General features: G+C 36.2%; 86 protein-coding genes, 5 tRNA genes and 1 riboswitch (1 of these 92 running past the window's edge). Of the genes, 23 read left to right on the forward strand and 68 right to left on the reverse strand.

Annotated elements, in window-relative coordinates:
• Nucleotides 1–360: 360 nt before the first annotated feature.
• From M0051_RS10950 to prfA, 4 genes are all read right to left on the reverse strand, one after another.
• Nucleotides 361–1,395 (reverse strand): TrkA family potassium uptake protein, encoded by a 1,035-nt coding sequence (locus M0051_RS10950; RefSeq protein ID WP_306741577.1) that lies wholly within the window; start codon nt 1,393–1,395, stop codon nt 361–363.
• A gap of 63 nt (nt 1,396–1,458) precedes the next feature.
• Nucleotides 1,459–2,748 carry a DUF2851 family protein gene (locus M0051_RS10955; RefSeq protein ID WP_306741578.1) on the reverse strand — a complete coding sequence of 430 codons (1,290 nt, stop codon included), beginning with the start codon at nt 2,746–2,748 and terminating at the stop codon, nt 1,459–1,461.
• 111 nt (nt 2,749–2,859) lie between these two features.
• Entirely contained in the window at nt 2,860–3,687 is an 828-nt protein-coding gene (gene pyrF / locus M0051_RS10960; protein WP_306741579.1) for an orotidine-5'-phosphate decarboxylase, read from the reverse strand.
• A 71-nt stretch (nt 3,688–3,758) separates the two neighbouring features.
• Nucleotides 3,759–4,829 (reverse strand): peptide chain release factor 1, encoded by a 1,071-nt coding sequence (gene prfA / locus M0051_RS10965; RefSeq protein ID WP_207784720.1) that lies wholly within the window; start codon nt 4,827–4,829, stop codon nt 3,759–3,761.
• Nucleotides 4,830–5,254: 425 nt separating this feature from the next.
• On the opposite strand from prfA, the gene M0051_RS10970 reads away from it, so the two are divergent.
• Complete coding sequence (locus M0051_RS10970) at nt 5,255–5,581, forward strand: hypothetical protein (protein WP_306741580.1); 327 nt, start codon at nt 5,255–5,257, stop codon at nt 5,579–5,581.
• Between the two features lie 53 nt (nt 5,582–5,634).
• On the opposite strand, the gene M0051_RS10975 is transcribed toward M0051_RS10970, so the two are convergent.
• From M0051_RS10975 to M0051_RS11025, 11 genes are all read right to left on the reverse strand, one after another.
• A complete protein-coding gene (locus tag M0051_RS10975) occupies nt 5,635–6,804 on the reverse strand; it encodes an AIR synthase related protein (RefSeq protein WP_306741581.1) in 1,170 nt (389 codons plus the stop codon).
• A gap of 28 nt (nt 6,805–6,832) precedes the next feature.
• A complete protein-coding gene (locus M0051_RS10980) occupies nt 6,833–9,100 on the reverse strand; it encodes an OmpA family protein (RefSeq protein ID WP_306741582.1) in 2,268 nt (755 codons plus the stop codon).
• A gap of 213 nt (nt 9,101–9,313) precedes the next feature.
• The gene (locus M0051_RS10985) at nt 9,314–11,503 is read right to left on the reverse strand and encodes a glutamine synthetase III (RefSeq protein ID WP_306741583.1); all 2,190 of its coding nucleotides are present in this window, start codon (nt 11,501–11,503) and stop codon (nt 9,314–9,316) included.
• 254 nt (nt 11,504–11,757) lie between these two features.
• A complete protein-coding gene (locus M0051_RS10990) occupies nt 11,758–12,891 on the reverse strand; it encodes a hypothetical protein (protein WP_306741584.1) in 1,134 nt (377 codons plus the stop codon).
• Nucleotides 12,866–14,053 (reverse strand): metallophosphoesterase, encoded by a 1,188-nt coding sequence (locus M0051_RS10995; RefSeq protein WP_306741585.1) that lies wholly within the window; start codon nt 14,051–14,053, stop codon nt 12,866–12,868. Before M0051_RS10995 ends, M0051_RS10990 begins: the two co-directional genes overlap by 26 nt.
• Nucleotides 14,054–14,296: 243 nt before the next feature.
• The gene (locus M0051_RS11000) at nt 14,297–15,913 is read right to left on the reverse strand and encodes a RagB/SusD family nutrient uptake outer membrane protein (protein WP_306741586.1); all 1,617 of its coding nucleotides are present in this window, start codon (nt 15,911–15,913) and stop codon (nt 14,297–14,299) included.
• Between the two features lie 12 nt (nt 15,914–15,925).
• On the reverse strand, nt 15,926–19,009 hold the full coding sequence (locus M0051_RS11005; protein ID WP_306741587.1) for a TonB-dependent receptor: 3,084 nt from the start codon (nt 19,007–19,009) through the stop codon (nt 15,926–15,928).
• Nucleotides 19,010–19,048: 39 nt separating this feature from the next.
• On the reverse strand, nt 19,049–20,185 hold the full coding sequence (locus M0051_RS11010) for a dipeptide epimerase (RefSeq protein WP_306741588.1): 1,137 nt from the start codon (nt 20,183–20,185) through the stop codon (nt 19,049–19,051).
• Between the two features lie 13 nt (nt 20,186–20,198).
• The gene (locus M0051_RS11015) at nt 20,199–21,350 is read right to left on the reverse strand and encodes a C40 family peptidase (RefSeq protein ID WP_306741589.1); all 1,152 of its coding nucleotides are present in this window, start codon (nt 21,348–21,350) and stop codon (nt 20,199–20,201) included.
• A 173-nt stretch (nt 21,351–21,523) separates the two neighbouring features.
• Nucleotides 21,524–22,984 (reverse strand): glycoside hydrolase family 10 protein, encoded by a 1,461-nt coding sequence (locus M0051_RS11020; protein ID WP_306741590.1) that lies wholly within the window; start codon nt 22,982–22,984, stop codon nt 21,524–21,526.
• 1 nt (nt 22,985) lies between these two features.
• The gene (locus tag M0051_RS11025; RefSeq protein WP_306741591.1) at nt 22,986–24,419 is read right to left on the reverse strand and encodes a transglutaminase family protein; all 1,434 of its coding nucleotides are present in this window, start codon (nt 24,417–24,419) and stop codon (nt 22,986–22,988) included.
• A 113-nt stretch (nt 24,420–24,532) separates the two neighbouring features.
• Here M0051_RS11025 and M0051_RS11030 point away from each other — a divergent pair, with 113 nt between their 5' ends.
• Nucleotides 24,533–25,807, forward strand: a complete 1,275-nt coding sequence (locus M0051_RS11030) for a DUF1343 domain-containing protein (RefSeq protein ID WP_306741592.1) — start codon at nt 24,533–24,535, stop codon at nt 25,805–25,807.
• Between the two features lie 259 nt (nt 25,808–26,066).
• On the opposite strand, the gene M0051_RS11035 is transcribed toward M0051_RS11030, so the two are convergent.
• The 10 genes from M0051_RS11035 to nagB form a co-directional block, all read right to left on the reverse strand.
• Complete coding sequence (locus M0051_RS11035; RefSeq protein WP_306741593.1) at nt 26,067–27,176, reverse strand: acyltransferase family protein; 1,110 nt, start codon at nt 27,174–27,176, stop codon at nt 26,067–26,069.
• A 4-nt stretch (nt 27,177–27,180) separates the two neighbouring features.
• A complete protein-coding gene (locus M0051_RS11040) occupies nt 27,181–27,738 on the reverse strand; it encodes a GDSL-type esterase/lipase family protein (RefSeq protein ID WP_306741594.1) in 558 nt (185 codons plus the stop codon).
• 37 nt (nt 27,739–27,775) lie between these two features.
• On the reverse strand, nt 27,776–29,074 hold the full coding sequence (locus M0051_RS11045; RefSeq protein ID WP_306741595.1) for an AmpG family muropeptide MFS transporter: 1,299 nt from the start codon (nt 29,072–29,074) through the stop codon (nt 27,776–27,778).
• Between the two features lie 344 nt (nt 29,075–29,418).
• Complete coding sequence (locus tag M0051_RS11050) at nt 29,419–30,741, reverse strand: SpoIID/LytB domain-containing protein (protein ID WP_306741596.1); 1,323 nt, start codon at nt 30,739–30,741, stop codon at nt 29,419–29,421.
• Between the two features lie 22 nt (nt 30,742–30,763).
• Nucleotides 30,764–31,675 (reverse strand): GNAT family N-acetyltransferase, encoded by a 912-nt coding sequence (locus M0051_RS11055; protein WP_306741597.1) that lies wholly within the window; start codon nt 31,673–31,675, stop codon nt 30,764–30,766.
• 102 nt (nt 31,676–31,777) lie between these two features.
• Nucleotides 31,778–32,764, reverse strand: a complete 987-nt coding sequence (locus M0051_RS11060) for a DUF4922 domain-containing protein (protein WP_306741598.1) — start codon at nt 32,762–32,764, stop codon at nt 31,778–31,780.
• 20 nt (nt 32,765–32,784) lie between these two features.
• The gene (locus M0051_RS11065) at nt 32,785–33,666 is read right to left on the reverse strand and encodes an N-acetylmuramoyl-L-alanine amidase-like domain-containing protein (protein ID WP_306741599.1); all 882 of its coding nucleotides are present in this window, start codon (nt 33,664–33,666) and stop codon (nt 32,785–32,787) included.
• Nucleotides 33,667–33,765: 99 nt separating this feature from the next.
• On the reverse strand, nt 33,766–35,220 hold the full coding sequence (locus M0051_RS11070) for a glycosyltransferase family 2 protein (RefSeq protein ID WP_306741600.1): 1,455 nt from the start codon (nt 35,218–35,220) through the stop codon (nt 33,766–33,768).
• Nucleotides 35,221–35,249: 29 nt separating this feature from the next.
• Nucleotides 35,250–38,363 (reverse strand): fibronectin type III domain-containing protein, encoded by a 3,114-nt coding sequence (locus M0051_RS11075; RefSeq protein ID WP_306741601.1) that lies wholly within the window; start codon nt 38,361–38,363, stop codon nt 35,250–35,252.
• Nucleotides 38,364–38,445: 82 nt separating this feature from the next.
• The gene (gene nagB / locus M0051_RS11080) at nt 38,446–40,428 is read right to left on the reverse strand and encodes a glucosamine-6-phosphate deaminase (protein ID WP_306741602.1); all 1,983 of its coding nucleotides are present in this window, start codon (nt 40,426–40,428) and stop codon (nt 38,446–38,448) included.
• A 271-nt stretch (nt 40,429–40,699) separates the two neighbouring features.
• On the opposite strand from nagB, the gene M0051_RS11085 reads away from it, so the two are divergent.
• Entirely contained in the window at nt 40,700–41,530 is an 831-nt protein-coding gene (locus tag M0051_RS11085) for an ATPase (protein ID WP_306741603.1), read from the forward strand.
• A gap of 10 nt (nt 41,531–41,540) precedes the next feature.
• On the forward strand, nt 41,541–42,377 hold the full coding sequence (murQ, locus tag M0051_RS11090) for an N-acetylmuramic acid 6-phosphate etherase (protein ID WP_306741604.1): 837 nt from the start codon (nt 41,541–41,543) through the stop codon (nt 42,375–42,377).
• An 86-nt stretch (nt 42,378–42,463) separates the two neighbouring features.
• On the opposite strand, the gene M0051_RS11095 is transcribed toward murQ, so the two are convergent.
• The 5 genes from M0051_RS11095 to M0051_RS11115 form a co-directional block, all read right to left on the reverse strand.
• Complete coding sequence (locus M0051_RS11095) at nt 42,464–43,180, reverse strand: FadR/GntR family transcriptional regulator (RefSeq protein WP_306741605.1); 717 nt, start codon at nt 43,178–43,180, stop codon at nt 42,464–42,466.
• A 323-nt stretch (nt 43,181–43,503) separates the two neighbouring features.
• Nucleotides 43,504–44,874: a dipeptidase gene (locus tag M0051_RS11100; RefSeq protein WP_306741606.1), complete on the reverse strand. Its 1,371-nt coding sequence runs from the start codon at nt 44,872–44,874 to the stop codon at nt 43,504–43,506.
• Nucleotides 44,875–45,264: 390 nt separating this feature from the next.
• Nucleotides 45,265–45,846 (reverse strand): DUF3109 family protein, encoded by a 582-nt coding sequence (locus M0051_RS11105; protein WP_306741607.1) that lies wholly within the window; start codon nt 45,844–45,846, stop codon nt 45,265–45,267.
• Between the two features lie 95 nt (nt 45,847–45,941).
• Entirely contained in the window at nt 45,942–47,471 is a 1,530-nt protein-coding gene (gene gpmI, locus M0051_RS11110) for a 2,3-bisphosphoglycerate-independent phosphoglycerate mutase (protein ID WP_306741608.1), read from the reverse strand.
• Nucleotides 47,472–47,716: 245 nt separating this feature from the next.
• Nucleotides 47,717–47,789 (reverse strand) — tRNA-Phe (locus tag M0051_RS11115).
• A 244-nt stretch (nt 47,790–48,033) separates the two neighbouring features.
• Between M0051_RS11115 and M0051_RS11120 the strand changes: the two genes are divergently transcribed.
• Nucleotides 48,034–49,332: a S41 family peptidase gene (locus M0051_RS11120; protein WP_306741609.1), complete on the forward strand. Its 1,299-nt coding sequence runs from the start codon at nt 48,034–48,036 to the stop codon at nt 49,330–49,332.
• 180 nt (nt 49,333–49,512) lie between these two features.
• Here M0051_RS11120 and M0051_RS19790 read toward each other — a convergent pair whose 3' ends face one another.
• The 3 genes from M0051_RS19790 to M0051_RS11130 all read right to left on the reverse strand — a co-directional run bounded on the left by M0051_RS19790 (nt 49,513) and on the right by M0051_RS11130 (nt 49,930).
• Nucleotides 49,513–49,707, reverse strand: a complete 195-nt coding sequence (locus M0051_RS19790) for a GIY-YIG nuclease family protein (protein WP_373568314.1) — start codon at nt 49,705–49,707, stop codon at nt 49,513–49,515.
• A 45-nt stretch (nt 49,708–49,752) separates the two neighbouring features.
• A tRNA-Phe gene (locus tag M0051_RS11125) sits at nt 49,753–49,825 on the reverse strand.
• A gap of 32 nt (nt 49,826–49,857) precedes the next feature.
• Nucleotides 49,858–49,930 (reverse strand) — tRNA-Phe (locus M0051_RS11130).
• A 127-nt stretch (nt 49,931–50,057) separates the two neighbouring features.
• On the opposite strand from M0051_RS11130, the gene M0051_RS11135 reads away from it, so the two are divergent.
• Together M0051_RS11135 and M0051_RS11140 are read left to right on the forward strand one after the other, a co-directional pair.
• Nucleotides 50,058–51,278, forward strand: coding sequence for a pitrilysin family protein (locus M0051_RS11135; RefSeq protein WP_306741610.1), 1,221 nt, complete (start codon nt 50,058–50,060; stop codon nt 51,276–51,278).
• Nucleotides 51,279–51,281: 3 nt separating this feature from the next.
• A complete protein-coding gene (locus M0051_RS11140; RefSeq protein ID WP_306741611.1) occupies nt 51,282–51,923 on the forward strand; it encodes an O-methyltransferase in 642 nt (213 codons plus the stop codon).
• 4 nt (nt 51,924–51,927) lie between these two features.
• Here M0051_RS11140 and M0051_RS11145 read toward each other — a convergent pair whose 3' ends face one another.
• On the reverse strand, nt 51,928–52,701 hold the full coding sequence (locus M0051_RS11145) for a histidine phosphatase family protein (protein ID WP_306741612.1): 774 nt from the start codon (nt 52,699–52,701) through the stop codon (nt 51,928–51,930).
• A 130-nt stretch (nt 52,702–52,831) separates the two neighbouring features.
• On the opposite strand from M0051_RS11145, the gene selD reads away from it, so the two are divergent.
• A complete protein-coding gene (gene selD / locus M0051_RS11150) occupies nt 52,832–53,872 on the forward strand; it encodes a selenide, water dikinase SelD (RefSeq protein WP_306741613.1) in 1,041 nt (346 codons plus the stop codon).
• A 2-nt stretch (nt 53,873–53,874) separates the two neighbouring features.
• Nucleotides 53,875–54,216 (forward strand): sulfurtransferase-like selenium metabolism protein YedF, encoded by a 342-nt coding sequence (gene yedF, locus M0051_RS11155; RefSeq protein WP_054721010.1) that lies wholly within the window; start codon nt 53,875–53,877, stop codon nt 54,214–54,216.
• Between the two features lie 104 nt (nt 54,217–54,320).
• Here yedF and M0051_RS11160 read toward each other — a convergent pair whose 3' ends face one another.
• Nucleotides 54,321–55,358, reverse strand: coding sequence for an endonuclease/exonuclease/phosphatase family protein (locus M0051_RS11160; RefSeq protein ID WP_306741614.1), 1,038 nt, complete (start codon nt 55,356–55,358; stop codon nt 54,321–54,323).
• Between the two features lie 166 nt (nt 55,359–55,524).
• On the opposite strand from M0051_RS11160, the gene M0051_RS11165 reads away from it, so the two are divergent.
• Both M0051_RS11165 and M0051_RS11170 read left to right on the forward strand, forming a co-directional pair.
• Nucleotides 55,525–55,884, forward strand: a complete 360-nt coding sequence (locus M0051_RS11165) for a hypothetical protein (RefSeq protein ID WP_306741615.1) — start codon at nt 55,525–55,527, stop codon at nt 55,882–55,884.
• 91 nt (nt 55,885–55,975) lie between these two features.
• Nucleotides 55,976–58,213 (forward strand): TonB-dependent receptor domain-containing protein, encoded by a 2,238-nt coding sequence (locus M0051_RS11170; RefSeq protein ID WP_306741616.1) that lies wholly within the window; start codon nt 55,976–55,978, stop codon nt 58,211–58,213.
• Nucleotide 58,214: 1 nt separating this feature from the next.
• Here M0051_RS11170 and M0051_RS11175 read toward each other — a convergent pair whose 3' ends face one another.
• The 17 genes from M0051_RS11175 to mutS all read right to left on the reverse strand — a co-directional run bounded on the left by M0051_RS11175 (nt 58,215) and on the right by mutS (nt 80,650).
• Nucleotides 58,215–59,639 (reverse strand): bifunctional UDP-sugar hydrolase/5'-nucleotidase, encoded by a 1,425-nt coding sequence (locus tag M0051_RS11175; protein ID WP_306741617.1) that lies wholly within the window; start codon nt 59,637–59,639, stop codon nt 58,215–58,217.
• A gap of 64 nt (nt 59,640–59,703) precedes the next feature.
• Nucleotides 59,704–61,536, reverse strand: coding sequence for a cobalt-precorrin-5B (C(1))-methyltransferase CbiD (gene cbiD, locus M0051_RS11180; protein ID WP_306741618.1), 1,833 nt, complete (start codon nt 61,534–61,536; stop codon nt 59,704–59,706).
• A 168-nt stretch (nt 61,537–61,704) separates the two neighbouring features.
• Nucleotides 61,705–63,477 carry a precorrin-4 C(11)-methyltransferase gene (cobM, locus tag M0051_RS11185; protein WP_306741619.1) on the reverse strand — a complete coding sequence of 591 codons (1,773 nt, stop codon included), beginning with the start codon at nt 63,475–63,477 and terminating at the stop codon, nt 61,705–61,707.
• Between the two features lie 250 nt (nt 63,478–63,727).
• Nucleotides 63,728–64,930 carry a precorrin-6y C5,15-methyltransferase (decarboxylating) subunit CbiE gene (cbiE, locus tag M0051_RS11190; protein WP_306741620.1) on the reverse strand — a complete coding sequence of 401 codons (1,203 nt, stop codon included), beginning with the start codon at nt 64,928–64,930 and terminating at the stop codon, nt 63,728–63,730.
• Nucleotides 64,931–65,276: 346 nt separating this feature from the next.
• Complete coding sequence (gene cobJ, locus M0051_RS11195; protein WP_306741621.1) at nt 65,277–66,680, reverse strand: precorrin-3B C(17)-methyltransferase; 1,404 nt, start codon at nt 66,678–66,680, stop codon at nt 65,277–65,279.
• Nucleotides 66,673–67,362 (reverse strand): precorrin-2 C(20)-methyltransferase, encoded by a 690-nt coding sequence (cobI, locus tag M0051_RS11200; RefSeq protein WP_306741622.1) that lies wholly within the window; start codon nt 67,360–67,362, stop codon nt 66,673–66,675. The genes cobJ and cobI overlap by 8 nt, the downstream gene beginning before the upstream one ends.
• Nucleotides 67,359–68,678 (reverse strand): cobyrinate a,c-diamide synthase, encoded by a 1,320-nt coding sequence (locus tag M0051_RS11205; RefSeq protein ID WP_306741623.1) that lies wholly within the window; start codon nt 68,676–68,678, stop codon nt 67,359–67,361. The genes cobI and M0051_RS11205 overlap by 4 nt, the downstream gene beginning before the upstream one ends.
• Nucleotides 68,671–69,477 carry a nitrilase-related carbon-nitrogen hydrolase gene (locus tag M0051_RS11210; RefSeq protein ID WP_306741624.1) on the reverse strand — a complete coding sequence of 269 codons (807 nt, stop codon included), beginning with the start codon at nt 69,475–69,477 and terminating at the stop codon, nt 68,671–68,673. Before M0051_RS11210 ends, M0051_RS11205 begins: the two co-directional genes overlap by 8 nt.
• Nucleotides 69,477–70,493 (reverse strand): ABC transporter ATP-binding protein, encoded by a 1,017-nt coding sequence (locus M0051_RS11215; protein ID WP_306741625.1) that lies wholly within the window; start codon nt 70,491–70,493, stop codon nt 69,477–69,479. The genes M0051_RS11210 and M0051_RS11215 overlap by 1 nt, the downstream gene beginning before the upstream one ends.
• A gap of 2 nt (nt 70,494–70,495) precedes the next feature.
• Nucleotides 70,496–71,542, reverse strand: coding sequence for an iron ABC transporter permease (locus tag M0051_RS11220; protein ID WP_306741626.1), 1,047 nt, complete (start codon nt 71,540–71,542; stop codon nt 70,496–70,498).
• Nucleotides 71,539–72,660 carry an ABC transporter substrate-binding protein gene (locus M0051_RS11225; protein WP_306741627.1) on the reverse strand — a complete coding sequence of 374 codons (1,122 nt, stop codon included), beginning with the start codon at nt 72,658–72,660 and terminating at the stop codon, nt 71,539–71,541. Before M0051_RS11225 ends, M0051_RS11220 begins: the two co-directional genes overlap by 4 nt.
• Nucleotides 72,661–72,670: 10 nt before the next feature.
• Nucleotides 72,671–73,546 (reverse strand): sirohydrochlorin cobaltochelatase, encoded by an 876-nt coding sequence (locus M0051_RS11230; protein WP_306741628.1) that lies wholly within the window; start codon nt 73,544–73,546, stop codon nt 72,671–72,673.
• A gap of 4 nt (nt 73,547–73,550) precedes the next feature.
• Nucleotides 73,551–75,029, reverse strand: a complete 1,479-nt coding sequence (locus M0051_RS11235; RefSeq protein WP_306741629.1) for a PepSY domain-containing protein — start codon at nt 75,027–75,029, stop codon at nt 73,551–73,553.
• Between the two features lie 2 nt (nt 75,030–75,031).
• The gene (locus tag M0051_RS11240; protein WP_306741630.1) at nt 75,032–77,215 is read right to left on the reverse strand and encodes a TonB-dependent receptor; all 2,184 of its coding nucleotides are present in this window, start codon (nt 77,213–77,215) and stop codon (nt 75,032–75,034) included.
• Nucleotides 77,216–77,329: 114 nt separating this feature from the next.
• Nucleotides 77,330–77,548, reverse strand: a riboswitch (cobalamin riboswitch).
• A gap of 90 nt (nt 77,549–77,638) precedes the next feature.
• Nucleotides 77,639–77,725: transfer RNA gene (locus tag M0051_RS11245), tRNA-Leu, on the reverse strand.
• Between the two features lie 16 nt (nt 77,726–77,741).
• Nucleotides 77,742–77,814 (reverse strand) — tRNA-Gly (locus M0051_RS11250).
• 220 nt (nt 77,815–78,034) lie between these two features.
• Nucleotides 78,035–80,650: a DNA mismatch repair protein MutS gene (mutS, locus tag M0051_RS11255; RefSeq protein ID WP_306741631.1), complete on the reverse strand. Its 2,616-nt coding sequence runs from the start codon at nt 80,648–80,650 to the stop codon at nt 78,035–78,037.
• Between the two features lie 184 nt (nt 80,651–80,834).
• On the opposite strand from mutS, the gene M0051_RS11260 reads away from it, so the two are divergent.
• Together M0051_RS11260 and M0051_RS11265 are read left to right on the forward strand one after the other, a co-directional pair.
• Nucleotides 80,835–82,169 carry a saccharopine dehydrogenase family protein gene (locus tag M0051_RS11260; RefSeq protein ID WP_306741632.1) on the forward strand — a complete coding sequence of 445 codons (1,335 nt, stop codon included), beginning with the start codon at nt 80,835–80,837 and terminating at the stop codon, nt 82,167–82,169.
• A 113-nt stretch (nt 82,170–82,282) separates the two neighbouring features.
• On the forward strand, nt 82,283–83,026 hold the full coding sequence (locus M0051_RS11265; protein WP_306741633.1) for a hypothetical protein: 744 nt from the start codon (nt 82,283–82,285) through the stop codon (nt 83,024–83,026).
• Nucleotides 83,027–83,128: 102 nt separating this feature from the next.
• On the opposite strand, the gene M0051_RS11270 is transcribed toward M0051_RS11265, so the two are convergent.
• The 9 genes from M0051_RS11270 to glmM all read right to left on the reverse strand — a co-directional run bounded on the left by M0051_RS11270 (nt 83,129) and on the right by glmM (nt 93,924).
• Complete coding sequence (locus M0051_RS11270; protein WP_306741634.1) at nt 83,129–83,848, reverse strand: tRNA1(Val) (adenine(37)-N6)-methyltransferase; 720 nt, start codon at nt 83,846–83,848, stop codon at nt 83,129–83,131.
• 51 nt (nt 83,849–83,899) lie between these two features.
• On the reverse strand, nt 83,900–84,667 hold the full coding sequence (locus tag M0051_RS11275; RefSeq protein WP_306741635.1) for a TIGR02757 family protein: 768 nt from the start codon (nt 84,665–84,667) through the stop codon (nt 83,900–83,902).
• A 5-nt stretch (nt 84,668–84,672) separates the two neighbouring features.
• Nucleotides 84,673–85,326 (reverse strand): ABC transporter ATP-binding protein, encoded by a 654-nt coding sequence (locus M0051_RS11280; RefSeq protein ID WP_373568316.1) that lies wholly within the window; start codon nt 85,324–85,326, stop codon nt 84,673–84,675.
• A 122-nt stretch (nt 85,327–85,448) separates the two neighbouring features.
• Nucleotides 85,449–86,384 (reverse strand): calcium/sodium antiporter, encoded by a 936-nt coding sequence (locus M0051_RS11285; protein WP_306741637.1) that lies wholly within the window; start codon nt 86,382–86,384, stop codon nt 85,449–85,451.
• Between the two features lie 48 nt (nt 86,385–86,432).
• The gene (gene tatA / locus M0051_RS11290) at nt 86,433–86,660 is read right to left on the reverse strand and encodes a twin-arginine translocase TatA/TatE family subunit (protein WP_306741638.1); all 228 of its coding nucleotides are present in this window, start codon (nt 86,658–86,660) and stop codon (nt 86,433–86,435) included.
• Between the two features lie 662 nt (nt 86,661–87,322).
• Nucleotides 87,323–90,304 carry a protein translocase subunit SecDF gene (gene secDF, locus M0051_RS11295; protein WP_306741639.1) on the reverse strand — a complete coding sequence of 994 codons (2,982 nt, stop codon included), beginning with the start codon at nt 90,302–90,304 and terminating at the stop codon, nt 87,323–87,325.
• A gap of 151 nt (nt 90,305–90,455) precedes the next feature.
• Entirely contained in the window at nt 90,456–90,881 is a 426-nt protein-coding gene (locus M0051_RS11300) for a retropepsin-like aspartic protease (protein WP_306741640.1), read from the reverse strand.
• Nucleotides 90,882–91,088: 207 nt separating this feature from the next.
• Complete coding sequence (gene mdh, locus M0051_RS11305) at nt 91,089–92,027, reverse strand: malate dehydrogenase (RefSeq protein ID WP_306741641.1); 939 nt, start codon at nt 92,025–92,027, stop codon at nt 91,089–91,091.
• Between the two features lie 508 nt (nt 92,028–92,535).
• Complete coding sequence (gene glmM, locus M0051_RS11310; protein WP_306741642.1) at nt 92,536–93,924, reverse strand: phosphoglucosamine mutase; 1,389 nt, start codon at nt 93,922–93,924, stop codon at nt 92,536–92,538.
• Between the two features lie 203 nt (nt 93,925–94,127).
• Here glmM and M0051_RS11315 point away from each other — a divergent pair, with 203 nt between their 5' ends.
• Entirely contained in the window at nt 94,128–95,144 is a 1,017-nt protein-coding gene (locus M0051_RS11315; protein WP_306741643.1) for a pseudouridine synthase, read from the forward strand.
• A 66-nt stretch (nt 95,145–95,210) separates the two neighbouring features.
• Here the strand turns inward: M0051_RS11315 and M0051_RS11320 are convergent, their stop codons facing one another.
• Nucleotides 95,211–96,410, reverse strand: a complete 1,200-nt coding sequence (locus tag M0051_RS11320) for a pyridoxal phosphate-dependent aminotransferase (protein ID WP_306741644.1) — start codon at nt 96,408–96,410, stop codon at nt 95,211–95,213.
• 410 nt (nt 96,411–96,820) lie between these two features.
• Here M0051_RS11320 and M0051_RS11325 point away from each other — a divergent pair, with 410 nt between their 5' ends.
• The 6 genes from M0051_RS11325 (at nt 96,821) to ung (ending at nt 105,322) form a co-directional block, all read left to right on the forward strand.
• Nucleotides 96,821–99,445 (forward strand): valine--tRNA ligase, encoded by a 2,625-nt coding sequence (locus M0051_RS11325; RefSeq protein ID WP_306741645.1) that lies wholly within the window; start codon nt 96,821–96,823, stop codon nt 99,443–99,445.
• Nucleotides 99,446–99,586: 141 nt separating this feature from the next.
• Nucleotides 99,587–99,943, forward strand: coding sequence for a RidA family protein (locus tag M0051_RS11330; protein ID WP_306741646.1), 357 nt, complete (start codon nt 99,587–99,589; stop codon nt 99,941–99,943).
• Between the two features lie 224 nt (nt 99,944–100,167).
• Complete coding sequence (locus M0051_RS11335) at nt 100,168–101,529, forward strand: NAD(P)/FAD-dependent oxidoreductase (RefSeq protein WP_306741647.1); 1,362 nt, start codon at nt 100,168–100,170, stop codon at nt 101,527–101,529.
• Nucleotides 101,530–101,764: 235 nt separating this feature from the next.
• Nucleotides 101,765–102,514, forward strand: a complete 750-nt coding sequence (locus M0051_RS11340) for a hypothetical protein (protein WP_306741648.1) — start codon at nt 101,765–101,767, stop codon at nt 102,512–102,514.
• Between the two features lie 506 nt (nt 102,515–103,020).
• Nucleotides 103,021–104,526, forward strand: coding sequence for a glutamine synthetase family protein (locus M0051_RS11345; protein WP_306741649.1), 1,506 nt, complete (start codon nt 103,021–103,023; stop codon nt 104,524–104,526).
• Nucleotides 104,527–104,653: 127 nt separating this feature from the next.
• Nucleotides 104,654–105,322 (forward strand): uracil-DNA glycosylase, encoded by a 669-nt coding sequence (ung, locus tag M0051_RS11350; RefSeq protein ID WP_306741650.1) that lies wholly within the window; start codon nt 104,654–104,656, stop codon nt 105,320–105,322.
• Here ung and M0051_RS11355 read toward each other — a convergent pair whose 3' ends face one another.
• Nucleotides 105,323–105,724 carry a DUF4783 domain-containing protein gene (locus M0051_RS11355; protein ID WP_306741651.1) on the reverse strand — a complete coding sequence of 134 codons (402 nt, stop codon included), beginning with the start codon at nt 105,722–105,724 and terminating at the stop codon, nt 105,323–105,325.
• Between the two features lie 205 nt (nt 105,725–105,929).
• Between M0051_RS11355 and rlmH the strand changes: the two genes are divergently transcribed.
• The 3 genes from rlmH to M0051_RS11370 all read left to right on the forward strand — a co-directional run bounded on the left by rlmH (nt 105,930) and on the right by M0051_RS11370 (nt 110,927).
• Nucleotides 105,930–106,403, forward strand: coding sequence for a 23S rRNA (pseudouridine(1915)-N(3))-methyltransferase RlmH (rlmH, locus tag M0051_RS11360; protein ID WP_306741652.1), 474 nt, complete (start codon nt 105,930–105,932; stop codon nt 106,401–106,403).
• Nucleotides 106,404–106,485: 82 nt separating this feature from the next.
• Complete coding sequence (locus M0051_RS11365) at nt 106,486–110,154, forward strand: HAMP domain-containing sensor histidine kinase (protein ID WP_306741653.1); 3,669 nt, start codon at nt 106,486–106,488, stop codon at nt 110,152–110,154.
• On the forward strand, nt 110,151–110,927 hold the full coding sequence (locus M0051_RS11370) for an MBL fold metallo-hydrolase (RefSeq protein WP_306741654.1): 777 nt from the start codon (nt 110,151–110,153) through the stop codon (nt 110,925–110,927). The genes M0051_RS11365 and M0051_RS11370 overlap by 4 nt, the downstream gene beginning before the upstream one ends.
• Here M0051_RS11370 and M0051_RS11375 read toward each other — a convergent pair whose 3' ends face one another.
• The 5 genes from M0051_RS11375 to era form a co-directional block, all read right to left on the reverse strand.
• Nucleotides 110,928–111,521 (reverse strand): response regulator transcription factor, encoded by a 594-nt coding sequence (locus tag M0051_RS11375; protein ID WP_306741655.1) that lies wholly within the window; start codon nt 111,519–111,521, stop codon nt 110,928–110,930. It abuts the gene before it with no gap.
• A gap of 9 nt (nt 111,522–111,530) precedes the next feature.
• A complete protein-coding gene (locus tag M0051_RS11380; protein WP_306741656.1) occupies nt 111,531–112,259 on the reverse strand; it encodes a hemerythrin domain-containing protein in 729 nt (242 codons plus the stop codon).
• Nucleotides 112,260–112,488: 229 nt separating this feature from the next.
• Nucleotides 112,489–113,766: a tetratricopeptide repeat protein gene (locus tag M0051_RS11385; RefSeq protein WP_306741657.1), complete on the reverse strand. Its 1,278-nt coding sequence runs from the start codon at nt 113,764–113,766 to the stop codon at nt 112,489–112,491.
• Between the two features lie 130 nt (nt 113,767–113,896).
• Nucleotides 113,897–115,204 (reverse strand): ribosome biogenesis GTPase Der, encoded by a 1,308-nt coding sequence (gene der, locus M0051_RS11390; RefSeq protein WP_306741658.1) that lies wholly within the window; start codon nt 115,202–115,204, stop codon nt 113,897–113,899.
• A 21-nt stretch (nt 115,205–115,225) separates the two neighbouring features.
• Nucleotides 115,226–115,343: the final stretch of a GTPase Era gene (gene era / locus M0051_RS11395; protein ID WP_306741659.1), read on the reverse strand. 764 nt of this gene lie beyond the right edge of the window; only the last 118 of its 882 coding nucleotides appear in the window; its start codon lies beyond the right edge, outside the window; it ends in the stop codon at nt 115,226–115,228.

Below are 115,343 nucleotides of genomic sequence, written 5' to 3' on the forward strand. Positions count from 1 at the left end.
AATCGCCATCCCAATCAAAAGCGGCTGCAAAGATAAATAAATTACTTTCACAATTCCTAATGCTTTCAAAAAAAAACTTTTAAAAATTTCAAAATTGGATGTTTAGTAGGTGTAAATAATCAATTAAAAAAAAAGATTCCTACGACCACCCTACCGCTGCCTATAAAATACTACTAAACAACCATTTTATAAATCCACTCTCCGTTGAAAGTGGATGCAAATATAATAGACGAAAGTCCAAACTTCCAAACATTTTCAAAAGAAAATACAACGAAAAATTACAAAGTCCTGATTTACAATTACAAAAAAAAATCGCAATGAGATTGCGATTTTAAAATAGATTTATTCTAAGTGTAATTTCTAAATTCCATTCAATAAAAGTTCCTTCAAACTACTTACCTGTTCTTTATTCCCAAGAACAAACAAATGATAGCTTTTCTCTAGCATCAATTCGGGAGAAGGATTGTAAATGTATACACCCTCTCCATCTTTTAAACCAATGATATTAGCACCTGATCTATTTCGTACATTTAATTCTTTTATTGATTTTCCAGCAAAACATCCAGACAACCCCTGACAACTTACCTCTTCCAGTTTTACGCCTTTTGTAGATTGTAATAGAATATTATCCAAAAATTCAACCACATCGGGTTGAGCAACCAACTTTGCCATTTGCTGACCTCCCAAACGATCAGGCATTATTACATTATCAGCTCCAGCTCTTTTCAGTTTACTATCGGATTGACTATTGGACGAGCGAGAAATAATCTTTAAACCAGGATTCATTTCACGAGCAGTTAAAACTACATAAACATTTTCCGCATCGTTGGGAATTGCGGTAATCAATGCTTTAGCTTCAGATATATTAGCCATATCAAGCACTTCTTCCATGGTAGCATCACCCTGAATAAAAAGAAGATCAGAAAAAGCTCGGACTCTCTCAATCGCAGACTCATTTGAATCTACAACAACAACATCCTCACCATGCTCAATCAACTCCAAGCTTGCTTGCTTACCATTTCGGCCAAAACCACAAACAATTACATGACCATTTAATTTTTCAATTTTCCTCACAATCCTATAATCTTTTAAATTTCTACGAAATACGCCATCTAAAATAAACCTGGTTATTGCAGACGCCAAATAACCAAAAATCCCAAAGCTTATAAATATCAAAAATACGGTAAATATTTTTCCTACATCTGATAATGGATGAACCTCCTGAAAACCAACAGTAGAAATGGTTATTACCGTCATATACAAAGCATCAACAATACTGTAAGCTTCATTGATATACATATAACCAGCCGTACCAACCAAAACTGTTAGCACTAAAAAAAACATGGCAATACTTAAAGTTCGGATATTTTCTTCCCAAATTTTTTGTCTATTCATAGGAGCAAATCAATAATAATCTAAGATAATCAATATCCTTAAATACAATATAGCTGTAGAAACTTATTTGGCATACGCCTGATAATTTCTCAATCGAATAATTCGATTGCCAAATTCGCATTGAAGACATCTGTATTCATCACAATAATTCACCTTTAACTGCAATAAAGCTTGAGAATACCAAGCCGATTTCACTTCCACTCCGCATTCTTTCCATTTATCAATTATAGAATTCTTTTCTTCAGGAGCCTCTTCCAAAAGTTTTAAAGCTTTTTCTTTCATCACCTCATCTTCGTTAATTTCACCATAACAAAACAAGATGGGAACAACCGAATTTATAACAATCGAATTGACTGTCATCTTTCCAAGCTGTTTACTTTTGAATTTTGACTCAACACCAAATTGATAATGAGTCCTCCAATAATCAGAAATCTGAATTTCGAACAATTGCTGAATATCTTTAAAAGATGTACAGTCCAAAATTTTTGAAAACAGAGAAGAAGACTTATGAATAAGAGCTGCCAACTGAGCAATTCGAATCGTTGGAAAATTACCTGGCCTTAACCTCAACCATTTCCATCGATGTAAAGGCAAAGGTTTTAATTCATATTTATTTGCGAGAAACAAGTATTCTTGCTGTAGGTTTTTATAATAAGCGTCATCAATAGAATCATTCAGCATTCCAGCCTGACCAAACAATAAGGCTTCCAGTTGCAAAAGCGAGTTCTTTTGACGAGCCAAAATCTTTAAAGGTAAAGCCTGCGCCAATTGCTGAAAGGGATCAGCATTGATCTTCATCCCAAAATATCTGGCAATAATCTGATAAAATGTTTCTTCCCATGAATTCTTATTTAGTTTCAACATTTTCTTTACATCAGTAGATTTTCTCTTCAAGCGTTCCAATATCATTCGATCCAACCAATTTCGCACAAAGAATTTTTCAACCAAACTGATTTCATCATAACAAGCAATCCACTGAGTGGAATGCATAAGCTGATTGTAATTTTGGAGCAAACCCGAATCGAATTTCAAAATTAAGCAAGGTAATTTTCTGGTTTCACCTATAAATACATCGGCATCATCTTCATAAACTACATGCAAAATCACATTATTATAGGCTGAATCTTGTTGATGTTTGTGCTGATACCAGAATGATGATTTGATATGAACCTCTATATTTCCAGCCCACATCACACCATTAATCTTAACCCGCGCATCAAAAAAATCCGGACCAGCATCTTTATTTTGCTTCCCAACATTTATAACTTCTATTTTATCTCCCCCAGTAGAGAATAGATTTTGATCATCAAAAAGCTTGTACTTCCAGATAAATTGCAGAAATTCCTCATTCATACCATAATATTTTTACAGTAGATATTCGAAATTTAACAATTCGCTCAGTAAAAGACAATAAAAAAGCGACGTTTAACAAAACGTCGCTTCAATATTTTAAAGGCGTACTTACTACAATACCGATTTTTCCTTTAATAATTCTTCCATTTCCAATTGTAACTCTTTGGCTTTTTCACCAGCTACTGTTGCAAAATTCTTAGAAGTATCCGCAAAAATAATTCCTCTTGAAGAGTTCACAAGCAATCCACATGATTGGTTCATACCATATTTTGCAACCTCCTGAAGACTTCCTCCTTGAGCACCAACACCTGGAACCAATAAGAAATGATCAGGAGCAATCTTTCGAATACCTCCTAACATTTCAGCTTTTGTGGCTCCAACTACATACATCATGTTTTCTTTGGTTCCCCAATCTTGAGATTTTTCCAGAACTTTCTCGAACAACTTCTGTTCTCCTTCTTGGAAAAACTGAAGATCGAAAGCTCCTTTGTTCGAAGTTAAAGCCAAAAGAATAACCCATTTGTTTTCATACTCCAAAAATGGAGTTACAGAATCCTCACCCATGTATGGTGCAACTGTAATTGAATCGAATTGCATATTTTCTAAAAATGCACTTGCATACATTTTAGATGTATTTCCAATATCCCCTCTTTTTGCATCAGCAATCAAGAAAATCTCTGGATAATTTTCCTTGATATAGTTTACAGTTTTTTCAAGACTATTCCATCCTTGAGCTCCTCGGCACTCATAAAAAGCAATGTTTGGCTTGTAAGCAACGGTAAATTCCGCAGTTGCGTCAACAATTTCCTTGTTAAATTCAAATACCGGATCCTGAGAATCTAATAGGTGAGATGGAATTTTTTTGATATCGCTATCTAAACCTACGCAAAGGAAACTTTTCTTCTTTTTGATTTGCTCAAATAATGCCTGATAATTCATATTGAATAAAATTGGTTGTTTAGTAATATTTTAACACAAAAAAGGCAGTGGAAAAACCACTGCCAATATCTTTATAAACCACTTTCTTTAAGTCGTTCTGCGTTTTCTTCAATTTGAAGTTTGTCGATAATTTCCTGAACATCGCCGTCCATAACTGCCGACAAGTTGTATAACGTTAAGTTGATACGATGATCAGTAACACGCCCTTGCGGGTAATTGTACGTTCTAATTTTAGCTGAACGGTCACCAGTTGAAACCATAGTTTTACGTTTCGATGAAATTTCATCCAAGTATTTTTGATGCTCCATTGCATAAATACGTGAACGAAGTTCTACCATCGCCTTTGCCAAGTTCTTCAACTGCGATTTCTGATCCTGACAAGTTACTACAATATTTGTAGGGATGTGAGTCAATCGAATTGCCGAATAGGTTGTATTTACCGACTGTCCACCTGGACCAGAAGAACAGTAAGTATCTTTACGGATATCGCTTTCTTTGATATCAACATCAAATTCTTCAGCCTCTGGCAATACTGCTACTGATGCAGCACTGGTATGAACACGCCCCTGCGTTTCGGTTTGAGGCACACGCTGCACACGGTGAACTCCAGACTCATACTTAAGTACTCCATAAACACCTTCACCATTTACATTCATTACAATTTCCTTGTAACCACCTGATGTACCTTCACTAAAGCTTGAAATAGAAACTTTCCATCCTCTAGCTTCACAATACTTGGTATACATTCTTGCCAAATCACCAGCAAAAATACTTGCCTCATCACCACCAGTTCCAGCTCTAATTTCAAGAATTGCATTTTTAGAATCCTCAGGATCTGCAGGAACCAATAACAATTTAATGTTTTGTTCCATATCCGGAAGCTTAACTTCTAGATCTTCCAATTCCATTTTTGCCATTTCTCTCAACTCTTCGTCAGACTCATTTGCAATGATATCTTTCGACTCAGCAATTGTATCAACAGCATTTTTATATTCTTTAGCAGCTTCAGTAACTGCTTCCAATTCCTTATATTCTTTGCTCAGTTTTACAAAGCGCTTCATGTCTCCCATCACTTCAGGGTCGGTAATCAATTGACCAACCTCTTTAAATCTGATGAAGACACCTTCTAATTTATCTAGGATCAAATTATTGCTCATGCTACAATATTCTAAATTTTGCACAAAATTAGAAAAATAAAACGACTTTAAGACTGAAGTATGAAATTATAGTTCATCAGTTGTTTAATTTAGATGAAAGTAGAGAGAAAAACTGCAAACAAAAAGCTTACCAAAATCGCTCCTTTTTAAACAAACTACGTTAAATTATCATGATTTTAAATTGAAAAAAAATCACTCTTCCTATTTACTTTTTAATCGCCAAAAACTATTTTTATTTTATAGAGAAGAAGCGCGAATTCAATAAAACTGTTTACAAAACCAAATACCCTTTAACCAAAATGGTTTTATTGGATTTTATATTTGCAAATAGAGCAAATTGCAACTTCTAATTTTACCTGTAATAACAAAATTTTGAATTTGATTAGTTATCATCGCCTAATCCAATGCTTATGGTTAAAGTTAGAATACCCCGGAACGAAGATCAATTATTGGGATTGTTAGGAAAAATCAACAAAAGACACGAATGTAATAAGAAAAAAAGTCTTTTGAACGGAGCTGTCGACATGGATCGCCTAGTTGAAAAATCTAAAAAAATCAGAAATTTTAAAGATCTCGAGTCAGAACCAAGTGCTAAAAAACAATCCGTTGATCGCTCAAAGAGCAATGATTTAAAATTTATCTCAAGTGAAATTCGCAGCATTAGAAATTTGCTGCTTGCTGTTTATCCTGACGAGCCCAAAGTAATTAAAGAATGGGGCTTCGAAATAAATGAATAAAAAAATGCCACTCAAAATCTGAGTGGCATTTTTTTATATTATATGATTTACAATTAGTAAACGAATTCTCCAAACTCGCTCTTAATCGTTAATTTCTTTCCTTCGTAGGTTTCACATTTACCAACAATTTGAGCATCTACATTAAACTCTTTTGAGATAGCGATGATATCTTCAGCAATTTCCTGTGGAACATACAATTCATATCGATGTCCCATATTAAATACTTTGTACATTTCGTCCCAGGCAGTTCCACTTTGCTCATGAATTAGCTTGAATAATGGTGGTACATCGAACATGTTGTCTTTTACCACATGTAAATTGTCTACAAAATTCATCACCTTGGTTTGGGCTCCACCTGAACAGTGAATCATTCCATGAATTTTAGAACGATATTTATCTAAGATTTTTTTGATAATTGGAGCGTAGGTTCTGGTTGCTGACAACACCAATTTTCCTGCATCAATATCTACACCTTCAACTGAATCGGTTAATTTGCAATTCCCCGAATAAACCAAATCTTCAGGAACAGCATTATCGAAACTTTCAGGATATTTTTCGGCCAAATATTTTGAGAAAACATCGTGGCGAGCAGAAGTTAATCCATTTGAACCCATACCGCCATTGTACTCCGATTCGTAAGTTGCCTTACCCGATGATGAAAGACCAACAATTACATCGCCAGCCTGAATTTTCTCATTGGTGATTACATCTTCACGTTTCATACGGCAAGTAACGGTAGAATCAACAATAATGGTTCTTACCAAATCTCCAACATCTGCAGTTTCACCACCAGTTGAGTGAATATTTACACCAAGCTTAGCATACTCGGCAAGCAACTCTTCAGTTCCATTGATAATTGCAGAAATTACTTCTCCTGGAATCAAATTCTTGTTTCTTCCAATTGTAGACGACAAAAGAATATTATCAACCGCACCTACACAAAGCAAATCATCAATATTCATAATTAAAGCATCCTGAGCAATACCTTTCCAAACGGAAATATCACCAGTCTCCTTCCAATACATGTATGCCAATGATGATTTTGTTCCAGCTCCATCGGCATGCATAATATTGCAATATTCATCATTGCCAGTTAAATAATCGGGAACCACCTTACAAAAGGCATTCGGGAATAGACCCTTATCAAGGTCTTTAATTGCACTGTGTACATCTTCCTTCGAAGCAGAAACTCCTCTAAGATTGTATCTTTCGTCTTTTCTCATGGTTGTTTAGATAAAGTATAAAAGGAAATTACTCCTTCAATTTTTTAGCTTCGGCAAAGGTAATCTTTTTCCCTTTATAGTATGCGATTACGAATGCTTTAATTCCTTTCTTATTGATCTTTTGTGATTCAAGTTTGGCTTCTTTATAGCTATCGTAAATTCCTGTGGTATATCGAACGGCCGATTGATTAACCGGAGCTTTGAAAACCACTTTAAAATTTTGAATTACTCCCGGAACCGTATTTTTACCAAAAGCACCAATCTGAATGGTATAAAAGACTCCTTGTACTTTATTCAAATCTTTAATTAAAGTATTTCCGATCTGATTAGGATCGCTTCCCGGCTTTACTTTGGAATTAGGTCCAGGCACATAATCGGTTGACAGAACTTTAAACTCAGTTCGCCTATTCAACTGGTTGGCAATTTCTTTTTGCTTAGAAGTAAACTGCCAAATATTTTTCTCGGTAAGAACAGTTTCTTCCGATAAGAAATCATATTCATCGGCAATTTCTTTACTCACAACTCTAGGTTGCGATTCTCCATATCCGTGTGCAACCAAACGATCCCAATAAATTCCATTTTCAATTAAATAATCAACAACCGACTGTGCTCGTTTCTGAGAAAGGTCTTTATTGGTTGATTCACTCCCAACAAAATCGGTATGCGAACCCAATTCAATGGTAATTTTTGGATTATCATTTAGCGTTTCAACCAAACCATCAAGAGCTTCTTTCGATTCTTCGCGAAGGCTCCACTTTCCAAAATCGTAAAAAATATTCGGCAACTCAATTGGTTTTTCTATTGCCTTCAATCCTATTATCGATTTAAAGTTTCGGCTAACTTGAATTCCCATTGTGCTTACCTGCTCTTTTCCATTCAAGTAACCTTCTTTTGAAACCATAGCGATGTATTCCAAGTCAGGTTTCAATTCAAATCGAAAGTTTCCTTTGTCATCTGATTTCACATCCAACTGTTCTCCATCAGATGATACCAAATTGATACTAGCTCTTTCTACAGGGGTTTTAGATTCCGAATCCACAACTTGTCCTAAAAATGTAAATTGTAAAGGCACATAATCAAATCGATAGATATCATCATTTCCCTTTTTTCGCGAAGATGAGAACATTCCTTTTTCTTTATTCGGCTGAAAATGAATTGCAAAATCATCGGCTGTTGAATTGATTGGATATTTCATATTTTCAATTTCCCACAAGCCAGACTCACCTCTTTGTGCCATATAAATATCCAATCCTCCTATTCCTCCATCACGATCTGATGCAAAATAAAGCTTACCATTATCACGGATATGCGGAAACAGTTCATCTTTTTCAGAATTGATTGGCTTGCCTAAGTTTTGTGGCTCCGTCCAGCCGCTTCCGCTTTTTTTGCTCATCCAAATGTCATTTCCTCCATAGCCACCTGGCATATCCGAAACGAAATATAAAATCGTACCATCGGCAGAAATTGACGGATGCGCAACAGACAAAGAATCAGGAACCAATTCCTGAAGAGCTACTCTGCCCCATTCTCCATTCTGCCTTTGTACAGCAAAAATTTTTGTTCCTTGATTGTCCTTATTTATTTTTCGCGAAGAAGTAAAGTAAAAAATATCTCCACTTGAATTAAAACAAGCGGCACCTTCGTTCCATTCAGAATTAATAGTATCCCCAACTGTAGATGGCTTACTCCATTGATAAGTATCAGTGATTACTTTTCGAGTTTTGGCCTTTCTTCCTTTTTTCTTTCGTGATTTTCGAACCACTTCATTTGAATAGTGCGACTCTAATAAGTTTGTAAAGTACTTACCCGTAACACCATCTTTTTTGACCTTATCATTTAATTTTCGATTTGATGTAAAAAATATCACATTGGTATCTTGTCCCATATATATTGGAGCAAAATCGCTAGATGATGAATTAAAATCTTTCAGGATCTCTACCTTGTATCTTCCAGGAAATTCTTCCCAATAGGAAACTCTTTTCAGAATTTTGGCTGCATCATCAGCCTGTTCAGCCTCTGGTTTTAAATCCAAATATTCCCAGAAATTTTCTTCCGCTTCCTCAAGTTTATAGTTTTTAAGCTCAGCATAACCCAATTTTTTCACAGCTTCCACAAAAGTATCCCTATTCATAATAGCCCTTCGATACCAAGATGCTGCTTTTCGCGGTCTATTGATCTCATCAAAACAATTTGCATTCATAAATGCAATTTCAGCTTTTCGCTCCCTGTCTTTCTCTTTTTTATATGCCTTTTCATACATTTCCTGTGCATGAAAATACCTACCAGATTTCAGCATTTTATTTCCACGATTAACGTAAGATTGAGATGAACAAGATATTAACAAGCCTATTATACAGAGTAATCCTGCGAAAGAAAGAGTTTTCATTACGTGATATGTTCGATTATAAAGTATAAAAATAAATATTTTATTCCATTGGCAGCCTATCAAAACAGAAAAGGATGCCCATTATATATGAACATCCTTTTTCTAAAAATATTATAGATTGAACTAGTTATTGAATAACAATTCGCGATATTTTGGCAATGGCCACATTTCATTATCAACAACAAGTTCTAACTTATCAATATGGTAACGAATATCTTCTAAATATGGACGCACTTTCTGATCGTATGCAAATGCCATTTTGTGTCCATCTTCAATAACATTACATTCTTTACGAGCTTCAACCATTCCTTTCACCTTCGCTTTAATTGAAGAGATATGACCCGAAATTTCTCTGATCAACTCTTTTCTGGCTCCAGCTAATTCTTCAAACTCATCAGCTGAGAAGATATCTCTTAAACCTTGAACATTCTGAATCAATTTGGTTTGGTAAGCCACTGCAGTAGGTACAATATGGTTGATTGCTAAATCACCTAACACACGTGCTTCAATCTGTATCTTCATGGTGAATTTTTCCATTTCAACCTCAACACGAGCTTCCAATTCCTTCTCTGTCATTACACCACTTTCAATCAAAGATCTCTTAGCAGGTGCATCAAGATATTTAGAAAGAGATTCCGGCACACTAGTAATATTAGTTAAACCACGTTTTTTAGCCTCGATTACCCATGCTCCTGAGTAACCATCACCATTAAAACGGATTGGCTTAGATTCAATGATCAATTTTTTAAGAACCTGGAAGATCGCTTCATCTTTTTTGATTCCTTCATTGATCAATCGATCTACAGCAGCTTTAAAATCTTTCAACTGAACTGCCATTGCGGCATTTAAAGCAGTCATAGCTGCAGCGTTGTTTGCAGAAGAACCAACAGCACGGAACTCAAAACGATTACCTGTAAAAGCAAATGGAGATGTACGGTTACGATCGGTATTGTCCAAAATAATTTCAGGAATACGACCAATACCTAATTTCAATGCTGTTTTTTCATCTGGAGTCATTTTCTTCTCTCCAACTTCCTCAACAATTTTCTTCAACATCTTAGATACCTCATCACCCAAGAATACAGAAACAATTGATGGTGGTGCTTCGTTAGCTCCCAATCTATGACTATTAGATGCAGTAAGAATTGATGCACGAAGAAGATCCTGATTCTTATATACAGCCATTAATGTATTCACAACAAAAGTAAGAAACTGCATGTTTCCTTTAGGATTTTTACCTGGAGCCATTAGAACAACGCCAGTATCAGTGCTTAACGACCAGTTGTTGTGCTTACCAGATCCATTAACCCCAGCATATGGTTTTTCGTGGAACAATACACGGAACTTGTGATTACGAGCAACTCTTTTCATTACATCCATCACCAATTGGTTGTGGTCATTAGCCAAGTTAGCCTCTTCGAAAATTGGAGCCAACTCAAACTGAGAAGGAGCTACCTCATTGTGACGAGTTTTTACAGGAACTCCTAATTTGTGACACTCTACCTCCAAGTCCATCATGAATTTTGACACACGTTCTGGAATAGAACCAAAATAGTGATCATCCAACTGCTGATCTTTAGATGAAGAATGCCCCATTAATGTACGACCAGTTAAAGTAAGGTCTGGACGTGCTTGATACAATGCCTCATCAATAAGGAAGTATTCCTGCTCCCAACCTAAATTCGCATGAACTTTGGTTACATTTTTATCGAAATATTGACAAACATCAACTGCAGCCTCATCAACAGCAGCCAAAGCTTTTAATAATGGTGTTTTATAGTCAAGAGCTTCACCTGTATAAGAAATAAATATAGTAGGAATACAAAGAGTAGTCCCTATAATAAAAGCTGGTGAAGAAACGTCCCAAGCTGTATAACCTCGAGCTTCAAAAGTTTGACGGATCCCTCCCGAAGGGAATGATGAAGCATCCGGTTCTTGCTGAGCCAATAATTTCCCTGAAAAATTTTCAATCATGTTTCCACCATCACCATAGTCTATAAAGCCATCGTGTTTTTCTGCGGTACCATCAGTCAATGGTTGAAACCAGTGAGTATAGTGAGTAGCTCCTTTTTCAATTGCCCAAGATTTCATTCCCAAAGCAATCCCATCCGACATTTTTCTGTCGATTGAACCCCCTTTTTGGTTTGCTGTCATAACAGCCTTAAAAGCATCTTTCGACAGATACTTTCGCATGGATTCTACATTAAAAACTAAGTCTCCATAATAATCAGTTACCTTATTAGAAGGCAACGACACCGATTTTGGCTGTCTCGACAGCAATTCATTCAACGCTTGAAATCTAATGGTGGCCATAAAATTAAAAATTTTAGTTAATAGTTAATGTTGTCTGTAATTTTTAAGGGGTAATTAGAAAAAAATAGTTGTTTTTTACTAAACACCCCCTCAACTACACAATACAAAAATGATGAAAAAAAATAAATATCGCAAGACTACCTGGAAATTGAAAGGGGTATATCACAAAAAAAACCGATAAAAATCACAGTAGAACCCCTGATTTTTATCGATTGCGCAAATATTTTTAACTTTTTATAGAAAAAGTCTAATTTTTATCGAGTCTTAGGAATTTTTGGAGAATTTTTCTCTATTACCTCTCGAACATCTCTTTTGGAATTAATTAACCTATAAAATTCTTCTATGTATCCTATTAATTTATTTCGATTTTCATCTTTTAGATAAGTACAACTGCTAATAACTTCTAAGAAAGAAGGTTTTAATTCCTTAAAGTTCTCAAAAGCTTGTGCCAGTTCTTCTGAATTCCACCTCATACCTTTATATAAGCGTTTGTATTTTGCGTCTGGTTCGATTTTAGGTGAAAGAGTATAATACGAATGATTAATTATCCCAGACCAATCAAAATCAAATGGTACTACAACTGGAATACTATGCTCGCTAACAGATAAAACATCTATATTATGCAATCGGCCAACATCCCAATCGGCATTGCCTATCATTAATTGAAATAAAGAAAGCATTACCATATTTTCTCTCAATATCTCATATTGCTTCATGTTCTTGAAGTTCAAAATATTCTTTCCATTTCTTAATGCAACATCCTCCTTGTCTTCAAGAAAAAAGCCAAACTTTGTTATTGTATCTGAGGAGTTTACATCTATAAATGCAACTTGAGATAATCGAACACGATAACTGTGATTCGAAATCAAATTATACATCTTATATATAAGATATTCCTCAATGGTATGCTGCTCATAGTCGTCAACAAAAGACTGGCAATGACTCACATATTTTAATTTTGATTGCCCCTCAAACTCCGTTCCCTTAGCTTCTTTAACGGGTATTTTAAACCGTAAAGGGGGAAAATTACAATTTTGTTTTCTACGACGAAAATTACCTCTGGTTTTTACTTTTACCTCAAATACATCTGCCTTTCCATTCTCTGATAGCACCTTTAATTCACTTTTATGATATTTCCTCTTTTCTGCAATATCATTTATTAATAATGCTAAATCAGTTTTTAATTCAATCTTTAAAAGATCTTCATTCTTAAACAATGGTAAATTTAACAGACTATCTCTATCCTTTGCTGTTATTGGATTTGCACTAAGAATATTTCCTGAACAAACCAATAACATTAATAGTAAAACAAGATTTCGCCCTTTTCTTATTACGCCCCCATTATCCATTTTATAGTAATATTTATTCAATACTTTCTTTTTTCCCATCAATAAATATGCGATAGTATTTATCATCTTCAAATAGTAATACCTGTGATTTTATTTCATCATAACCCATTGGGACATTCATTGCAACCAATCTTCCATCTTTTAAAAATCTAATCGTTTCTACTTCGGTATGACCAAAGAATATTCTTTTTACCTTATAATAATTTAATACCCTATCCAATTCTTCATCTGTAATTATAGAATAATTACGTGTTTTCATTAAATACCCCCTATACCACAGCGGGTTGCCAGGAAAATAAACTTCTTTCATCAATTCAGCCTGCGTTTTTCCATGATCCGGCTTTAAACTCATTCTTATTTCTTCATTAATTTGAGTTAAAGACATCTCTTTTTCAATCATTTCAGGCGAAATTCCACCATGAACAAAAAGTAGATCATTAATTTTCACAGCAGAATTAAGAGACCTTAACCATTTCCCCAATTCTGTATCCTCCTTAAAAAAACGCGGATAATTTATCATTAAACGTTTGCTCATTTTTTTATACTTCGGAGCTATATATCGGGCATCATTCATCAATACCATAATTTCGTGATTCCCCAATAAGTAATGCAATCTACCCTTATTTGATTTTGCTTGTTGTTGCAATTTCTTAATTAAATAAAGACTTTCGGTAACCTTATCACCTCTATCAAAAATATCACCAATGAACACCACATGTCCATCACCCCACAACCAATTCAATTCTTCATCAATAACTTTTGCTCCCTGTAATAGTTTAATCAAAGTATCATATTCTCCATGAACATCTCCAACTACCAATATTTTTTCCACATTTTCAAATTCATCCCTCTGTACAGGATAATTCCCTCTTCTGAGCCAATATCTATTTTTATCACCTTTAAGACCTTTTACCTGTACTGAATCAGACTTTACTTTTAACCTCTTCTCTCTAATACTAATACTATTCTCTTCATGCGAGTGATCAACATACCACATTCTTACCTCTTTTGAGTCGATCCACGAAAAATGAGGTCCGTCTGAATAGTCTGGCAAGTTTATGTCATCAATATTTCCTCTAAAAACTTTATCGTATTTAGAAAATGCACCAGAACTTAATTTCTTTTTTTGCGCACTAAGTGGAAACAAAACACAAATGCCCAATAAAACCAATAAGAATTTTACATATTGACATGAATTCATAAGACCTAACTTTTTATATCAAACCGAATACCATTTCTCTCAGCTTGCTTTAAATCAAAAACTAAACCAGAATATTTATTGAAAATCGCACACTAATAATGTTCGAAAGTAAAACACAAGCTGCCCGTTATCGAACAAACAATGAATTTGCATGAAGTTAGTAAAAAATATTCAGAGCTAGTTATACAAAAAAACAGGAGCCCTTTCGAACTCCTGTTTCACTACTACTACAATGTACCTGGCTTAGTATCCAGGGTTTTGCTCTATTAATCCTCCACTATTATCAACCTCACTTTGAGGAAGAGGGAAGTATAAATGTTTTGGTAAAGTTAAATTTGTTGCTTTATAAACAGGATTTCCCGAATCGGAAACTGTATATGTTCCATCTCCATTACGAGTTAATGAAGCTTTCACTTTATAACCATCAATTTTCAACTCTTGTTCTATACGTCCAGTTCTAACCAAATCGTGGAATCTGTGACCTTCACCACATAACTCAACACGTCTTTCACGATAAATTGCATTTAATAAATCAGCTCCTGATGCAGTAATATCCGGTAAAATAGTCTCATTGCCTTGTCTTGCTCTTTCTCTCACCTTATTCAAGTAAGTTCTGGCATCACCTTCAGCATTCGTATGGTAACATGCTTCAGCATATAACAAATAAACATCCGACAAACGAATAATTCTTTCATTGATAGGTGAATTTCTAAAGTTACCAAGAGCTTTATAAGCTTCTTTAGACAAATAATGCTTATAGTTACTAAAACCTGTAAGATCTTCCGATACAACACCGGGTGTTTCTCCATCCAATATCCACTGATCAGCAAATTGTAATGAGTTAATCAAGGAAGCATCACGTCTTGGATCTCCATCTTCAAAAGCAAGATATAAATCATAAGTTGCTTGATAACGACCATAAGGATCTGCTCCACCTAACCATGGCATATTTAAGAACGTGGTAAAATTCCCATTATTTGTAAAGGCACCATCATCTTTTGGAGAATCGTAAAATTGCACTTCAAAGATTGACTCTTCATTATTCTCTTCTGCTTCAGTAAACAAATCGTGGTAATTACCGGTAAACAAATCATATTCGCCCAAAGAAAACAACTTTTCAGCATATGATTTAGCTTCTGCCCATTTCTCTTCATTGTAAAAATCCTGAGTAGAATATCCAGAGCTTGCCTGAGAAACACATACTTTTACCAACATTGCAAGTGCAGCACCTTTAGTCGCCCTCCCCAAATCATTTGATTCAAAATATGTAGACTTCAATGGTAATACTTCGGCTGCATCTTTTAAGTCTATTTCTATTTGATTATAGATTTCTTTAGCTGAAGATCTTGTTTTATTTAATTCATCTCCTAATAACGGAGTAGTAACAAGGGGTACACCTCCAAAATTTTTAACCAAATCGTAATAGTAATAAGCTCTCATAAATTTTGCTTCTGCTACCACTCTTTTTTGCAACTCCTTATCCTCAACACCAGCAATATCTTTACCTTCAACATTAGCTAAAAGTTTATTTGCTATCAATATTCCACGATAATTATATCTGTAATTATATGTGAACAAAAAGGCTGTTGCATCATAGGTATATTCTCTCATCTTCAGATCTTCTCTATCAACAGCATCATCTGTTGTTGAATTACCAAAGGTCGTACGTCCCCAATTGTAATGGTATTCCCATAAAGGAGCATAGCACGCATTAGCAGCTTTAATTAATTCTGCATCGTTAGAATAAAAGCTTCCCTCTGTTTGTTCCCCGATTTTTACGGTATCAAGAAACTCTTCATCACAGGCTGTCATTGAAAAGATGACTAATCCTGCTATTAATATATTTCTTAAATTTTTCATTTTCATCAATAATTAGAAAGTTAGATTTGCACCAATTGAGAAAATCCTTGCTTGTGGATAAGTACCATAATCAATTCCTTGACTAAGAGTTCCACCTCCAATTTCAGGATCTAAACCAGAATAATCGGTAATGGTAAATACATTCTGTCCTGAGAAATATACTCTTACATTTTCCAACCATGGAGTTACATCTCTAAATGTATAACCTACTTGGATATTTTTTAGTCTCAAATAAGATCCATCCTCAATGTAAAAATCTGAAGCTCTTAGGTTTCTTTCAACAGTTGAAGCATTTAATCCAAACATTGTGTTTGAACCATTCTGAGGAGTCCAATGGTTTTTATAATCTTCTGCCAATGCAAATCTTTTTATATCAGCATAGTTATAATATTTAAATCCATTAAAGATCTCATTACCTGTAACTCCTTGGAAGAACATGCTCAAATCCCAATTTTTATAGTTTACATCGATATTTACACCATAAAATAAATCTGGATTTGGATCACCAATTTGAACACGGTCATCGCCATTAATTACACCATCAGGAGCTTCAAGAACACCATCATTATCTTTATCTGTCCATTGATCTTTAAATCTAAAATCACCAGCACCAATTGGCTCTGAAGACTGAGCACTTGAAGCAACTTCCGCATCTGATTGGAATACGCCATCTACTTCATATCCAAAGAATGCACCAATTGGATATCCCTCTGCAGTTCTTGTTGTATTACCAACCAAACTTACACTACCAGACCAAATAGGAGCTCCTCCTCCTAAACTTGTAACTTCATTCTCAACATGTGAAGCATTTACATTAACCGTAAACTTAAGATCACTACCTATTTTTCCATGATAACCAAGATTTAACTCGAAACCTTTGTTTTCAACAGTACCCGCATTTACATAAGGACTTCCATCGTAACCTGCATATTCCGGAATTGGCACTCTAACCAACATATCCTTGGTTTCTTTCTTAAAGTAATCTGCTGAGAAAGTAATCTTATCATTCAAAAAGGCAAGATCAAGACCGAAGTTGGTTGATTCTACCGTTTCCCACTGAACCTTAGAATTTGCCATTTTTACAGGAGCTGCTCCTGCATATTCTTTTCCTGTTAAATAATCCTTTCCTCCAAATACATAACTATACTCAACTCTTGAATCACCAGTTTGAACAGTTGAAGCAAATGAATAAGGATCAATTTTAGCATTACCTACGCGTCCCCATCCTGCACGAACTTTTATTCTATTCACTAAATCTTCAGGAATAAAATCCATAAATTTCTCACTTCTTAATTTCCAACCCAAAGACATAGATGGGAAATTCCCGAAGCGCTTATCTGGACCAAATACAGAAGATCCATCTCGTCTAAACGAAGCTGTTAAATAGTATTTATCAGCATAATCGTAATTTACACGAGCAAGATACGAGTACATTGTTGTTTCTTGTCCAGAGTTCCATGCCCCTGTACTTTCAATGTCTGTAGAAGCATTTATATATTGTAACTCTTCGTTGTCATTAGGAATATTATTCCTGGATACACTAATATAATCTGATTCATTTTTTTCTGCTGTAAAACCTCCCAGTACATTAAAGCTGTGGTCATCTACATCAAATGTATAAGTAATGGTATTTTCAGTTAGGTAACCATTAAAATCAGATGTTCCTCTTGAAATCTTATTTACTGCATTAATTTCCTGCCCGTAGTCAAATGCAGGCAAATAAGTTTTACTCTTCGATCTTGAAACATTTAAACTTACTGCTGATTTAATGAATAAATTTTTTATCGGCTCGAATTGCAAATATGAATTAGCAAGGATTAACAATGCTTTTCTTTCTCTAACATCTCTATTTAATTGAGCAACAGGATTTCCTAAATCAGAATAAGGTGTTGATGCATATTCTCCTGATTCCTGAAAGACTGGAGTTAAAGGATCATTTCTTTGAGCTAAAGTAAGAATCCCATTTATTGCATTACCAGTAACCTGGTGATTGGTCGTGTGTGAAAGCGAAACATTAACTCCAGCCTTCCATTTAGGACTTAAAGTATAGTTGTTATTCAAGCGTGCATTAATTCTTTCGTATTTAGAATTTAAAACAATCCCTTCATTCTGAAAATATCCAGCACTAAACAAATTATTGTTTTCAGCATCACCTTTAGAAATGGTTGCATTCGCTTTATAGATTTTTCCCACACGAGTAACTTCATCAAACCAATCTGTGGTTCTATTTACATCATCAGATGGTGATTTTAATTCTAGAGGATGATAAGCTGTTGAACCTGTAAAATTAGCAGCATTTGTTTGTGCTGTATTATAAGTTTCCAACCAATCTTTAGAATTCATTAAGTCTGGTTCTGTCCAAGCCTTTTGAATACCAGACATCAATTCTACTTGTACTTTAACATCTTCAGTGTTACCAGTTTTTGTTGTAATCAATACAACACCATTCGCACCTCTCGAACCATAAATTGCTGTTGCAGATGCATCTTTTAATACTTCAAGACTCTTAAAGTCACTTGGATTCAAGTGTGAAATATCATCCAGTAAAATTCCATCTACAACATATAATGGAGATGAGTTATTCACGGTACCAGTACCTCTTACTCTAACCGATAAGCCTGCTCCTGGAGCTCCTGATGTTTGAGTTACCATTACACCCGCTGCTCTACCCTGTAAAAGGGCTGCTGCATTTGACACTGGTTGATCTTCCAATGCTTTTGCATTTACACTCGCAACAGAACCTGTAATGTCACTCTTTTTCTGAACACCATAACCAACAACTACAACTTCGTCCATTGCAAAATTATCAGTTTCTAGTGCTACATTAATTTCTGCTTGAGTCCCAACAGCTACCTCAAACGTTTTCATTCCGATATACGAAAATACTAAAACAGCATTGTCATTAACTGTCAATTCATACTTTCCATCAAAATCAGTTGTTGTTCCATTGGTTGTACCTTTTTCTACAACCGAAACACCTGGGATTGTATACCCATCTTCTGCACCGGTAACTATACCTTTAACCAACACATCCTGTGCAAAGGATACCTGCCAGCCAAGAAGCATAATTAACGCTAAGCATGCAATTTTTCTCATAGTGTTAAATTTAGATTAGCAAAATTATCTTAATTACATTTAAATTATTCCTATTCCAGAACGATTAGGAAGTATCACCTTTCCATTCTGTACAATTACTCCTTCATATGGATCATTAGAAATCAAAAGATTCCCATCCAAATCAGCCCAGTCTACCATAGGTGAAAGTTGAGCTGCAGCACTAACTCCACATGAAGTCTCTGTCATACAACCAATCATCACCTTCATATCCAAAGCTCTAGCAACATTCAGCATCTTATGCGCTTCACGTAAGCCAGTACACTTCATTAACTTGATATTAATTCCCGAATAGGCTCCTTTTAATTTTGGAACATCAACCAAGCGTTGAACGCCTTCATCGGCAATTGTTGGAAGCGGACTGTGCTGTGTTAACCAAGCCATAGTATCCAAATCATACTTATCCATTGGCTGTTCAACAAAAACAACTCCTTGCTCTTTCAACCAATGAATCTTATCCAAAGCTTCGTGCTTGTCCTTCCATCCTTGATTTACATCTACACACAAAGGAATGTCAGTAACTTTTCTGATGGTATTGATCATTTCCTCATCTGTTCCGCGACCAATTTTTACCTTAAGCATTTTATACGGAGCTGCTTCCTTAACCTTCTCTGTTACCATTTCCGGTTTATCAATCCCGATAGTAAAAGTTGTTACTGGTGTATCTTCCTGATTGTATCCCCATATTTGAAACCAAGGCTTGTCTACAATCTTTCCAATCAAATCATGTAAAGCAATGTCAACCGATGCTTTTGCTGCACAATTTCCTTTTGCAACACCATCTACGTAAGCTAAAATCTCGTTCAAACGAAATGGATCGGTAAATTGATCTAGTTTCAGACTACTTAAAAACTTTGTTGCCGTTTCATGAGATTCACCCAAATAGGGAGGCATTGAAGCTTCTCCACATCCTACAAATCCCTCCCACTCAATCTTTACCAACATTACTGGTGTTGTAGTTCTGGAAAATGATGCTATGGTAAAAACATGCTTTAATTGTAAGTCGAATGGCTCGAAACTCAACTTTAAACCAGAACCTGTATAACTGGATTCCCCTCCTTCTTTTCCACTATTACATGCACTAAACAAAGGAAGCAAACATGCTCCTCCTGCAAGTAATCCACCACTTCCTATAAATTTTCTTCTATCTAATTTCATTGCTTTTTCAATCTTAATACCAAGGATGTTCTGAAACTCTTACAATTCCTTCTTTCCCTAATCTATTTAGAACTCTACGGCCACCTAGCCATGTAACTGTCCTGTAATTGCTATAATTCTCTGCTTTGGGATCAAAACTGTTTATTTTCACTCTACCCGAGGAGTGAATAAACTCTCCATCCTTTATATACATTCCCACATGAGTGACTTTTTGTGCTTTATTTTCAGTTGCCTGTCTGCCAAAAAACACCAAATCTCCTTCTTCTAAATATTCAAACCCTTTTTCAGGAGATATGGTGTCTCCATGAAGAAACTGCAATGAAGCATCTCGAGCCAGTATTATTCCATTCATGAAATACACAGACTTAACAAAACCACTACAATCAACACCCTTAGAGGAAGTTCCTCCCCACAAGTAGGGTCTCCCCATAAATTCTTTGGCTAATTGAGTAAGTATTGACGGCTCTTTGATTTCTTTTGATTTCCATAAGTCAAAATCGATACAATCTGTCTTATTTAATCTGATCTCTCTTTTATCCGGTAGGTTTAACAGCAAATGCTTTGAATTTTCTTTCTGAACTTCCAATATTGATCCTGCCACAATATCTGTTATTGTTTCCTTGCCTTGTTCATCTTTAGCTACTTGAAAATGTGGCTGAAAAATCACTCTTCTAGCATTTCTCCAATCCGTCATTTCTTCCTTGGTTCGTAGGTTCAATGCAGCTTCATCTACCCAAGCTATATATTTATCAGGTGTCTGAATTTGGTACCAAGAATTCTTTTTACTTAAAATCTTAACAGGAGTTCCCATTATAGCTTGCGAAACAAGCTCTGCCGAATGCTTTGGTTGAGACCTAAGATTTACAACACTTAAATTTATCAATCCCCAAATCTTATTTCCCATTTTATCCTCTGGAAGCATAACCAAGCTATCGACCAAATGAACATTTAATTCTTCCAAAGATGAAAACAACGCTAACTTAGCTTTCGGCAAAGATGTTTCTCCACTAACCACCAGACTACCATTGCTACTCATAGAAAAACTTGTAGTATAAATTGCTTCTCTACCATCTGGCGCAAAACGTTTACCAATTTCCTGTGATAACTTACTCGCTTTTTGAATAGTATCATCCTTACTACCACAAGCAAACAATATCATAATCATCAGTATATAATAAGTATATTTCATGTCTTAATTTCAATCAATTGGTATTACATATTACATGATTCCAAATTTAAAAATGATCAGTTAATTTATTGGATAACACACACATGTTTAAAAACACATATTTGTAATACAAGTGAACATCTTTTACGAAAATCGATGAATATCACCTGCTAATTATTTACGATTACGTTGCTTTTTTCACTTTCACAATGTCCTTTATTTACAGCACAAACACAGTATTCACCAATAGCCTGGCCTCCTTGCAATCTCATCTCAGTTAAACTTGTAATACAAAATACTTTTTCTGATTTTCCTAATTTCTGATAGACCACATAGTATTGTGCATTTTCAGATTTTGTCCACTTCAACATTTTTCCTTCTAATCTTAACGTAGGACTTTGTGGAATTTCTCCATGATATAAAGTATTTTGCAGATGTAATGCAGGAGAATTATATACCTCATTTGTTAATGCTTCATTTATCCCCAATTTGTTTTCTACAAAGTTTTTTGCGGAGAAAAACATGCTTCCATCAACATTTTTAAGTTTTCGGTTCAATTTTATCTGGCGAACAATTTCATCAGCACTGTGCCATGATTTAATACTTGATTCAGGATTTAACCTATATGCTCCTTGACCTATATAGCATGGCTTTCCATATGAATTTTTATTCCACCATTTGGCAATCACTCTATAGTTCGCAACTTTTTTACCAATGTGCCAATAGATTTGTGGAGCTACATAATCAATCCAATCATTCTTTAACCACAACAACACATCAGCATACAAATCGTCGTAGTTGGTTTGACCAGCTTGAGTTCTTGATCCAGATTTGTCAACACTTTTGTTTCGCCAAACTCCAAATGGAGAAATACCAAAAGGCATCCAATGCTTTATTGATTTAATAGTATCGTTTATTTGTTTGATTACGAGATTTACATTCTCTCTTCTCCAATCATCAATTTGATCTGGATAAAATTTCCCACCATGCTTTGTAAAACTTTCTGAATCCGGAAAAGCCTCATCTTTTATTTTGTATGGGTAGAAATAATCGTCGAAATGAATGGCATCCACATCATACCTACGAACCACGTCACCTACAATTTTCGATACGTAATCTCTGGTTTCTGGCAATCCAGGGTTAAAATATTTGTGCTTTCCATAAGTCAGAAACAATTCTGGTCGAGTATTGGTAATGTGGTTTGGATCTGTTTTGGCATCCTTGTAAAGAAATACGGCTCTGTATGGATTCATCCAAGCATGTATTTCCATGGCTCTTTTGTGACATTCCTCAATGGCAAATTGTAATGGATCATAAGTTGGTTCCGGAGCCTTGCCTTGTTCACCTGTTAGCCACTGCGACCATGGTTCGTATGGTGAATTGTAAAAAGCATCAGTCGCTGGTCGAACCTGGAATATTACCGTATTCATCCCATTTTTCTTGTGTTGATCCAAATGAGCAATCAATTCCTTTTTCTGTTCTTCTACACTTAATCCAGGTTTCGATGGCCAATCAATATTATCTACTGTGGCAATCCATACCGCTCTCATTTCTCTTGTGGGAGATTTCTTCTTGGCAAATACTCCCAAACTTATAGAAACAAGTAATGCTATTGTTATAACTTTCTTCATACTATTCATAGCTAACTTTCATTTTGTAAGACCAGTCGCTGAAATACAGGTTACCTCCATTCCATTCCAATTCTCCTCTCTGAAAATCGATAGGTTCACTTCTAGGCCAGTTTTTCTTTGGGTAAAAGTCTCTTGAGAAATCATCATTTACAATCAATCGATAGGCATCGATTCCTGTTTTGTAGAAATGGCGCACAAAATAGTCTTCACTTTTTTGCATCTCGAATGATTGATCAAGCGGGACCCAACCAATTCCTTCGTAGTACACCTCGCACCAATCATGAAGATTCACCAATCCAGGATGCAGCATATAGCCCGATTGCCACTTGACAGGAATTCCACGATAGCGAGCCATACTCATAAACAGTAAGGTTTGCATCCCGCAGTCTCCATGCATGTTATCCAAAACATAGGTTGGAATTTGAGGCATAACACTATATTCCAATGCACTCGCCCAAGGAATATTGATATCGATCCAGTTGTACAGCAAATCTACCTGCTTTAATGGATCTGCTTCATCTCCACAAATCTCATCTGCCAGTTTCTTTATCTTATCTGTAAATACGATTTGAGGAGCTCTTTCCTTTGTATTCTCAATATAGATTTGAGAAGATTTATCGTACTCTTTCAATTTCATTTTTTCAGGAAAGAATACCTGTGCAAAAGATGTAGTTTTAAACTTTACATTGAATATGGTTTCTTTACCAGCTTCTGTAATTTTTTCACAGTAAATGCTTCTTTGTGCCAGAGAATCTGGCGCTATAATATAATTCTCTGAATTAATCGAAATGAATTCTACATTTTGCTGTCTTGCATGATTTTCTTTAGGATATGGCATCCAACAACGAACGATTTCACCCGCAGGCACAGCATCAGCTTTTAACTTTATGGTGTAATCAAATACGTTATTAACGGGATGAATCAATTCTCCTACTCCGCTTGTTTTTCTTACCAATTCAGTGGTATGATCCAGACAATAAGCAATCAAAGGATCAACACTCTTCCCTTTTAGCTTTTCTTTTCTGGCTTTGGCAAACTCGTTTACTCTAAAAAGATTTGAAACACCATTCTTAAAATACTTCTTCTGACCATTAATTAGCCTAAACTCTAAAGATTTATCTGCTTCCCATTTGGGCATATAAAGAGTCGTTGAATCCCCAAAATATTCACTCAAGCGATCAATCACATCTGCCTCGGTTAAAGAGAACTCTCTTTCTATCCTACGCATCATATCCAACTGATACAAAAATTCTCTTCTTTGTGTTTCGGTGAGAAATTTGTCTTCTAACTTATCATTGATCATGTTAGATACAACACTAAAGTCACCTCTTTCAATTAAAAGACTTAACTTGCCATTTTGCTGATCCTTTGATTCACAAGAGAAACAAAGGAACATGATGACAATAATTAAATAGTGGGTTATGGTTTTTGTCATTCTAGCATTCCATTAATATGTCATACATGTTACAAAAATAGAAATTTTATTAGTTTTGCAATGAAAAAATGTAAAAAACAACATTCTAAATTGTTAAAACCGTTATCGATACTATGAAACTGAACAACAAAAAGATGCGCACAACAACTACACTAACAAGTAGAATTGTATTATTCATGCTCACCTTAGGGCTTTTCCAGTTACAATCTAATGCCCAAACTGTAGAAACTGGAATAGATGTACTACAAAAATCAAATTTTAAAATTTTATCTGGAAAAAGGATCGGTATTATCACAAATCCCACTGGAGTGAATAAAAATATTGTTTCAACCATCGATTTGCTACATGAAGCTACAAATGTTGAAGTGAAAGCTTTGTACAGTCCTGAACATGGAATTAGAGGAGATCATGCTGCAGGTGCCAAAGTTGGAACATATACCGATGAAAAGACCGGTCTAACCGTATATTCTCTTTATGGCAAAAATAAAAAGCCAAATGCTGAAATGCTAAAAGGATTGGATGCCTTGGTTTACGATATCCAGGACATTGGAGTAAGATCGTACACTTATATCAGTACAATGGGATTGGCAATGGAAGCTTGTCAGGAAAATGATATTGAATTAATTGTTTTAGATCGTCCTAACCCAATTGGCGGTTTAAAAGTTGAAGGCGGCCTGGTTGAACCTGACTATATTTCTTTTGTAAGTCAGTTTCCTGTTCCATATGTATATGGATTAACCTGTGGCGAGCTTGCCAATTATTTAAACGAAGAAGGCTTATTGAAGGATGGCAAAAAATGTAAGCTAACTGTTGTAAAAATGGATGGCTGGAAACGAGATATGATTTTTGCTGAAACAGGTCTGCCATGGGTCCCAACATCACCTCACATCCCAAATTCCAATACTGCAATTTACTATGCAATTTCAGGAATTTTAGGAGAACTTTATACAGTATCAATTGGAGTTGGATACACACAACCTTTTGAACTATTCGCTGCAGAATGGATCAATGCCGACAAATTAGCATCTAATTTAAATGAACTATCTCTACCTGGAGTAATATTCCGTCCGGTACATTACAAACCATACTATTCAGTTAGCAAGGGAGAAATGATTCATGGCGTACAGTTACATTTTACCGATGTGACAAAAGCACCACTTTCTTTAATTCAATTCTACGTTCTGCAAGAACTACACAAATTAAATCCAGACAAAAATGTGTTTGAAATGTGCGATGAAGCTCGCCTAAACATGTTTGATAAAGTTTGCGGAGACAAGAAAATCAGAGATGAGTTCTCGAAGAAGTTCTTGGTTAAAGACATTGAAGATCTTTGGAATATTCCTGCAGAAGATTTTAAAGAAAAATCGAAAAAATATTGGTTATACTAATACATGTATATGGTCGCTTTTTAGCGACCATTTTTTTACGCTTCCGCAAAAACTTGCGCACCGTTGTGCAAAAAATTGCGTAGCCTTCCGCAACTTTTTGCGGAAGGTACATTTTAATAAGAGGAAAATTTACTTTGGCTTTTGCATACAGTTTGCAGATACGATTTCTTACTTTGGCTCATTTCAACATTAAGCTTTAAACGAACTTCTCACTAACTATAAGCAAAAAAGAAAGCTTCGGAATTCCGAAGCTTTCTTTTTATATCTTAATAAAAATGCGTTTTCGATACAGGTACAACACAATCAACCAGTATACTATGATGTGAGAAAGGGCAAAAAACAAAGATCCATTTAATGGTCCAGCCCAGGAAGCAAATGCATTTTGATACAACCATGCATATCCCGTTATCAATTTTCCGGAAGAATCGGAAAAATGAACCAAATAAATAATCACTTTTACCCAAACTACAGATAATACAAAAATGAAAAGAGGATTCATTCCGAAAACCAAAAATGGGTGAGCCCATTTTTTATAATCCAGCATATCGATAAAGAAAATCATTACGGCCATTACCAATTGAGCCAATCCTGCGGTATACAGCACATAAGAACTTGACCAAATTGGTTTGTTAATCGGAAATCCAATATTCCAAATCAAACCTGCTATAACACCCAATACACCAAAGATTAGCAATCTAGGAACAATCATTTTTCTTTCTGAAGAAGAAATCAAACTACCAGTAAGATATCCTAATACAACGGTCACAATCGCAGGTAGTGTGCTAAACAATCCTTCCGGGTCAAAAGGAAGGCCAAAACCTTTATACAGATGACTTTCTCCTAAAATTGCAGTATCGAAAGCCATTGTTGGATTTCCTTCCAAACTATATGGTTGATCACCACCAAGGAAATAAACCAATCCCCAATAGGCAAAAAGTATGGCACCAGAAACAATTAGCAATCTGGTTTTATTCAAAGCAAGACATAACAGACTACCCAATCCGTAGGCAAGTGCAATGCGTTGTAGAACTCCCATTATTCTTAGATTCTCCAATTTTAAATGATAAAAAGGGAATGCATTTAGTAACAATCCGATTCCAAAAATGATTACTGTTCTTTTCAGAATCTTTTTCCCAGCATCGGCATTTAGTTCATGATTAAATTTTTCGAAAGCAAAGAACATTGCCACACCTACTGTGAACAGAAAAAAAGGAAATACCAAATCTGTTGGTGTGCAACCATGCCACTTAGAGTGCAAGAGTGGCGCATACACGTGACTCCAACTACCCGGAGTGTTTACCGTAATCATTGCAGCAATGGTTAATCCCCGAAAGGCATCCAAAGCCATTAATCTTTGCGATTTTCCCATAATATTAAATTAAATCTTCAGATTGCAAGCAGTTTTTCCAAACCCGGTATCCTGCATCATTTAAATGAAGCCCGTCATAGGTATATTCTTTCATCAGTTCATTGGAGTAGGTAGAGAAAGATGGATACAAATTCACAAAAGTGATATTTTCCTCCTTGCACAGACTTTTCAACAAGCTGTTAATATCTCTTATTTTTACAGAATCAAACACGTTACTAGGAAACATTTCAAAATTAACCGGCAATAAAGACTGTATAACCAAATTGCTTCTGGTTTCATTCTTTACTTTTAGAATCAGCTTCGAAAAGTTCTCAACAATTGCATTTGATTCGATACCATCCCCCAAATCGTTAACGCCCATCATTAAAAATATCTGATCGTTTTTTTGATCCAACACTGCGGGCAATCGCATCAGAATATCATTCGATTTTTCTCCCGGAACACCATGATTGTAGACTTCATGATTGGGAAAGAAATCATCCCATCTTCCTGCGTATGTTAGACTATCTCCTAGAAATGCGATTTTCATGATTACTATTGTATGCCATGGGTTAAACTCCATGGCAATTCATATTTGCACAAACTATTTTTGCAAGTAATTACTTCTTTTTGATTCCGTATTGAGGATCAACCTTAATCAGTTTCACCATTATAAAACTTGGGATGGTACAAAGGATTACCCAAATAAAGAAATGCTGATATCCGATCATTTCCTGAATCCATCCAGAAACCATACCTGGCACCATCATTCCCAAGGCCATTAAGCCGGTACAAAATGCAAAGTGAGCTGTTTTGTGTTTTCCTTCCGACACATAAATTTGGTACAACATGTAAGCCGTGAATCCAAAACCATAACCAAATTGCTCAACTGCTACCGATGCACAAACCAAAACAAATGATTCAGGCAATGCATATGATAGGTACACATATACTAAATTTGGAAGATTAATGGCAATTACCATTGGCCACAACCAATATTTCAAGCCTTTTCTCGAAGCTGCGTATCCACCAAGAATTCCTCCTATGGTTAAGAACAAAACTCCAATGGTTCCATAAACAATCCCCACATCACTGGTTGATAAACCTAAACCTCCAACTTCTCTTCCATCTAATAGGAAAGGCGAAGCCATTTTAACCAACTGAGATTCTCCTAATCGATAGGTTAATAGCACTCCCAAAATCAGTAAGATATCTTTTTTGAAAAAGAATGTCTTGAATGTCTCAGCAAAATCAGAGAATACATTTGCAAAACTGCTTACTTCTCTTTCCTCATCTTCTTTCGGATGCGGCAAGGCAAACTTGTGGTAGAATGTAAACAACAGGAATAAACCAGCCAAAATCACAAAAATCATCGACCAGGCCATTGGAATATTTTCTCCTTTTCCAAACAAATTTGTTGTTTCAAAAATACCAGCTAAATAAACCAAAGCTCCCTGACCAACAATCATTGCTAATCGGTAAAAAGTACTCCTGATTCCTATAAAATAAGCCTGTTGATTATCATCAATTCCATACATGTAAAAACCATCAGCAGCAATATCGTGAGTTGCTGAACTAAATGCCAACAACCAGAAAAATGCCAGTGTAGATTGAAAAAACAATGATGTTGGAACGGTAAAGGCTACTCCAGCCAATCCTGCTCCAATAAACAATTGCATGGTCACAATCCACCAACGCTTGCTTTTCAGAATATCAACCAATGGACTCCAAAATGGTTTAATTACCCATGGCAAATACAACCATGATGTGTACAAAGCAATATCGGTATTCGAAATTCCCAATCGTTTGTACATGATTACAGCAACGGTCATCACTACCACATATGGAATTCCCTCAGCAAAATACAAGGATGGAATCCATGCCCAAGGCGAGCGAGTTTTTGATTTTGTTTTAGACATTATTTATATTTTTTCAATCTGACTAATAACTTTCAATTTTATATTCTCCCCGTTTTAGGGGAGATCCCGACAGGGAGAGAGGTGCTTTTAATATCTTATCCTACTTTCACCCTTTAGTCTGTCGACAGTTCCCCTAAAAGGGAAACATTCATCTAGAAATCTAGATTCAAATTTTGATCCTATCTCTTAGAAAGTACACCAATATGTTTCTTTTACCTCACCCTAAATCCCTCGCCCATAGGAGAAGGACTTTCGATGTTTAATTTTGGTGCTCTCACTCGAAGTGATGGTACCAATATTTTTTATTGAGAGTCTCACTTAGAGTGAGAATCTCAAATAAGCAATTAATATCTCTTCTCTAATTCAGCTCCTCTAAAATAGTGAAGCAAAATTTCATCGTGTTTATATCCTTTTGCACCCATTACCGCAGCACCAATCTGACAAAGTCCAACGCCATGCCCCCAACCTGCACCAATCAGTACAAATTTCGAAGGCACTTCATTAACTACATCTAATTTGTCTACCACAAATTCAGAACTGTAAAGGTGAGATTCTGAAAGCACTTTGCGGATTTCCAATTCTTTTCCGATAGTTAAGGTACGCTTGCTACCAACAATTTTTAGAGTGATTAATCTACCCGATTCCCCACGTTCGCCTGGAATCAAATCCAAAATCTGACCAAATTCTTTTCCTGTTTTTCTTTCAATCAGTTCAGCAATTTCCTCTTGGGTATATTCAACTTTCCAGCGATAGAAATCCATTGTTTCCTGATCGTAATCGTTCAGTACCTGAGATAAAATTTCCTTATCGGTAGTATTACAGAATGCATCTGGTGAAGTACGAATAAATTTATCTGCAGCTTCCTCCTTGGTCAAATCCATATCATATCCTTCCGGAGCTTGAGGATTATCGATTACAGCTTGCAAATATTTATGGTTTTCAGGCTCCCAAACATTCTCAAAGGTTTCTGCTACACCTCCGCAACATTTTGAGAATCTCGCATCACAGATTTTTCCTTCACTGGTCAATACAAGACCGCGTGTTTCATTAATGGCATCCACCACCAATGGAGTCGACTGCTTTGTCATTCCCTGGTAACGCTGACAATGATCGTCAGCACAAACATCAAAATTCACATGATCTTCTCTGTCATACCAACGAATAAAAGAATCTTCTGCTTCTACAATACTCTGATATTGGGTATTTGATTTCTGTAATTCTTCACCTTTAATTACCTGAGCCATCAACCATGAACGAGAAATAACCGCATGAGCTTTTAGCAACTCTATGCTACTTGTAGCACTCATTTCAGAAGAAATCACACTTACCAAATAATCCTCAAGTGATAAAACATTGATTGCAGTTAGCTTTTCATCCTCACAAATAAAATGTAAACTTCCTTTGAATCTCTGATCTTCCTTACGCTCCCAATGAAATTTAATTCCGATGGTAACTCCGAACAAATCAAAGTTACTTGCATCATACCCTTTAGGATTGAAAATCAATTCTTCCTCAATGATTCCATCGAATGAGATTTTGCCATCAATATATTTTGCTTCTTGCTTTCCTGTATATTCTTTCCCATTTTGCTTTAGTACGTAGGTTCCGTTCAACTGAAACGAAATCTCCTTTTCGTACATGATTCCAACTCGTAATTGTGGTTCCATTTTATTAGATTTTAGGTCTCTTTTAGTTCAATTTTTTCTCGTATCTCCAAAATATTCTCTCTACAACAGCACCTGTATGATGCGAGTAGAAATCAATTGGTCCAACCCAAGGAATTATAGCTGTTTTGTACCCTAAGTTTTTCAAGTCCTCCAAACAATGGTACAATAAAACTCTTCCCATTCCTTTTCCTCTTAAATCGGGATGAGTACCCATTGGGCCAAACCATGGCAAGCCTTTGTTGTTTGCAGAATGCGCCGAAAAAGCACGAATCTTACCATCTAGTTTTGCGATATGAATACTGATTGGTTCAGTTTTGTAAGCCATTTCCAATTCATATTGCCACAACTTCCACTCTTCTTCAACAAATTCCATTAGCTCTTGCTTGTCTTCGGGTGTAGCCCGACAAACTTCAATTTTATCCGCCTTTAAAGCTTCTATCTTTTTGGGATCATTCCAATCTCTATTATCCAGATCTACCAAAAGGTTTGAAGTATCCATGAATCTATCGAATCCCATTCGAATGGCGAAACATAGAGCTGGCGTATATTTAGGATCGATGCCCGGCATAAAATAATTCATTGGCACATCGCCCAAACGCATTACATCCACTTTTCTTTGTTTCAGTTCTGTTTCCAATAACTCATACATCGATCTCGCAATTCGATTTCTTCTGTATGCATTATCTACAGCCATCATTTTTACATAGCCATAGTTCACTCCTCGAATATCCATTCGACAGGTTCCCATCAGGAATCCAACAATTTTATCCTGATCGCATGCAATCCAAACTAATTCTTGCTCATAAAATGGATCCTCGTAGATTTTCTCCTTCAGCAAATCCTCACGAATCACATCCAAATGATAACTTTTCTGACACAATGGTAATACTTGTTCAAAATCGGAATCCTGATATTGGCGAATGGTGTAGTTCATAGTCTAATTTTAGAATTTGATGCTCTCACTTCAAGTGAGGGTATCAATATTTTTTCACTGAGAGCCTCACTTAAAGTGAGACCCTCAGATTATTAACTCTGATTAAGATTTTACTTTTTTACAAAGTGCAGAGAATACTTCTTCATCCACACACACTTGTTTGAATATATCTTCTATATCCTCAGCTTTAATTTTCTCAAAGTCTTCTCTTCTTGGGGTAATAAATACACCTCCAAAATCAACAGATGCAGGACTAATCAATATCTGATCATCCCCTTCTGCAAAATATTGAGTTGGACGATGTAATTTTCTTGGGAACAAATGCATAATGTATTTACCACCAACATAAGCACAAATCACATTCAACATTGGTTCTTTTTCTTCCGGTTGCATTGCTGCAAATGCATTGTAAAATTTACTTACAACAGCTATCAATTCTTCGGCATTAGCAGTTTCAACACTAATCATTCTTCTTAAGTAATGATTGAATGCTCGAACTTCAATATCATCTGATTTCACAAGCAAATCAGCACTGTCTTTTAATGCAAAATACTCTTTTTCTACTGGCATAAACCCTTTGTTTCCTCCCTGGAAATGCATGTGATCTGGTGCCGAAGCGCCACATTTAGGCCCGTTGTAGAATAGTGTATACCCTTGCATATCCTTCACCAAAGACAACATTCCTTCCAAATTATCCATGAAGGATTGATCCACATGATCAACTTTTGGAATGGTAAAATGCTGAGGAATAATTGGAAATGGATTCACCAAAACAACATACTCTTTGCCTTGTGCAATTCCTCCCTGCTCTGCTGGTAATTTATCCAAACACAAGAAACAAGCACGATTTTCAATACTCTTCTTATCTACCTTAGCAGCAGATGAACGAATTCTTTCCGGATTAAATTGAACTTTCATTTTAAATCCATCAAAACCAAATTCTTTCTCCTCTACTTTCTCCAATCCTTTAAAATTCCCATTGGCAAGCGGCCAATCTCTAACTTGTTGATTTAAAAAATCACTTAGTATTTCAACTGAAGATTTCTCTTTCAGTAGATCTTCAATCTTATCTATGCTGTGTAAATCCATTTCTCTGAACAAACTATTATTTATTGTACTCTGGCAACCATTATTCCTGATTGTAATTTGCTTTCCTTTAATATATCGGCTAATGGAATATCTGAGATCACAACTTCTTTTGCCAAGCTGGATGCATGCATTAAGTGCAGTCTCTCATTTACATGAATCGCAATGCCTACATGCGAAATATCCAAGCCTTTTATTTTTGTAGTTATGGCAATTAAATCTCCGTTATAAATCTTATTCTCCACATTCTGAACATTATCTTCTGGGATATAGAACAAATCTCGCCCATTGATTGCATTTTCAGTATCTTGAATCGATACAATCAATGAAGAGTCTGCTTTTAGTGCTGGATACGAATCAACATGCTTACTCATAAAATTGATTTCTTTCATGTATTTTACTCCACCAATTTCTGAAGTAACATTCTTCACAATTCCTTTCTGTTCATTCTCATAAATCCAATCAGAAAAGTAGTGTAATCGGGAGGTATAATCCTTAATTTCTCCTTTGCGATAACGAAGTTCTTTTAGCTTATTCAGAAAATCATTTTCAGAAAAATGATCTTGCTTTGAAATTGATGAAAGCACAACTACATTTTCAAGATAAGTGGTACAATCCAGTTCTCTTAAATTCACCACCAACTTTTCATCACCATCTGCTTCCAGAGTTCCCCCAACATAAGGAGTTAGCAAAAACAATTTTCCTACTTCCAGAATTCGATCGGCACTTTCAAGATTAGAAAAAGAATTTTCTTGCGCTATCTTTCTTATTGAATTAAAAATAGCCTGATCAATTGTATCTGTCAATTGAACCATCTTGTTTGATTCCTTTTGCTGATCATCTTTTCCCTTACATGACACGAGGGCAAACAAAAGAATTAAAATTTGCAAACTGAATAATCTCATAACGCTAATTTTATACCGATTTTTTTCTGAAATATGAATGCTATAAAAGGAAACAGGAGAACTCACTCCTGATTCCTCACTAACCTTAACTATTCTAATTTACTTCGCTAACAACTTTCTTGCTTTTAGCTCAATCGTGCGAACTCTATCTTTGTAGGTGTTGTGTGCGTTCATTTTCTCAATATCCAATGATGCATCTGAATTATCCTCCCAACGACGACACAAATAAATTGGATTGTAAATTCTACCAATTTGATAGTTACGAGAGATTGCCAAACCAAGTGCATAATCTTCACCATAGTTCACATTTGGAATAGGATTATTACGAAGAACCGGAGTGTAGAAAGCACGTGGCGCACCCAAACCGTTAATACGAAGAGCATTATTTCTACCATTCTCAGGTGTCCATTCTCTGTGATCAATAATTCCCGGAGGAATTTCTTCCAATTTGAAGTTCACCATTTGGTAGGTTCCAACAACCATTGCACAATTTTCTCTGTAGAATGCATCCACCACTTGCTGTACTGTTGTTTCATCAGCATACAAATCATCACTATCTAACTGAATGGCAAACTTACCACAAGCTTCATGATTTACCGCTTCATTCCAACATCCTCCAATTCCCAGGTCTTTTCTCTCTGGGATAATATGTATCAATCTCTCATCTTGTTCTGCATATTTCGCAATGATTTCTGTTGTTCCATCTGTTGAGTAGTTATCAACGATAATCAAGTTGAAATCTACATTTGCCTTTTGAGAAAGAACTGATTTGATTGCATCCTCAATTGTTTTTACACGATCGCGAACCGGAATTACAACAGAAGCCTCTACTTTAAAGTCTCCTTCATTAAAAGCTACATCCTTAAATTTAGGCTCTAAATAAGCACCAATTCTCTTCAAATGCTCAGTACACGCTTCTTCCATCTCTATTTGTACTGCACGGTTTTTAGGATCAACATAGTCGAAAATCTTTTCACCTGATTTTCTGGTATCCATCTCTTCCTCTGTGTACAATACTTCAGGAATTCTCATGAATTCAGAACGAGCCGCTACAGCCAAACGCAATGCATACAAACCTGCATGTTCATATTTTGCATCCACATCTTCTACTGCATACTTAAACATTTTGGCATCATAAAAAAGAACTGAACCAAAGTTGAAATCATCTCTCAAGCTACCTTCCTGGTAGTCGATAACCGGTAGATTTTCTACTTTACCTCCTTTAATTGCACGATGGTTTGAATAAACCAAACCGCTATTGGTATCAGTTGCTACTTGATAGAAACGCTCAACTGCCAATTGCCCCAAAGTCAATGCACTCGTTTTAGTGTAAAGCAAAACATATTCTGAATCTGATTTCTCAGCCATTAACTGAATGGTTTTTCCATTCGTCAATGCTTCACAATTCAAAACTTCTGCACCTTTAATTTCTTCAGCGTTTTTTCCTACAATAAAGATGTTAGATACCAATTCTGATTTTCTTAACTCACTAACAGTAATTGTTGTTTCTTCTTTTGTTCCAAAAGGCAGAAAACATGTAATTTTTGCACTCATTCTTTTATAATTAAGCTTTTATTATTTTCTTATTTATTAAAAAATCGAAAGATCTTACTCATCAAATTATTACGATCTTCCTTTGTTTTAAGTGTTTCAAAAGGAAATCCTAAAATGATTGACTGATAATCTCCATCATAAACAACACCAGCACTTTTGGTATTGTTAGTGTATCGTAGAAATACCTTTGCATTCTTACCTACAGGCTCGAGGGCATCCGGAGCTTCTACTTTGTATATCTTTTCATTAAATCCTGTTTCGAATTGATAATTTCCTATGAAATTTGCTTTTACTTCATTGGGATGAGATATGGCACCAGATTTACTTGCATAATTGGTTCTGAATAAGAAATGCAGTTCATTTTCAGTAAATTCTTTGATTAATGTATCTCCACATTCCACAACATCAGTTCCCAGGTATGCTCCCGAAATAATCAATTTTGCATCTTTTGATTGAATGTATTTTCTGATAGCCTTCACCATATCTGGTGTATAAATCGTAAAATCTATATTCTCTTTCCCGTATAATTTTTTGGTGGTTTTCTCTTCGCCAAAAATCAAATCCAGTGCTTTGTAATCAGTTGCTTCCCAATTTCCGCTTTCAAAAGATTCATCACTCATTGATACAAAACCATATCCGGCAGATTTAATAGCTTCACCATGTACATAAGGATAATCAAAACTATTTCCTGCAATGATCTTTTCTTCCTGGTCAGCATAACTTGAACCATGACCCGAAGCATCATCATCCAACCATGGTGATTTTCTATCAAAATCATACTGATCACCTACATAGGCAATGTTTCTTTTATAAGCTACACCTTCATCCACAGAACTATTGAAACCAGCATATTTCCCATCATCAAAACCTTGTGGCGAAGCGATTCTGTCAAAACCATTTACTATTAAAACAGGCTTTTCACCATTTTCAGATTTATGATAGGATAAAATCTCGGAGGGGAAACTTTCACCACCCTTGTTCAAAGCTGTAATCTTAAAACTGTATATATTTTCAGAACTTAAATTTTTAAGTAAGAATTCCTCTTTTCCGACCAGTACACCATTATCAAATCCACCATCATTCAATCTGGTGTAAACCTTATATTTCTTTGCAACTGCACTTTCTTCCAACGGATCGGCTACTGCCTTCCAGCTCAGCCTGATTCCATTTTCGTTTTCATCAATTCTAAAATGATCAACAGGCAATGGTTGCACTACATAGTCTTTCCCTTCCTGCGAAGTCAAAAATCTCAACACTCCCTTATAATATGCACGGCTAATGTGAAATTTAAATTTCGGATCCATTCCTTGGTACATATCAGCAAAATTGTGATGTGATAGCATTTCCGACAACATGGTAGGAACCTTAGGTCGGTAAGCTTCCGAATATTGCTTGTTCCACATTCCTCTTCTTGTCCATTTTGGCTCGAACAGTTTTCTGATATCTTCTACCACCTGTGTTTGCACAATATCTGTTAAATCTCTGCTCGCCCATTTCGACTGTCCATTTACAAACTTATCCGTATTATCACGGGTAGTATTATAAATTGCTAAAGTTCCAACAATGGAATCATTCGGTGTAAAGCCAGCGTCGGTATGAAATCCCAGAGCCATATCAACAGGAATCCCAAGACCTTTTGCATTTACATGCTTTGTGGGTCCATTAGGTGCACCAATTAAATAGTCTACCCATTCACCACGACTCATATAATCATCCTTGTAATCGGTCTTCCCACTTTCTCGCTTTTGAAACTTTGCTGCATCCTTTCCTCTGTTGCTATAATCTGCCTTATAATTTTTGTTGATACTATAAACTATTGAATCGGGCATACCAGCATATTGCAGATAATAACGGGCAGCTTCATGGTATCTCGGACGATTACTGGTATATCTTTGCCACTTGGAAGAATCCATTGCAAAGCCAAGTTCATTTCTTTCCTGAACCAATTCATTCAATTCATCTACCTTACCTCTGGCAATATTTCCTATTCCTCCGCCAAAACGAACAGCATCAGCAGAAACCCAGTTTCCTTCTTCCTTACTTTCATTGGTAAGTACTACTTTACCGCTTTCCGGATTTTTGCCCTGATCAAACAAGAACGTTCCCAAGTAAATCCAGGTATTTCCACCCATACTCTGATTTACGAGAAAATCGGTTTTTCCTCCAGCATGATGAACTGAATAATGAGCATCACTCACATTATCATCATCAACTGAATAGGATACGTAAACAGCATATTCTCCCTTTTCAGGAATATAAGGGGTGTATTCCACTCGTGCAGTTTCATGTGAAGCGACCTCTGCCTGCATACTACCTCCCATTTCGAATGGATTTTCTCCCTCAACATAAAACGGATACTTGTTATTAAAACCAGGTTGAGAATTGGTTACCCAATTTCCGGATTCTTTATAATCCGACAGGATCGAGCACCAGTCAGCATCTACAATTACTTCATTGGTTTGAACATCACGTTCTCTTGGAAATAAAACGTTTGCACCTGCATTTTCCAGCATAGGCGCTATGAAAGGAACCACAAATTCCATGGCCCACATATCTTCAACGGTAGTATACACTCTGGCTCTTTGCCACTCCCAACGATCTAAAGTATTTTCGTAATACCATCCATGCGAATGCCATAGGGCAATGTGTTTATTTTCTAATCCAAATTGATAGTTTTCATTCCCAATTTTCCTAACCAAAGTCTTTATTACATCACTTTCAACAGACAATCGATCTTTTGCCAAAGGAAATGATTCATCTCTGTAGTAATTAGGAATCAATTCCCCAATTTCCATTCCCATACTTTCGATACGAACATCGTATTTCTTGAACTTACGACCAAGAATTTCCTTTAACTCATCATGATATTGCTTTACTGCATTGGGTCTGAAAGGAAGATAGGAAAAAGTTGAATTTACATATACTGTAATTTCTTTTTTGCCAGAATTCACGTTCAAACTGTCCAACTTAAAGCGATAAACAAACTCATCCGAAGCCTGTTTTAAAAATTCTAAAGCAGCCTTCTCCGCTTTCCTATTCAAACGATCTGATTTCTCAGCTGCCTGAACCGAAAAACCAATCAGCAAAAAAATAAATAGTATAAGGATATTCGACTTTGTAAATCTGTTTGATATAGAACTCATATTCCTAAAATTCAGTGCAATATTATCAATCTATGTATGATTGGGCAGAAGAAATTCTGCCCAATAAAATGTAATGATAAATCTAAACAATAAACCTGACAAAAGCTTCGATTGCTTCATATTCTGCCAAGCCTAATTTATTAAATAAATTGGCCGTTGCTCGATTTCTGGCTTCCGATCTCTGCCAAAACAATCTTGAATCGTTACCCATATATGGAGCACTTTCCATTTGTGATTGATGACGTAAAATTGCATTTCGCTTGTGTTGCAATTCTTCCGGACTAATTGGTACTGCCATTTGAATTTCATCCAAATCCCACTCTTGCCAAGCTCCTCTATATAGCCATACATAGCAATTCTCCATCCACTCTTCATCTTTTACAATCTGGAGTGCCTGGTAAATTCCTTCCCAACAAACTCTGTGAGTTCCATGTGGATCAGACCAATCTCCAGCAGCAAAAATCTGCTGTGGCTTCACCTTTCTCAACAAATTCACAATAATTTGAACATCTTCCTTTCCTATTGGATTTTTCTTCACTTTACCAGTTTCATAAAACGGAAGATCAAGGAAGTGAAGATTCTTAGAACGAAGACCAACAAAACGACAAGCAGCTTTTGCTTCACCTCTACGAATTAAAGATTTCATTCTGCGAACTTCAACAGTATCCATCTCGCCCGGAGATTTATTCTCCAATAAAAATTTGCGAATGTCTTCGATCACACTTGGCAAATTGCCTTCATTGGTGTCGTGAGTTTGCGCAAAACTTTTCACAAACGATAAATATCGAATCGCTTCATCATCCGCAACAGCAATATTACCTGAAGTTTGATAAGCAACATGCACTTCATGACTTTGATCAACCAATCTCTTTAGTGTTCCACCCATCGAAATTACATCATCATCAGGATGAGGACTAAATACCAAAACCTTTTTCTGAGCAGGCTCAGCTCTTTCCGGACGATTCGAATCATCGGCATTTGGCTTACCTCCAGGCCAGCCAGTAATTGTATGCTGTAAGTCGTTGAAAACTTTAATATTTACTTCATAAGCCGACCCATACCAAGCAAGAAGTTCACTTAAACCGTTATCATTATAATCTCTATTGGTCAACTTCAAAACTGGTTTTTCCAATTTATTACATAGCCAAACCACAGCTTTACGAATCCAGTAACGATCCCATTCTACACTCCCTACCAACCATGGCTGCTTCACTCTTGTTAGTTCGTTAGCTGCTGGCACATCTAACACAAACTGCACATCATTGTGGCGTTGCAAATAACTAGCAGGAACAGAATCACTCTGCCCTTCCTCTAATGCCTTTTTTACGATAGGAGCTTTACCTTCTCCCCAAGCCATCAGAATCACACGTTTTGCCTTAAATATAGTACCAACTCCCATTGTAATTGCGGCTTTTGGCACCTTGTTTAATCCGTTAAAATCTTTTGCAGCATCACGTCTGGTTAAAGCATCAAGCATGATTAAACGGGTCTTTGAATCCAATTGAGAACCCGGCTCGTTAAAACCAATATGTCCTGTTCTACCAATACCCAATATTTGCATATCAAGCCCGCCGAAAGAATCAATCTTTGCTTCGTATTCCGAACAGTAATTAAAAATTCCTTCCTTGCTCACTTCCCCGTCAGGTACATTAATTTGATCGCGAGGAATATCTATATGATTGAAAAGAACATCATCCATGTAATAATTATAGCTCTGTGCGCTTTTATTATTCATTGGATAATATTCATCAAGATTAAATGTAATTACATTTTTAAATGACAAACCTTCCTCTTTGTGCATACGCACCAATTCAGCATATACTCCTAATGGTGTTGCTCCTGTAGCTAATCCAAGCACACAAACATCTTTTTTCTCTGCCTTCTCTTTAATAAGATTTGCAATTTCATGAGCTACCCACTTTGCACCCTTTTCAGCCGTAGCAAAAATATCAGCAGGCATTTTCTCATATCTTGTTTTTACCGTTTTATCGAACTCATCCGATGGTTGGTAATACAACTTAGCTTCATCCAGCTCTCCTCTAAATTGTAATATTTGATTTTCCATATTGCTAACTCCTGATTTAAATTACTTTCGCATCAAAAATAGAACAGAAATTCAAAAAATCCAAAATTGGTATTACATGTTATATAATACTTTTTGAATGGGATTAATTTTTCTATATTTGTATCATGAAAGTGAAGTTCCTTTTAATACAGGGTTTTCAATGCCATGATTCTTTACGACAGCATTAAAACACAAAAACAAGCCCTTCATTAAATTGTAATTTTATTTTCCTGCAACACTCATCATACATGTTATAAAAACAAAAGCGGATATGATTTTAATTGCCGAGAGCGGATCAACAAAAACAGACTGGGTTCTATTAAAAGAGGGCAAAATCCAAAAGCAACAGCAAACTTTAGGAATAAATCCTTTTCACATGGACATCAGTTCGATTATCGATAATATCAAATCACTTGAAAATTTTCACCCAGTTGAACAAATCTTTTTTTATGGTGCTGGTTGTGCAACTGACGAAACAAAACAAAAGGTGAAAGATGCATTGTTGGAAGTATTTCCTTCTGCCTCTTGTGAAATTCATAGCGATGTACTTGCCGCTGCAAGGTCGGTATGCGGAAGAGAAAAAGGAATTGCCTGCATTATAGGTACAGGATCAAATTCATGCTTATATGATGGTAAAGATATCACTCTCAATGTTCGTCCCTTAGGATATATACTGGGAGATGAAGGAAGTGGAGCTGTACTAGGAAAAAGACTTATTGCAGACATATTAAAAGGTGTTGCTCCTGAAGACATTACTACTGCTTTTTATAAAAAGCACGACCTAGAATATGCTTATATCATAAACAAAGTATACAGAGAAGAAGCTCCTAGTCGATTTTTGGCACAGTTCACAGTTTTCCTTTCGGAAAATATTGAGCATCCATATGTATCAAACCTGCTTCAGGAAGAGTTTACCAAGTTCTTTGAACGAAACATCAAACAATACGATGGACATTCAAGCCTTCCAATTCATTTTATTGGTAGCATAGCATACTACTTTAAGAAGGAATTAATTAGAGCGGCTGAAAAATTAAACTTACAGACTGGAAAAATCATCAAAAGTCCACTTGAAGGCTTGATTGAATTCCATATTGCAGAATAAAATTTGAATCATGAATAACACACCAAATAAGAAAACCAACAACAAAATAACAGAAGCACCTTCAAACTTTTCCAACCTGGAGAAAATGTCGGTGAGTGAATTATTATATGGAATTAATCAGGAAGATGGACAAATTCACCTAGCCGTTAATAAAGCCATTCCTGCTATAGAAAAATTTGTAAGTCTGTTAATTGACAGAATTAAATCAGGCGGACGATTGTTTTACCTTGGAGCAGGAACAAGTGGCAGACTTGGAGTACTTGATGCATCCGAGCTTCCTCCAACATTTGGTGTACCTGCCAATATTGTGATTGGTTTAATTGCTGGAGGAGAAAAAGCATTAAGAAGCGCTGTTGAATCTGCCGAAGATGATCCAGAAAAAGCATGGCAAGAACTTCAAGACTACGATATCAATGAAGATGATTCTGTTTTAGGGATTGCTGCATCTGGAACAACTCCATATGTTATTGGTGGTGTGAAGAAAGCCAGAGAAAATGGATTGCTAACTGCCTGTATCACTTGTAATCCTGATGCTCCCGTTTCAAAAGAAGCGGAAATTGTGATTGAAGCCGTTGTAGGTCCTGAATTCGTAACAGGAAGCACAAGGCTGAAAGCTGGAACTGCTCAAAAAATGATCTTGAACATGATCACAACCAGTTTAATGATTAAATTGGGACGAGTGAAAGGAAACAAAATGGTAAACATGCAACTAACCAATAAAAAATTAGTTGAAAGAGGAACTTTAATGATAATGGAGGAATTAAAACTTGACAAAGAAACCTCCAAAAGTTTATTACTTGAACATGGTTCTGTAAAGAAAGCAATTGAAGCTTATAGAAAATCTTAAATAAGTACCACACACATAAATACGAAAAGCGGAGTCTGAAAAATTATTTTCAAGCTCCGCTTTTTCATTTACCCAAATTTCGAGTGTTACTTCAAGTATTGAGTATATATTTCTAAGGTACGATCAATTTGTCCAGCCATTTCCTTGTATGCTTGCTCACCATCCTTATCGCGAATGGCTTCATAAATTGCACGATGTGCTTTTACAGTAAAATCCTTTTCACCATCCACATTGGCATAAATTAAATTACGCATTCTTGGCAGTAATGAATAGATAGGCTCCATCGAAATAATCATCACCTTATTTCCTGTTGCCTTAGCTACGTTTAAGTGAAACTTATTAATGATATCAGCTTCCATCTGCGTATTATCAGGATCACAATCGGCAAGGTCTGCAATATTTTTATTCAAAGCTGTTAAATCCTCATCCGTTCTATTCGCAGCTGCAATTCTTGCAATTTCAGGCTCGAAAACTCTTCGAACTTCAATAATCTGAGAAATCAAATCGCTATCAAAACTAAGGTCATAATACAGATTTAAAGATTCAATCGCATCTTCAATCCTCAGTTCACTAACGAACATTCCACTACCTTTCTTGATTTGAATTAATCCTCGAGCACTTAATCGACGTAAGGCTTCTCGCAATGCTGTTCTACTCACAGCAAACATTTCACAAAGCTCACGCTCCGAAGGCAATTTTGTTCCTACAAGCAATTTTTTTTGTCGGATTGCTTCTTCAATTCGACGCTCAATTTTCTGGCTGAGAGTTTGAGCAGTACCAATTTTTCCAAATATTTCGTCCATGTATTCAAATTTACTTCAACTTGTATGATCTCTAATTTTTTATCATGTTTTTACTCGTTCATTGAAGATAAAACATGAATATTACCACACAGAAACACACAATACTAATTTAGCTATAAATCCTGCGAAATCCAACATTATCAATAGACATCAGATCATTTAACCAAATCACAAAGGAAATATAATAATTATTTTCTCAAAAGTGTGAAGAATACTACATACTTTATAGCAGCATACAAAGTTATCATACCAAAATTTAAATTCCAATAAAAAAGGGTATTTCTAATTGAAATACCCTTAATTTATAGTCATTTAATGAATTATTATTTCATCATCTCTGCATAATTCTTGTAGAACAATGGAATTGAGTTAATACCATTAAAGAATTGTTCCAATGGATAGTTCTCGTTTGGAGAGTGAATAGCATTTGACTCTAAACCGAATCCCATCAACACCGACTTAACTCCTAAAATTTGTTCGAAAGTAGAAATAATTGGAATAGATCCACCACTACGAACAGGTACCGGACGCTTGCCATATACCTCTTCTAATGCTTTTTCTGCAGCTTTATATGCTGTTAAGTCGATTGGACACCCATAAGCTTGTCCACCGTGCAAATGCTCTACTTTAATCTTCACGCTCTTAGGTGCGATAGACTCGAAATGCTTGCAGAACAATTCAGCAATTTTCTCATGATTTTGATCTGGAACCAAACGAGAAGAAATCTTAGCATAAGCCTTAGATGGCAATACTGTTTTAGCTCCGTCTCCTTGATAACCACCCCAGATACCACAAATATCAAATGATGGACGAATTCCTGTACGCTCGTTAGTAGTAAATCCTTTTTCACCAGCTAACTCTTCAACATCCAATGCTTTTTTATATTCTTCTTCGCTAAATGGAGCTTGAGCCATCATAGCACGCTCTTCATCTGACACTTCGATTACATCATCGTAGAATCCAGGAACAGTAATATGTCCATTCTCATCAACCATTTGTGTAATCATCTTTGCCAATACGTTAATTGGGTTAGCTACAGCACCACCAAACAATCCAGAGTGCAAATCGCGATTAGGACCGGTTACTTCAACTTCCCAGTAACACAACCCACGCAAACCAGTTGTAATTGTAGGAACATCAGGAGCAATCATACCTGTATCTGAAACTAAAATCACATCTGATTTCAACAATTCTTTATTATCCTCACAGAATTTAGGTAAGCTAGGCGAACCTACTTCTTCCTCACCCTCGATCAAGAACTTAACATTGCATTTTAACTGATTTGTTTTCACAAGATATTCAAATGCTTTGGTATGCATGAAACCTTGTCCTTTATCATCATCAGCACCACGCGCCCAAATTTTCCCATCACGAACTTCCGGCTCAAATGGAGGTGTTGTCCACAACTCCAATGGTTCAGCTGGCTGCACATCGTAGTGAGCATATACTAAAACTGTTGGATAAGAAGGATCAATAAACTTTTCTCCGAATACAACCGGATTTCCCTCTGTTTCCATTACTTCGGCTTTATCAGCACCACCTTCAAGCAAAAACTTTTTCCAAAGCTCAGCACAACGGTACATGTCATCTTTATGCTCAGGCTTTGAACTGATTGAAGGAATTCTAATTAATTCAAAAAGTTCATCTAGGAACCTTTCCTTATTCTCTTCGATATATGTTTTAAGATTATCCATATTAAAGTGTTTATTGGATTTAAATATTTACGGAAGGTAAATATACAATAGATCACGAGAATACAAATATGTTCTTGCAAGATTTATGGCAAAATAAACCTAGCAGCCTATTACATCAAGATTAATACTTTCAATATTTTAATCTCCAGGTTTCTTATAAAATCCTTCAATTTTTATCATTTTTGATATATATCTAAATCCTCCTTAATATATATTGTATGTTTTCTTATTATATATTATAATAGTTTATAATATATATCCAACACAAATAATTTGGAGTATTCAAATTGCTATTTTGCTGATATTTCAAAATACTACTCCTTACAAACCAAAAAAAACAGCAACCTACATGGTTACTGTTTCTTTAAAATTTTATCCTGGAAAATTCTATTATCTCATTTTCATGATTTCGCCAATATTCTCAGCTGCATATTCCAATTCTTTATACCAATCTTCGCCATATTTTCGAATCAATGGTTCTTTTAGAAATTTATACACAGGAGTTCCATTTTTAAAACCAAGCTCTCTGGCTGGTTTGCAGATATCCCATTTATTGTAATTCACAGCATCAAATTCCGCATACTTATCAATTCGAATAGGATATAACTGACAGGAAATCGGTTTGCGATACGAAACCTTACCATCAAAAAAGGCCTTTTCGATCCCGCACATGGCATTGCCATTCTCAAAAATGGTATAGACACATTCCTTGCCATCAATAATAGGAGTTACCAAATCACCATCGCTATCAATTACCGATGTTCCTTGCTTTTCAATTTCTTCAATTCCTCTTTTGGTAAGATATTCTTTAATATCAGAATAGATATCTTCAATGATTTGTTTCTCTCCCTCATCCAATGGAGCTCCCGAATCTCCTTCAACGCAACAAGCTCCACAACATTTTGAAATATCGCAAATGAACTTTTTCTCAATCACATCAAGACTAACTATGGCTTTCCCTATCTGTAACACTATTTCCCTATTTAAATTGTATTCGTTATACGAATAAAAAATCCGTACTATCGTGCAAAGATAGTACGGAATGTTTTATATACAGTTACAATCTTCTATTTTATCAAAGATTTTCCGGTCATCTCTTCAGGCTTATCAATCCCCATGATATCCAACAAGGTAGGTGCAACATCAGCCAAAATACCATTCTCCAATTCTTTTGGATTTTCAGTTACCCAAATACAAGGAACCGGATTTAATGAGTGAGCTGTATTTGGAGAACCATCAGCATTCACCGCAAAATCAGCATTACCATGGTCTGCAATAATGATTACATCATATCCATTTGCTTTAGCAGCTTCTACAACTTGTTCTGCACACTTGTCTACAGCCTGAACAGCTTTTGAAATCGCTTCGTACACTCCTGTGTGTCCAACCATATCGCCATTAGCAAAGTTCAAACAAACAAAATCAGCCGATTGAGCGTTCAACTCAGCAGTAATTTTATCTGCAACTTCAGGAGCCGACATTTCTGGTTGAAGATCGTAAGTAGCCACTTTTGGAGATGCTACCAACAAACGGCTTTCACCTTCGAACTCATCTTCACGACCACCCGAGAAGAAGAAAGTTACGTGAGCATATTTTTCAGTTTCTGCAATACGAATTTGCTTCTTACCTGCAGCTGCCACAACTTCACCCATTGTGTTCTGAACGTTCTCCTTATCGTAGATTACATTCACACCTTTAAAGTTAGCATTGTAACAAGTCATTGTGTACCACTCCACATTCATGGTGTGCATTCCAAATTCCTGCTTGTCTTCCTGAGTGAACACAGTTGTCATTTGACGCAAACGGTCGGTACGGAAATTAAAACAAATCACAACATCTCCTTCTTCTATTTTAGCCAAAGGAGCACCAGCTTCATCAACCACCACTACTGGCTTGATAAATTCATCGGTTACACCTTCTGCATATGATTCCTCGATTGCAGCAACAACATCTGTAGTAGCTTTACCTTCTCCTTTAGTATAAAGATTGTAAGCCAACTTAACGCGATCCCAGTTGCTATCGCGATCCATACCATAGTAACGACCAATTAAAGAAGCAAATTTTGCAGTTCCTTTGTTTGTAATATCATTTACAAAAGTCTTAACGAAATCCAATCCTGATTTAGGGTCAGTATCACGTCCATCTGTTAAACCATGCACGAATACATCCTCCACTCCAAATGCTTTTGCAGCATCACAAAGAGCCAAAGCGTGCTTACTTAAAGAGTGAACCCCACCATCACCAATCAAACCGATTAAGTGAACTTTCTTTCCATTTTCCTTAGCGTGAGCGAATGCTTTAACAACTTGCTCGTTATCTTTTAAAGTATCTTGCTCAACCGCCATATTGATCTTTACCAAATCCTGATAAACAACACGTCCTGCACCAATATTCAAGTGACCAACTTCTGAGTTACCCATCTGTCCTTCTGGTAATCCAACAAATCTACCTGCAGCTTGCAATTGCGAATTTGGATATTTTTCCAATAATCCATCCATATAAGGAGTTGCAACTGAAGAAATCACATCTGAATTCGATTTGTCACCGATCCCCCATCCGTCAAGGATCATCAATAAAGCTTTTTTGCTATCTGCCATTTTAAAGTATTTTATATCTTAAATTCTGTTTTACTTGATCTTAGTCATGCAAAAATATCGTATTAATTCTAATAAAAAAAGCAGTTAGACGGTTGAAAGTCTTTATTTTAGATCGAAAACGTTTGTAATTTAAAAATTGTTCAAAGACGAACAGAATAAGTATCAGAAATTGAGGAGAAAATACTCAAACGACCAACTCATTCCCCAATAGAAAACAAAAAAGCCGATCAGATGATCGGCTTTCGTGGTACCACCTGGAATCGAACCAGGGACACATGGATTTTCAGTCCATTGCTCTACCAACTGAGCTATGGTACCCTTTGTTTTGGTGCTACAAAAGTAAGCAAAAATCCTTTTCTGCAAAATAAATTATGCTGTACATTTTCAAAAATTACGAATGCAATTCTGAAAATAGTTCAGAATCAATTTTTTCTATACAATTTAGATTTATTACAAATATTTATTTTCTATGCAATACACTTTTTCATGATTCGTTTAAATTAAACTAGGTATAGTTTTTGTTATTTTTATATCCGTTCATTAATCACTAAATCAACAATCAATGACAGAAAATAGATTATTCAAATCATTTAAGTTTTTTCTTTCTCTTTTTATCTTCTCATTATTTATTATTGCCTGCAGCGATGATGACAACAATAACTTCGAAAGAGAAACCAAAACCATTTACGAAACCATAGATCAAACGATGAATGAATGGTATTTATGGAACGAAGACTTACCCAATATTAATACATCAAATTATTCTTCTGTAAATGAATATTTTGAAGCATTACTGACAAATCAAGACCGATGGAGCTATATTGCTAACCTAGATGCATTGATTGCATATTTGGAAAACGGAACATATAAAGGATATGGTTTGGCATTCAAATATGATTCCGAAGATAATCTTAGAGTAAAGTTGATTTTCGATGAATCTCCTCTTGCTTCAAAAGGAATTACTCGAGGATGGAAATTGATAAACATCAATGGACTTAACATTGCAGATTTAACCGAAAATGATGTATTGGATGAGTTAGATAAGAATACTTCAATATTTATATTTGAAAACAATTTAGGAGAACAAAAGGAAATTACCGCAAATAAGCAGGAAATAGACCAAAACTCAGTATTAAAAAGAGAAGTACTAAATTACGAAGGTAAGAAAGTAGCTTACTTAGCATTTGATAGTTTTTTGGGAAGTTCAGAGGATGCTTTGAATGAAGCTTTTGATTATTTTAAAGCCAACGAAGCTAATGAGTTGGTTTTGGATTTACGATATAATGGTGGAGGTAGTACAACCATATCAAATCAGCTTTCAAGTTTAATTACAGGTAATCTTTACGAAGGAGAAATTTACTCCAAAGTATTCCACAATGATTCCAAAAGTGATGAAAACTTCACCTACGCATTTAGCAACCAATCCTCCGCTCATGGTTTCGAAAGAGTTTTTATAATAACAACAGACAGAACAGCATCAGCCAGCGAAATGGTAATAAATGGCTTAAAACCATATTTAGGTAATGACAAGGTAATTTTAATTGGTAGCAACACACACGGAAAGCCAGTGGGAATGTATGTTTTTGAAGAACCCAAATTCAACTTGGCCATTGTACCAATTAGTTTTTCGATAACCAATGCAAACAATGAAGGTGAATACTTTGAAGGAATTCCTGTCGATTTTGAAATTTCTGACGACTTAAATCATGATTTTGGTGATCCAGAAGAGAGCAATCTTCATGCAGCACTCCAATACATTAGCCAAGGTAATTTCCCAGCCATTACTACAGCCAAAGCTCTATCTACAACCGAGAGAGAGTTTAAAAAGAAAGGATTTGAGTTATTGATTGACGCAAACTAAAAAAGCTCAGATACAAAAAAGCCGATCAAACGATCGGCTTTTTTTGTTACCCCCTGGCCCCGAAAGCTTTCGGGGCGAACCAGAGGCTACCCATATTTTTCTAAAAGACGCTCTGTGATTTCAGAATAGAGCTTTAAATTTTCCAAATACTCCTTACTTTTCATTTTCTTTAAATGCATCTCAATTCTGCGAGCCTGAGCAATACTTTTGCACCTTATTGTGTAATAATACCTCCCAATCTTTATAATTAGAAGTATATGAATTTTCGAACACTCCTGTTTGATGAAGATCTAAACGATTTTTTAAATCTTTTGTGTAGCCAATATAATATCGATTGGCTGTTATACTATGCAATATGTAAACTTCAATTTTCATAAATAAAAAAGAGGAGAAGATTAATTAAATCTTCCCCTCTTTCTGTGGTACCACCTGGAATCGAACCAGGGACACATGGATTTTCAGTCCATTGCTCTACCAACTGAGCTATGGTACCCCTTGGTATTAATTACTCGAAGAAAAAAGATGTGGTACCACCTGGAATCGAACCAGGGACACATGGATTTTCAGTCCATTGCTCTACCAACTGAGCTATGGTACCCTCTTTACTTGAGCGATGCAAAAGTACGTAAAAAATTTACATCACCAAATAAAATCAAGAAAAATAGAAAGGAATTTTAATCGGATTCTAAACTTCTTGTTACCTTTGCAGCCTAATAAAAAAGTATATGGTATTCGAAACTTACACATTATCAAATGGTATCCGGTTAATCCATCGACCGGTTAAGGCAAATGTTGCACATTGCGGAATTATTTTGAATACCGGTTCCCGTGATGAGAAAGAGGACGAATGGGGAATTGCTCACTTTATAGAGCATGTTGTGTTTAAAGGGACAACAAAACGTAAAGCATATCACATACTTAGCCGCATGGAAGATGTAGGTGGAGAACTAAATGCCTACACTACCAAGGAAGAAACATGTGTTTACACTACTTTTTTGGATAAAGATTACAAAAGAGCTCTTGAGTTAATAAGCGATATCACATTTAATTCTGTTTTCCCGGAAAAAGAACTGGAAAAAGAGAAAGAGGTAATTCTCGACGAAATCAATTCATATAAAGATTCTCCGTCAGAACTGATTTTTGATGATTTTGAGGAATTAATTTTCAAAAAAGATCCGATAGGAAGAAATATTTTAGGTACACCCAAACATATTAAAGCCTTCAAACGAGATGATATCTTAAACTTCATCAGAAATAATTATCACACAGATCAGATGGTTATTAGTTCTGTGGGAAATATTCCTTTCAAGAAGTTGGTAAAGATGGTTGAAAAGTATTTTGGAGGAATTGCAGAAAACATACGTGTAGACAAGAGAAAAAAGCCAAATTCCTACAAACCAAGAACTCAAACCTTGATAAAAAATACTTACCAAAGACACTGTGTTTTGGGAAATGTTGCCTATGATGCAAATGATGATCGCCGAATTCCGTTATCACTTTTAACAAATATACTTGGTGGCCCAGGAATGAATTCGCGACTGAATCTTTCATTGCGCGAAAAGCACGGATTAGCCTATAATATTGAAGCAAACTACACGCCATATGCCGATACCGGAGTTTTTAGCATTTATTTTGGTACTGATAAGGGATATTTAGACAAATGCCTTAGCCTTATCCATAAGGAAATGGATTTGCTTTGTACAAAAAAGCTAGGACCAGGACAGTTGACCAAAGCAAAAAATCAGATGATTGGACAAATTGCAATATCATCGGAAAACAACGAGAACTTAATGCTTAATGTTGGCAAAAGCTTCTTGTTGTACAATCGAGTTGATTCTTTGGAAGAGATTTACCAAAAAGTAGAGTCGATAACTGCAGAGCAATTAATGGAAGTTGCCAACGAAATTTTGAATAAAGATAGATTAACCACTTTGATGTATAAATAAGTCATGTTGGAGATTAATAAAGAGCTGGAAGAATACATCCTTACACATACCGAAACTGAAGATCAAATTTTAAAAGATCTCACTCGCGAGACCCATGTTAAAATGCTACGTCCAAGAATGTTATCGGGGCACATGCAGGGCAAGTTTCTGAAAATGATTTGCCAAATGATGAATCCAAAGCGAGTTTTAGAAATTGGAACTTACACTGGTTATTCGGCAATTAGCATGGCAATGGGAACATCAAATGATTGTGTAATTCATACCATTGATTGCAATGACGAATTGGAATATTTCACTCGTAAATTCATCAAGCAATCAGGCTGTGAAGGCAAAATAGAGTTTCACATTGGCGAGGCATTAGATATCATTCCAAACATCAATGAAGAATTTGATTTGGTTTTTATAGATGCCGACAAAAGACAGTACATCGAATATTTCGAGGCTATTTACCCAAAACTAAAGCAAGGAGGTTTTGTATTGGCTGATGATGTTTTGTGGGATGGTAAAGTTTTAGAGGAAGTCGAATCAAAAGACAAGCAAACACAAGGTATTCTAGCTTTTAATAATTTTATTCAGAATGATGAAAGAGTTGAAAATTTAATGCTTCCTATCCGTCATGGTCTGATGATGATTCGAAAAAAATAACTTTCTATTCTAAATCAACAATCTTAACAAGAACCGTTGCTCCCAGGTTGGTTTGTCCGTTTTTTTGAATGACTTGCCAGCCTTGTTTTTTTAATTGTTTTTCTAATCCATGGTTCAACATGCCATGGGCAACCAGAACTGCAGTTTCTTCTTTTTCTGCAACCTTTATCAAATTCTCAACGGCATACTTTACTCTTTGTTTTGCCTCTTTCCTACTTTCAATTCCTTTGTGATTAAAACCCAACAACCAACTACCACGGCTAAAAAATTGCCAAATCGGCAAAGGCAATCTAATAATGCTAGTGGCTTTTACCACTTTAATTTCATATTCTCTAAAAATAGAATCCGATACCACAGTAAAATCTTTTCCAAATATTGCCAATGCTGTTTCTTGCGAACGTGGCAAATTTGAACAATAGATAAAATGATTAGGATTTAGATTGACTTTTATCATTTTAGGATCGAAGGGAACAATTGACACTGAATTGTAATCATAAACGTACTGCTGAGCCTGTTTTGCTGAATAAAACAGTTTCTTTTTCAGATTGGGCTTGGCATGTCGAATCAAGTAAATCTGTAATTTTCGTTTGCCCTGTTTTTGAAGTTCCAACTGTTCACTTGCACCCACCTCATTTACACATGTAAATGCATCGCAAGTATTTACAGATTGCAGATATCTATTCTGTGTAACACATGATTGTATTACAAAACCGCAAATAATCAGCAACAAATATTTTATCGGAGCAAACTTTTTCAATCCTCTATCATGTAAATTCACAAATATCAAATTTAAGAGATTTTACTCATCTCGAGCAAATAAATATTGTGAAAATTAGACCTTAAGTTGAATGACAACCAATATTAAAAAGTGATATCTTTGCCAGATAATTTAACAGATTACAAAAACAATGGAAACAAAGAAACTGACACAGTTTAGTCCGGGAGCCGGATGTGGATGTAAAATCTCACCGAAAGATTTAGAATGCATTTTAAAAAGCAGCACACCAAGAATTCCCAATCCGAACTTGCTGGTTGGTAACGATACGAAGGATGACGCTGCAGTTTACGACTTGGGTAACGGTCAAGCTCTGATTAGTACAACCGATTTCTTTACTCCAATTGTAGATGATCCATACGATTTTGGTCGAATTGCTGCTACAAATGCCATAAGCGACATTTATGCAATGGGTGGAAAACCAATTATGGCTTTGGCCATTCTTGCCTGGCCTTTGGAAAAACTTTCTACCGATATTGCTCAGAAAGTAGTTGAAGGTGCCAGAGATGTGTGTGCAAATGCTGGAATTCAATTGGCAGGTGGACACTCTATCGACATTGGCGATCCTGTTTTTGGCTTATCGGTTAACGGAATTGTTGCAACCGAAAGAGTAAAGAAAAACAATACAGCCAGTCCAAACTGTACCTTATTCCTAACCAAACCACTTGGTATTGGCGTTTTAACCACTGCTGAGAAAAAGAAATTAATCGCTCACGAAAACAATCAAATTGCAGTTGATTTAATGTGTAGTTTGAATAAAGTTGGAGTTGTTTTTGGCGAGCAAGAATACATCAAATCGATGACTGATGTTACTGGTTTTGGTTTGTTGGGTCACTTAAGCGAAATCTGTGAAGGAAGTAATGTAAACGCAGTAATCAACTACAATGATGTTCCTAAAATTGAAGGTGTGGAAGAATTGATTCAGAAAGGAAGTACTCCTGGAGGAACAAGAAGAAACTGGGCTTCATACGGACATTTAATTGGTGAAATTACCGAAGATCAGAAGGCATTACTTTGCGATCCGCAAACAAGTGGTGGATTATTGGTTGCTGTTGACGACAATCATATTGAAGAGTTTATCAGCTTGGCTAAAAGAGAAGGATTTGATTTAAATCCAATTGGAAAATTGGTAGAAAGAATAAACAGTAACGAACCTTATATCAGCATAAATTAATCATGCACAGAAATACATTGATTCAAGTTACTCAAAATGGAATGGGTAATGGTAATGAAGAATTGGGCTTAAAATTGGCTACTAATTACTTTAAACTATTGGATGCAGAAAACAGATTACCAAAAATAATTGTATTCTACAATGCTGGTGTAAAGTTGATTTGTGAAGATTCTCCAGCCTTGGAAGGTTTACAAAACCTGGCAAATAAAGGAGTAAGTATGCTGGCCTGCAAAACCTGTCTTGATCATTACAATTTACTGGATAAAGTAAAAGTTGGTAATGTTGGTAGCATGCCTGACATTATAACACTTCAGGCCGATGCCGATAAGGTGATTAATCTTTAAAAACATAACTGAAGTATTTAAAGGGAATGGATTGAGTTCTCCACTAAAATAACCAAGGTGGAATCCCAATCCATTCCTTTAAAATTTTATATCCTCAACTGTTACTAATTTTTCAAATTGAATGTGGCCAATATTGCTTTGTGATCAGTAGGCCAAACATCCAATGGCTGGAGAAAAACATCTTGAGATGTTTCTACAATTCTCTGGTTTCGACTTACCGACCCTTTGGGGCCAACAATAGCAACCTCTTTTAAACTTAGGTTTGCATTGGGATAATAAAAAATAAAATCGATACGATCCCTGTCATCCGCCTCCGGACTCCATGCCAAACGCTTAATATCAACTAATGGATTATCGGCTGGGTAAGTAAATCCCGGGTGACTTATTGGATTAGGATATATTTCTCTGTACGCATCAATAAAACCTGAATTTTCAAGAGAAAGTGTATTATGCCACTTCATCACAACCCCATTATGATCGTACAAATTTTTATTTTCTTCCACCCAATCCCTATGTGAAGGTTCATTAAAGTCTCCTCCTAAGAAAACCAATCTTCCTTTTTCCAATTCTTTTTTAGCATCGGATAAAAACACCTGAATAGCATCATCTCGTTTTGAAGCCAGATTATCTTCTCTAATTACATTCAAATCGGTTTGAGGTGCATCTAGTTTTTCCCAACTCGAACCATCATATCCTCTTGGTAAGTACAATGCACAATTTCTATAGTCCAAATGCGCACTATAGAAAGCAATCTTCCTGCCATTCATATCAATGAGTGCTTTGTATACTGATCCCCTGTCGTCTTTCACTGGATAAATAGCCTCCTGATACGTAATGGGATAGCGCGACAATATACCAGAATCCTGACTTTTCAGAGAGTAATACTCAAATCCCTTCTTCTTAAGGGATGCAACCAATCGTTCTGACAAATTGGTATTGTTATAATTTCGAACCTCACTCAAAGCAATTAAATCAGCTTTCGTCCTGATAATCTCTTTAATAATGGCATCATATCCCCCTTCTACCTGGGTTCCCTCTTGCCAAATATTAAACTGCAATACTCTTAATTCCTCCGTGTATTTTTTTCCCGAACAAGATGCAACAAACACCGACAGCAGGAACAATATCAAAAATTTATTCATGTTCTATTCATTTTTCAAAACCATCAAAATTCTTAAATTCAAAGTTGATCTGCAAATAATTTTCTTTCTTCTTCTGTTTTTACATAGATTTTTTTGATTTAAAATCTTTAAATTTACTACTTAACCATCCAACTTATAATACTTATTGAAACATTTCCTCACATACATGTTAATACTGATACTCTCCGTTCAATCAACTGGGAATATCATTATCATTTTACATTATAAATTCAATCAGGATTTCTTTGCCGAGATTTGTGAAAACAAAGATAAACCGGAAATGGAGTGTAATGGAAAATGTCACCTTAAAAAACAACTAAAGCAACAAGAGGAAAATGAGTCGGAAAAGAAAAAAATCAATATCGAAAAAGAGAACTTGAACTTCATTTCAAGCTGTTTTGATTTAATTCCAGAACCAAAAATTTCAGATGCTATAACTGATGAAAATCTTCTTCATTTTCAGCTTATAAAAAAGCATGTATCAGATATTTTTCATCCTCCACAAAACATCTCATTTTTATTTTAATGGATTCAATATTGTAAATCTTACAGTATTGCGATTTTTTGTGCACTAATAATTCTGATGCACAATAGTTTCGAACACATAAAAACGAAGGATGAAAAAAATAATTACTGCTTGTATGCTATGCATTTACATACAGGTATATTCTCAAAATACAATTCAGTTATTAGATCAGGAAACTGAGCATCCCATTGCATTTGCTCACTTTCTTTATCAAAACCAGAAAGGTAATACCAATGCAAATGGTAAATTTACAATCAACTTTATCGAAGGAGAAAAGCTTTACCTTTCACATATAAACTATGGCAAAATTTCTCTTACCGATAGTGAATTAAAAGCTGTATTACAATCTGGCAAGCTTTATATGAACAAAACCTACATTAGCTTGTTACCAACCACTGTCATTGCACGAAAAAGGACAGCAAAAGAATCTGAAACCATGCAAATCAATTCAAGTGATAAATTATCGCATGATGCTGGTGAATTCTTAAGTCAATCGGGTTTAATTGGTGGAATTCGCAAAAGTGGAAGTTATGGTTTCGATCCTGTAATGCGAGGTTTTAAATACGATCAGTTAAACATTGTAATGGATAATGGAATGAGTGCTACGGCAGCTTGTCCCAACCGAATGGATCCTCCCATTAGTCAAATTCCTTTAAACATGGTAGACAGGGTAGAAATCATGAAAGGTCCTCATTCATTACGATATGGTAATTCCTTTGGCGGCAGCATCCATTTTAAATCATCGACCAATGGATTTATTGATAAAGCAAGCGCATTTGGTCGTGCAACAGGAAGCTATGAAGGCAACGGAGAAATATTCAGAACCGAAGCATTGGCCGGTGCAAAAGGCAAGTTCTACAATTTCGGTGTTTTTGGCGCATACAGCAAGGGTTCAGACTATGAAGATGGCAATGGCGATAAAGTAGCTTCGGGTTTTAACAGAAGAAACATTGGAATCGCCACCAATTTTAAACTTTCCAATTCTCAAAATATCCAGGTATCTGCCAATAGCAACTATGCCGAAGATGTTGATTTTCCCGCCTTAAATATGGATTTGCGAGAAGATGACACCAAGATGATCAGTCTTGGACACAAAATCACTTTCAAGAATTCAGCCTTGGCTTCCATTTCAACATCGGCAAATGCATCTTTCGTTGATCATGAAATGGATAATCTGACAAAGAATTTAAATCCACGAAAAGTAAATGCGATTACCAAGGCAGAAACAAAAAACTATGCTTTTAGATCGGAAGCTGCTTTTCAATTTAAGGAAAGTTCTTTATTTGCAGGCGCTGATTACAAAAAGGAGGAAGCGGATGGCACTCGTTCTCGTGAAATGCTAATGGGTCCAATGGCTGGCAAAACAGTTTACGACAACATTTGGCAAGACAGCAAAATTGAAAAAATCGGTATTTTTGGAGAGTATCATTTTGCGGTGAACGAGACTTATTTCATAGCCTCAACAAGATTAGAACAAAATTCGGCAGAAAGTAAAGATAAAGCTGAAAACTTTACCAGTATCAATCCAAATGATCCCTCAGATGAATTCGATTTCTCTTTTAGCATTGGAGCTAGCAAAGATTTATCGGAAAACCTTAGAATGGGGATTTGGTTTGGAAGAGCAGAAAGAAGTGGAAGTTTAACCGAACGATTCATCAACCACATACCTGTTGATGTTGATCCTTACGAAAGAGTTGGAAATCCTGATTTAGACCCAGAAATTAACTATCAAATTGATTATAATATTAATTGGAATACGAAATATTTTTCCTTGAATATTAACCTGTTTAATTCTTGGTTACGCGATTATATCAGTTCTGAAATAAGACCAAATCTTACTCCATTAATGGCTACAGCGCCTGGAGTAAAACAATTTGTAAACATCAATAAAGCTGTGATGCGAGGATTCGAAATCAGTTTTAATCAATCCATCACAAATAACCTGTATCACAGATTGAATCTGGCTTATACCTATGGTAAAAACAAGATGATCAATCAGCCATTACCTGAGATTCCACCTTTGGATATTCGATACAGCTTGGGGGCACATTTGTGTAAGCAAAAGTTTACACCTGAATTAATGGTAAGATACGCAGCCAAACAGGATCAGATTGCAGAAAATTATGGAGAAACGGAAACGCCTGATTTTACTGTTTTGGATTTTAAAGCAAGCTATTTGTTTTCCGATCATTTTCAAATTATTGGAGGAATCAGAAATTTATTCGATGAAGCTTACTACGAACACTTGAGTCGATCGGTAAAAAGCAGTAATCAGGCAATTTATGCGCCAGGAAGAAGCTTTTACCTTACACTTAGCTTAAATTTGTAAACTACTCACGAACAATCATGAATCGGCCTTGTACCTTTGGGTGCAAGGCTTTTTGTTTTTTGCAGTACTGACGCAATACTTCGTAGTCTTCTTTGGCATTTGCATCGGTTTCATCAATTAAAACATCACATTCCACATCAAGCTTTTTCAGAAAATAATTGTTCAAGGAAACAGTTAGCAATTCATCATCAGAAAGTTCCTTATCTTTCCATTTTACTTGAATTGAATCTGTTTTCTGATCGTATTGATACGAAATGCCTGACACATGTAGCAATTGTCCTTTGGTATTGCCAGCATATTTCTTTAGCAAAGATTTGAGTTCTTTTCCTGCTATTAGAATCTGGCAGATTTTATTACCGAATGGCAATAATGATCGGGCCGACTTTAAAGTAAAATCACCTTTGGGAATATCAGTTCTAATTCCTCCTCCGTTGATTAAGCCAACGTCAGATTTGTGCCATTCCCTATAGGCATCGCTCACCAAATTTCCAGCCGCACTTTCCTTGGTAATCCCATCTTTACAATTCAATGGAACCTCCAAGTAAGAAATCTTTTCAGCCAATTTCAGTTCCATGTCTCTTTTATAGTAGATTTCCATATCTCGCAAATACTTTTCCGATGCAATATTTTCATCTAATGGAATGATATCAATCAAAGGTCTTTTATCTTTTTGCAAACTAACCTTGGCAACCGAACTCATGTTACCTGCTGTAGCCGCAATGGGCTTGTTTCCTTTGTAAAACACATTGCTTTCGTATTCGTATTGCTCCTCGGTAAGCACCAAATCGATATCCGGAAATTGCTCCAAAAGTTTTCGGTTGGTTTCTAAATCCGTTTGGGTAATGGCAATTAAAAAATCCACATTTTGCAGGTCTTCGATAATATCAGAAATTGCAATTGATAAATCTTCCTGTATTACTCGATTGCTTTTCATGGTAGAATTCATTGCATCGGTTAAACCGATAAATGCAATTTTAATTCCACCAATTTTCTTAATCAGATACTTTGGTAACTTGCCAAAAGGCTCACCATCTCTGTTTTTCAGATTAGAGCTAAACCATTCCGATTTTGATTTACTTAAAAGTTCCAATGTATGATCTACCCCAAAATCAAACTCGTGCTGACCAAAATTACAGATGTCGACAGGAACTTCATTAAAAGCCTCAATCATAGGCAAACCTTTGTACATTCCGCCAAACAGAACGCCTCCACACAAGTCGCCACCATGAATTACCAGGGTATTTGAATTATCCGATTTGCTTTTATCTACAATGGTCTTCAAACGCGCCACTCCACCTCGACCTCCTTCTACATCATCAACAGGAAAAATACGGTGAGCATCGGTAAAATAAAGAATATCTACCTTTTGAGCTGATAAATTGATGTTTACCAGAAGTAATAGTAGTAAAATTAAAGGTCTGTGCATCAGGATTTATTTTTCACTAAAATTACAAAAATGATCAGCTTATTACATTAATGAATTATCAATTTTATTCCACGATAATCATTCCCTCATCACCAACCAAAAGAAATAACTGTAGCGTGCAAGATTCATTTAACAGCTGTTGACAATTTTTCAGGCATTTCTGAGCTACCAAATTGTAGAATGCTTCATTCTCTGAAAAAGGAATGATATCCAAAATGGCATTGGCCAATTTCAACTCTTTAATTTGATTTTGGATTTCATCAGAATTTCCAGCTTGCTTGGCCAAACCAGCAACAAAATCAGCATTAAAAACCACATTCTTACTGTGGGTATTCATGTTTCCTTCTGCAAGCTTTACCGATTTTCCAAACATGATGGCCACATTAATTTTCTCCATTCCCTCATCAACTGCCAACTTTATGGTATCGCCAACCAAGTTGCCAAAGTGAATGTAGGCTACCTGTGGCAAGTATGGAAATTTATCTTTCAGCCTGTTTTCACTTCTTTTTCCTGAAGTCAGAACAATTTCGGCACATTGATTTCCTTTGGCCACCTTCACCTGTTGTTTGATGCTGGCTAAAAATGCCTCATTCGATAAAGGCTTTACAATTCCCGTTGTCCCTATGATTGAAATGCCACCTTCCACTCCAATTCTTGGATTAAAAGTTAGTTTGGCCAACTCTTCTCCTTCAGGAATAAAGGCCTTCACCTCAAAAGCCAAGTCCATTTCGTATTGTTCAGACAATTTTTCCAAAACATTGGAAACCATTTGTCGTGGAACCGGATTAATGGCTGGTTCACCAACAGGAACCTGTAAACCAGGCAAAGTAACCACACCTAAACCTTTTCCTCTTATAAACTGAACTCCTGACTGATCCATAACAGACAATTCACAACCAATTTCTTTGCCATGAATCACATCCGGATCATCACCTGCATCTTTTATTACCACACAAGAAGCTGATTTACTTGATAAATTCTCTGGAAAAATAGCATACCTGGCTTTTTCTCCTCCCGGTAGCTCCACCTCAACCCATTTGGGAAATTCCTTTTCTGCCAAGGCAATAAGGCAAGCTTTTGTAGCCGCAGTTAAGCAGGTTCCGGTAGTAAATCCACTTCGCAATTGTCCATCAATTTTTAGGCTCGTTTTCTTTACCTGGTAGAATTGCTGCAGGAAAGATTTGGCATCATCCACCACATAATCGAAAGCAGGCAACTCTGGTCGCTTCACTACCCATAAAGGTATATTCAACTGTTCGGCAACTTTCTCTTTTGTTTCAAACAAACCCGATTCTCCACTCTCTTTCGAAAGTAAAATTTCAGCATTCAACTTCTTTGTTAAAATCGCCAATTCCTCAACTCCTGCCTTTGGATCCATTGGAATTACATACTGATAATCCAGATCTGTTTCCCTTGCCTTTTGTCGACTAAGATCAGTATCTAAAATTCTAAAATAACAAGTTCGTTGACTCCAAAGCGGCTTTAATTTGTTGATAGTTTGAACACCTGTTAAGGCCAATATATTCTGATACTCTTCTTGTAAAAGTACCTCTGTCATGCACTCGTAGGAATCGAACAAGCGCACCTGTTTGAATGATTTGATTTCTGGAAACTTTCGCTCGTAGCGAATGGTTGAAATTCCCAATTCCTGAGCTGCCCGATAAATGTTATCATGCAAATAAACGGCAAAAGGGTGAGCCGCATCAACAATCAATCGAATATCCTTTTTTTGACAGAACTCCTTTATTTTAGAGCTGTCCATATCTCCAAAAACACGCTCGCCTTTAATTTGTTTGTGTGAATCGGTTTTTGTGGAATAGAAATATTGCTGATCTATAATGTCGAATAGTTCAGCAACTCTTTTTCCTTCTGTTGTTCCGCCAAAAATTAGTACCATATCAGTAAAGTCTTGAATAGTTGAAATAGTGAAAAAGTAGAAAAGTCCTGAAATGTAAAATCAAAATAATTAGCTCAATCAGGTAATTCTCATTCCTAATTCACACAATTAAGGTAAAACTTTCATGACAGCAGGTGATTCTCATTCCATCATGAAAGTATTTACAATCTATTTCCCCTCACGAAATGCGTGAGTAAATTTCTTATCGTACAGTTTTGAAAATCCCGATCGGTTGTCGATGGCTTTCCCCACAACAATCATGGTAGTCATTTTCAAATTGTTTTCCTCTACTGTTTTTGCCAAAGTTTCCAGCGTACAACGGTAGATTTTTTCATCCTTCCAGGTTAGCTTGTAGCAAACCGCCACAGGTGTTTCCGGTGGATAATGCTCCAAAAGTTGTGCCTGAACTTTTTCGGCAATGGAAGCACTCAGGTAAATACACATGGTACTTTGCGATCTGGCCAATTTGTTCAATTGCTCACGATCTGGAATTGGCGTTCTTCCCTCACCACGAGTTAGTATGATGGTTTGCACCTCTTCTGGAATGGTAAACTGGGATTCCAAAGCTGCTGCTGCTGCCTGGAATGAAGAAATTCCCGGAGTAATGTGATAGCTCCATTTCAACTGATCCATAATGGCCATTTGTTCTTGAATAGCGCCATAAATACAAGGATCACCAGTATGCAAACGCACCACAAACAATCCACGATCGTAATATGGTTTCATGCTTTCAATCTGAGTGATCAAATCCATGCCAGCCGAGCTATTTACCACACATCCAGGCTTTGCATAATTGGTCAATTCTTTTGGAACCAAGCTACCTGCATACAGAATCATATCTGCCGTTTGAAGCATTCTTTTTCCACGAACAGAAACCAGTTCCGGATCGCCGGGACCTGCCCCAACAAACTCTACAAAACCTTTACGCTCGCTATTCTTATCCATTGCCAAAGCAAAAGTGAAATGTTTATCACCAGCCTTTGCTTTTTGTTTTTCTACCAACAAAGCATTTCCCGAAAGGTGCATAGCAGCAGCTTCGGAAACGCTGTAACTTCCCGTTACCTCGCTTACTTTTTGCGATGGATTTGGAATATCATATTGTGATAATACTTCTTCGCCAAATGTATTCATTGGAATGTTCCATTTTTCGGATAATTCAATCAATGCCTTTTCATCGGCTTTTAAATCAACCGTTCCGATAGCAGCAATAGACAGAGGAGAAATTTGCTGCGATTTCAATTTTGAAAGCAATTCCGTTTCGAAAGCCTCAAAAGGAAGATCGCGCTGACAACCTACGCCCAATTGTACAACTTTAGGACGGTAGTAAATCACTTTAGCTCCAAAATCATAAACGAATGGGGTTACGGCCAAAATTAGCTGGTACTCTTCTAGCTTTATTTCCTCGGCACTAAAAAATACATCTACATGATCAGGTTTTTCTGTTTCCAAAACCAGACTTCCTTTATCACGAACCTCAAGCAGCAAAGCTGTTTTTTGTCTGTTCACAAAAGCTGCCATCAATTGGGTAAGATTGCCTTTACAATCAAGGGTCCAATTGTGTTTTTCCGGCAATAAATCCAATGCCCACAATCCTGATGTATCACTAATAGTAGTAACAACAGGTGTTGCTCCCAACAGACGAGAAATATCTTCCGACAATTGATTTGCCCCTCCCAAATGTCCCGAAACAACAGGCTGAACAAATTGTCCGTTGGCATCGATATTGATTACCGCAGGATCTGTTTTTTTATCATTTAAAAATGCTGCAATCTCGCGCACGCAAATGCCCAAAGCTCCAATAAAAATTAACGCTTCGTATTTATCCCAAAGCTCTTCGTAGTTCTTTGGCGAGCGTATAATTTCAGCCTCCAAGCCATTACTGGTAATCTGTTTGGCAAGCGCCTCTCCCTTATCGGAATGTGTGATTATTATTTTTGACATGATGTATTTTGTTCTGTTTTGGTCTTTACTTACTACTTATTGTTTCTCGTTGGAAACTGCAAAAAATCATCTCCCGTTTCAAATTAAGTTTTTCCCTTTTAGGGAATCCGCGATAACTATCGGGACTCGACAGGAAAAAGGGTGAAATAAGAAAAATATAATCAAAAAGCACCCTTCTGGCTGTCGCCATCTCCCCTAAAAGGGGAGAATTCTAATTTTTTTATTGAGAGCCTCACTTGAAGTGAGACCCTCAAAATATATCTAATTTTCCTTCTTTTTTCTCGGCTATTAATATCGTTATCGGATTAAATTCATCAACACTCACCAGCATTTCATGCGTTCTGTGATAGGAATTTGTTTTGCACCACTGCTTAAATCCAAGTTTGCTTTTTTCGCTCACCGAATTGAATGCAATGATTCCACCTTCCAGCAAATGCAAATGAATATCATCCAGAACTGCATCCATTTTTCCACCATAACCGCCAACAAAAACGGCATCTGGTTTTTCTATTTCTGCCTTATCGGTTTGCAAATAATCTCCAATAAAAATATCAATTCCCGGCGTTTGGAAAGTTTCTGTATTGCGCTGAATAATCCCTCTTGACTCTTCACGAATCTCGAAAGATTTTACCTTTAAATGCGGATGGTTCAATCGAGCTTCGATGGAAACACTTCCCGTGCATGCTCCAACATCCCAAAACACCTTTTTATTTTGCAATTCCATTAAAGCAAGTGTTGCCAAACGAATGGGCATTTTAGTGATCATTTTTGGTCGACCTTCCAAAGGTTCAAAATCACTTTCTTTAATCCCCTTTCTAGGAATCGACTCATCGTTTTTTTCCAGGTAAAAGCAATTCGGATGATTAAAATCCAAACTCAATGCTTCTTCCAAGCTCAACTCCTTCACCAATTCTCTTTCGCCTCCCAAGCGCTCGCCATAGTACATTTTGTAGTTCGAATATCCGTATTGTAACATTCGCTCGGCAATGCTTTTGGGCGTATTTTTTCTATCGGTAAGAATTCCCATTCTCTCCTGACCTCTAATCAATGCCTGATCGAATCGCTCGAAAGATCTGCCGGTAAGCGTAATGGTTTGAAACTCGCCATAAGGCAATTTAAAACGATGCGCCAGCAATTGCAGGGAATTAAAATCAGGAAGGATATCAAGCTCTGCATTGGGAATCTCACGTTTTAATGTAATGCCAATTCCATAAAACAATGGATCGCCTGAAGCAAACACAATCCAATCGCTGTTGGAATGGTTTATGGCATCATACAGTGTTGATAACGGTACTACAATATCATGCCAATGGTGTTGTTCTGGAAGATAATCACCCACCAATTCGCGATGACGACTTCCCCCGGCAAAATATTTTCCCGATTGAATCAGAGACAACTCTTTTTTTGTAAAATCAGGAATTAAATCTGATATTCCTATGATGCTTATTTTCATGTTTCTTTCATGCAGATTAACTATTGCAAAAATTCTTGTAAGCCAATTCCTATTTAGGTAAAGCTTTTTTATTTTTTCTGCGATACCTGTTTAGTTAAAAACTAAAAATGTATTCTTCAAGCAATTATCATTTAATAAAAGACTAAAAAATTCATTTTTCGTCCTTTTATCATTTAATGAAAAGCTAAAAAATGCTTTTTCAATCAATTATCATTTAATGAAAGCCCAAAAAATTGGTTTTTCACTCCGTTATCATTTGATAAAAGCAAAAAATAAACTTTTTGAATTATCAAATATTACAAGCATCAACAACATTTTTTTCTTGCAGCTTGTAACTAACAGATTATTACAAACCTTCTCCCGGATGCATTTGTTCCGCTTCGCTCCAGCTTAAAATGGCATTGATAATGGTTGCTGCCACGTTACTTCCTCCTTTTCTGCCATTTACAAAAACTACAGGAACATCAGGGCAACCATATTTTAACTGCCACTTGCTTTCTTTTACATTCACAAAACCAACCGGAGCTGCAATTACTCCAGCAGGATTCGCTTTCCCATTTCGAATTAATTTGATTAACTCGATTAGTGCAGTTGGTGCATTTCCAAATGCAAAAATAGCATCGGGATGCTCTTCTACTGCCAACTGTATTCCGGCCTGAGTTCTTGTAATGTTTTTCTTCGAAGCCATTTCAGCCACGCGCTCATCATCTAAATAGCATTTAATTTCAAGACCTAATTTGGTTGCCGTTGCTCTGCGAATTCCTCTTGTAACCATCGAAACATCGGTAACAATAACCGGAGGTTTTCCCGAATAAAATTTCTCATGCAATTGCTCCACCACATTATTGCTCAGCTCAACCGATTCGTTCAATTTAAAATCGGCAGTAGTATGAATACAGTGTAGAGCAACCCAAACATGAGCCAATGATTTGTCCGTGATATCGATATGATCCAAAATGGTTTGGAAACTTGCATTCATGATGCGGCGTCCAAGCTTGTCCTGGCTATTGTTCTTGTTGGCATAGTAACCTCTAGGTGTTACCATCTTACCTTGAGCCTTAAAAGTTTGACTGTTACCAATCACCACAACGGTAAACATATCGGCTTTGGTCACATCCAATTCGGCAAGGGTAATTACCTCAATGCTTTCATCTTCTCTTCCCACATTTCGGGCAATTCCAACAGGCGTTTCAGGCGAACGTACTTCCAGGAACAATTCTCTCAGCCTCATCAATTGCCAGAATCTGCCTTTGCTTAACGGATTGTAAACCGCTGTTACAAAATCGGCATTGGCTGCTGCTACAATTCTTTTCTCAATTTTTTCCCATGGGGTTAACAAATCCGACATGGAAATGGAACAAAAGTCGTGTCCCAGAGGTGCTCCCAATTTTGATGCAGCTGCAAACATGGCAGAGATTCCCGGAACCACTTCCAAATCTACATCCGAAGCTTTTTCCGCTTTCATTTCCCAAAGCAAAGGCGCCATTCCGTAAACACCGGAATCACCACTACTAATTACAGCTACGGTTTTTCCTGATTCGGCAATTTCGAATGCTTTCTCTGCTCGTTGGCGCTCTTTTTTCATACCCGTATCAATCAGCTCTTTTCCTCCAGATAACTGCTTGATGTGTTCAAAATAAAAGCTGTAACCAACAATTACTTCTGCTTCCTGAATGGCTTGCAAAGCCTGTGGAGTAAGGAATTTCTCATTTCCTGGTCCAATTCCTATGCTATATATTTTCTTAGGCATAAATTATAATTAATGAAAAGTAAGGTATTGTTCGCAACTTTAAATCCTGAACATTGCTTGTGGAATACTGTTGCGGTGTTCCCACACGTTCGATATAAAAAAATGATCTATTTTGTTTTTCAAGAAAATCATTCCACTTATCGAGTACACTCATTTTCATTACCACCAGTGTTTGATTTTCTTTTAAAGCTTCTTCAATTTCCTCAAAACCATTTGGTCGGGCAATTACCTTTAAGGCCTGATCGCCTTCGGTTACCGGCTTTTCGCCTTCGGCACCAGTTGCAATAAAAGCAGGTATTCCCGGAATTACCTTACAGTCAACATTTGCTTCTTGTGCTATCTTTAAAATGTATCCAAAAGTGCTATAGAAAAGAGCATCTCCTTCGGAAACCACAGCTACATTTTTTCCTTTTTTCAATTCCTCATGAATCTCATCAAAGGCTTTTTGGTAATGCATCTCCCTGTTTTTCCCTGTCATAGGAATCACAAGCGGCAAACACTCGGTTTCCACATTCAACTGCTTTAATATATCGTATGAAAAAGAAATTACTTTTGATTCCTTTATGCTTGATGCCGGATAAAAAACAAGATCCGCATTCTGCAGCGCCTTTAAGCCTTTAAGTGTGATCAATTCCGGATCACCAGGTCCTAATGCAACTCCAATTAATTTTCCCAAACTCATAATCCCAATTCTTTTATCATTTGCAACATTTTCTCTCTTTTTCCCAAATACAGGTGCATGTAGGAAGCCCAACAATTCTTTCTTCTAAATACAGGCATTTCAACATCGCGCCCTCTTGCCGTTGTGGCCTGATAATCTGTACTGGCTTTTTCTTCTCCAATCAGATTTGAATAATGAAACTCGTGGCCTTTTATACTGATATCCTTTCCTTTCAAATCGCGGTATCCCAGGTGAAGCTTCATATTTTCAAAGGAAGTATCAAAGTCAAAAACACCAGTCATTTGGTATGTTTCTCCTTTTTTGGTAATGATATTTTTACCCAGATACATCATTCCCCCACATTCAGCTATCAAAGCTTTGCCACTTTCAATATACTCGGCAATGGCCTGTTTCATTTTATTATTGTTCGCCAATTGCTCTGCAAACAACTCCGGATATCCGCCCGGTAACCAAAGCAAATCTGCCTCGGGCAATTTTTCATCACTCAATGGGCTAAACTCTACTAAGTCTCCCAATTCGGCCAACACATCACGGTTTGCCTGATAGGAAAAGTTGAAAGCCTCATCGTGAGCCAAAGCAATTTTGAATTGCTTCTTTATCTCTATTTTTTGGTTTGTTAATGGCTGAATCTCCTTCTGCGTAATTTCCAGGAGCAAATCAATATCAACATGATTCTCCAACAATTCAGCCGCAACGTTTACGATTTCTCGATTTTGATTCTCACCCGGAAGGTGTAATCCCAAGTGTCTCGATTCTATTGCCAGTCTTTGATCACGCGGCATATAGCCCAGTACATGAACACCTGCATCTATGGCAGCTTCTTTTAAAAACTGAAAGTGTGATTCACTTGCAACCTTATTAAAAATGACTCCTGCCAGAATTATGCTATTATCGAAATTCTTAAATCCATACAACAAAGGAGCTACAGAATAAGCCGTACTCGATGCATCCACTACCAAAATCACTGGCAAATCAAGCAAGCGGGCAACTGCTGCCGAACTTCCTACATCTTTTTGAGCTCCGTCGAACAAGCCCATTACTCCTTCGGCGATGGAAACGTTTGCCTTGGCAGCATGCTGTGTAAATGTTTGTTGAACATGATCCTCATCTGTCATCCACATGTCCAGATTGTATGATGGCTGACCTGCAATTTTAGTATGGTGCATAGGATCGATATAATCTGGTCCGCATTTAAAGGGCTGAACCTTCAATCCTCTATTCACCAAAGCTTGCATTAAACCAAGAGTAATCATTGTTTTACCAGAATTACTCTTTGGTGCTGCAATTAAAAATGCATTTGTATCTATTTTATCCATAGTATTCTTTTAACCAATCCGTTCGTTTATGAGCATTGAAAAATGCCATTTTCGATTCTCTTATCCTGTTGATTTCATGGAAATCAATATTCGCCACAGCAAATTCATTTTCTTCTACAAAGGATTCTGAAAGCACTTTTCCCTTGGGATCAATAATCAGACTTGCGCAAGGAAAAACCGTACCTCTCTTATTTGTGGTGACCTGATTGCAAATCATCGCAAAGCAAGAATTATCGTATGCTCTGGCTGGTATATATCTTTTAAATCTTTCGATTTTATCCTGACAAGATTCTTTTGGAGATGCAAAAGCCATTGCCAATACATTTGCTCCTTTTTGTGCTTGAATGGCACTGATTTCAGGGAAGTGTGTTTCGTAGCAAATCTGAATACCTACAAGCATTTCTTTCACGGGAAATACATTTATCTCATCACCCTCTGAGTAAACCTCTTTTTCGGTAATGCTTACATGTGTTTTTCTATGTTTTCCTATGATCTTTCCCCCTTCAAACACGAAGTGAGTTATGAAATACTTTTCTCCTTCTTGTTCAGGAAACCCTACTGCAAATGCCAAATTCGTATTCTTCGATATTTCCATTAAAGATGTAAATAAAGCCTCTTTCTCTGGCAATACCTTTTTTAGAATCTCAATATCTCTTATATAGCCAGACAAATTCAACTCCGGGAACAAAATAAAATCTAATCCTTGTGCGTCGAAGCTTTTTATCCAATCCATTGTGGTGGATAGATTAAAGTCCACATCGCCAATTCTACTTTTTGAACTTACTGCTGCAACTATCATTACCGATGATTTAAAGTTAGAGTTAGTAAGTTTTCAATGGTTTTCTCTTGTCCCAAACATTTTCCATTCTCGAAGTATTTAAAACTCGTACTTCCATTTTTACACACTTCTAGCCATGTGGTATCTTCTTCTGCTTTGCGTATGGTTTTTATTCCATTTCTGGCAAAAGCTCTTCGAAGCAATACATATTCAAAGCCGTGACCTTTTACTGGAATCTCATGATTGTAGTCATAGCCTACTCTAAACAATCCTGTTTTGTTATCAAACTCAATTCCTTTATTCTGAAAAATGGTTTGAAATTCATTTCTCAATAACAAATCTTCAGGCGTTCCTGTTAACAAGCCTTTGTCTGCTGAAAGTAGCCATAACTTATCTGCCATTTGTAAGGCCAAATCCAAATCGTGGGTTGACATCAAAACTGATTTTCCTGAATTACTTGCGATTTGTCTTAGCAATTGCATGATCTCAACACGAGCAGGCATATCCAAAAAGGCGGTTGGTTCATCAAGAATAATGATTTGGGTATCCTGCGCCAAAGCTTTTGCTATGAAAGCCTTCTGCTTTTCACCATCACTTAAATTCGACAATCGTTCCTTTTTCTTGTGCAGAATTCCACATTTTTCAATGGAAGTATGAACAATCTCTTTATCCTCATCATTTAAGATTCCGAATGTTCCGGTATACGGACTTCTTCCTAAGCCCACCAATTCCTCAACGGTAGCATTGGGCACAATTACTCGATCGGTAAGTACTACGGCTGCCATTTTCGACAATTCCTTTTCGGAAAGCTGCAATAAATCTTTCCCAATAAGAGTTGCTTCACCTCCCAATGCAGGTTGAAATCCGCAAATTGTACGAATTAAAGTACTTTTTCCTGTTCCATTCTCGCCCAGTAGACAAACCAATTCGCCAGCAAACATTTTAGCTTGCAATTGATCATGCACCACTTTTGCACGTTTACCTTTTCCGTAACCTATGCACAGCTTGTTGATATTTAGAATCTCTTTTTCTGCCATAACTACTCCAATCGATTTTCTTTTCTACGCTTCCAAATTACCCAAATCACAACTGGTGCTCCAATAAATGCAGTTACCGAGTTGATAGGCATTTCCTGCTCCATTCCTGGCATTCGTGCCAAAAGATTACACAATAAGGCTGTTGCTGCTCCCAGCAAAGCTGCATTCAATATCAAATAAAAATGGTTTGATGTTTTCGATAACAATTTGGCCAAATGCGGCACTGCAACTCCTATAAAAATAATAGGTCCGCAAAAGGAAGTCACAATGGCCGTTAAAAATCCCGAGAAGGCAATAATTAAAAAGCGTGCCCTTTTGATATTCAATCCCAGGTTTGAGGCATAACGATCTCCCAAAGCCAAAAGATTTAAGGACTTGCTTAAAAATGTTGCCAAAATAGAAGGAATTACTGTAATTAAACCAAACATCATTGCACGCTCGGTTGCCAAACGGCTAAAACTACCCAAACCCCAAATCACGTAATTGTAAACATCTTCTTCAGGACTATAGAATTTCAGTAAACTTACCAATGAACTGCTTAGGTATCCAATCATCACACCAATAATCAGGACACTTAAAGTTCCTCCTATGCGATGCGAAATAAACAAGATCAAAGCCAAAACCAAGGCAGCTCCAATTAAGGATGAAAATACAACTGCAAAATCTCCCCAAGCCCCCAAGCTGGTAAAAGTGAATCCCAGAATATTTCCTGTGAATAGCATTACAAAAGCAACACCCAAACTCGAACCTGATGAAATTCCCAAAACCGACGGTCCGGCAAGCGGATTTCGAAACAAAGTTTGCATCAACAAACCTGCTACTCCCAAGGCCATACCTGCACCCAGAGAAACTATAGTTTGAGGCAATCTTGTTTTAAGAATGATGTTTTCATAAATTCTGTTTACCTCTTCTCCTGTAAACAGGATTCCCTTAATCTCCGACAATGGGATGTGTATGGATCCCAACACAAGATTCAATAAAACAAGAAAAACCAGCAAAAAAGTTGCCAGTGTAATTACAATTGATATTCTTCCTAATTTATGGATCATTTCAGCCTCTCGTAAAAATAAGGTTTATGCTCCGGCAACAATTCCGGATGAAAAAAATGAATGTAATCTGCCAATAAAACATCAGGTTTCATACCTGCCTGTTCGTAGTATGGCTTTTCACGAATGTTGCACAAAATTACATTCTTATTCTGAAATGCATTAAAATCCATATATCTTGGATCCTGATCACCTAAATCTTTCAGGCTTAAACCTGATTTTTCGGGATGAATAATTCTCCAAAAATCACAATTGGAAGCCTTACTATAAATGGTTTCAAAATCTACAGGGTAAGCTCCTTGCTTATTATCCTTAATGATGTAATCAGCTCCTGCATCGCGAAAATAATGAGCGTAAAAACTATTTCCTCCCGGAACATACCAACTACCCGATCTCATTTTACCTGAAAATACTGTAGGTCGCTTTTCTACATTCGAGGCAATTTTTTTTAGGTTTTGATATCGAGATTCAATTCCATTGAAAATAGAATCTGCTTTCTCTTCCTGCCCCACAAAAAGTGCAAGCATTTTAATCCATTCTGCACGTCCCAATGGTGTTTCCTCGTTATAGGCAGCCATTGGCACCAAAGGAATTCCAAGGTTTCTCAACACATCGAAACCTCCAACTTTAAAGGGAGATACAAATATTACATCGGGATCGAGAGCAGCCAGCATTTCAAGATTAAAGTTTCCTTCTTTGCCAATTCTTTTCACCTTTCCAGCTTCAACCAAGGCTTTCATTCCTTCGTGTCGCAGGTATCGACTGCTGTTTATGGCTACGATATCATCAATATCATCCAATGCAAAAAAGTAACTTAACTGCGTACTCGACAAACAAACAATTCTTTTACAAGGAACCGGAATGCTATTGGGAAGACCTTTTGCCTTTTCTTTATCTTTTATAAGATTGAAGGTATCAAAAACACCCTCTTCTCCTTTTTTATGAATCTTTACAAGTGTCTTTTCACCATGCTTTTCAATCTTGAATTCTTTAGCATGCTTTAATGATATCTCAATGACTTCATCTTGTTTGTTTTCTTTTGTTGCATTTGATGACTTGTTATTGCAAGCACTAAGAAACAAGCTTAAACTTATAGTCAGAAGAAAAATAATCTTTTTCATGATTCAGATTTTAACGAATTCCTAGCTTTTGACAAATTGCTTTTAAATGTTCAACCCAAATTCCAACAACAGAATCATATTCAGCCAAACCTATCATTGCAACTTCTGTTTCAAACCCTTCCTTCTCAAGATTGGTTTTCCAACTGTCCTCCTCGTTTCCTGCCATATCATTTCGCGCGTGATCACCAGCTACCGACATAAAAGGAGTTAATATTACCTTTTTAATTCCATTCAATTTTAACTGAGGAAGAATAGCATCCAACAAAGGAAAACCTTCTACCGTACCTACAAAGTATTGATCTGATTTTTGCTTTAAGTAGTATTCAAATCCAGGGTAATAAATATTCGACTGGTGATGTGAACCATGTCCCATAAACAGAACTGCTGTTTTAGAATTCAATTTACTTTTAAACTGTTGGTGAAGGGCATCCGCCAATTGCATCTGATCATGATCTAAAAATAGCAATGGAGCTCCTATCTCAGTTACTTTAATTCCTTTAGGCATTCCATTAAAGGCTTCAACTGTATGCTTCAAATTATCGTACTCTTCGCCAGGAATGATATGTAAGGATTGAACCGCAACATGAGTAAATCCATCCTCTCCCATTTTAGCCAATCCTTCAGCAGGAGAATCGATATTTTCACCTCTTTTCTTCAAAATCTTTCTAACGATTTTGGAAGTATAAGCCCATCGAATCTCCACATCAGGAAACTCAGCTTTTACAATTTTATCAATATTCTCGAATGCCACTCTGGTCTCAGGATAACTACTTCCAAATGTTACCAAAAGAATGCCTTTTTTGTCCTCTGCTTTTTTATGCGCATATGTCATCTGCACATTCATTATCAGCAAGAAAAATATACTTAAATGCAAAATTCGTTTCATAGTGCTATATTTTTTTAGTTTTAATTAGTTTGTTGTAATTTCTTCTAAACCATTTAAAAGAAAGCCTCATTCCTGTAATGCTAACTGATAAACCAATTAGCGATAAGAGAACCCAAAGAGTTTTTCTTATCGTGTCATTTTGCTTTAGTATGGCTAAATCCAATGTGTGAAAAAAGCGATATAGCCAGCGACGCAATCGAGTATTTTTAGTTAATTTTTTAATACGTTCTCCACTCGCAGGATCAATGTACAACCAAGTTTTCTCAACATCATCAATTTCAATTTTATATGCCATTTGTGGCAAATAGTACATCGCTGATCCAGAGTAATAATTGTCGTAATTTTGCTGCTCAACTACAGAAAATGCAATATTCTTGAAATTCGTTTCAGATTGTTGTTTGATATCAGCTAAACTAAATTTCTTTTGCGGAATCACTTTACCATCCTCCAAAGTATAAACCTCAGATTTTCGATAATCGTCGTAATAAACCCTAAATTGAGGAGTGTTTAAAACGGTTTTCCACTCAATTTTGCGAGCACCTTCCTTATTTTTAAGAGCTGTGAAAATTTCGCTCGGCAATGTATTATTATGTCCCGATAAATCTAACTTTTGATTCCATTCAATGTCAATCTTCTCTTTTGAATTCACACCAACCATCCAGTCGGGGATTGAAGTAACAGAAACCAATCCACTCAAAATAAAAGTGAACACAAATAGACCAAAGAAAAACCCTGTTAGGTGATGCCACTTGTACCAAAACTTCTTGTATGGACTAATTCCCTTTTCTTTTCTCTTTCGAAGTCGAACCAATCCAGCATAAATGCCTGTTACAGACATTAAAATTCCTAATGAGGATAGAATGATAATGACCAATCTCCATGTATCTTTCGCCAAGCGAAGTTTTTTAAAGTAAATCCAATGCGGAATTGCTCCAAAACGCGCACTCCATCTGGCCCTTCTGTTGGTTTCCTGTACAATCTCACCTGTTTTTTCTGAAATGTATAAAACAGTGTGAGCCGGGTCACTTATTTTGCATTTGTACAATGGCAATAAAGGTCGATAGTAAGACCATGGCATCCAATCATCCAATTCATTCAGCTTTTCTATTTCCTTTACAGGATATCCGTTAAAAGATGAACTTAGTTTTTTGGCATGATTTTCATCAAAAGAAGCAATCTGCTTTAAACTTATGGCATCATAAGTTTTTTGAGCTTTTCGGCCTGATTTAACTCTATAAACAGGTTTTCCATCACACAATTCCAATGTAACTTTACCATTGAAAGAATTTGAAGGAGCTTGAACATTCTCAAAATCCTGTTTCTTGAACTCGGTAAGATGTAAAAATCGATCTTTGCGAGAAGCATGAGGAAAACCATCGAAAATAAGAACGATTCCAGAAATGAACCAAACCACAAACATCAGGCTCAGTAATGAACCTGATATGTTGTGGATTTGAATGAGATATTTATTGAATCCTTTCAAAACTATTTCGCAAAATTAATGGTGATACCTGCAAAAAATGTACGTCCTGGATTAATGGTTCCATAATGCGAACCATATGGACTATTATCTACATAATCAAAAATGTTATCAACCCCAAGTTGAGCTTCTAAAATGAACGAACCCAAGTTTAAAAACTTGTGATTGGTGGTTAATTTCCACAAGTCGAATCCTTTGGCATTATCTTCTCCATTGTCATATGATTTTTCATCCTGAATACGTCCCAAAATTGTTGCATTAAAGGAATAGTTCTTCCATGAACGATCGTAAGCCAAACGAACATTTCCATAGTTTTCAGCAACTCCATCTAATTTTTCACCAGTGGTTTCATCTTTAGCATCAACATAACTATATCCACCACCAAGCGTAAAGCCTGCTCCTAATTTTGCATTCAATAAGAAATCAATCCCTTGAGATTTCGATTCCTCAACATTATAATGTTTACGTCTTTTCTTAATGCCATTATCAGCGTCTCCAGGCTCAAGATCAATGGTTTCATACGCAATCAAATCATCTACATTATTAATATATCCTGTAATGCTCGCCGAAAGGAAATCATTATGAAACTCTACTCCTAGTGAAGAATATTGCGATTTTTGAGGATCCAAATCTTCATTACCCAAATAAAGAGTTCCTCTTTTTTCGTAGGCGTAATACAATTCTTTTACAGTAGGAGCTTTAAAACCATACCCGTAAGTTCCTCGGAAATTAAAATGCTCTAGTTTATACAATAAAGATACTTTTGGAGTAAAAGCGCTACCAAACTCATTGTGCTTTACGTAACGTGTTCCTGCTACCAACTGAAGTTTTTTCAATAATTTAATTTCTTCCTGTGCATACAAAGCAATTGTTTTGGCATCGGCCTTTCCATTTACCAAACGATCTTCCGAAACCATTTTCTCTTTCAGATAATCTGCACCTAAAGTAAGCGTGTTATTTTTAGAGATGGTATTCACATACTTCATTCTAAAATTGCTCATTCTCTGATCATTCTGAATGTCTTTATCGCTTTTCTTATAGTTCTTATACTCTTGATTGTATCTATAATAGTACCTGTATTGATCAAAATTATAGTCAAACGATATGTAATCTCTTTTATTTAATAGGTACTTGGCTCCTGCTTCAAAAGATTTATCGGTATAGAAATACCCATATTTATAGATAGAAGTAGGTCTTTTTACATGCTTTTTGAAAAATGAGTTTCCTGCATAAACTTCCAATTTTTTAGTGGCGCGAAACTTTAAAGTTTGAGCAAATGTAAAGTCATTGTAATCGTATTGCGCTCTTTTATCCGTTTCAACCAATTCATCATCATCAATTTCAAAAGGACTTAACTTCCATCCATCACTTCTTTTGTGATTAAAATTTCCATTCCAAGAGAACTTACCCAGGTTAAGATCAACCGTATTGCTTTGTTGATAAGTTCTGTGCTCACGAATACGACTGGTATTGGAAATATTTATCTTTTGCTTTGATTTTTTGGTAATGATGTTAACAACACCCGCAATCGCATCCGATCCATAGAGCAGAGATGATGCACCTTTTAAAACTTCAATGCGCTCAACATCATCAGGATTAATTCTATTTAGGTCGGTATTTCCTCCAACATCTCCATACATGCGTTTGCCATCAACAAGAACGAGAATGAAATCGTTCCCCAAGCCATTAATGGTCATCATACCTCCCATTGTGCCCGGATTAAAATCGAATGATGGACTTACACTCATCATCAGCTCATTAAAATCTGAAGCTCCAGAGCTAGCAATGGCTTTTTTACCAATCAATTCAGTTTGAACAGGAGCTGTTTTCAAATGATGAGCCGTACCTGTTCCGGTTACAACAATTTCTCCCAACTGACTTTTGGATTCCACCATTGCAAAGTTTAAAACATTAACACCTTCTTTAATGGTAATTTTCTGCTTTTGACGGCTATAGCCCGAAAAGGATACCACCAAATCGTAATCACCCGGCGATAAATTTTTAATCTTGTATTCACCTTTGTTGTTTGTCGCGGTACCTGTAGTAGTGCCTGAGAAATATACACTGGCACCTGGCATTGTTTGTTGATTACTTTTTTGGGTTACTACCCCTTTTAGCACAGCATTCTGTGCATTAACGAAAGTCACTGGAATCAGTAGCATAATAGCTACAACATAAATCTTTTGCATAGCAAGATATTAAAACATTAATAACTTCACTTTGCAATCCTTGATAACGACGAGAATAATTCAGAACATTAAAACCAATAAGTCCCAAACACAAACTTCTGTCCCGGAAGCAAAATGTTTAATCACTGTGATGGCAGGTCTTCTGACTTATCCTGATTTTTATGCCTTCCCATTCAATCTAAAACCGAACAGTGGCTGTATTATAAAAACCGCGATCCCGAAACTTTGGAACCAGACTTACAGCAGCGGGAACTGTTGCAGATTTTCACTGCATTCCCTTTTAATCCTATTGCACAAGAAGATGCAACTAGAACCATTACGATCGCAAAAGTATATATTATTTTTTTACTGACAAGTGTGCTATTGAGCAGGAAAGTTTATTGCATAAAAAAAGCCGTTTCATTTCTGAAACGGCTTTTATCCTGGTACCCGGGGCGGGACTTGAACCCGCACGGCCAAAAGGCCACTGGATTTTAAGTCCAGCGTGTCTACCAATTCCACCACCTGGGCATCCTTATTGGATTTGAGCGAGAAACGAGACTCGAACTCGCGACCCTAACCTTGGCAAGGTTATGCTCTACCAACTGAGCTATTCTCGCATATTTGCTTTTTAAAAGTGAACCGTTGTTCTCTCAATTGCGATGCAAATATATGCGTATTTTTTTATTCTGCAAAAGAAAAAAAAACAATTATCTCATTTTTTTTTGATCACCATAAAGGCCTTCATCGCCACAACATTTCTGACTTGTTGAAATTCAGACAATAGGCGCCAAAAGCCTTTAGTAATGGGGATCTCACTTTTTTTATTTTTTTCTCTGATTACAATCCTGAGATCTTTTTTATCTCATTTAATTTGTTCAAAGCTTCAATCGGAGTAAGATTATTTACATCCAAATCCGATATTTCTTCACGAATTTGTTCCAATACCGGATCATCCAATTGGAAAAAACTCATTTGATAACCTTCTCTTTGTTGAGCAATATCACCGACAGGTTTTGCCAAGGACTCTCCATTCTTGTTTCCTTCCAACTGAATTAAAATTTCATCGGCACGTTTTACAACCGATTTTGGCATACCAGCCATTCTTGCAACATGAATCCCAAAACTATGATTTGAACCTCCAGGAACTAATTTTCTAAGGAAAATCACCTTATTATTGACTTCCTTCACCGAAACATTATAATTCTTTACCCGATTAAATGATTTCTCCATCTCATTCAATTCATGATAATGAGTTGCAAACAGTGTTTTGGCTTTTGCTTTTGCATTTTCATGGATATACTCCACAATGGACCATGCAATGGAAATACCATCATAAGTACTGGTACCACGTCCCAATTCATCCAAAAGAATCAAACTTCGCGATGATAGGTTGTTCAAAATACTTGCAGCTTCATTCATCTCTACCATAAAGGTTGATTCTCCCAGAGAGATGTTATCCGAAGCTCCAACACGTGTAAATATCTTATCAACGTATCCAATTTTTGCTGATTCAGCAGGCACAAAACTACCTATTTGCGCCATCAGAACAATTAAAGCAGTTTGCCTCAACAAGGCAGATTTCCCAGCCATATTCGGACCCGTAATAATAATCACCTGCTGGCTATCATTATCAAGATAAACATCATTGGCAATGTACTGCTCATCAATTGGCAATTGCTTTTCGATTACAGGATGTCTTCCTTGTTTAATATCTATTATCGAAGAATCATTAATTTCCGGACAAGAATAATTATTGTCTCTTGCCAATCGTGCGAAGGACAACAAACAATCCAAACGTCCGATCATTGCCGCATTTAACTGAATCGAAGAAATGTAATCAGCAATACTTAAAACCAATTCGTTGTAAAGTCTGGTTTCCAGAGCTAATATTTTCTCTTCAGCTCCAAGAATTTTCTCTTCATATTCTTTTAATTCCTGAGTAATGTATCGTTCGGCACTAACCAAAGTCTGTTTTCTGATCCATTCTTCAGGAACTTTATCCTTATGCGTATTTCTTACCTCAATATAATATCCAAACACATTATTGAAACCTATTTTTAAGGAAGGAATTCCTGTTCTCTCACTCTCGCGAACCTGCATTTGCACCAGGTAATCTTTACCTGAGAATGCAATTTTTCGTAGCTCATCCAACTCTTCAGAAACACCTTCGGCTATTACACCACCTTTGCTTACCATATTTGGAGGATCAGCTTTTATCTCCTTCTCAATTTTCTCTCGAACACTAACACAAGGATTCAATTGCTCACCTATTTTAAGCAAGCCACTATTCCCCGAGTTCAAACAGAAACTCTTGATTGGCTCAATGGCTAACAGAGCATTTTTTAACTGAACCACTTCGCGAGGACTCACTCTTGCCACAGCCACTTTGGAAATAATTCTTTCCAAATCCCCAATTTGCCTGATTTCATCTTCAACACTTAAGGCTTCATTGTCCTTTTCGTAGAAATATTTCACCACATCCAAGCGAGTATTGATACGCGCCGTATCTTTTAATGGCAAAGCAATCCATCGTTTCAACAAACGAGAGCCCATTGGACTCAAAGTTTTGTCCATGATTTGAGACAGGGTATGAGCTCCATCATTTAAAGCGCCAAATAATTCCAGATTTCGAACCGTGAATTTATCCAACCACACATACCTATCTTCCTCAATTCTGGAAAGCTGAGTCACATGTCCGGCCTGACTATGTTTGGTAATATCCAGATAATGTAAAACCGCACCCGAAGCAATGATTCCACTTCTTAAATTTTGCACTCCAAAACCTTTAAGCGAAGTGGTTTCAAAGTGTCTTAACAATCGATCATTTGCTGCACTTTCGGTAAACACCCAATCATCCATTGTGAATGTATAGAATTTACCACCAAACAATTCATGAAAAATTTTCTCCTTGCCTTTTTGATACAATACTTCCTTGGGTTGAAAGTTTCCAAGCAATTTGTCGATGTGTTCAAAATTTCCTTCGGCAGTTAAGAACTCTCCAGTCGATGCATCTAAAAAAGCAACCCCAGCAGTTTTCTTCTCCAAATGCACACAAGCCAAAAAGTTATTTTCTCGATGCTCAAGTACATTATCATTATAGGAAACACCAGGAGTTACCAACTCAATAATTCCTCTTTTTACCAGCTTTTTGGTTTTTTTAGGATCTTCCAATTGCTCACAAATGGCAACACGCATTCCTGCTCGTACCAATTTTGGCAAATAAGTATCAATTGCGTGGTGTGGAAATCCGGCAAGTTCAACATATGATGCCGAACCATTAGCACGCTTGGTTAAAGTAATCCCTAAAATCTCCGATGCACGAATCGCATCATTCTCAAATGTCTCATAAAAATCGCCCACTCTAAATAACAATATTGCATCAGGATGCTTTTCTTTCATCTGATAATATTGTTTCATCAATGGTGTTTCGACAGCTTTCTTCTGTTTTGCCAAGGGAATTCTATTTTGTGTGTTTGGTAATCTATTCTTTATCTCGAACAAATATACTCATTCCACAATAAACTAATTGAGAGAATTTATGATTCAGCAAAAGAAAAAAAGCCAAAATCTCATGGGATTTCAATATACAATGTTGTAAATTTAAACTGATCGCATCTAAAATTTGACACATAAAATCATGACTAATATTCTTATTATTGGAGCTGGTCTTTCATCAACAGATCTTATACAGTATTTGTTAAAACACTCAGATAAATACAATTGGAAAGTAAGTGTTGGTGATATGTCTCTCGAACTTGCCCAACAGAAAGTTGGGAATCATCCTAACGGATCAGCATTCAGATTTAATCTAAAAGATTTGGAACAAAGAGCTTCGGAAATTTCTGCAGCCGATATCGTTATCAGTATGGTTCCTGCATCTATGCATATTATTGTAGCTCGCGAATGTTTACAGTATAAAAAACACATGCTCACACCTTCCTATGTAAGTCAGGAAATGATGGATTTAAATGAGGAAGCAAAAGAACTTGGCTTGTGCTTTTTGAATGAATTGGGTGTTGATCCTGGAATTGATCACATGTCGGCAATGCAGGTAATTGATCGTATTAAAGCTGAAGGTGGAAAACTCTTATCTTTCAAATCATTTTGCGGAGGTTTGGTTGCTCCTGCTTGCGACGACAATCCATGGCACTATAAATTTTCCTGGAATCCAAGAAATGTTGTCGTTGCCGGACAAGGAACCGCACAATTCAAAGAAAATGGACATTACAAATACGTTTCATACAACAACCTTTTCCATAAACTAACTAAGACCAGTGTTAATGGATATGGTGAATTCGAGGTTTATCCAAACCGAGATTCGTTACAATATTGCGAGTTGTACGACATAGAAGACATTCCTACCATTATGCGTGGAACCATGAGACGACCTGGCTATGCTGAAGCCTGGAATATCTTGGTTCGATTGGGTTGCACCGATGACTCGTATGTGATGAAAGATTCTCACAAATTATCGAATAAGGATTTTATAAAAAGTTTCCTTCCCGAAAATGGGTCTTCGACAAAAGAGAGTCTGGCAAATTTTGTTGATATCGATTCTGAATCGCAGATCATGGAGAAGTTAAACTGGCTGGGATTATTCTCAAACGAGGTTATGGAAATTAAAGAGGCTACTCCTGCTTTTTTCCTTCAAAAAATACTGGAAAAGAAATGGGCCTTAGGAGATCAGGACAGAGATTTATTGGTAATGCAACACCAATTTGAATATGAAAACACTGGAATGAAAAAAAGGATTATCTCCTCGATGACATATGAAGGTAAAGACCGTGAACATACAGCAATGTCGTACACAGTTGGAACTCCACTTGCCATTGCTACCAAACTATTGGCAACAGGAAAAATTAACCTTACAGGAGTTCATATTCCAATCATACCGGAACTTTACGAACCAATTTTAAAAGAATTGGAAGACCTGGGAGTTCAATTTATAGAAGAAGAAAGTATTATTCAGTGAACAATGATCAGTAAACAGTTACCAAATAGGTAGCTGTTTTTTTATTTCTAAGAATGATGATAATTTCGATACTAAAACTTAGTTTTGTTAGCATTCAAGTTTAATCATCTGATATGATCAAGAGAAATACATTATTGATTTTTATAGCAATACTATTACAAGCCTGTGCAGGATCTAAACCATTTACTGCTTACTGGAATACACAAACGAATACTCAAACCAACAAATTCTCTGAAAAGGAGGCGTTGTATTATCAGTCTGCAGATCAGATTTCAGTTAAGATTTTCAACAACAATGAGTTTATTGATATTTTTCTTGAAACCAACTCCCCGGGAACGCTTAAAAAAATATACAATTTAGGATTAAGTCTTTGGATTGATCCGAATGGCAAATCGAAAAGGGTTTATGCCATTAATTATCCTATGCCCGCAGAAATACCTTATACCGACAAACAATTTAAATCCTACCTGGAAAGATTCACCAGAGTAGAATTTCAGGAAGAATTAATTGATCGATTTCAAAATTACGAGCTGATTGACACAAGAATCAATGAGAGTGTTTTGACCTCCACTACTGTAAAAGAAGAGAAAGTTAAAGTTCAATTAAAAACTGTCAATCAGATCCTGTTTAGCTACCATGTACAGATTCCAACGAAAGTGTTATATCCTGATAATGAAGAAGCCAAAGAAATTAGCATTGGTATAAATAGCATAAACATAGCCAATAAACAATACTATTCAGCGATGAGTAGCAAGGAGGTAATTCAAAAAAATCTGGATGAGTTAAAAGTAGGCGCTTACCAAAACAAATACGAACTGGAAGAATGGTGGGTGAATTTTACTCTTGCAGACGAGTAAGTTTATAGAATAATTGTTGAAGAAAGGAATAGTCGCTATAGACAGCATTAATGCTGTCTTTACAATACTACACAAAAATTGCGTTTTATATACCAGTTGAAATTAAAACTTTAAATAGAATTCTTTTGTCAGATCAATATACTGCGGAGAGTATACATGTCTTTGTCCATTTTCAACAACAAGCTCTTCCTCTAAGGTATTGCTTTCGACCAAGGAAAATTCAAGCAAATACCTTTTTGCTGGCTTTCCCGGATTGGGCAACACATGACACTTTCTTTTCAAAGAAAATCCTGTCAGTTTCGCTAACCTCATGAAGTAGTTTCCTTCTTCGATGGGCAAAACCACCGAAAAAGTTCCTTCAGTATTTAAAAGCTTTTTGGCACCCTCCAACAATTCCTCAAATGGCAAGTGATCCGCATTTCTGGCTTTGGTTCGTGATTCCTCTTTTGCATCCAAGCCATTCATAAAATAGGGTGGATTGCTCACAATGGCATCGTACTTTTCTTCGCTTCGAGTACAAAATTCCTGGAAGGATTCGTGAACACCACAAATTCTATTGGTCCAAGGACAAGCATTGATATTCTCCATGGCTTGTTGATAGGCCGAATCATCAATTTCAATGGCATCAATTCTAACCTCAGAATGGGTTCTTTGTGCCAACATGATAGCGATCAGACCAGTTCCTGTTCCAATATCAAGTATTCGTTTTGATTTTTCCACATTAGTCCATGCCCCCAATAGCACACCATCTGTTCCCACCTTCATCGCAGAACCATCTTGATGTATTGTAAATTGTTTGAATTTGAAATAATTATTAGGCATGTTTCTTTCTAATTGAGTAATGATCAAATGAGTGAATAGGCAATGTAAGAATCAAAATTTCTCGAATATTCCCAATCCGAAAAGCGCATAATCATATTTTACAGGATCATTGGGATCAAAGGAGCGAAGACTTTTTGTTATTTCTTCCACCGCAGGCCAATCGCTTTGCTTGCGAGTTAATAAACCCAGTTTTCTCCCAACATTTCCGGTATGAACATCCAATGGTAAAAATAAATCCTTGGATTCAATTCCTTTCCACAAACCAAAATCTACATCGCGTTCATCATTACGCACCATCCAACGCAAATACATATTAATTCGTTTTGCAGATGACTTCTTCAGTACATTCGAAATGTGTTTTTGAGTTCGGGCCAAATGTTCTGGTTCAAAAAACACTTCTCTAAAATAGGCAATTGCCGATTTTACATCACCACCCTTTTTATAACCTTTGGTAAAAACACTTTCGAGTCCATCGTGATTCTGGTAGATATTTTTTAGCGATTTGATAAAGAAGATGCAATCATCACCATTAAAGGTTCTGTGCTTAAACTCTCTGAATACGTCCAGATCTGCTTCTGTTGAATTCATCAGAAACTCGTAAGGCTGTTGGTTCATGAACTCCATCAATCGCTTTGCATTGCGTATAATGGTAGGTCTTTGTCCCCATGCAATACTGGCACTTAGGAATCCTGCAATTTCAATATCTTCTTTTTGAGAAAATTGTTTTGGTATTAATATGGGATCCGATTCGATGAAAGATTCTCTGTTATAGAGATCATACTTTTCTTCCAGAAAATCTTTTAATTCAGCAAAATTCATACTGCTTATTTTTCAATCAGTCCATCGGAGATCACAATTTTTCGATCAGATATTTCAGCCAACTCCAAATCGTGTGTTACAATTACAAAAGTCTGATTGAATTTATCTCTTAGCGTAAAAAACAGTTCATGCAATTCCTGTCTTGTTTTGGAATCAAGGTTTCCTGAAGGTTCATCGGCAAGAATCACCAAAGGATCGTTTATTAATGCTCTGGCAACTGCAACCCTTTGCTTCTCTCCTCCCGATAATTCTGAAGGCTTGTGGTCCATTCGGTGTCCCAGGTTCAGCATTTCCAAAAGCTCCTTGGCTCTTTCTGTAGCTTCCGCCTTCGATTTTTTGGCAATGTATGCAGGAATACAAACATTTTCCAGGGCAGTAAACTCAGGCAATAAATGATGAAACTGAAAAACAAATCCAATATTGGAATTGCGAAATGCAGACAAATCCTTTTCATTTAATGTAGCCACATTGGTTCCATCGTAAACAATGGCTCCACTGTCAGGACGATCAAGAGTACCCAGAATCTGAAGCAGAGTGGTTTTTCCTGCACCGCTGGCTCCCACCACCGAAACAATCTCTCCTTTTCCAATAGTAAGATCAACCCCCTTAAGAACATTTACTTCGCCAAAACTCTTTTTGATTTGTTCTGCACTAATCATACTCATCAATTATTTCATCTGTTTATAATTTTCTTTTAATTGTCATCCCGATAACTATCGGGAGGAAGTTGCAAGATCAAAATAATTATTGTTTGTGTGTTTCCTAATTAGTCTAATCATGCTTATTTCATGAAAACCAAATATACATAAAATAGGTAAGATGAAAGCAATAAAACACCCTTCCATCTGTGCAGTTTTCCTTTTTTCAAAGGCAAAATCAGTAAAAACAACAGCACCGATACTGCAAGCATATACAAAGCATCGAATGAAATAATTTCAGCACTTACTCGAATGTTCTTAATAATGGATGTTACGCCTAATACGCCTAGAATATTAAAGATATTTGATCCAATAATATTCCCAATCGAAATATCCATCTCCTTTTTATAGGCTGCAACAGCCGAAGTTGCCAATTCCGGTACCGACGTTCCAAAAGCAACAATGGTCAATCCAATTACACGTTCACTTACCCCAAAATCAATAGCGATACTTTTGGCACTTCCCACTAAAAGGTTGGCTCCGAAATACAAGCCGAGCGATGAGGCTGCAATTAATAATAAAGCAACTGGAATAGATTGTTTTGCAGGTTTTGCCTCTTCTGATAGATTTCTGTTTTCTCTTCTCGAATTCCAAATGGTCCATACCATAAAGGAAATCAACAATACAACAAATAAAATTCCTTCTATGGTTTGAAGCTTACCATTTAGGGCAAAAATATAGAACAGAAGCGATGCTCCCATCATAACCGGCCAATCGTATTTTATGGAATTGCTACGAACGGGTAACGGCAATAAAATAGCCGTAAAACCTAGTACTAAGGCTATATTGGAGATATTCGATCCAACAACATTCCCTATAGAAATATCAGGACTACCGGTAAGAGCTGCGTCTAAACTCACAAAGAGTTCAGGAGCCGATGTACCAAAAGATACAACCGTAACTCCAACCACCAAGGTTGAAACCTTAAAATGCGATGCAAGAGCAACTCCACCTTTTACAAGCAGATCACCACTATACAATAGGATTACAAATCCTAGTAATAAATAGATATAGTCCATTGATATGATAAAATTTATCCAGAAAGGATAAGAAAGGCATTTGCCTGTTTAAAGCTTTTTATTGATATCATCCTTAAAATCCTTGATATCATCAAGAATATCGGTTTCATCTTTTATTTCCTTTTTGATATCATCGGCTGCTCGTTTAAACTCTTTCATTCCTTTCCCTAAGCCTTGTGCCAATTCAGGAATTTTTTTCGATCCAAAAAGTAGAAGAATAACAACCAGAACAATAACAATTTCCGCTCCACTAATAAATAAAAGTATGCTTTCCATCTGATGAATATTTTTCACAAATATACCCAAGAAATTTCAAATTAATACGATAGTTGTTGATACTTGTATGCGAAAATCTTATTTCGAGATAAAGTATTAATAACCCTCCTGTGATTTTTATCCAGAACTGTTTACAAGTTCTAATGCATCCAAGCTTTTCATGTGAGCTATCGTTGTTACTATACTTCATTAAAAAGTTCCTTTGGCCTCCAAATAGGTTCCATGCATACAGCAAGTCTTTCCGCACACAAATTGCTACTGTTCCGTTACAACAATCAGAACTTGCGAACACAATTCTTCTACCTGCGTTCGCCAAGTGCATAGTTCCGTATGCAAAATGAATATTTCCGAACAAATTTTTAGCATTACTTTCTATGTGCGTGAGAACCAAAATTATGTGCGGAACAACAAAATTTGTGTGCGGAACAACTTTCCCTGCCTGCGGAAAGACCACCTTTGTGTTCTGAAGGATTACCTTCCCGTGCGGAAGAAAAAAATGAGCGTTCGGAAGAGATACCTTGATATTCGGAAAATGTAACCCAGCGTGCAGAAACCATTTTTTCGCGTGCGGAAGCACTTCCCCATCGTGCGAGTGTGACCCTTCCTAAAACAAAAATCCCCCGAACCAAAAGGCCGGGGGATGAAATTTATTGAAAGTTCAATTATTTCTTTCTTTTGTCTACTACTTTCTGAACACGTAAGCTTGTGTCGTAAGCAATAGGAGATGCAATGAATAGCGATGAGTAAGTACCAACTAATACACCAACTAACAATGCAAATGTAAATCCTTGGATTGAAGTACCACCGAAAATAAAGATTGCCAACAATACAACGAAAGTAGAAAGTGAAGTACTAAATGTACGACGCAATGTACTGTTCAATGCTTTGTTTACTACCTCTTCGCGATCGCGCTTAGGATATAATCCCAAGTACTCACGAATACGGTCGAATACTACCACGGTATCGTTAATAGAGTAACCAACTACCGTAAGGATTGCTGCAATAAATGCCTGGTCGATCTCTAATGAGAATGGCAATAAACCATATCCAACAGAGAAGATACCTAATACGATAATGGAGTCGTGAGCCAATGCAGCAACTGCACCTAAACCATACTGCCAGTTCGAGAAACGAACCATGATGTATAGGAAGATCACGATCAATGCACCTAAGATAGACCACAATGCAGAAGTACGAATATCATCAGCAATAGTAGGACCTACTTTCTGAGACATTTTACGGTTGTTTTCCAAGAAATCAACCTTGCTTGTTCCATCAGCCAAGTATGGTTTCAAACCTTCATAAAGTAGATTTTCTACTTCATCATCAACTTCTGTTCCTGATTCTTCAATCTTATATTTGGTAGAAATCTTAACCTGGTTAGCACCACCAAAAGTTTTTACTTCTGGAGCGTGACCATATACAGTCTCCAATGATTTAGCTACGTCTTCAACACCTACAGCCTGATCGAATGCTACAACATAAGTTCTACCTCCTTTGAAGTCGATACCTTGGTTCAAACCTTTTGTAGAAAGAGATGCAACACTTAATACAATAGCAGCACCAGAAATTACGTAGAATACTTTTCTCTTTTGTAGGAAAGTAACAGCAGCATTTCTCAACCAGTTATCGGTAAATTTAGTTGCAAAAGTTACATTACGGTTACGAGCTGTTTGCGCTTCAAAAATTAATCTTGTAATAAAGATTGCAGCAAACAATGATGAGAAGATACCGATTACCAATGTAGTTGCGAAACCTTTAATTGGACCTTCACCGAATAAGTAAAGAATGATACCAGTTAATAAGGTAGTGATGTTACCATCGATAATTGCAGAGTAAGCATTCTTGTAACCATCAGAGATTGCAAGGCCTAATCCTTTACCTGCTTTCAACTCTTCCTGAATACGCTCATAGATCAGTACGTTCGCATCAACCGACATACCGATTGTTAATACGATACCCGCAATACCTGGTAAAGTAAGAACAGCTCCCAATGAAGCCAACACACCGAAGATGAAGAACAAGTTCGTAATCAATGCGATGTTAGCTGCTAAACCAGCACCTCTACTATAGAAGAAGAACATGTAAACCAATACCAACACGAAAGCAATGATAAACGAGTACATACCTTTTTGGATGGACTCTTTACCAAGAGATGGACCAACAACTTCGTCAGCAATAATATGAGCTGGAGCAGGAAGTTTACCTGACTTCAAAATGTTTGCCAAGTCTTTTGCTTCAGCAACTGTAAAGTTACCGCTAATACTTGACTGACCACCTTTAATTTCACCTAATACATTTGGTGCTGAATATACATATCCGTCCAATACAATTGCAATTGCACGGTTCACATTATCTTTGGTTAAACGAGCCCATATTTTAGCACCTTCACCACTCATACTCATCGACACTTCATACTCTGCAGTATTTTGGTCAACTTGCTCACGTGCTGAAGTAACTGCATCACCATCTAATGGAGCTTTTCCATCGCGGCTTGTTACTTTAATAGCAAATAATTCGAATACATTACCTGCCTCATCAATAGGCTTAACTCCCCAGAAGAATTTCAAATTACGAGGCAATACTGATTTGATAGCAGGCATTGCCAATACTTGATTTACTTCCGCAGTATCCTTAATGTGAGCCATACCCACAACTGCTTTTGAAGATCCACCTTGTTGAGTTGGGTTTAAGATTGAGAATAATGGATACATCTTAGCCATTGCTTTTGCATCTTGCGATGTAGCCAATGAATCTTGAGCACCTTCTTCTTCAATTTTATCTAAAAGAGCAACGTCTTCATCTTTTGCTTCTTCTTTTACCTCTTCGGTAGCAGCTTCTTCTTCAACATCACCTGCATTGTTAATTTCTGCAAGTTTTGTATTCGCTGCATTTAAGTACTGTATTACTTCAGGAGCACTGTAAGTTTCCCAGAACTCAAGACTTGCAGTTCCTTGAAGAAGCTTACGTACACGAGCAGCATCTTTAATACCTGGCAATTCGATGATGATACGACCTGACACATCAGCTTTTTGGATATTTGGCTGAGCAACACCAAAACGGTCAATACGAGAACGAAGAATATTGTAAGTATTATCTATCGCGCCGTCAGTTTCTTTCTTGATCACCTTTAACACCTCTGCATTTGAAGCTCCAAAAGGAATCTTGTCTTTCATCTCAAGGGTACCGAAGATATCAGGAGATGATAACTGAGCGTTAGGATCGATTTGTTCGAAAGCTTCGCCGAACAATTCAACGAATCCCTTACCACTGTTTTTCTGCATTTTTTTAGCCTGAGCTATTGCAGCATTAAAGGTTTCATCTTTTGTGTTGTTGGCCATCGCTTTGATGATATCAACAACAGAAACCTCCATTGTAACGTTCATACCTCCCTTAAGATCAAGCCCTAAGTTCATTTCCAACTCCTTACACTCTTTGTAAGTGTAATTCTTCAACCATAAGAAATTGTAAACCCCTTCTCCTCTGATAGAGTCAAGGTAGTTTTGTTCTTTCTTAATGTCGCCAGCTCCAAACTCTCGAGCTTCCTTTTCAACTTTTTTCGTTACGTAAGTAAAAGTCAATTGATACAAACTCACTAACGCAAAGACAATAGCGAGTAGACGAATCGCTCCTTTATTTCGCATGTGTTTAGGTTTAAATAAATTCTTACTTTATGTGGTATTTTATATTTTCAACCGCAAATTAACGCACAAATATATTAATTTTTTTCTAATTCCTTTGTTCAATAATTACTAGCATTTTATGGATTTTCAGTCCTTTGTAAATCCTGCATACTTACTCTTTGTTTAATTGCAAAACTCTCCTTCTGTAATCAATAATTCCATTATACTTTAAAAGGAAGTCACTACCCAGCAATCCACAAATCTCTCGATTGCAATATTGGCGGTACATTTCATTAATTCCCGACAGGTCAATCAAGGCACAAAAAAAGTCATTTATACAAAGAGTACCAATCTGAAAACGATCGATTTTAGCCATCTCCGTTTCTATACTTCCCTCACCTAATCCTCTTGATTTTATCTCAGATTCTTCTTGAACAGCTTTTTGATAGTCATCAACAAAATTCTTGTCAAGTACCGTTTTAGAAGCACCGGTATCGATCACCATTTCACCTTTCTGACCTGAGTTAATTTCACACTCAATCAGCAGATGAAAACTATTCTCTTCCAATTCTACAATCTCTATCGGTATCTCTATCATGTTCTTCAATTTCTGCAAAGGATAGCAAATATACCAAAAGGAAAGCTATTTTACCACATGATTACTGAACAAAAGTGAGAGAGAGTTAATCGACAAATGGATTATTGAATAAAAGAGTATCCATTTGGTAAAGACCGTTTGGTAATTTGACAAAAAAAGGTCATCTCATAAATGAGACGACCTCTTCCCTTTAATAAAATGAACCGATTAGGCCATAATGTTCATTTCATCTAAAACTTTCATTACAGACTTAACAGCCTCTGCTGAATCTTTCAACAACGCCATTTCGTCTTCATTCAATTTAACTTCAATAATTTCTTCGATACCGTTTTTACCCAATTTAACAGGTACTCCTAGGTAAATATCTTTCATTCCGTATTCGCCATTCAACAATGCACAAACTGGGAAAATTCTTTTCTGATCACGAACGATAGCTTCAACCATTTGAGCAGCAGCAGCACCTGGAGCATACCAAGCAGAAGTACCCATTAGGTTTACAAGCTCACCACCACCGAATTTAGTTCTTTCGATAATTGCGTTCAATTTTTCTTCTTCGATCAACTCTGTAACTGGAATACCTGCAACAGTTGTGTAACGTGGAAGTGGTACCATAGTATCACCGTGTCCACCCATCAACAATGCTTGAATATCCTTTGGATTAACATCTAGTTCTTCAGCAAGGAAAGCACGGTAACGAGCTGTATCCAACACACCAGCCATACCAAACACTTTGTTCGATGCCTTCTTAGCAGTTAAGAATGCTGCATAAGTCATTACATCAAGTGGATTTGATACGATAATGATAATTGCATCAGGAGAGTGAGCAATTACATTTTCAGTAACTGATTTTACAATACCAGCGTTAGTAGCGATTAAGTCATCACGACTCATACCCGGTTTACGAGGAAGACCAGAAGTAATTACAACAACTTCAGATCCTGCAGTTGCAGTATAGTCATTAGTTACACCTTTAACTCTTGTGTCGTAATAGTTAATAGGAGCAGTTTGCCACATATCTAATGCTTTACCTTCTGCCAATCCTTCTTTAATATCAACAACAACAACTTCGTTTGCCAACTCTTTCTGAGCGATACAATTTGCACAGGTTGCCCCCACGTTACCTGCACCAACTACGGTAATTTTCATATCAGTAAGTTTTTAGTAAGGCGCTTTACAATTTACCTTAGAATAATATTCGTCTACGCAGTAAATTGTGTAAGCAATATTCATTGATTTATTAATTATCTTTCTAGCTTAATGTAGAATTTTTTCTCTATTCTGAGAACAAATATAAGTACATTGCCATATTTGCAAGTATAAAAACAACTGCTTTCCAACAGCTATTTCTAAATATATAAAAAATCCTCAACAAATATCGAACTTATCACATATTTAGAGATTTTAAAATTGGGTAAAAACACCCATACAGCAGGTTTCAAGAATAAACGATAATCGGGTCTTCTAGTATTATCGGTAATTTCAGCATAAATTGAAGAGCCTTTTTTTTATTTTTGGTTCATTGATATTAATGAAAATTGTAAGTCTACAGTCAGAATTCACAACACGCAAACGATTACGGAATTTTTTCTGTTATAAATAAAAAAAGTGCATTGATTAACATCAATGCACTTTACTTAAAATATATGAGACTTTACTATTTAATGATCTCTTTAATCTCTGAAATGATTTTTTCCGCCAATTGATTTGCAGTTTCCTCATTCTCACTTTCCGAATAAATTCGAATTATTGGTTCGGTATTAGATTTTCTTAGATGAACCCATTCATTTGCAAAATCAATCTTCACACCATCAATATCATTCACTTGTTCGTGTTGATATTTCTCTTTCATCGCTAAAAGAACCGCATCAACATCAATTTCCGGAGTCAATTCAATCTTGTTCTTAGAAATAAAATAGTTTGGATAAGAAGCTCTCAATTCTGAAGCTTTCATTCCTGTTTTTGCAAGATGGCTCAAAAATAAACCTACACCAACCAAAGCATCGCGACCATAATGACTGGCAGGGTAAATAATTCCACCATTTCCTTCACCACCAATTACAGCATTGTTGGCTTTCATTTTAGTCACAACATTTACTTCACCTACAGCTGAGGCTTCGTATGATCCATTGTGCTTTTCTGTAACATCTCTAAGAGCTCGTGTAGAAGACAGATTTGAAACCGTATTTCCTGGAGTATTTGCTAGCACGTAGTCAGCACAAGCCACAAGTGTGTACTCTTCACCAAACATACTTCCATCTTCGTTAACAATAGCAAGTCTGTCAACATCTGGATCGACAACAAAACCCAAATCAGCTTTACCTTCTTTCATTACATCTGCAATAGCAGTTAAGTTTTCAGGAAGTGGTTCCGGATTGTGTGGGAAGTGACCATTTGGTTCGCAGTATAATTCTACTACATTTTCAACTCCCAATGCACGAAGCATACCAGGAATTGCAATACCACCTACCGAATTAACAGCATCAACAGCTACTGAGAAATTCGCTTTTTTAATGGCTTCCACATCTACCAAATTCAAAGACAGAACATGGTTGATATGCTTTTGAGTATAATCTTCTACATTAGTAATGCTTCCTAAATCATCAACATCTGCGAAAAGAAAATCTTCTTGCTCAGCAATACTTAGCACTAACTTTCCATCCTCATCATTAAGGAATTCACCTTTTTCATTCAATAATTTAAGAGCGTTCCATTGTTTTGGATTGTGACTTGCAGTTAAAATGATACCTCCATCAGCTTTTTCTTCTGTTACAGCAAATTCGGTTGTTGGCGTAGATGCCAAACCGATTTCCACAACATCAATCCCTAAGCCAATTAATGTACCAACTACAAGCTTATCTACCATTTCACCTGAAATTCGAGCGTCGCGACCTACAACCACTTTAATTTTTTTGCCATCATGTCTTCTGATTGCCCAAGTTCCATATGCAGCCGAAAACTTCACCACATCTAAAGGACTAAGACCTTCGCCTACTTTTCCTCCAATTGTTCCGCGTATCCCGGAAATTGATTTAATTAATGCCATTTTTTAATTTTTGTTAAATGTTTACAGTCACACACACAAATTTATTGTCGAAATAACAATGAATTCATTTTCGAATGTACAAATGTAAAAAATCTATCAGGTATATTTTACAATCAAAATGAACTTTTTGAAATGTTACTCAAATATATTCTTTGATAATTAATACCTTTGCAAGTTCAAAACATTGATCATACTGTCAGAAAATGGAAGAAAAGACTTACGGTAAGCCTAGAAGAGGAAAGACAAACTACCGATCAAAAAAATATAGTGGAAACAAATCAGAGGAATCAAAATCCGGTTTTAGAAAAGATTCTAAAAGCAGAGAAGAAAGAAAAGATTTTTCTGAAAATCCAGAGAAAAAGAAGCGATTTTCTAAGCAATCGGATCAAAAAAGACCTTTTAAATCAAAAAAACGTTTTGATAAAAATGGTCCTGATAAAGAATCTTTGCAAAAAAGACACTACAGCAAGAAAAAGCAGCTTGAACATGCCCGAATGATGGGTCCTAAAGATGGCATCTTGAGATTGAATAAATTCATTGCCAATTCTGGAGAGTGTTCAAGACGCGAAGCTGATTCCAGAATAGCAGAAGGTCGCGTTACAGTAAACGGTGAAGTTGTAACTGAAGTTGGAACCAAAGTGAATCTTAAAGATAAAGTTTGCATGGATGGAGTTTTACTTCAGCCAGAGTCAAAAGTTTATCTCGTTTTAAACAAACCAAAGGATTTTGTAACAACTTTGGATGATCCAATGGGGAGAAAAACAGTTATCGACTTGATTAAAAATGCGTGCGATGAAAGGGTTTATCCTGTTGGGAGGTTAGATCGAATGACAACCGGGGTGTTGTTATTTACGAATGATGGTGATCTTACCAAACGATTGACACACCCGAGCTACAACAAGAAGAAAATCTATCATGTATTCCTAGATCGTGAAATTTCACAAGAGGAACTTGACATGATTGATAAAGGTTTGGAGTTGGAAGATGGTTTCATAAAATCAGATGCCATTAGTTTCGCCGACCCTAAAGACAAAAAACAAGTTGGAATTGAAATTCACTCTGGAAAAAACAGAATCGTCCGTAGAATTTTTGAACATTTAGGATATACGGTAGAGAAACTTGATCGTGTTTTCTTTGCAGGAATTACCAAGAAAAATATACCAAGAGGAAAATGGAGATTCTTAACTGCTGAAGAAGTTCGAATGCTAAAGTTATTCTAAGAGAATATACCAATAAAAAACGGCTCCCAAATTGAGAGCCGTTTTTTTTATATTATAAAGTAACTTTTACAAAGTTCTTCCAGGGTAAACCTTTAATGCTTCTGCTAAAGTTTCCATTGCATTTGCAAGATCTTCTTTCTTTAATACATATGCAATACGAACCTCGTTTTTACCTAAACCTGGAGTTGCATAAAAACCAGTAGCTGGAGCAACCATTACTGTTTGGTTTTTGTATTCGAACTCTTCCAAAATCCACTGCGCAAATTTATCAGCATCATCAATCGGAAGTTTTACTACTGTGTAAAACGCACCTTTAGGAATTGGGCAATAAACACCTTCCATTTCATTTAGGGCAGCAACCATAAAATCGCGACGAGCAATGTACTCATCATACACTTCAGTAAAATATTCCTGTGGAGTATCCAAAGAAGCTTCAGCTGCAATCTGACCAAATGCTGGAGGACACAAGCGAGCTTGAGCGAATTTCAATGCAGTATTGATTACCTCTTTGTTTTTGGTAATCATAGCACCAATACGAACACCACATTCCGAGTAACGCTTCGATACCGAATCCATCATTACTACGTTTTGCTCTAATCCTTCAAGGTTCATAGCTGAGAAGTGTTCTTCGCCACCATAACAAAATTCACGGTAAACCTCATCAGAGAATAAGAACAAATCGTGCTTCAAAATCAACTCACGCAACTGGTTCAATTCCTCTTTAGAATACAGGTAACCAGTTGGGTTGTTAGGATTACAAATTACAATTGCCTTTGTTTTTGGAGTCATCAATTTTTCAAACTCTTCGATTGAAGGCAAAGCAAAATCATTCTCGATGCTTGAAGTAATAGGTACAACCTTAACACCAGCCGAAATTGCAAAACCATTGTAGTTAGCATAGAATGGCTCTGGAATCAAAACTTCATCACCTGGATTCAAACAAGTCATCAATGCAAAAGTAATTGCTTCTGATCCACCAGTTGTAATCAACATCTCTTCTTCGTTAACATCAATACCAATATTTTGGTACATTTTAGCCAACTTTTTACGGTAAGATACATTACCTGCAGAGTGAGAATACTCAATAACTTTCTCCGTACAATTTCTGATTGCATCCATTGCAACTTCCGGAGTTTTAATATCAGGCTGACCAATGTTCAAGTGATAAACTGTTCGGCCTTTAGCTTTTGCGCCTTCTGCAAAAGGAACCAATTTACGAATTGGTGATTCAGGCATCAATCTTCCTTTATCTGATATCTGTGGCATTTGTTATAAATATGTTTAAGTGTTTGATTTAATTTGTTAACAAGTGCCTAAATTACTTAAAATGCCTAAAGTACTTAAAGTTGTATAATCCAATATAAAGATGGATTCCTTTTCGATCATTTTTAACTTTAAGTACTCATAAATACTCTAAGTACTTAGAAACTTAGTTTGCCAAAAGTATATAAAAAAGCAGGTAAAAAAAATGATTTTTAATGCTTTTCAACATTGCTTTAAAAAACTGACCGCTAGGAAGAAGCAGACAATTGGTTTTAATGATAAAACGATTGCGGACTCTTATTTACTATTTCCCTCATTTTATTGTCATTCAGTGAAGTAATATCCCATAGAATTTCTTAATTTTGACCCAAATTTTTTTGAAAATATAGAATTATTAAATTATAGTTAAACAAATGGAAATCCCAACTAAGTACAATCCTGCAGAATCGGAGGACAAATGGTATAAGTATTGGATGGATAAAGGATTCTTCCACTCAGTACCAGACGAGAGAGAGGCGTATACAATTGTAATTCCGCCACCAAACGTCACCGGTGTGTTACACATGGGGCATATGCTAAACAATACAATTCAAGATGTATTGGTCCGCAGAGCCAGATTGCAGGGTAAAAATGTCTGTTGGGTACCAGGAACCGACCACGCATCAATTGCTACCGAAGCTAAAGTTGTAAATAAACTAAAGCAGGAAGGTATTGCCAAAGCAGATATCACTCGCGATGAGTTCATGAAACACGCCTGGGAGTGGAAAGAAAAGCACGGTGGAATCATTTTGGAGCAATTAAAAAAATTAGGTGCTTCATGTGATTGGGAGCGTACTGCTTTTACTATGGATGAATCTTTATATGAATCAGTAATTGATGTATTCATTGATTTGTATAAGAAAGATAAGATTTACCGTGGTGTTCGTATGGTAAACTGGGATCCTGCGGCGCAAACTGCTGTATCTGACGAAGAGGTAATCTACAAAGAGCTACAGTCAAAGCTTTACTATTTAAGATATAAAATTGAAGGAACGGAAGATGAGTATGTAACCATTGCTACCACTCGTCCGGAAACCATTTTAGGTGATACTGCGGTTTGTGTGAATCCAAACGATGAACTTTTTACTCACCTAAAAGGCAAGCGTGTAATTGTTCCTTTGGTAAATCGTTCTGTACCTATCATTCAAGATGAATATGTAGATATGGAATTCGGTACTGGTGCATTAAAAATTACACCAGCTCACGATTTGAATGACTACGAAATTGGCGATCGTCACAACTTGGAGTCTATCGATATCTTTAACGACAATGGTACCATGAGCGAAGCTGCTCAAATGTACATTGGTAAAGATCGTTTCGAAGTTCGTGATTTGATTATTCCTGATTTGGAAGCTGCCGGTAACCTGGTAAAAATGGAAGATTACGTGAACAAAGTTGGTTTCTCAGAGAGAACCGATGCAGTAATCGAGCCTAAGCTAAGTATGCAGTGGTTCTTGAAAATGAAAGAACTTTCGGCACCAGCATTGGAGCATGTAATGAATGATGACATTCAATTACATCCTGCCAAATTTAAAAACACTTACCGTCACTGGATGGAGAATGTGAAAGACTGGTGTATTTCTCGTCAGTTGTGGTGGGGACAAAGAATTCCTGTATACTATTTGCCTGAAGGCGGATATGTAGTTGCCAAAACTGTTGAGGAAGCTATTGAAGAAGCAAAAGCGAAAACAGGTAAAGAATACAAAGCTGAAGACTTGCGTCAGGATGAAGATGTATTGGATACATGGTTCTCTTCATGGTTGTGGCCAATTTCGGTTTTCGATGGTATTCGCAAGCCAGGCAACGAAGAAATTAAATACTATTACCCAACCAATGACCTTGTGTCTGGTCCGGATATTCTATTCTTCTGGATTGCACGTATGGTGATTGCGGGTTATGAATATATCGGCGAAAAGCCATTCAGCAATGTTTACCTAACAGGTATCGTTCGTGATAGCCAACGTCGTAAGATGTCTAAGTCGTTAGGAAACTCACCAGATCCATTGGATTTGATTGCCAAGTATGGTGCTGATGGTGTTCGTGTAGGGATGTTGCTTTGTTCGCCTGCAGGTGGTGACTTGTTGTTTGACGAGAACTTGCCTGAGCAGGGACGTAACTTTACAACAAAGATCTGGAACGCATTCCGTTTGGTGAAAGGTTGGGAAGTTGCAGACATTGAGCAGCCTGAATCAGCAAGAATTGCAACGGAAGTGTTCCATGCACGTTTGAACAAAACCATGGAAACACTGGATGAGCAGTTCAAGCAATACCGTATCAGCGAGGCATTGATGACTGTTTACACATTGTTCCGCGATGAGTTCTCATCATGGTACCTTGAAATGGTGAAACCAGGATATCAGCAGCCAATCGACAAGAAAACTTACGAAGCTACAGTTGGCTTGTTCGAAAAGTTGATGCAGTTGTTGCACCCATTCATGCCATTCTTAACTGAAGAAATCTACCAGTTATTGGCTGAAAGAACTGAAGAGGATAGCATCATGATTTCTGTAATGCCTAAACCTGAAGCTTACGATGCTGCATTGTTGGAGAAATTTGAACAGGTGAAGGAAGTTATTGTTGCAGTTCGTAACATCCGCAAGCAAAAAAACATTGCATTTAAAGATGAATTGGCAATGAACTATATGGTGAAAGAAGGCAATTACGATTCTTCTTTTGATACTGTAATTGCTAAGATGTGTAACCTAAGCGAAATTTCTGCTGCCAACGGAGAAATGGCTGGAGCAATGTCATTCATTGTAAAAGCTGTTGAGTATTTCATCCCTCTTGGAGATTTGGTTGACGTTGAAGAAGAATTAAAAAAAATGGAGGAAGAGTTGAAATATACTCAAGGATTCCTTGCTTCTGTTCAGAAGAAAATGAGCAACGAACGCTTCGTAAACAATGCTCCTGCCAAAGTGGTTGAAATGGAGAAAAAGAAAATGGCAGATGCTGAAGCCAAAATCAAAGTTTTGGAAGAGCGTATTGCTAGTATGAAATAATTGAGATCGTCTCAAGATATACAAAATGCCGTTCCATTTGGAGCGGCATTTTTTTTATACAACTTCCTTTAAACTTGATCCTTTTACCTTTCTCCTTTTTTTATATCTTCGCCCCACAAAATAACTTAAACATTAATCAAAATGAGTATCAAAAGAATCGATTCAACTCCAAGAATGAGCCGTATTGTAGAGCACGGCAACACCATTTATTTGTGTGGACAAACTGCTAAGGACGCTACCAAAGATATCAAAGAGCAAACGGTAACTACTCTTGAAAAAGTAGAGGAGTTATTGGAAAAAGCTGGTTCTGACAAGAAGCATATCCTTTCTGTAACCATATATGTGCGTGACATGAAAGATTTCGCAGCCATGAACGAAGTTTGGGATGCCTGGGTAGAAGATGGATACCAACCAGCTCGTGCTTGCGTTGAGGCTCGAATGGCTCGTCCTGAATTATTGGTAGAAATGTCTGTTGTTGCCGCTAAGAAAGAAGATTAATCACAGTAAAATCATAAAATCAGATCCGAAATACCTGCCTGGCATTTCGGATTTGTTGTGTTTTATATCTTATCCAAGCAATTTATATCATCTATCAGCTCATAAAACTTTTCGATGAAAACGGTTGTGTGAATTGGTGCCCTAGGATAATAAAGAATTAATTCTTTAATTTGTAAAAGATAAAAGAGTCTTTAATCCGGATAGCTAAAAAGGAGGCCGATAAAATGGCGAATTTTCTTAATTCAAATACAAAAATGGATACCATAAAACACATTCCCGAGAATGGGAAAACCAGAGTAGTAATTATTGGCGGAGGATTTGCAGGTTTAAAACTTGCAAGACAATTAGCCAATACAAAATATCAGGTAGTACTTATTGATCGAAATAACTTTCACCAATTTCAACCCCTATTTTATCAGGTAGCAACTTCGGGACTTGAGCCAAGTTCTATATCATTTCCTTTGCGCAAGATATTCCAAAAGAAAAGTAATGTCCATTTCCGAATGGCTGACTTATTGGAAGTAAATTCAGAGGAAAATGAAATCTATACCAGTTTGGGAAAATTGAAATACGATTACCTGGTATTGGCAACCGGTGTGAGCACGAATTACTTTGGAAATAAAAATATCGAAGAGTTTTCCATTCCAATGAAATCTGTTTCGGAAGCCATTTTTCTTCGAAACTCAATTTTGAGAAATTACGAAAAGGCCTTGAATGAATCAGATCCGGAAAAAGCAGCCAATTACATGAACATTGTACTTGTAGGAGGTGGACCAACAGGTGTTGAGTTGGCCGGAGCTTTGGCCGAAATGAAATCTGAAATTCTTCCGAAAGATTATCCTGAGCTTGATTTTAGCCTTATGAATGTGTACTTGTTCGAGGCTTCGGATAAACTATTAAATGGTATGTCGGAAAAAGCATCAGTTAAAGCTCAAAAATTCCTCGAAAAACTTGGCGTAATTGTTAGAACCAATGCTAGGGTTGCTGATTACGATGGTTTAACCATTCGTTTGGATGATGATGAAGAGTTTAAATCATACACCATGGTTTGGGCAGCTGGTGTTGCAGCAAGGCCGATTAAAGGAATCAGTGAAAATGCGAGTGTCCGCGCAGGAAGACTTCAGGTAGATCAATACAATAAAATAGTAGGATTAGATAATGTATTTGCTATTGGAGATCTTGCGTACCAAACCGAAGGTAAATTTGAAAATGGACATCCTCAGGTTGCTCAAGTAGGTTTACAGCAAGCTGGAAATCTGGCCAAGAATTTTAAAAGATTACTGCTGAACAAAGAGATGAAAGCATTCCATTATATGGACAGAGGATCGATGGCTACCATTGGTAAAAACTTAGCAGTAGCTGATCTTCCTGGAATGAAAATGCAAGGATTCTTTGCCTGGGTGTTGTGGTTGTTTGTACACCTTATGGCAATTGTTGGCGTGAAGAATCGTTTCTTTATTCTTATCAATTGGGTTTGGAATTATTTCACCTCCGATCAATCCTTAAGAGTTTTAATCCGCCCTAAAAAAAGAAGCTTTACCGATAAGGCCAGTCTAAAAGTAAAAACAGATAATGCAATAGTCTAAAAAATTGAAAACACCACATATACAAAAGTGCCAAATACATAGCTATTTGGCACTTTTGTATTTTTTGGCACAAGCTTTGCAAAGATCTAGTTAAAGTATACCGGTTATTTACTTTACGGATTCATCCCTACCAAAGGATGACGATATTTTGCCAGAAACATTTGCAAACTTATTACAGTTTGCTACTGCCACTCAACGGAGAGCAGAATGGCTTTCACCATTAAATACCAAAACTATGAAAACGACAAAATATTTCAAGTTGCTTGCCAATGTAGTATTGGTTTCAACACTTACCGCATATACAACCAGTTCATTTGCTCAAAGAAGATCATACAACGAAGAGGCTAGTCGTTACGAAGAAAGAAAAAGGAACAAGTCTTTTCATGAAAACCATAATAGAGATCGATCTAAGCGAAGCAGTTACAACTATAAAGATGATCGCAGGTCACAAAGACATGATCACAAATACAATAATAAGAAATCACATAACCGTAAACACGATCATTATTCACACAAAAAATACAAGGGACATAAGCATCACAAACACCATAAACATGGGCATGTAGAACATAGATCCTATCATGGAGATCATTATAGAGCTCATCATGGATATCACCATAAACATCATGGGCAATATCATAGACACAAGTACTACTACAATAAACATGGACACAGTTGTTACAATCACTCAAAATATGGTCAAGTAATTTGGAGATTTTCTTGTGAACCTAGAGTAATTCATCATCACAGTGGTGATTATTACTATACCAATGGATGTTATTACAGATACTATCCTGAGTTTGGCTTTATTTATGTAGAGCCACCAAGAACAGTTTACTTCTCTCACCTACCCAATGATTGTCAAAGGGTTAAAGTTCATGGAGGAATTTATTATACCGATGGAGATTTGTGTTTTGTGAGACATAGAAAAGGATTTAGATTAGTTACTATGCCTGAAGGATTTCATTTTTCGATACAATTCTAACTATTATTTAACAGTATTAAATTGCAATGAAATATTTAAAAGTTGAAATAAGGGGGTTGAATCTAAAATTGCATTAAAATTCATGGCAATTTTCACAAAAACTATACCCCTAAGATGATAAAAATGACGTTTTGAGCATAGGTTGATTAAAAATAGGGCATTTAAAAAATCAAAATATATTCTTTTAAATGCTACCTCAACAAAAAAGAGGATTCATTGAATAAATAATGCTGATTTTTAGTTAGGATCACCTTTGAAAAGGGGGTAATTGAAAAAAATAAAAAATTGACCGTCGAAAACGGTTTCGAAAAGCTGTTGCAAAACAGCTTTTTTTGTGCTTCACAAAAAGGATAAAACCTCTCTAAACGCCTTATTTTATTGACAGTTTGATAGATTTTCAATCATCATTCTAAAAACGCAAAACTTTTTGGAAAATAAATGAGTTCAGATCTATTTTTATCACAAGAACTAAAACACAACAACAAATATTTATAAAACGCGGTATTATGACTAGGGAAGATTATAGATTAGATCCTAACAAACTTGTTCAGTTTCTTAAAAAACCAAGTTCGGAGTTTACAAAGGAAGATTTGATTGAATATGTAGTGGAGAATGATATTAAAATGATCAACTTCCGCTATGTTGCTGAGGATGGAAAATTAAAAACATTAAACTTTATTATAACTGGTTTAGATCACCTTGATAGCATTTTATCAACAGGTGAACGTGTTGATGGATCAAGCTTGTTCTCATATATTGGGGCAGGATCAAGTGATTTATATGTAATTCCAAGATTTAAAACTGCATTTGTTAATCCTTTCTCTGAAGTTCCAAGCTTGGATATTCTTTGTTCTTTCTACACTGCAGAAGGAAAACCTCTTGAAAGTGCTCCTGAGTACATTCTTAAAAAGGCTAACAGAGAGTTTGAGAAAACCACAGGTCTTAAATTTAAGGCAATGGGTGAGTTAGAGTACTATATTAAAAGTGCAAACCATACACTCTACCCTGATGTTGATCAAAAAGGATATCACAGCTCACAACCATTTACAAAATGGGAAAACTTGCGTCGTGAAGCAATGGTATTAATTGCTCAGTGTGGTGGTAAGATCAAATATGGTCACTCTGAGGTAGGAAGCTTTACAGCAGGTGAAGAGGGGTATGAGCAACATGAAATTGAATTCTTGCCTGTAGAAGCTGAAGATGCAGTAGAACAATTACTAATTGGGAAATGGATTGTTAGAATGCTTGCTGCTAGAGAAGGTGCTTTGGTAAGCTGGGCTCCTAAAATTACCGTAGGTAAAGCAGGTAGTGGTCTTCATATTCACATGTTGGTTGAAAAAGATGGTAAAAACATCTGTATTGAAAATGGCCAATTAAGCGATACTGCGAAGAAAATGATTGCTGGTATCATGGATCTTTCGGGTGCATTAACTGCATTTGGTAACACTATTCCAACTTCTTATTTAAGATTGGTTCCTCATCAAGAAGCTCCTACTTATGTATGTTGGGGAGATAGAAACAGATCGGTATTGGTACGTGTTCCTCTTGGATGGGTTGGCGCAACTGATATGATTAAAGATGTGAATCCACAACAGGATGCTGATCCAAGAGATTTCTCAAGCAAACAGACATTCGAATTTAGAGTTCCTGATGGATCCGCAGATATTTATCAATTGATGGCAGGTTTGATTGTTGCAGGACAGCATGGATTGCAAATGGAAAACAGCTTGCAAAAAGCTGAAGAATTGTATGCTGATGTTGATATTTTCGCTCCACATTACAAAGAAAAATTAGAGAAATTGGAACAATTACCAACTTGTTGTTGGGAAAGTGCCGATTGCCTATTGGAGAAGAGAGACATTTTCGAGAAAAATGGAATTTTCCCACAAGGAACAATCGATTCTGTTGCTAAGAATTTAAAACTTTATGAAGACAACGGCTTAAATGATAGAATTCTAGGCAAAGTAGATAAGATTATGGAAATCGTTGAAAAATATATGCACTGTATGTAAATGCATTAGATTAGAAATTAATTATACATTAAAAGATCTGACAGGAAATTCTTGTTGGATCTTTTTTTATGAATTGATTTATGGATAAGTTCAGCTTTGATGCTATCTTCGAAAAAAAATTATCCTCATGAATGTGCAAATTGAAGAATCCTGGAAGGAAAAACTAAGTAGTGAATTTTCGAAAGAGTATTTTCAACAACTGGTTCATTTTGTAAAGACAGAATATCAAAGTAAAAAAATCTATCCACCAGGAAAATTAATTTTTAATGCCTTTAACAAATGTGCATTCGATAATGTGAAATTGGTGATCATTGGACAAGATCCATATCACGGATTTGGACAAGCTAATGGCTTATGCTTTTCTGTAAACAATGGTGTTGCCCTCCCTCCTAGCTTACAGAATATCTATAAGGAAATAAATTCCGATTTAGGATTGAGTATGCCCAAAAGTGGAAACCTAGAAAAATGGAGCGCACAAGGTGTAATGCTATTGAATGCTACACTCACCGTGAGGGCTAACCAAGCTGGTTCTCACCAAAACAAAGGTTGGGAACAATTTACCGATGCAGTTATAAAATGTCTTTCGGAAGAAAAGGAGAATCTTGTTTTTCTACTATGGGGATCATATGCCCAAAGAAAAGGAGAACAAATTAATCGATCGAAACATTTGGTTTTAAAATCGCCTCATCCATCACCATACTCAGCTGACAGAGGATTTTTTGGAAACAAACATTTTAGCAAAGCCAACAAATATTTGGAGGAAAAAGGAAAGGCCCCAATCAATTGGAGCCTATAGTTAATCTTTTTCTATATGGAGCTGGTGAATAATGAATTTTCCGTTTTGTTTCTTCGAAAGAAAACTTAATCGGAAGTTTCCCTTTTTGGTGATTAATTCTCCAGTTGCATATCTTGCACCGGTTTTACCCCCAGCATGTTTCTTTTTAAAATCAGTTGGTGGATAGTCTCTAAAAAACTTATCAAGAATCTGTTTTGCTTGAGATTTGCTATAGTTGCCTTCTTTGTCTTGAATCGAAAGTTGGATTCTATCGCTAAAATAATTGGACAAACTTGAACAATTTCCTTGTTTGAAAGCAAGCATTAAGTTTTTCGGCAAATCATTCTGAGTTTGCGAACTTACATTCGTAGCAGAAAACAGAACAAATAGAATTCCAACAAATATGTATTTAATAATTCTCATCTGAATAATTTTAATTCATTATCATTTACCTTTACACAAATTCTGTGCGAAAAACATATCGCAAGATAAAAAAAATCTAATCGAGAACCTGATTTCAAGCAGATAATTGATTATACTCTGTTGATGAAGGACATGTAATAGTGCGGTATTGCAGAATTTAAGTTTAATAACATAGGGACTACCATATCGTGAAAAAAAGATACTTATGAAAGCAACTCTCTTGGTAATTGGTAAAACAGATAAAGACTTTGTAAAAAAAGGTATTGACGAATATCAAAAACGTCTTGTACATTACCTTCCGTTTGAATTTAAAATTATTCCCGATTTAAAGAACACAAAAAATCTTTCTGAAAATCAACAAAAACAGAAAGAAGGTGAACTAATTCTGGAAAAGCTAAAACCTACAGACACATTAATTTTATTAGATGAAAATGGCAAAGAGTTCTCATCAGTCGGATTTTCGAAGTTTATGGAACAGAAAATGATTAGTGGGACTCGAAATCTTGTTTTTGTAATTGGCGGTCCTTATGGATTTTCCGAAGAAGTATACAAAAAGGCTCAAGGCAAGGTCTCTTTATCAAAAATGACATTCTCACACCAAATGATTCGTATGATTTTTACGGAACAACTTTATCGTGCTATGACCATTATAAAAGGAGAACCTTATCATCATGTTTGATGGTTTAATTGAATTATGCTAATTTGTGAGAGGTTTAGCATGAAATTTGTTAATCCAAACAAAAAATTCAAAACAGTCAGCATTGAAAAACAAACTTCTCAAATACATTCTAGGAATATCAGTACTGATATTTTTCGGGTTGGCAATCACTTCTGATTATCTTTTTAATCGCGAAGATAGCTTACAGCAATCGGCAAAAAGAATACAACATGTTTTTAGCGAAAAAGAACCTTCCTTAAAAAAAGATTTAAATGAGTTACGCAATGCCATTGTCAGTAAAAATGGTGGCCTAAGTAGATATGACAATTTCACGGAATTTGAACATGACCTGAAAAAAGATGGTTTTGTTTTACTAGCATTTAAAGAAGACACTTTAGGGTTTTGGAGTGATAACTCATTCATAGTTCCTAAAGTAGAAAATCTTAGAGAATCCCATGGGAGTGTTAAAAGATTCGAGAATGGCTGGTACTATATTCAAAGACAACAGTTAGACAGTATAGATTTGTATGGTTTACTTCTTATAAAAAAGATTTACCCATACCAGAATAAATACCTAAAGAATCATTTCGATCGTGAATTTGATATACCCGTTGAGTTTGAAATATCATTAGATAAAGAAAAAGGAGTTCCGATTTTTGATAAAGATCATAACTTTCTGTTTTCATTACAAAACAGTGATTATGTACATAGTGCTCCAAAAGCTCAACATCGTATTGGAGCCTTTTATGCTATCTTCATTCTTCTCCTTTTAATTCTGGTTAGCATTCTAATACTTGAAATTAGAAATGTAAAAATTGGCTTAAGCGTACTTTTTATTTGGGGAATATCATTATTGTGTCTACGATATTTCATGATACAATATTCCTTTCCAGCTGTCTTTTCCAATTTGGAAATTTTCTCACCAACACTTTATGCACGCTCATTTTTCTTCCCATCACTGGGGGATTTTCTGCTCAATGTTTTATTCCTCTATCTTTTCATTTACACCTACTCATCTTATGGATGTAAATATCATATTCTTAAGGGAGTATCAAAAACAGGAGCAAGCATACTATTTGTTTTGTACTTAATATTGTATTGGGTATTTTTTTACTCAATACAAGGCTTAATAAGCAGTTTGGTACTAGACTCTAGCTTCAGTCTTCAGATGTTTGTGTTCCAGGATTATGGAATTTATGTATTTGTTGGATTTCTGATTTTGCTTTTACTAATGTATGCTTTGGGGCACTTTGCATATCTCATTGCGGCCTTATCAAGATCAAGATGGAATTTATGGAAATACTTGATATACGTGTTTGCAATTTCTTTTCCAGCCATCGTATATCTTTTCCTTTATTCATTCGAACCCCACAGCTATCTCTTTTTAATTTTACCATTAATCATTCTGTTACTTGTAGGATTTGCAAGCTATAAAGTTGCAAAAGGAAGCTACTACTCATTAATGATTGTTTTACTGCTGTTTGTTGCCATAGCCGTAACCGGAATTATAAATGTTCTATCAGAAAAAAAGGAAGCTCAAAACCGATTGGTAACGGCAATGAACCTTTCTACAGAATACGATCCTACTTCTGAAAATTTGTTGCTTCATTTGCAAAAAAATCTCGATTCAGATAAGAAATTAAAACAAATGTGTCAGTATCCATTCAGGAATGAAGTACGCATAATGGATCACATTCAAAATCGATACTTTTCAGGATATTGGGATCAGTATTATCACCAGATCACAATTTGTAACGAATCTGACGATCTAAGTATTGAACCAGACAATAATGTTAGAAATTGTTTTGAATTCTTCGAAGAAATGATTCTTCAATCGGGAGAAGAAATTCCAAATACAAAATTCTATTATTTAAATGATTTTGATGGAATGGTTTCCTACCTAGGGAAACTGGAATTTAAAACCAAAAGAATGGGCTTGGTTCGAATATTTATTCGTCTTGACTCCAAACTTGGCAATGAAGGAATTGGATATCCTGATTTGTTACTCGATGAAAAAGTTACGCTAAAACAAAGAGGAAATGAATATTCTTACGGAAAATATAGCGATGGTAAATTGATTGCTTCCTCAGGAAAATTCAACTATTACATGAGTGAAAAGGTATTTGGAACCAACAAAGAGAAATCATTCCATGTAAAACTTGACGATTACGACCATCTCGTCTATCGATTCGATAACAATACTGTTGTAGTAAGCTACCCTCTTGTTACCTGGTACAATAGAGTAATAACAGTTCCATACATTTTTGTATTTCTTTACTTATTTGGCATGCTAATTTGGTTTTTGAGCCGATATCCATGGAAATTTAAATTCAACATGAGCTTTAAGTTTAGAATACAATACTCTATAGTAGGATTGTTAATGCTATTCTTTTTACTGCTGGGAGGAGGTACAGTTTATTATACAATTGAAAGAACTGAAGAACTAAATAACAGAAAATTAGAAGAGAAGTTACAATTGGTAAAACAAGAAGTAATTTCGAGCTTAGGCGAAAATTTAAATGTCGACTTTCTAACAGATCGCTTACGAAGACTGTCCAGTCTAATTTATGCTGATATTCATTTGTATAATTTATCAGGAGAACTGATTACCTCATCGCGCCGTGAAATATTTGACAAAAAATTACAGTATAATAAAATGAATTTTGCGGCCTATTACCAATTGTTTTTTAAAGAAAAAACAAGCTTTATTCACAAAGAAGAAATTGGTAAAATGTCTTATTTATCGGCCTACGAAACCATAGTTGATGAGAATAATAAGATTATAGCATTTGTAAACCTTCCTTATTTTACCAAGAGTCAGGAGTTGGAAAAAGAAATGTTCAATCTTATTTTAACAGGGGTTAATTTGCACGTATTCATGATCTTGCTGGCAATATTCCTTTCAGTTTTTATTTCCAATAAGATTACATATCCGCTAAGGATTATTCAAAACAGGTTAAAAGCGACTCGATTTGGTTCGTATGGTGAAAAAATTGAATATTCAAAAGATGATGAGATTGGAAGTCTGATTAATGAATACAACCAGATGCTGGCTGAGCTTTCCGAAAGTGCAGAAAAATTGGCTCGCTCAGAAAGAGAATCTGCATGGAGAGAAATGGCTCGTCAAATTGCTCATGAAATTAAAAATCCTTTAACTCCAATGAAGCTAAGCATTCAATTTTTGCAAAAACGCTTCGAAGAAAAATCGGAAAACAGAGAAGAGCATTTGAAACAAGTAAGCAAAACTTTAATAGAACAGATTAATGCTTTGTCTTCAATTGCAACAGCCTTTTCAAACTTTGCAAAAATGCCAACGGCAAATAACGAACCATTGAATCTTGTTGACATATTAAATCATGTTGTTTCCTTGTTTAGAAACGATGAATTGGATTTAAAACTTCAGTTAAATGGAATTGAAACAGCCAATGTATTTGTGGATAAAGAGCAATTTATTCGCGTATTTGTGAATTTGATAAACAATGCCATTCAATCCATTCCTGAAAATAGAAATGGACAAGTAATTGTTGAGCTTGAAGAAGAAAAAGAATACTTTAAAGCTTGTGTAATTGACAATGGTAACGGAATTAGCGACGATGTAATGGAAAGGTTATTCTATCCTAATTTCACTACCAAATCGGCTGGAATGGGATTAGGTCTGGCCATTGTAAAAAACATCGTTAAAAACGCAAAAGGTGAAATTTGGGTAGATTCGGAACAAGGAGTCGGCTCATGCTTTAACCTTAGAATTCCTAAAAGAAAAGATGAACAATGAAGCTGAAAATACTATTAGATAATACAGCTGCAGAAGGTTTTGAATCGGTTCATGGATTTTCGGTACTTATCGAATTTGGTAAGAAAGTTTTATTCGATGCAGGTCCAAACGAATTGTTTGTAAAGAATGCCGAAAAGTTAAATGAAGATTTTTCTGATATCAATACTGTGGTTCTAAGTCATGGTCATTGGGATCATGGAGATGGTTTAAAGCATCTATCTGGAAAAGATCTGATATTACACCCTGATTGTTTTATTACCAGGCATCGAAAACGCAACAACACTAGTGTGGGTTTATCGATGAACAAAGGCGAACTTTCGAAAAATTTTAATATTAAAGAAAGCAAAAAGCCTTTTTGGATTTCTGAAAATATGGTATTCTTGGGAGAAATTCCTAGAGTAAATGATTTTGAATCGAAAAAAAGTCCTTTTCTATTGCCTGATGGATCGCCTGATTTTGTTCCTGATGATTCGGCAATTGCCATCACTAGCAGCAAAGGCTTGATTGTGATTAGCGGTTGTGCTCACTCGGGCATTTGCAATACGGTTGATTTTGCAAAGAAAGTATGCAAAACCAATACTGTTTATGCCGTAATTGGCGGCTTTCATTTGAAGGAGATAGACGAACTTACCATTAAAACAATTGAATATCTAAAAGCTGAAAACATTAAAATTCTTGGGCCAACCCATTGCACAAGTTTCAAAGTTCGCGATGAATTTGCAAAAAGCTTCAACCTGTTGGAATTGGCCGCAGGTGTAGTTATAGAATTGTAATTACTTTACCTCATCCATGGTAATCAAATTGTTCAGAATTGCATATACCGTTAAGCCAGAAACAGATTTAATTCCAAGTTTTTGGGTTATGTTTTTACGGTGGGTAACTACGGTATGTATGCTGATAAACAACTGATCTGCAATTTCTTTATTGGTTAACCCCAAGGCAATGTGCTTTAATATATTTTGCTCTCGCGAACTTAAAGTTTCATTCGACTTATTGGTTCGTTTTTTTTCTGCCTTTCGATTCACTATCTCTTCTAAAACATCAAGAATCTTAGATTGATTATCCTTATAGTGAATAAAAGCATCGGCATTGTATTTGTCCTCAATTGACTTATCTTCCGATATCAATACCAAACTCATTTTGTTGGCTGTAATAAAATGCTTTTTTAAATCTTCACAATCTGAATCAAGCATATTCGAATTGGCAATTAAAATATCAGGCTTTAACCGGTTCACAATATCGCAAAGCTCTACTTTATTCGAAACAGACTGAAGAATTTCAACATTCCCAAGCTTTTGAATTACTGCACTAAGTCCTTTTCGAATCAAACAAGTGCTTTCTGCAATTATTATAGAAATTCTAGGCATAAACGATCATTAAAACAGGTTCTTAATTGATTTTTCCATTAAAATGATTTTCGGAATTAAAACCTTATCCTCAATTCTGGAATGATAATTCAAATCTTCCTCTAGCCTAAATAAGTCTTGAATAATACTGTGATATAGGTTGGTATTGGCAGGTGGAGCAACATATTTAATCATGATGGTTCTCAAATCCATAAGTTTCTCCTCCACATCATCGTGCTCTTCCTCATATTCCTCAATCGAAAACGACTCAAAAACCTTTTTATTCTTATCAGTAAATTGTTCTGATTTTATGATTTCATCAACAGCTAATACGTATGGAAACACAACATCTTCCTCACGCATAATGTGCTCAGTAAGCTCCGATTTGTAGCCTTCAAAAAAGTTTCTAATTAGGGCAATGTATTTTTTATCCTCATTACCTTCCAATTCCAGACTTTTAATTTTTTGCTCAATATCAGTAACTGTATTATTTAAATAACTGGCATGAGTCATTTTTAGATAAGCTACAATTTCCCGTACTGGGATACTTTGCAATTCTTCTTTGGGAAAATAATCCTGGTCATGATAAGCATTTACCAACTGTAGAAAAAAGTTCAAATCAACTTCATTCTCTTCACAAACCTGATCTACGGTTTTATCTCCAAATCCCAATTCAATTCCAAAACGATGAATAACAGGTATCAGCATGTAATTCATTTGAATCACATCTGCCATTTTCATACTTTTCTTTATATGCATATTCGTATTTTAATTCAATCTAAATTAGTAAAATTTTGGAGATCTAATAAGACATGCAACAAAAAAGCAATCGAAAACCGAAACCAAATGAGTAAAAACACTAAAAAGAAATATTATGGCAAAAGATTTCTCGAATTCATCTGGCCTCAGTTCCGGGAGCTCGTTTTTAAGTCAATACAAACTTAGCCTGCTTAACTGGTGTTCGCAATACCAACAATTAGGTATTCTTTTACTTTTCGAAGTGTATTTTCTCTTTAATGTGAAGGATTCTTGATTTTGCATACTCGTAACGCTCACCTCCAATATCATCTGTTTCTCTAATGTATTGCGAATAATATTTCAGCGCTTTCTTTTTGTTATCGCCAAACTCCTCGTAAGTAGTAGCAATTTCGTATAAAACTTCTGGGTTTGAACTATCCATTTCAAAGTGATTTTTATATTCAATTACCGCTTTTTCAAATTCGCGTGTGGCATTGTAAGCTTTTGCCAAATACAAATGCATTGATGATTTAATTGGAGGTATGATATAATCTAAGGAGTTCTGTAAATATATAATTCCTTTTTCATAATCATTTAAGCGCGAAAAACAAACACCTAAAAAGTAATTCAACATGGGATCTTTTTCGAAACTTGCGCCCATATTAGGGTCTGTCATACAAATTAAAAATACGTCAACAGCTTTCTGATACTGTCTGGTTTGCATGTAACAAATTCCCAATTGCTTATAACCTACAATATTTAGTTTTTTTCTTGTTTCAAGATCTTTGTAAATGTTTAAAGCATTCTCATACCATTCTAGGCCCATTAAACATTGAGCTTTCTTTTTTTGTATCAAATGGTTGTTTGGGTACACTTCAAGTCCTTTATTACAATAATCCAAAGCTTGTTCGAAAGCTCCCATTTCAGAAAATTTCTGAATCACATTAAGAATCACAGATAAATCTTTCGGATTAAGTTCATATGCCTTTAAATAGGAAGCCAATGCACCAATGAAGTCATGCATTTTACCTTTTAAATTGGCAGCTTGCTTGTGCAAGTATGGATTTAGAGAGTCGCGCACAATTAATTTCTTATAAGTATCCAATCCTTTAGAGTAATTGCTAAGGTTAGCATATGTTTTTGCCAATAATAAACTGCCTTGATAATGCATTGAATCCACAGCTTGAAGTTTTAATAGTTGTTTTTGAGATTCTGGATAATTTCCTGATGAATAAAGGCAATTGCTGTAATTAAATAATGTGGCAGTTGAATTGGGATGCAATTTGTGAGCTTTTTGATAATTCTCAATTGCAAGAACATACTGATTTAAGCTTTGATATGCTTTCCCCAAACGAAAATATAGCTTACTATTGGTACTATCCTTTGCAATCATTTGTCTAAGAATTGGAATGGCGCTTTCATATTGTCCATTAAAAAGCATTTGATCTACCTTATTGGTACGTTGTGCAGATGCATTGGGGATAAAGAAAATACTTGCAAGTATTAGGGTAAAAATAAATTGTTTCATTGGGTTGTAATTTTATAATTATCATATAAATATAACTAAATGATTAGTTTTAAAAAACAATTACAAAATTTAGATCAAAAAAAACCGACTCAGAAATTCTGAATCGGTTGATATGATTGCTTTGTAGCAATTATTTTTTTCTCATAAAAATCTGAATCGGAACACCTGTAAATGTCCAGTTTTTACGAATCTGGTTTTCAAGGTACCTTTTGTAAGGATCTTTAATGTACTGTGGCAAGTTACAGTAAAAGGCAAAAGTTGGAGCCAAAGTTGGCAATTGAGTTACGTACTTAATCTTAATGAATTTACCCTTTACCGAAGGAGGAGTAAACGCAGCAATGGCTTCCTGCATCACCTTATTCAATTCTGAAGTTTGGATCTTGCGAACTCTATTTTCATGTACTTCCAATGCAGATTCCAACACATTTAGTAATCGTTGCTTAGAAGTTGCAGATGTAAAAATGATTGGTACATCATTAAAAGGAGCAATTTTATTTCTGATTTCTTGCTCGAACTCTTTCATGGTGTTGGTTTCTTTCTCAATCAAATCCCACTTGTTCACCATGATCACAACACCTTTTCTATTTTTGATTATCAAATCAAAAATACTCAGATCTTGTGCTTCCACACCGCGTGTAGCATCGAGAATCAGAATACAAACATCAGCCGTTTCTATGGTTCTAATCGATCGCATTACCGAATAAAATTCCAAATCCTCATTTACCTTTGGCTTTTTACGAACTCCGGCAGTATCTACCATCATAAAGTCGTGACCAAATTTCTGGAATCTTGTATGAATAGAATCTCTGGTTGTTCCTGCAACATCAGTAACAATATTTCTTTCGATACCAATTAATGCATTTACCGTTGATGATTTTCCTACATTAGGACGACCTACAAATGCAAGTCTTGGTAAATCGTTGTCTTCTTCTTCAGGTTTTTCTTCAAAATCACCCACAACCGCATCAAGCAAATCTCCAGTTCCAGAACCATTCACCGATGATATTGGATAAACAACATCTCCAATTCCCACTGAATAAAACTCATTCGCTGCAAAAATCAAATCGCTGTTATCTGCCTTATTGGCTACCAGATAAACCTTTTTTGTAGTTCTGCGAAGAATTCTGGCAACAGCCTCATCCAAGTCTGTCATTCCATGCTGAACATCCAGCACAAATAAAATGGCATCGGCCTCATCAATAGCCAACATTACCTGTTTGCGGATTTCTTCATCAAAAACATCTTCCGAGTTGAATGAATATCCACCAGTATCAATTACCGAAAACTCTTTTCCATTCCAGTCTGCTTTCCCGTAATTACGATCACGGGTTACTCCGGCAGTTTCATTTACAATCGCTTTTCGGCTTCCTATTAATCGATTAAAAAGTGTAGATTTTCCAACATTTGGACGACCTACTATTGCAACAATATTACTCATAACTGTTAATTGTGATCTGTTTTACTGATTGTACCCGAATCCTTTTAATTTATTCTCTTTATTTCTCCAATCTTTGGCAACTTTAACGTATATCTTTAAAAATACTTTCTTACCAAAGAATGCTTCCATGTCTTTTCTG

Source organism: Marinifilum sp. D714 (genome assembly GCF_030851345.1).
Taxonomy (GTDB): domain Bacteria; phylum Bacteroidota; class Bacteroidia; order Bacteroidales; family Marinifilaceae; genus Marinifilum.

Bases quoted from the DNA above. Each gene is read 5' to 3' on its own strand.
- M0051_RS19790 (WP_373568314.1), bottom strand. From the start codon at position 49,707: ATGAAAATTGAAGTTTACATATTGCATAGTATAACAGCCAATCGATAT.
- M0051_RS11280 (WP_373568316.1), bottom strand. From the start codon at position 85,326: ATGATTAGTGCAGAACAAATCAAAAAGAGTTTTGGCGAAGTAAATGTT.
- M0051_RS11320 (WP_306741644.1), bottom strand. From the start codon at position 96,410: ATGCCACAGATATCAGATAAAGGAAGATTGATGCCTGAATCACCAATT.
- M0051_RS11135 (WP_306741610.1), top strand. From the start codon at position 50,058: ATGGTATTCGAAACTTACACATTATCAAATGGTATCCGGTTAATCCAT.
- mdh (WP_306741641.1), bottom strand. From the start codon at position 92,027: ATGAAAATTACCGTAGTTGGTGCAGGTAACGTGGGGGCAACCTGTGCA.
- M0051_RS11210 (WP_306741624.1), bottom strand. From the start codon at position 69,477: ATGATAGTTGCAGCAGTAAGTTCAAAAAGTAGAATTGGCGATGTGGAC.
- M0051_RS11170 (WP_306741616.1), top strand. From the start codon at position 55,976: ATGAAAAAAATAATTACTGCTTGTATGCTATGCATTTACATACAGGTA.
- M0051_RS10970 (WP_306741580.1), top strand. From the start codon at position 5,255: ATGGTTAAAGTTAGAATACCCCGGAACGAAGATCAATTATTGGGATTG.
- M0051_RS11045 (WP_306741595.1), bottom strand. From the start codon at position 29,074: ATGTCTAAAACAAAATCAAAAACTCGCTCGCCTTGGGCATGGATTCCA.
- M0051_RS11265 (WP_306741633.1), top strand. From the start codon at position 82,283: ATGATCAAGAGAAATACATTATTGATTTTTATAGCAATACTATTACAA.
- M0051_RS11100 (WP_306741606.1), bottom strand. From the start codon at position 44,874: ATGGATAATCTTAAAACATATATCGAAGAGAATAAGGAAAGGTTCCTA.
- M0051_RS11215 (WP_306741625.1), bottom strand. From the start codon at position 70,493: ATGGCAGAAAAAGAGATTCTAAATATCAACAAGCTGTGCATAGGTTAC.
- M0051_RS11205 (WP_306741623.1), bottom strand. From the start codon at position 68,678: ATGGATAAAATAGATACAAATGCATTTTTAATTGCAGCACCAAAGAGT.
- M0051_RS11060 (WP_306741598.1), bottom strand. From the start codon at position 32,764: ATGGATTTACACAGCATAGATAAGATTGAAGATCTACTGAAAGAGAAA.
- M0051_RS10995 (WP_306741585.1), bottom strand. From the start codon at position 14,053: ATGAATTCATGTCAATATGTAAAATTCTTATTGGTTTTATTGGGCATT.
- M0051_RS11315 (WP_306741643.1), top strand. From the start codon at position 94,128: ATGGAAGAAAAGACTTACGGTAAGCCTAGAAGAGGAAAGACAAACTAC.
- M0051_RS10985 (WP_306741583.1), bottom strand. From the start codon at position 11,503: ATGGCCACCATTAGATTTCAAGCGTTGAATGAATTGCTGTCGAGACAG.
- M0051_RS11300 (WP_306741640.1), bottom strand. From the start codon at position 90,881: ATGATAGAGATACCGATAGAGATTGTAGAATTGGAAGAGAATAGTTTT.
- M0051_RS11335 (WP_306741647.1), top strand. From the start codon at position 100,168: ATGGCGAATTTTCTTAATTCAAATACAAAAATGGATACCATAAAACAC.
- M0051_RS11160 (WP_306741614.1), bottom strand. From the start codon at position 55,358: ATGAATAAATTTTTGATATTGTTCCTGCTGTCGGTGTTTGTTGCATCT.
- secDF (WP_306741639.1), bottom strand. From the start codon at position 90,304: ATGCGAAATAAAGGAGCGATTCGTCTACTCGCTATTGTCTTTGCGTTA.
- ung (WP_306741650.1), top strand. From the start codon at position 104,654: ATGAATGTGCAAATTGAAGAATCCTGGAAGGAAAAACTAAGTAGTGAA.
- M0051_RS11165 (WP_306741615.1), top strand. From the start codon at position 55,525: ATGTTAATACTGATACTCTCCGTTCAATCAACTGGGAATATCATTATC.
- cobI (WP_306741622.1), bottom strand. From the start codon at position 67,362: ATGAGTTTGGGAAAATTAATTGGAGTTGCATTAGGACCTGGTGATCCG.
- M0051_RS11275 (WP_306741635.1), bottom strand. From the start codon at position 84,667: ATGAATTTTGCTGAATTAAAAGATTTTCTGGAAGAAAAGTATGATCTC.
- M0051_RS11175 (WP_306741617.1), bottom strand. From the start codon at position 59,639: ATGCACAGACCTTTAATTTTACTACTATTACTTCTGGTAAACATCAAT.
- M0051_RS10975 (WP_306741581.1), bottom strand. From the start codon at position 6,804: ATGAGAAAAGACGAAAGATACAATCTTAGAGGAGTTTCTGCTTCGAAG.
- nagB (WP_306741602.1), bottom strand. From the start codon at position 40,428: ATGGAAAATCAAATATTACAATTTAGAGGAGAGCTGGATGAAGCTAAG.
- M0051_RS11005 (WP_306741587.1), bottom strand. From the start codon at position 19,009: ATGAGAAAAATTGCATGCTTAGCGTTAATTATGCTTCTTGGCTGGCAG.
- M0051_RS11050 (WP_306741596.1), bottom strand. From the start codon at position 30,741: ATGGAACCACAATTACGAGTTGGAATCATGTACGAAAAGGAGATTTCG.
- cobM (WP_306741619.1), bottom strand. From the start codon at position 63,477: ATGTCAAAAATAATAATCACACATTCCGATAAGGGAGAGGCGCTTGCC.
- der (WP_306741658.1), bottom strand. From the start codon at position 115,204: ATGAGTAATATTGTTGCAATAGTAGGTCGTCCAAATGTTGGAAAATCT.
- M0051_RS11020 (WP_306741590.1), bottom strand. From the start codon at position 22,984: ATGAAGAAAGTTATAACAATAGCATTACTTGTTTCTATAAGTTTGGGA.
- M0051_RS11225 (WP_306741627.1), bottom strand. From the start codon at position 72,660: ATGAAAAAGATTATTTTTCTTCTGACTATAAGTTTAAGCTTGTTTCTT.
- rlmH (WP_306741652.1), top strand. From the start codon at position 105,930: ATGAAAGCAACTCTCTTGGTAATTGGTAAAACAGATAAAGACTTTGTA.
- murQ (WP_306741604.1), top strand. From the start codon at position 41,541: ATGAATAACACACCAAATAAGAAAACCAACAACAAAATAACAGAAGCA.
- M0051_RS11380 (WP_306741656.1), bottom strand. From the start codon at position 112,259: ATGCATATAAAGAAAAGTATGAAAATGGCAGATGTGATTCAAATGAAT.
- M0051_RS10990 (WP_306741584.1), bottom strand. From the start codon at position 12,891: ATGGGAAAAAAGAAAGTATTGAATAAATATTACTATAAAATGGATAAT.
- M0051_RS11220 (WP_306741626.1), bottom strand. From the start codon at position 71,542: ATGATCCATAAATTAGGAAGAATATCAATTGTAATTACACTGGCAACT.
- selD (WP_306741613.1), top strand. From the start codon at position 52,832: ATGGAAACAAAGAAACTGACACAGTTTAGTCCGGGAGCCGGATGTGGA.
- M0051_RS11015 (WP_306741589.1), bottom strand. From the start codon at position 21,350: ATGATTATGATATTGTTTGCTTGTGGTAGTAAGGATGATACTATTCAA.
- cobJ (WP_306741621.1), bottom strand. From the start codon at position 66,680: ATGCCTAAGAAAATATATAGCATAGGAATTGGACCAGGAAATGAGAAA.
- M0051_RS11065 (WP_306741599.1), bottom strand. From the start codon at position 33,666: ATGAGATTATTCAGTTTGCAAATTTTAATTCTTTTGTTTGCCCTCGTG.
- M0051_RS11025 (WP_306741591.1), bottom strand. From the start codon at position 24,419: ATGACAAAAACCATAACCCACTATTTAATTATTGTCATCATGTTCCTT.
- M0051_RS11385 (WP_306741657.1), bottom strand. From the start codon at position 113,766: ATGAAACAATTTATTTTTACCCTAATACTTGCAAGTATTTTCTTTATC.
- M0051_RS11260 (WP_306741632.1), top strand. From the start codon at position 80,835: ATGACTAATATTCTTATTATTGGAGCTGGTCTTTCATCAACAGATCTT.
- pyrF (WP_306741579.1), bottom strand. From the start codon at position 3,687: ATGAATTATCAGGCATTATTTGAGCAAATCAAAAAGAAGAAAAGTTTC.
- M0051_RS11085 (WP_306741603.1), top strand. From the start codon at position 40,700: ATGATTTTAATTGCCGAGAGCGGATCAACAAAAACAGACTGGGTTCTA.
- M0051_RS11270 (WP_306741634.1), bottom strand. From the start codon at position 83,848: ATGCCTAATAATTATTTCAAATTCAAACAATTTACAATACATCAAGAT.
- M0051_RS11070 (WP_306741600.1), bottom strand. From the start codon at position 35,220: ATGAGTGCAAAAATTACATGTTTTCTGCCTTTTGGAACAAAAGAAGAA.
- M0051_RS11075 (WP_306741601.1), bottom strand. From the start codon at position 38,363: ATGAGTTCTATATCAAACAGATTTACAAAGTCGAATATCCTTATACTA.
- M0051_RS11285 (WP_306741637.1), bottom strand. From the start codon at position 86,384: ATGGACTATATCTATTTATTACTAGGATTTGTAATCCTATTGTATAGT.
- yedF (WP_054721010.1), top strand. From the start codon at position 53,875: ATGCACAGAAATACATTGATTCAAGTTACTCAAAATGGAATGGGTAAT.
- M0051_RS10980 (WP_306741582.1), bottom strand. From the start codon at position 9,100: ATGCTGAAATCTGGTAGGTATTTTCATGCACAGGAAATGTATGAAAAG.
- M0051_RS11240 (WP_306741630.1), bottom strand. From the start codon at position 77,215: ATGCAAAAGATTTATGTTGTAGCTATTATGCTACTGATTCCAGTGACT.
- cbiD (WP_306741618.1), bottom strand. From the start codon at position 61,536: ATGGTACTAATTTTTGGCGGAACAACAGAAGGAAAAAGAGTTGCTGAA.
- M0051_RS11095 (WP_306741605.1), bottom strand. From the start codon at position 43,180: ATGGACGAAATATTTGGAAAAATTGGTACTGCTCAAACTCTCAGCCAG.
- M0051_RS11055 (WP_306741597.1), bottom strand. From the start codon at position 31,675: ATGAACTACACCATTCGCCAATATCAGGATTCCGATTTTGAACAAGTA.
- M0051_RS11030 (WP_306741592.1), top strand. From the start codon at position 24,533: ATGAAACTGAACAACAAAAAGATGCGCACAACAACTACACTAACAAGT.
- M0051_RS11355 (WP_306741651.1), bottom strand. From the start codon at position 105,724: ATGAGAATTATTAAATACATATTTGTTGGAATTCTATTTGTTCTGTTT.
- glmM (WP_306741642.1), bottom strand. From the start codon at position 93,924: ATGGCATTAATTAAATCAATTTCCGGGATACGCGGAACAATTGGAGGA.
- M0051_RS10950 (WP_306741577.1), bottom strand. From the start codon at position 1,395: ATGAATAGACAAAAAATTTGGGAAGAAAATATCCGAACTTTAAGTATT.
- M0051_RS11325 (WP_306741645.1), top strand. From the start codon at position 96,821: ATGGAAATCCCAACTAAGTACAATCCTGCAGAATCGGAGGACAAATGG.
- M0051_RS11370 (WP_306741654.1), top strand. From the start codon at position 110,151: ATGAAGCTGAAAATACTATTAGATAATACAGCTGCAGAAGGTTTTGAA.
- M0051_RS11345 (WP_306741649.1), top strand. From the start codon at position 103,021: ATGACTAGGGAAGATTATAGATTAGATCCTAACAAACTTGTTCAGTTT.
- M0051_RS11330 (WP_306741646.1), top strand. From the start codon at position 99,587: ATGAGTATCAAAAGAATCGATTCAACTCCAAGAATGAGCCGTATTGTA.
- gpmI (WP_306741608.1), bottom strand. From the start codon at position 47,471: ATGGCAGATAGCAAAAAAGCTTTATTGATGATCCTTGACGGATGGGGG.
- M0051_RS11230 (WP_306741628.1), bottom strand. From the start codon at position 73,546: ATGAAACGAATTTTGCATTTAAGTATATTTTTCTTGCTGATAATGAAT.
- M0051_RS11000 (WP_306741586.1), bottom strand. From the start codon at position 15,913: ATGAAAAATTTAAGAAATATATTAATAGCAGGATTAGTCATCTTTTCA.
- M0051_RS11120 (WP_306741609.1), top strand. From the start codon at position 48,034: ATGACAGAAAATAGATTATTCAAATCATTTAAGTTTTTTCTTTCTCTT.
- M0051_RS11340 (WP_306741648.1), top strand. From the start codon at position 101,765: ATGAAAACGACAAAATATTTCAAGTTGCTTGCCAATGTAGTATTGGTT.
- M0051_RS11140 (WP_306741611.1), top strand. From the start codon at position 51,282: ATGTTGGAGATTAATAAAGAGCTGGAAGAATACATCCTTACACATACC.
- M0051_RS11375 (WP_306741655.1), bottom strand. From the start codon at position 111,521: ATGCCTAGAATTTCTATAATAATTGCAGAAAGCACTTGTTTGATTCGA.
- M0051_RS11040 (WP_306741594.1), bottom strand. From the start codon at position 27,738: ATGGAGTTTAACCCATGGCATACAATAGTAATCATGAAAATCGCATTT.
- tatA (WP_306741638.1), bottom strand. From the start codon at position 86,660: ATGGAAAGCATACTTTTATTTATTAGTGGAGCGGAAATTGTTATTGTT.
- M0051_RS11035 (WP_306741593.1), bottom strand. From the start codon at position 27,176: ATGGGAAAATCGCAAAGATTAATGGCTTTGGATGCCTTTCGGGGATTA.
- M0051_RS11010 (WP_306741588.1), bottom strand. From the start codon at position 20,185: ATGAAATTAGATAGAAGAAAATTTATAGGAAGTGGTGGATTACTTGCA.
- cbiE (WP_306741620.1), bottom strand. From the start codon at position 64,930: ATGAAAATAAGCATCATAGGAATATCAGATTTAATTCCTGATTTTACA.
- M0051_RS10955 (WP_306741578.1), bottom strand. From the start codon at position 2,748: ATGAATGAGGAATTTCTGCAATTTATCTGGAAGTACAAGCTTTTTGAT.